This window comes from Solibacillus faecavium (genome assembly GCF_014836905.1).
Classification (GTDB): domain Bacteria; phylum Bacillota; class Bacilli; order Bacillales_A; family Planococcaceae; genus Solibacillus; species Solibacillus faecavium.
In genome coordinates, this window is record NZ_JACSPZ010000004.1 from 1 (window position 1) to 115343 (window position 115343).

133 protein-coding genes and 1 riboswitch (1 of these 134 running past the window's edge) are annotated in these 115343 nt (G+C 37.9%); of the genes, 24 read left to right on the plus strand and 109 right to left on the minus strand.

Annotated elements, in window-relative coordinates; genetic code table 11:
- The first annotated feature begins 85 nt into the window (after positions 1-85).
- Positions 86-238 carry a YrzI family small protein gene (locus tag H9635_RS09140; RefSeq protein ID WP_191699899.1) on the plus strand — a complete coding sequence of 51 codons (153 nt, stop codon included), beginning with the start codon at positions 86-88 and terminating at the stop codon, positions 236-238.
- 235 nt (positions 239-473) lie between these two features.
- Here the strand turns inward: H9635_RS09140 and H9635_RS09145 are convergent, their stop codons facing one another.
- The 8 genes from H9635_RS09145 to H9635_RS09180 form a co-directional block, all read right to left on the minus strand.
- A complete protein-coding gene (locus tag H9635_RS09145) occupies positions 474-1769 on the minus strand; it encodes an NCS2 family permease (protein ID WP_191699900.1) in 1296 nt (431 codons plus the stop codon).
- A gap of 140 nt (positions 1770-1909) precedes the next feature.
- A riboswitch (purine riboswitch) is annotated at positions 1910-2009 on the minus strand.
- A gap of 466 nt (positions 2010-2475) precedes the next feature.
- A complete protein-coding gene (locus H9635_RS09150; protein ID WP_191699901.1) occupies positions 2476-3210 on the minus strand; it encodes a GNAT family N-acetyltransferase in 735 nt (244 codons plus the stop codon).
- Positions 3211-3694: 484 nt separating this feature from the next.
- Positions 3695-4588, minus strand: a complete 894-nt coding sequence (locus tag H9635_RS09155; RefSeq protein WP_191700435.1) for an SDR family oxidoreductase — start codon at positions 4586-4588, stop codon at positions 3695-3697.
- A gap of 199 nt (positions 4589-4787) precedes the next feature.
- Positions 4788-6404: a thiamine pyrophosphate-binding protein gene (locus tag H9635_RS09160; RefSeq protein WP_191699902.1), complete on the minus strand. Its 1617-nt coding sequence runs from the start codon at positions 6402-6404 to the stop codon at positions 4788-4790.
- Positions 6405-6995: 591 nt separating this feature from the next.
- Positions 6996-7820 (minus strand): inositol monophosphatase family protein, encoded by an 825-nt coding sequence (locus H9635_RS09165; protein ID WP_191699903.1) that lies wholly within the window; start codon positions 7818-7820, stop codon positions 6996-6998.
- 46 nt (positions 7821-7866) lie between these two features.
- Positions 7867-8424: a hypothetical protein gene (locus H9635_RS09170; protein WP_191699904.1), complete on the minus strand. Its 558-nt coding sequence runs from the start codon at positions 8422-8424 to the stop codon at positions 7867-7869.
- A gap of 71 nt (positions 8425-8495) precedes the next feature.
- Positions 8496-8834, minus strand: coding sequence for a hypothetical protein (locus H9635_RS09175; RefSeq protein ID WP_191699905.1), 339 nt, complete (start codon positions 8832-8834; stop codon positions 8496-8498).
- 692 nt (positions 8835-9526) lie between these two features.
- Positions 9527-9961 carry a DMT family transporter gene (locus tag H9635_RS09180; RefSeq protein ID WP_191699906.1) on the minus strand — a complete coding sequence of 145 codons (435 nt, stop codon included), beginning with the start codon at positions 9959-9961 and terminating at the stop codon, positions 9527-9529.
- A gap of 152 nt (positions 9962-10113) precedes the next feature.
- On the opposite strand from H9635_RS09180, the gene H9635_RS09185 reads away from it, so the two are divergent.
- Positions 10114-10749 carry a phosphatase PAP2 family protein gene (locus H9635_RS09185; protein WP_191699907.1) on the plus strand — a complete coding sequence of 212 codons (636 nt, stop codon included), beginning with the start codon at positions 10114-10116 and terminating at the stop codon, positions 10747-10749.
- 84 nt (positions 10750-10833) lie between these two features.
- Here the strand turns inward: H9635_RS09185 and H9635_RS09190 are convergent, their stop codons facing one another.
- From H9635_RS09190 to H9635_RS09245, 12 genes are all read right to left on the minus strand, one after another.
- Positions 10834-11244: a hypothetical protein gene (locus H9635_RS09190; protein ID WP_191699908.1), complete on the minus strand. Its 411-nt coding sequence runs from the start codon at positions 11242-11244 to the stop codon at positions 10834-10836.
- A gap of 100 nt (positions 11245-11344) precedes the next feature.
- Positions 11345-11803, minus strand: a complete 459-nt coding sequence (locus H9635_RS09195) for a DUF2691 family protein (RefSeq protein WP_191699909.1) — start codon at positions 11801-11803, stop codon at positions 11345-11347.
- Between the two features lie 61 nt (positions 11804-11864).
- On the minus strand, positions 11865-12386 hold the full coding sequence (locus tag H9635_RS09200; RefSeq protein WP_191699910.1) for a GNAT family N-acetyltransferase: 522 nt from the start codon (positions 12384-12386) through the stop codon (positions 11865-11867).
- 101 nt (positions 12387-12487) lie between these two features.
- Complete coding sequence (locus H9635_RS09205) at positions 12488-13276, minus strand: sulfite exporter TauE/SafE family protein (RefSeq protein WP_225231230.1); 789 nt, start codon at positions 13274-13276, stop codon at positions 12488-12490.
- A gap of 60 nt (positions 13277-13336) precedes the next feature.
- Positions 13337-13564, minus strand: a complete 228-nt coding sequence (locus H9635_RS09210; RefSeq protein WP_191699911.1) for a sulfurtransferase TusA family protein — start codon at positions 13562-13564, stop codon at positions 13337-13339.
- Between the two features lie 123 nt (positions 13565-13687).
- Entirely contained in the window at positions 13688-14815 is a 1128-nt protein-coding gene (locus H9635_RS09215; protein ID WP_191699912.1) for an MBL fold metallo-hydrolase, read from the minus strand.
- A gap of 77 nt (positions 14816-14892) precedes the next feature.
- Positions 14893-15288: a DsrE/DsrF/DrsH-like family protein gene (locus H9635_RS09220; protein ID WP_191699913.1), complete on the minus strand. Its 396-nt coding sequence runs from the start codon at positions 15286-15288 to the stop codon at positions 14893-14895.
- Position 15289: 1 nt separating this feature from the next.
- Complete coding sequence (locus H9635_RS09225) at positions 15290-15850, minus strand: sulfurtransferase TusA family protein (protein ID WP_191699914.1); 561 nt, start codon at positions 15848-15850, stop codon at positions 15290-15292.
- A 49-nt stretch (positions 15851-15899) separates the two neighbouring features.
- Positions 15900-16196 carry a rhodanese-like domain-containing protein gene (locus H9635_RS09230; protein ID WP_191699915.1) on the minus strand — a complete coding sequence of 99 codons (297 nt, stop codon included), beginning with the start codon at positions 16194-16196 and terminating at the stop codon, positions 15900-15902.
- A gap of 11 nt (positions 16197-16207) precedes the next feature.
- Entirely contained in the window at positions 16208-16549 is a 342-nt protein-coding gene (locus H9635_RS09235) for a rhodanese-like domain-containing protein (RefSeq protein WP_191699916.1), read from the minus strand.
- A gap of 10 nt (positions 16550-16559) precedes the next feature.
- Complete coding sequence (locus H9635_RS09240; protein ID WP_191699917.1) at positions 16560-17036, minus strand: DsrE/DsrF/DrsH-like family protein; 477 nt, start codon at positions 17034-17036, stop codon at positions 16560-16562.
- Between the two features lie 52 nt (positions 17037-17088).
- On the minus strand, positions 17089-17349 hold the full coding sequence (locus H9635_RS09245; protein ID WP_191699918.1) for a metal-sensitive transcriptional regulator: 261 nt from the start codon (positions 17347-17349) through the stop codon (positions 17089-17091).
- Between the two features lie 190 nt (positions 17350-17539).
- Here H9635_RS09245 and H9635_RS09250 point away from each other — a divergent pair, with 190 nt between their 5' ends.
- The 8 genes from H9635_RS09250 to H9635_RS09285 all read left to right on the plus strand — a co-directional run bounded on the left by H9635_RS09250 (position 17540) and on the right by H9635_RS09285 (position 21589).
- On the plus strand, positions 17540-18010 hold the full coding sequence (locus tag H9635_RS09250) for a DinB family protein (RefSeq protein ID WP_191699919.1): 471 nt from the start codon (positions 17540-17542) through the stop codon (positions 18008-18010).
- Between the two features lie 65 nt (positions 18011-18075).
- Positions 18076-18276: a hypothetical protein gene (locus H9635_RS09255; RefSeq protein ID WP_191699920.1), complete on the plus strand. Its 201-nt coding sequence runs from the start codon at positions 18076-18078 to the stop codon at positions 18274-18276.
- Positions 18277-18336: 60 nt separating this feature from the next.
- Entirely contained in the window at positions 18337-18603 is a 267-nt protein-coding gene (locus tag H9635_RS09260; RefSeq protein ID WP_191699921.1) for a hypothetical protein, read from the plus strand.
- A 5-nt stretch (positions 18604-18608) separates the two neighbouring features.
- Positions 18609-19163: a nucleotidyltransferase family protein gene (locus H9635_RS09265; protein ID WP_225231231.1), complete on the plus strand. Its 555-nt coding sequence runs from the start codon at positions 18609-18611 to the stop codon at positions 19161-19163.
- Positions 19164-19426: 263 nt separating this feature from the next.
- A complete protein-coding gene (locus H9635_RS09270) occupies positions 19427-19651 on the plus strand; it encodes a spore coat associated protein CotJA (RefSeq protein ID WP_191699922.1) in 225 nt (74 codons plus the stop codon).
- The gene (locus tag H9635_RS09275) at positions 19648-19911 is read left to right on the plus strand and encodes a spore coat protein CotJB (protein WP_318245196.1); all 264 of its coding nucleotides are present in this window, start codon (positions 19648-19650) and stop codon (positions 19909-19911) included. The genes H9635_RS09270 and H9635_RS09275 overlap by 4 nt, the downstream gene beginning before the upstream one ends.
- 27 nt (positions 19912-19938) lie before the next feature.
- Positions 19939-20508: a manganese catalase family protein gene (locus H9635_RS09280; RefSeq protein WP_191699923.1), complete on the plus strand. Its 570-nt coding sequence runs from the start codon at positions 19939-19941 to the stop codon at positions 20506-20508.
- Positions 20509-20620: 112 nt separating this feature from the next.
- Entirely contained in the window at positions 20621-21589 is a 969-nt protein-coding gene (locus H9635_RS09285; RefSeq protein WP_191699924.1) for an HNH endonuclease, read from the plus strand.
- Between the two features lie 92 nt (positions 21590-21681).
- Here H9635_RS09285 and H9635_RS09290 read toward each other — a convergent pair whose 3' ends face one another.
- From H9635_RS09290 to H9635_RS09310, 5 genes are all read right to left on the minus strand, one after another.
- Positions 21682-22116 (minus strand): NUDIX domain-containing protein, encoded by a 435-nt coding sequence (locus tag H9635_RS09290; protein ID WP_191699925.1) that lies wholly within the window; start codon positions 22114-22116, stop codon positions 21682-21684.
- 60 nt (positions 22117-22176) lie between these two features.
- Positions 22177-22659 carry a GNAT family N-acetyltransferase gene (locus tag H9635_RS09295; RefSeq protein WP_318245197.1) on the minus strand — a complete coding sequence of 161 codons (483 nt, stop codon included), beginning with the start codon at positions 22657-22659 and terminating at the stop codon, positions 22177-22179.
- Positions 22660-22773: 114 nt separating this feature from the next.
- Positions 22774-23595, minus strand: a complete 822-nt coding sequence (locus tag H9635_RS09300) for a MetQ/NlpA family ABC transporter substrate-binding protein (protein WP_318245198.1) — start codon at positions 23593-23595, stop codon at positions 22774-22776.
- Positions 23596-23605: 10 nt separating this feature from the next.
- Positions 23606-24268: a methionine ABC transporter permease gene (locus H9635_RS09305; protein WP_191699927.1), complete on the minus strand. Its 663-nt coding sequence runs from the start codon at positions 24266-24268 to the stop codon at positions 23606-23608.
- A complete protein-coding gene (locus H9635_RS09310; RefSeq protein ID WP_191699928.1) occupies positions 24261-25007 on the minus strand; it encodes a methionine ABC transporter ATP-binding protein in 747 nt (248 codons plus the stop codon). Before H9635_RS09310 ends, H9635_RS09305 begins: the two co-directional genes overlap by 8 nt.
- A 235-nt stretch (positions 25008-25242) precedes the next feature.
- On the opposite strand from H9635_RS09310, the gene H9635_RS09315 reads away from it, so the two are divergent.
- On the plus strand, positions 25243-25539 hold the full coding sequence (locus tag H9635_RS09315) for a hypothetical protein (RefSeq protein WP_191699929.1): 297 nt from the start codon (positions 25243-25245) through the stop codon (positions 25537-25539).
- 80 nt (positions 25540-25619) lie between these two features.
- Here H9635_RS09315 and H9635_RS09320 read toward each other — a convergent pair whose 3' ends face one another.
- Genes H9635_RS09320 through H9635_RS09330 form a run of 3 tightly spaced genes read right to left on the minus strand, consistent with a single transcriptional unit; the run spans position 25620 to position 26879 of the window.
- Positions 25620-26114, minus strand: coding sequence for a hypothetical protein (locus tag H9635_RS09320; RefSeq protein ID WP_225231232.1), 495 nt, complete (start codon positions 26112-26114; stop codon positions 25620-25622).
- 12 nt (positions 26115-26126) lie between these two features.
- A complete protein-coding gene (locus H9635_RS09325) occupies positions 26127-26729 on the minus strand; it encodes a hypothetical protein (protein ID WP_191699930.1) in 603 nt (200 codons plus the stop codon).
- Positions 26730-26879, minus strand: a complete 150-nt coding sequence (locus H9635_RS09330) for a hypothetical protein (RefSeq protein WP_191699931.1) — start codon at positions 26877-26879, stop codon at positions 26730-26732.
- A gap of 264 nt (positions 26880-27143) precedes the next feature.
- On the opposite strand from H9635_RS09330, the gene H9635_RS09335 reads away from it, so the two are divergent.
- A complete protein-coding gene (locus H9635_RS09335) occupies positions 27144-27677 on the plus strand; it encodes an RNA polymerase sigma factor (RefSeq protein ID WP_191699932.1) in 534 nt (177 codons plus the stop codon).
- The gene (locus H9635_RS09340; RefSeq protein ID WP_191699933.1) at positions 27677-28474 is read left to right on the plus strand and encodes a hypothetical protein; all 798 of its coding nucleotides are present in this window, start codon (positions 27677-27679) and stop codon (positions 28472-28474) included. The genes H9635_RS09335 and H9635_RS09340 overlap by 1 nt, the downstream gene beginning before the upstream one ends.
- A 234-nt stretch (positions 28475-28708) precedes the next feature.
- On the opposite strand, the gene H9635_RS09345 is transcribed toward H9635_RS09340, so the two are convergent.
- From H9635_RS09345 to H9635_RS09380, 8 genes are all read right to left on the minus strand, one after another.
- A complete protein-coding gene (locus tag H9635_RS09345; protein WP_191699934.1) occupies positions 28709-29926 on the minus strand; it encodes a glutathionylspermidine synthase family protein in 1218 nt (405 codons plus the stop codon).
- Between the two features lie 8 nt (positions 29927-29934).
- The gene (locus H9635_RS09350; RefSeq protein ID WP_191699935.1) at positions 29935-30390 is read right to left on the minus strand and encodes an RNA helicase; all 456 of its coding nucleotides are present in this window, start codon (positions 30388-30390) and stop codon (positions 29935-29937) included.
- Between the two features lie 17 nt (positions 30391-30407).
- Entirely contained in the window at positions 30408-30806 is a 399-nt protein-coding gene (locus H9635_RS09355; RefSeq protein WP_191699936.1) for a DUF350 domain-containing protein, read from the minus strand.
- Positions 30807-30821: 15 nt separating this feature from the next.
- Positions 30822-31154, minus strand: a complete 333-nt coding sequence (locus tag H9635_RS09360; protein WP_191699937.1) for an aminotransferase yhxA — start codon at positions 31152-31154, stop codon at positions 30822-30824.
- Between the two features lie 596 nt (positions 31155-31750).
- Positions 31751-32059, minus strand: coding sequence for a hypothetical protein (locus H9635_RS09365; RefSeq protein WP_191699938.1), 309 nt, complete (start codon positions 32057-32059; stop codon positions 31751-31753).
- 260 nt (positions 32060-32319) lie between these two features.
- Positions 32320-33180, minus strand: a complete 861-nt coding sequence (locus H9635_RS09370) for a M23 family metallopeptidase (RefSeq protein ID WP_191700440.1) — start codon at positions 33178-33180, stop codon at positions 32320-32322.
- Between the two features lie 294 nt (positions 33181-33474).
- Positions 33475-34353, minus strand: coding sequence for a dehydrogenase (locus tag H9635_RS09375; protein WP_191699939.1), 879 nt, complete (start codon positions 34351-34353; stop codon positions 33475-33477).
- Entirely contained in the window at positions 34343-34837 is a 495-nt protein-coding gene (locus H9635_RS09380) for an RNA polymerase sigma factor (protein WP_191699940.1), read from the minus strand. Before H9635_RS09380 ends, H9635_RS09375 begins: the two co-directional genes overlap by 11 nt.
- A 148-nt stretch (positions 34838-34985) precedes the next feature.
- On the opposite strand from H9635_RS09380, the gene H9635_RS09385 reads away from it, so the two are divergent.
- The gene (locus H9635_RS09385; RefSeq protein ID WP_191699941.1) at positions 34986-35177 is read left to right on the plus strand and encodes a hypothetical protein; all 192 of its coding nucleotides are present in this window, start codon (positions 34986-34988) and stop codon (positions 35175-35177) included.
- Positions 35178-35274: 97 nt separating this feature from the next.
- On the opposite strand, the gene H9635_RS09390 is transcribed toward H9635_RS09385, so the two are convergent.
- Positions 35275-35775 carry a DUF1648 domain-containing protein gene (locus tag H9635_RS09390; RefSeq protein ID WP_191699942.1) on the minus strand — a complete coding sequence of 167 codons (501 nt, stop codon included), beginning with the start codon at positions 35773-35775 and terminating at the stop codon, positions 35275-35277.
- A 107-nt stretch (positions 35776-35882) separates the two neighbouring features.
- Here H9635_RS09390 and H9635_RS09395 point away from each other — a divergent pair, with 107 nt between their 5' ends.
- Entirely contained in the window at positions 35883-36536 is a 654-nt protein-coding gene (locus H9635_RS09395) for a DedA family protein (protein WP_191699943.1), read from the plus strand.
- 63 nt (positions 36537-36599) lie between these two features.
- On the opposite strand, the gene H9635_RS09400 is transcribed toward H9635_RS09395, so the two are convergent.
- Genes H9635_RS09400 through H9635_RS09420 form a run of 5 tightly spaced genes read right to left on the minus strand, consistent with a single transcriptional unit; the run spans position 36600 to position 40734 of the window.
- Positions 36600-37082, minus strand: coding sequence for a chemotaxis protein CheW (locus tag H9635_RS09400; protein ID WP_191699944.1), 483 nt, complete (start codon positions 37080-37082; stop codon positions 36600-36602).
- 13 nt (positions 37083-37095) lie between these two features.
- Positions 37096-38205 carry a M20/M25/M40 family metallo-hydrolase gene (locus H9635_RS09405; RefSeq protein ID WP_191699945.1) on the minus strand — a complete coding sequence of 370 codons (1110 nt, stop codon included), beginning with the start codon at positions 38203-38205 and terminating at the stop codon, positions 37096-37098.
- Positions 38206-38254: 49 nt separating this feature from the next.
- A complete protein-coding gene (locus H9635_RS09410; protein ID WP_191699946.1) occupies positions 38255-39235 on the minus strand; it encodes a hypothetical protein in 981 nt (326 codons plus the stop codon).
- 32 nt (positions 39236-39267) lie between these two features.
- Positions 39268-40002 carry an AAA family ATPase gene (locus H9635_RS09415; RefSeq protein WP_191699947.1) on the minus strand — a complete coding sequence of 245 codons (735 nt, stop codon included), beginning with the start codon at positions 40000-40002 and terminating at the stop codon, positions 39268-39270.
- Between the two features lie 39 nt (positions 40003-40041).
- Entirely contained in the window at positions 40042-40734 is a 693-nt protein-coding gene (locus tag H9635_RS09420) for an AIM24 family protein (RefSeq protein ID WP_191699948.1), read from the minus strand.
- A gap of 147 nt (positions 40735-40881) precedes the next feature.
- Between H9635_RS09420 and H9635_RS09425 the strand changes: the two genes are divergently transcribed.
- Positions 40882-41271: a general stress protein gene (locus H9635_RS09425; RefSeq protein WP_225231233.1), complete on the plus strand. Its 390-nt coding sequence runs from the start codon at positions 40882-40884 to the stop codon at positions 41269-41271.
- A 2-nt stretch (positions 41272-41273) separates the two neighbouring features.
- Here H9635_RS09425 and H9635_RS09430 read toward each other — a convergent pair whose 3' ends face one another.
- The 4 genes from H9635_RS09430 to mce form a co-directional block, all read right to left on the minus strand.
- Positions 41274-41624 carry a hypothetical protein gene (locus H9635_RS09430; protein WP_191699949.1) on the minus strand — a complete coding sequence of 117 codons (351 nt, stop codon included), beginning with the start codon at positions 41622-41624 and terminating at the stop codon, positions 41274-41276.
- A 20-nt stretch (positions 41625-41644) separates the two neighbouring features.
- Positions 41645-42568, minus strand: coding sequence for a GrpB family protein (locus tag H9635_RS19235; protein WP_225231234.1), 924 nt, complete (start codon positions 42566-42568; stop codon positions 41645-41647).
- Positions 42569-43262: 694 nt separating this feature from the next.
- Positions 43263-44810, minus strand: a complete 1548-nt coding sequence (locus H9635_RS09445; RefSeq protein ID WP_191700443.1) for an acyl-CoA carboxylase subunit beta — start codon at positions 44808-44810, stop codon at positions 43263-43265.
- Between the two features lie 14 nt (positions 44811-44824).
- Complete coding sequence (gene mce / locus H9635_RS09450) at positions 44825-45238, minus strand: methylmalonyl-CoA epimerase (RefSeq protein WP_191699950.1); 414 nt, start codon at positions 45236-45238, stop codon at positions 44825-44827.
- 109 nt (positions 45239-45347) lie between these two features.
- On the opposite strand from mce, the gene prli42 reads away from it, so the two are divergent.
- The gene (gene prli42, locus H9635_RS09455) at positions 45348-45443 is read left to right on the plus strand and encodes a stressosome-associated protein Prli42 (protein ID WP_008404197.1); all 96 of its coding nucleotides are present in this window, start codon (positions 45348-45350) and stop codon (positions 45441-45443) included.
- 24 nt (positions 45444-45467) lie between these two features.
- On the opposite strand, the gene H9635_RS09460 is transcribed toward prli42, so the two are convergent.
- From H9635_RS09460 to H9635_RS09505, 10 genes are all read right to left on the minus strand, one after another.
- The gene (locus tag H9635_RS09460; RefSeq protein ID WP_191699951.1) at positions 45468-46424 is read right to left on the minus strand and encodes an aromatic acid exporter family protein; all 957 of its coding nucleotides are present in this window, start codon (positions 46422-46424) and stop codon (positions 45468-45470) included.
- Positions 46425-46497: 73 nt separating this feature from the next.
- Positions 46498-46938: a BrxA/BrxB family bacilliredoxin gene (locus tag H9635_RS09465; protein ID WP_191699952.1), complete on the minus strand. Its 441-nt coding sequence runs from the start codon at positions 46936-46938 to the stop codon at positions 46498-46500.
- Positions 46939-47010: 72 nt separating this feature from the next.
- Positions 47011-48102: a methylmalonyl Co-A mutase-associated GTPase MeaB gene (gene meaB, locus H9635_RS09470; RefSeq protein ID WP_191699953.1), complete on the minus strand. Its 1092-nt coding sequence runs from the start codon at positions 48100-48102 to the stop codon at positions 47011-47013.
- Positions 48102-50252, minus strand: coding sequence for a methylmalonyl-CoA mutase (gene scpA, locus H9635_RS09475; RefSeq protein WP_191699954.1), 2151 nt, complete (start codon positions 50250-50252; stop codon positions 48102-48104). Before scpA ends, meaB begins: the two co-directional genes overlap by 1 nt.
- Positions 50249-51925 carry a methylmalonyl-CoA mutase family protein gene (locus H9635_RS09480; protein WP_318245199.1) on the minus strand — a complete coding sequence of 559 codons (1677 nt, stop codon included), beginning with the start codon at positions 51923-51925 and terminating at the stop codon, positions 50249-50251. Before H9635_RS09480 ends, scpA begins: the two co-directional genes overlap by 4 nt.
- Positions 51926-52057: 132 nt before the next feature.
- A complete protein-coding gene (locus H9635_RS09485) occupies positions 52058-53401 on the minus strand; it encodes a dihydrolipoamide acetyltransferase family protein (RefSeq protein WP_191699956.1) in 1344 nt (447 codons plus the stop codon).
- Positions 53402-53691: 290 nt separating this feature from the next.
- Positions 53692-54675, minus strand: coding sequence for an alpha-ketoacid dehydrogenase subunit beta (locus H9635_RS09490; RefSeq protein ID WP_191699957.1), 984 nt, complete (start codon positions 54673-54675; stop codon positions 53692-53694).
- A complete protein-coding gene (locus H9635_RS09495; protein WP_191699958.1) occupies positions 54675-55685 on the minus strand; it encodes a thiamine pyrophosphate-dependent dehydrogenase E1 component subunit alpha in 1011 nt (336 codons plus the stop codon). Before H9635_RS09495 ends, H9635_RS09490 begins: the two co-directional genes overlap by 1 nt.
- Positions 55686-55755: 70 nt before the next feature.
- Positions 55756-57165, minus strand: coding sequence for a dihydrolipoyl dehydrogenase (gene lpdA / locus H9635_RS09500; protein ID WP_191699959.1), 1410 nt, complete (start codon positions 57163-57165; stop codon positions 55756-55758).
- Positions 57166-57298: 133 nt separating this feature from the next.
- The gene (locus H9635_RS09505; RefSeq protein ID WP_191699961.1) at positions 57299-58393 is read right to left on the minus strand and encodes a Leu/Phe/Val dehydrogenase; all 1095 of its coding nucleotides are present in this window, start codon (positions 58391-58393) and stop codon (positions 57299-57301) included.
- A 412-nt stretch (positions 58394-58805) separates the two neighbouring features.
- On the opposite strand from H9635_RS09505, the gene H9635_RS09510 reads away from it, so the two are divergent.
- Positions 58806-59039: a DUF2627 domain-containing protein gene (locus H9635_RS09510; protein WP_191699963.1), complete on the plus strand. Its 234-nt coding sequence runs from the start codon at positions 58806-58808 to the stop codon at positions 59037-59039.
- A 33-nt stretch (positions 59040-59072) separates the two neighbouring features.
- Here the strand turns inward: H9635_RS09510 and H9635_RS09515 are convergent, their stop codons facing one another.
- The 21 genes from H9635_RS09515 to H9635_RS09615 all read right to left on the minus strand — a co-directional run bounded on the left by H9635_RS09515 (position 59073) and on the right by H9635_RS09615 (position 81679).
- Positions 59073-59801: a glycerophosphodiester phosphodiesterase gene (locus tag H9635_RS09515; RefSeq protein WP_191699964.1), complete on the minus strand. Its 729-nt coding sequence runs from the start codon at positions 59799-59801 to the stop codon at positions 59073-59075.
- A complete protein-coding gene (locus tag H9635_RS09520; RefSeq protein ID WP_191699965.1) occupies positions 59801-61372 on the minus strand; it encodes a DUF342 domain-containing protein in 1572 nt (523 codons plus the stop codon). Before H9635_RS09520 ends, H9635_RS09515 begins: the two co-directional genes overlap by 1 nt.
- 146 nt (positions 61373-61518) lie before the next feature.
- Positions 61519-61953 carry a hypothetical protein gene (locus H9635_RS09525; protein ID WP_191699967.1) on the minus strand — a complete coding sequence of 145 codons (435 nt, stop codon included), beginning with the start codon at positions 61951-61953 and terminating at the stop codon, positions 61519-61521.
- Positions 61954-62262: 309 nt separating this feature from the next.
- A complete protein-coding gene (spo0A, locus tag H9635_RS09530; RefSeq protein WP_191699969.1) occupies positions 62263-63054 on the minus strand; it encodes a sporulation transcription factor Spo0A in 792 nt (263 codons plus the stop codon).
- A gap of 336 nt (positions 63055-63390) precedes the next feature.
- On the minus strand, positions 63391-64314 hold the full coding sequence (locus H9635_RS09535) for a SpoIVB peptidase S55 domain-containing protein (protein ID WP_191699971.1): 924 nt from the start codon (positions 64312-64314) through the stop codon (positions 63391-63393).
- A 189-nt stretch (positions 64315-64503) separates the two neighbouring features.
- Complete coding sequence (gene recN / locus H9635_RS09540) at positions 64504-66195, minus strand: DNA repair protein RecN (RefSeq protein WP_191699973.1); 1692 nt, start codon at positions 66193-66195, stop codon at positions 64504-64506.
- A gap of 16 nt (positions 66196-66211) precedes the next feature.
- Positions 66212-66661, minus strand: coding sequence for a transcriptional regulator AhrC/ArgR (gene ahrC, locus H9635_RS09545; RefSeq protein ID WP_191699975.1), 450 nt, complete (start codon positions 66659-66661; stop codon positions 66212-66214).
- Between the two features lie 187 nt (positions 66662-66848).
- On the minus strand, positions 66849-68450 hold the full coding sequence (locus H9635_RS09550) for a cellulose biosynthesis cyclic di-GMP-binding regulatory protein BcsB (RefSeq protein ID WP_225231235.1): 1602 nt from the start codon (positions 68448-68450) through the stop codon (positions 66849-66851).
- 109 nt (positions 68451-68559) lie between these two features.
- Positions 68560-69378, minus strand: a complete 819-nt coding sequence (locus tag H9635_RS09555) for a TlyA family RNA methyltransferase (RefSeq protein ID WP_191699978.1) — start codon at positions 69376-69378, stop codon at positions 68560-68562.
- A 6-nt stretch (positions 69379-69384) separates the two neighbouring features.
- Positions 69385-71280, minus strand: coding sequence for a 1-deoxy-D-xylulose-5-phosphate synthase (dxs, locus tag H9635_RS09560; RefSeq protein WP_191699979.1), 1896 nt, complete (start codon positions 71278-71280; stop codon positions 69385-69387).
- An 88-nt stretch (positions 71281-71368) separates the two neighbouring features.
- A complete protein-coding gene (locus tag H9635_RS09565) occupies positions 71369-72253 on the minus strand; it encodes a polyprenyl synthetase family protein (RefSeq protein WP_191699981.1) in 885 nt (294 codons plus the stop codon).
- A 3-nt stretch (positions 72254-72256) separates the two neighbouring features.
- Positions 72257-72484 (minus strand): exodeoxyribonuclease VII small subunit, encoded by a 228-nt coding sequence (xseB, locus tag H9635_RS09570; protein ID WP_191699983.1) that lies wholly within the window; start codon positions 72482-72484, stop codon positions 72257-72259.
- The gene (gene xseA, locus H9635_RS09575) at positions 72481-73839 is read right to left on the minus strand and encodes an exodeoxyribonuclease VII large subunit (protein ID WP_191699985.1); all 1359 of its coding nucleotides are present in this window, start codon (positions 73837-73839) and stop codon (positions 72481-72483) included. Before xseA ends, xseB begins: the two co-directional genes overlap by 4 nt.
- A 189-nt stretch (positions 73840-74028) precedes the next feature.
- Positions 74029-74892, minus strand: a complete 864-nt coding sequence (gene folD / locus H9635_RS09580; RefSeq protein ID WP_191699987.1) for a bifunctional methylenetetrahydrofolate dehydrogenase/methenyltetrahydrofolate cyclohydrolase FolD — start codon at positions 74890-74892, stop codon at positions 74029-74031.
- Between the two features lie 113 nt (positions 74893-75005).
- Positions 75006-75392, minus strand: coding sequence for a transcription antitermination factor NusB (nusB, locus tag H9635_RS09585; protein ID WP_191699988.1), 387 nt, complete (start codon positions 75390-75392; stop codon positions 75006-75008).
- A 204-nt stretch (positions 75393-75596) separates the two neighbouring features.
- Complete coding sequence (locus H9635_RS09590) at positions 75597-75863, minus strand: aminopeptidase (protein ID WP_191699990.1); 267 nt, start codon at positions 75861-75863, stop codon at positions 75597-75599.
- Between the two features lie 72 nt (positions 75864-75935).
- The gene (gene glpK, locus H9635_RS09595) at positions 75936-77426 is read right to left on the minus strand and encodes a glycerol kinase GlpK (protein ID WP_191699992.1); all 1491 of its coding nucleotides are present in this window, start codon (positions 77424-77426) and stop codon (positions 75936-75938) included.
- Positions 77426-78235, minus strand: a complete 810-nt coding sequence (locus tag H9635_RS09600; protein WP_191699994.1) for an MIP/aquaporin family protein — start codon at positions 78233-78235, stop codon at positions 77426-77428. Before H9635_RS09600 ends, glpK begins: the two co-directional genes overlap by 1 nt.
- Positions 78236-78246: 11 nt before the next feature.
- Positions 78247-79893, minus strand: a complete 1647-nt coding sequence (locus tag H9635_RS09605; RefSeq protein WP_191699996.1) for a glycerol-3-phosphate dehydrogenase/oxidase — start codon at positions 79891-79893, stop codon at positions 78247-78249.
- 176 nt (positions 79894-80069) lie between these two features.
- Positions 80070-80474 carry an Asp23/Gls24 family envelope stress response protein gene (locus H9635_RS09610; protein WP_191699997.1) on the minus strand — a complete coding sequence of 135 codons (405 nt, stop codon included), beginning with the start codon at positions 80472-80474 and terminating at the stop codon, positions 80070-80072.
- A gap of 134 nt (positions 80475-80608) precedes the next feature.
- On the minus strand, positions 80609-81679 hold the full coding sequence (locus H9635_RS09615; RefSeq protein WP_191699999.1) for a mechanosensitive ion channel family protein: 1071 nt from the start codon (positions 81677-81679) through the stop codon (positions 80609-80611).
- A 188-nt stretch (positions 81680-81867) separates the two neighbouring features.
- Here H9635_RS09615 and H9635_RS09620 point away from each other — a divergent pair, with 188 nt between their 5' ends.
- The gene (locus H9635_RS09620; protein ID WP_191700000.1) at positions 81868-82215 is read left to right on the plus strand and encodes a nuclear transport factor 2 family protein; all 348 of its coding nucleotides are present in this window, start codon (positions 81868-81870) and stop codon (positions 82213-82215) included.
- Between the two features lie 33 nt (positions 82216-82248).
- On the opposite strand, the gene H9635_RS09625 is transcribed toward H9635_RS09620, so the two are convergent.
- From H9635_RS09625 to H9635_RS09640, 4 genes are all read right to left on the minus strand, one after another.
- Positions 82249-83250 (minus strand): VanW family protein, encoded by a 1002-nt coding sequence (locus tag H9635_RS09625; RefSeq protein WP_191700001.1) that lies wholly within the window; start codon positions 83248-83250, stop codon positions 82249-82251.
- Between the two features lie 121 nt (positions 83251-83371).
- On the minus strand, positions 83372-84370 hold the full coding sequence (locus H9635_RS09630) for a M23 family metallopeptidase (protein WP_191700003.1): 999 nt from the start codon (positions 84368-84370) through the stop codon (positions 83372-83374).
- A 7-nt stretch (positions 84371-84377) separates the two neighbouring features.
- On the minus strand, positions 84378-85157 hold the full coding sequence (locus H9635_RS09635) for a polysaccharide deacetylase family protein (protein ID WP_191700005.1): 780 nt from the start codon (positions 85155-85157) through the stop codon (positions 84378-84380).
- Between the two features lie 162 nt (positions 85158-85319).
- A complete protein-coding gene (locus tag H9635_RS09640; protein WP_191700007.1) occupies positions 85320-86621 on the minus strand; it encodes an NCS2 family permease in 1302 nt (433 codons plus the stop codon).
- Between the two features lie 446 nt (positions 86622-87067).
- Here H9635_RS09640 and H9635_RS09645 point away from each other — a divergent pair, with 446 nt between their 5' ends.
- On the plus strand, positions 87068-87262 hold the full coding sequence (locus H9635_RS09645; protein ID WP_191700009.1) for a hypothetical protein: 195 nt from the start codon (positions 87068-87070) through the stop codon (positions 87260-87262).
- Between the two features lie 348 nt (positions 87263-87610).
- Here the strand turns inward: H9635_RS09645 and accC are convergent, their stop codons facing one another.
- From accC to H9635_RS09705, 13 genes are all read right to left on the minus strand, one after another.
- Positions 87611-88975, minus strand: a complete 1365-nt coding sequence (accC, locus tag H9635_RS09650) for an acetyl-CoA carboxylase biotin carboxylase subunit (RefSeq protein WP_191700010.1) — start codon at positions 88973-88975, stop codon at positions 87611-87613.
- A 15-nt stretch (positions 88976-88990) separates the two neighbouring features.
- Positions 88991-89485: an acetyl-CoA carboxylase biotin carboxyl carrier protein gene (accB, locus tag H9635_RS09655; protein WP_191700012.1), complete on the minus strand. Its 495-nt coding sequence runs from the start codon at positions 89483-89485 to the stop codon at positions 88991-88993.
- 193 nt (positions 89486-89678) lie between these two features.
- Entirely contained in the window at positions 89679-90212 is a 534-nt protein-coding gene (locus tag H9635_RS09660; protein ID WP_191700014.1) for a SpoIIIAH-like family protein, read from the minus strand.
- Positions 90209-90586: a hypothetical protein gene (locus tag H9635_RS09665; protein WP_191700016.1), complete on the minus strand. Its 378-nt coding sequence runs from the start codon at positions 90584-90586 to the stop codon at positions 90209-90211. Before H9635_RS09665 ends, H9635_RS09660 begins: the two co-directional genes overlap by 4 nt.
- A gap of 66 nt (positions 90587-90652) precedes the next feature.
- Positions 90653-90787 carry a hypothetical protein gene (locus H9635_RS19375; protein WP_263617017.1) on the minus strand — a complete coding sequence of 45 codons (135 nt, stop codon included), beginning with the start codon at positions 90785-90787 and terminating at the stop codon, positions 90653-90655.
- On the minus strand, positions 90784-91695 hold the full coding sequence (locus tag H9635_RS09670) for a stage III sporulation protein AE (RefSeq protein ID WP_191700018.1): 912 nt from the start codon (positions 91693-91695) through the stop codon (positions 90784-90786). The genes H9635_RS19375 and H9635_RS09670 overlap by 4 nt, the downstream gene beginning before the upstream one ends.
- Positions 91695-92072, minus strand: coding sequence for a pyruvate formate-lyase (locus tag H9635_RS09675; protein ID WP_191700019.1), 378 nt, complete (start codon positions 92070-92072; stop codon positions 91695-91697). The genes H9635_RS09670 and H9635_RS09675 overlap by 1 nt, the downstream gene beginning before the upstream one ends.
- 4 nt (positions 92073-92076) lie before the next feature.
- On the minus strand, positions 92077-92283 hold the full coding sequence (locus H9635_RS09680) for a hypothetical protein (protein WP_008404269.1): 207 nt from the start codon (positions 92281-92283) through the stop codon (positions 92077-92079).
- Positions 92284-92387: 104 nt separating this feature from the next.
- Positions 92388-93392 (minus strand): NAD(P)H-dependent flavin oxidoreductase, encoded by a 1005-nt coding sequence (locus tag H9635_RS09685; RefSeq protein WP_263617022.1) that lies wholly within the window; start codon positions 93390-93392, stop codon positions 92388-92390.
- A gap of 170 nt (positions 93393-93562) precedes the next feature.
- On the minus strand, positions 93563-94120 hold the full coding sequence (gene efp / locus H9635_RS09690; RefSeq protein ID WP_191700023.1) for an elongation factor P: 558 nt from the start codon (positions 94118-94120) through the stop codon (positions 93563-93565).
- 17 nt (positions 94121-94137) lie between these two features.
- Positions 94138-95199 carry a M24 family metallopeptidase gene (locus H9635_RS09695; protein WP_191700444.1) on the minus strand — a complete coding sequence of 354 codons (1062 nt, stop codon included), beginning with the start codon at positions 95197-95199 and terminating at the stop codon, positions 94138-94140.
- Positions 95200-95214: 15 nt separating this feature from the next.
- Positions 95215-95643, minus strand: coding sequence for a type II 3-dehydroquinate dehydratase (aroQ, locus tag H9635_RS09700; RefSeq protein ID WP_191700024.1), 429 nt, complete (start codon positions 95641-95643; stop codon positions 95215-95217).
- Between the two features lie 69 nt (positions 95644-95712).
- Positions 95713-96120 carry a DNA helicase gene (locus H9635_RS09705; protein ID WP_191700026.1) on the minus strand — a complete coding sequence of 136 codons (408 nt, stop codon included), beginning with the start codon at positions 96118-96120 and terminating at the stop codon, positions 95713-95715.
- Between the two features lie 235 nt (positions 96121-96355).
- On the opposite strand from H9635_RS09705, the gene H9635_RS09710 reads away from it, so the two are divergent.
- From H9635_RS09710 to H9635_RS09720, 3 genes are all read left to right on the plus strand, one after another.
- On the plus strand, positions 96356-97243 hold the full coding sequence (locus H9635_RS09710) for a DUF1385 domain-containing protein (RefSeq protein WP_225231271.1): 888 nt from the start codon (positions 96356-96358) through the stop codon (positions 97241-97243).
- A gap of 244 nt (positions 97244-97487) precedes the next feature.
- On the plus strand, positions 97488-99206 hold the full coding sequence (locus tag H9635_RS09715; protein ID WP_191700028.1) for an ABC transporter ATP-binding protein: 1719 nt from the start codon (positions 97488-97490) through the stop codon (positions 99204-99206).
- Positions 99203-100999, plus strand: a complete 1797-nt coding sequence (locus H9635_RS09720; RefSeq protein ID WP_191700029.1) for an ABC transporter ATP-binding protein — start codon at positions 99203-99205, stop codon at positions 100997-100999. The genes H9635_RS09715 and H9635_RS09720 overlap by 4 nt, the downstream gene beginning before the upstream one ends.
- Before the next feature lie 89 nt (positions 101000-101088).
- Here H9635_RS09720 and H9635_RS09725 read toward each other — a convergent pair whose 3' ends face one another.
- The 14 genes from H9635_RS09725 to H9635_RS09790 form a co-directional block, all read right to left on the minus strand.
- Positions 101089-101961 carry a CPBP family intramembrane glutamic endopeptidase gene (locus tag H9635_RS09725; protein WP_191700031.1) on the minus strand — a complete coding sequence of 291 codons (873 nt, stop codon included), beginning with the start codon at positions 101959-101961 and terminating at the stop codon, positions 101089-101091.
- A gap of 178 nt (positions 101962-102139) precedes the next feature.
- Positions 102140-102985 carry a PhnE/PtxC family ABC transporter permease gene (locus tag H9635_RS09730; RefSeq protein WP_191700033.1) on the minus strand — a complete coding sequence of 282 codons (846 nt, stop codon included), beginning with the start codon at positions 102983-102985 and terminating at the stop codon, positions 102140-102142.
- Complete coding sequence (locus H9635_RS09735; protein WP_191700034.1) at positions 102985-103770, minus strand: PhnE/PtxC family ABC transporter permease; 786 nt, start codon at positions 103768-103770, stop codon at positions 102985-102987. The genes H9635_RS09730 and H9635_RS09735 overlap by 1 nt, the downstream gene beginning before the upstream one ends.
- 15 nt (positions 103771-103785) lie before the next feature.
- Entirely contained in the window at positions 103786-104631 is an 846-nt protein-coding gene (gene phnC / locus H9635_RS09740; protein ID WP_191700035.1) for a phosphonate ABC transporter ATP-binding protein, read from the minus strand.
- A 134-nt stretch (positions 104632-104765) separates the two neighbouring features.
- Complete coding sequence (locus tag H9635_RS09745) at positions 104766-105806, minus strand: PhnD/SsuA/transferrin family substrate-binding protein (protein ID WP_191700037.1); 1041 nt, start codon at positions 105804-105806, stop codon at positions 104766-104768.
- A gap of 115 nt (positions 105807-105921) precedes the next feature.
- Positions 105922-106743 carry a PHP domain-containing protein gene (locus H9635_RS09750; RefSeq protein WP_191700039.1) on the minus strand — a complete coding sequence of 274 codons (822 nt, stop codon included), beginning with the start codon at positions 106741-106743 and terminating at the stop codon, positions 105922-105924.
- The gene (gene phnL, locus H9635_RS09755; RefSeq protein ID WP_191700041.1) at positions 106740-107435 is read right to left on the minus strand and encodes a phosphonate C-P lyase system protein PhnL; all 696 of its coding nucleotides are present in this window, start codon (positions 107433-107435) and stop codon (positions 106740-106742) included. The genes H9635_RS09750 and phnL overlap by 4 nt, the downstream gene beginning before the upstream one ends.
- Positions 107436-107446: 11 nt before the next feature.
- Positions 107447-108619: a phosphonate metabolism protein PhnM gene (phnM, locus tag H9635_RS09760; protein ID WP_191700042.1), complete on the minus strand. Its 1173-nt coding sequence runs from the start codon at positions 108617-108619 to the stop codon at positions 107447-107449.
- A gap of 13 nt (positions 108620-108632) precedes the next feature.
- Complete coding sequence (locus tag H9635_RS09765) at positions 108633-109469, minus strand: ATP-binding cassette domain-containing protein (RefSeq protein ID WP_225231272.1); 837 nt, start codon at positions 109467-109469, stop codon at positions 108633-108635.
- The gene (locus tag H9635_RS09770; RefSeq protein ID WP_191700046.1) at positions 109469-110314 is read right to left on the minus strand and encodes an alpha-D-ribose 1-methylphosphonate 5-phosphate C-P-lyase PhnJ; all 846 of its coding nucleotides are present in this window, start codon (positions 110312-110314) and stop codon (positions 109469-109471) included. The genes H9635_RS09765 and H9635_RS09770 overlap by 1 nt, the downstream gene beginning before the upstream one ends.
- The gene (locus H9635_RS09775) at positions 110311-111396 is read right to left on the minus strand and encodes a carbon-phosphorus lyase complex subunit PhnI (protein ID WP_191700047.1); all 1086 of its coding nucleotides are present in this window, start codon (positions 111394-111396) and stop codon (positions 110311-110313) included. The genes H9635_RS09770 and H9635_RS09775 overlap by 4 nt, the downstream gene beginning before the upstream one ends.
- Positions 111384-111965 (minus strand): phosphonate C-P lyase system protein PhnH, encoded by a 582-nt coding sequence (phnH, locus tag H9635_RS09780; protein ID WP_191700048.1) that lies wholly within the window; start codon positions 111963-111965, stop codon positions 111384-111386. The genes H9635_RS09775 and phnH overlap by 13 nt, the downstream gene beginning before the upstream one ends.
- Positions 111966-111976: 11 nt before the next feature.
- A complete protein-coding gene (gene phnG, locus H9635_RS09785) occupies positions 111977-112399 on the minus strand; it encodes a phosphonate C-P lyase system protein PhnG (protein WP_191700050.1) in 423 nt (140 codons plus the stop codon).
- A gap of 196 nt (positions 112400-112595) precedes the next feature.
- Positions 112596-113297 (minus strand): GntR family transcriptional regulator, encoded by a 702-nt coding sequence (locus H9635_RS09790; protein ID WP_191700051.1) that lies wholly within the window; start codon positions 113295-113297, stop codon positions 112596-112598.
- A 268-nt stretch (positions 113298-113565) separates the two neighbouring features.
- On the opposite strand from H9635_RS09790, the gene H9635_RS09795 reads away from it, so the two are divergent.
- Positions 113566-114015 carry a cAMP-binding protein gene (locus H9635_RS09795; protein ID WP_191700053.1) on the plus strand — a complete coding sequence of 150 codons (450 nt, stop codon included), beginning with the start codon at positions 113566-113568 and terminating at the stop codon, positions 114013-114015.
- 192 nt (positions 114016-114207) lie between these two features.
- Here the strand turns inward: H9635_RS09795 and H9635_RS09800 are convergent, their stop codons facing one another.
- Positions 114208-115343, minus strand: partial view of a methyl-accepting chemotaxis protein gene (locus tag H9635_RS09800; RefSeq protein WP_318245200.1) — the 3' portion only. 118 nt of this gene lie beyond the right edge of the window; the window shows 1136 of its 1254 coding nt (coding positions 119-1254); its start codon lies beyond the right edge, outside the window; its stop codon occupies positions 114208-114210.

Sequence of the window (115343 nt, forward strand, 5' to 3'; positions counted from 1 at the left end):
GTACGTGTCAAAAAAATTTTTTTCGGCACTCAAAAATGGCGCGGGCCATTGATATATCAACATTTATAGAGGGAGGTGATAATCTATGATATTAAACATTTTTTCTGTAACGATAGCTATTACAAAACGTGAGCCTACGATCTCACTTGAGAAAGCACATCATGATAAACATGCGAAAAAAGTCTTTGAAGAGACTCGAAGAAAATTAGAAAATTATGCACGTCATCGTCAATATTAATTTTGTTCATTCAAAAATATGAAAGGTGGGAATTGAAATGATTTATATGATTAAAAGAAGTTATGCAGTTTTATGGGTGGAGAAAGACTCCACATAGCTAACTGATCTGGTAGTATCCGTTAAGCTAAAAAAAGGATAGATGTAAGCAGGAATTTATTCCTGTTCATCTACCCTTTCTTTTTCTTCTATATTTGTAACGAAACCTTAAATTATTTAGCGCTTTTTATTCTCTTTCCTAAACGATAAACGCAAAGTATGAAATGAATAATAAACAAAGCACGTACATTATTGGATGGACTTCTTTAGATCGCTTTTGTGCGATTAAACAAATTGGATATAGAACAAAACCTAATCCGATTCCGATAACAACACTAGAAGTTAACGGCATCATAATAATTGTTAAAAATGAAGGAATCACGATTTCTAACTTCGTCCAGTTAATTCTACGGATTTCCATAGCCATTAGTGCACCTACAATAATTAATGCAGCTGAAGTTACTTCCGCTGAAATAACACTAACAAGGGGCGAGAAGAATAAAGCCACAACAAAACAAGCAGCAATGACTACAGATGTAAAGCCGGTTTTCCCTCCAACTGCAATACCTGCAGAAGATTCAACGCTTGTTGCTGGTGTTGATGTACCTAAAATAGCGCCAATTACCCCCGCTGCAGAATCGGCAAGTAAACCTTTACCGATATTCGGAATTTTATTGTCCTTCATCATGCCTGCTTGACTCGTTAATCCAATTAATGCACCCGCTGTATCAAAGAAGGCTACAATTAAGAACGTGAAAATAACTGTAAGTATTTCTGGTGTGAAAATCTCATCTAAATGACTAAACACAACAGCAAATGTCGGTTCAAGGCTTGGGATACTACCAACAATTGAAGATGGCACTTCGATTTTACCGAACAGCATACCTACAATTGTAGTAATGACCATAGCGTAGAAAATACCGCCGTTAATGCCTTTTACTAACATAATGATCGTAAGGAAAATACCTAGAATGGCTAATAACGTCATCGGCGAAGTTAAATCACCAATCTTAACAAATGTATCTGGATCTGCTTGTATAATGCCACCATTTTTCAATCCAACAAATGTAATGAAAAATCCAATACCAGCAGCGATTGCGAACTTTAAATCACTTGGAATAATGTTAATAATTTTTTCGCGAATTTTAAATAAACTTAAAATCAAGAAGATGATGCCGGCAACAAAAACACCTGTTAATGTAACTTGCCAATCAATGCCCATCCCGATACAAACTGTAAATGTAAAGAATGAGTTTAATCCCATACTCGGTGCAATAGCGATCGGGAAGTTCGCAAGTAAGCCTATAAGTAGTGTTCCGATAATTGCAGTAAGCGCTGTTGCAGTAAATACAGCACCACTATCCATTCCGGATTGACTTAGAATAATGGGATTTACCACTAATATATAAGCTATCGATAGGAAAGTTGTTATTCCTGCGAGTGATTCCTGCTTATAGGAAGTATTCCGTTCTGCAAATTTAAAAAAGTTTCTCATGTTGTATTCTCCTATTTGCCAAAGTTAAGAATGAACGAAAATCATTCTGATGTTAGTATTCAGCTATTGCATTTTTCTATCAAAAAAAACTTTGACCACAATTGGCCAAAGTTTTTCTACAATAAAGCGGAATAAAAAATCAATAATTTCCCATTCCTTGTAGTCAGCTAATATCGGTAGCTGGTAGAAACTTTCAAGCCGTCTTCTTGAATTTATACAAGGTAAATCTATTCTTTTTTAAAAACAATAGGAGAATAATATCAAGTATAATTTAAAAGGTCAATAGTATAAATTGGAACAACTTTCACAAAAAATATATTCAAAAAAGAGTGAATAGTCTAGTAATAATCGATTAAAAAAATTAAAGTAGAATAACTATGCATAAAAGCTGGAACAGCATATTATCCTGCTACTTCTTGAATGCTTTATCTATTATAGTTATTTGTACAGTATTTACAAAATATTAAAACGAATTAACTTCTTCCGAAATATAATCCATAGTTAAGCAACTAGCTAATAATAAAATAAGCGGAGTTTTTCCTGTTATCTGCAGAGTTGTGCTTGTTTTCATTAAAATAAAAGGAGTATTTCCGGTTATCTACGTTAAAACCTAAAAGTTTTTTAGTTTTTTAATCAATAGGCGGAATATCTCCGTTTATTTTGGTGATTTTTTACTTTATTTTCAATATAAGCGGAATTTGACCGTCTATTTTGGCTGGTAATCTATGCTCTCTTTAACTATCTTATAAATCCCTTTCCGATCACGGAGTTCGCATCCATTTCCCTCAAAGATTTTAATCATATTAGAATTATGTACGTCGGTGCTGCCGACATAATAGCTTGCATGGAAATTCTTGAGTAATGCGAGAGTAATTTTATGAATAGTTCTCCCTAGGCCTTGCCCTCTAAAATTCGGGACTACACCAAAATAAAATAATCTTCCTTCGTCATCTGTTCCCATTTCAATATGAGGAATACTTATCCCTATTAAAGTTTCATTCTTCGTGAAATAATAGCAATACTTACGCCAGTCAGATCCCAACTCATTTTTAATAGATTGCATAACTTGATCAATGGGCTGCTTTATATTTTTATTGGCAGAACCCATTCGACATAGATCATACAATTCCGCAAATTCTCGTTCATCTAGCATTCCTTCAGAAAGTGAATGCCAAACAATTTGATCATCTATTTGTGGTAAATCCTCAAGTTTCCTTGTGTACTCGACAATACTGGAAATCTTGCTGAAATTTTTTTGAAGCAGCCAGCTTTCAAAATGTTCATCCATAAGTAAAGATAAATAGCCAATTCCCAGATGGTCCCATTCCTCGAGAATTTTTGTGAATTGCAATCTGTATTCTTCTTTTGAAACATCTTCTTTATTGATTTGATCAACAAGCCAATATTCCGGGTTGTTTTTAATGATATTGAATAAGTTCAAGTTGTTGCTCCCCCTAATACACCGCTCGATTTTGTTTGTCTTTTATGTACTCAGCCTTCTTTTCAAGCTTAACAATCGTATGTAAATCAATATCAGGTAATTTTCAAAGGTTCGTCTCGCTAATGAACCTGCTAGGTAAATAGCTAAAACGTTTGACCTGATGTTAAGTCTTTTATAGCATTTTCCAATAAAATATCACGATATTTTGGTAATAATGTATCTCTTTCTAGATGTCTGTTTTCAAGTTCCATACACATCAACTAGCTCCTTTTCAACTTTTGTAGATTCTTTATAAGATGGGCTAATTCCTTAACGCCTACCACACCTCTTTCATGAGAAGCCTAAGAACTTCATTAATATAATAAATTCCACAAAAAAGGCATTAATCCTTGTTGGATTAATACCCTTATGTTGAAGCAGAAAAAAGTAGCACTATTTTCTCTACTATTTATTACGATTTTCGTACTGTTTCTTACAATTAAGATTACAAGTCTATTGACTCGCCACCTGTTACTCCATAAATTTGACCAGTAATATAACTTGCTTCATCAGAAGCTAAAAGAACATATACCGGTGCAAGTTCTACCGGCTGTCCAGCACGACCAAGTGGAGAGTTTTGGCCAAACTCAGGGATACTACCTTCCAATTGTCCGTTATCCAACTGAAGCGGTGTCCAAATTGGTCCTGGTGCTACCCCATTAACACGTACTCCTTTAGAAGCAAAGTATGAGGAGAGCGTTACCGTAAAGTTACTGATTGCACCTTTTGTAGAAGCATAATCTAGTAGTTGTGTGGACGGATTGAATGATTGAACCGATGTCGTTGTAATAATGGCACTACCTGGTTCTAGATACTCTTCAGCTGCTTTAACCGTCTCAAACATACTGATAATGTTTACTTTGAAAGTGTCCTCCACTTGTTTGATTGTTATTTCACTTAAGGAAGGTTGTGCAATTTGCTGCGCCGCATTTAATACGAGCGTATCCAAGCCGCCAAAAGCTTCGACTGTTTTTGTTACAATTTCAGTCGCGGCGCCCTCTTCTCGCAGATCATACGGTAGCAGTAATGCTTTTTTGCCTTCTTTTTCAATTAATTCTTTTACTTCATTAGCATCCTTCTCTTCACCAGGGAAGAACTGGATCGCTACATTTGCCCCTTCACGTGCATAGGCAATAGCAGCGGCACGGCCAATTCCGGAATCACCACCTGTAATCAAGGCGTTGCGCCCTTCTAGGCGATTGTGCCCTTTGTAAGATTGTTCTCCGCAATCAGGTTTTGGGCTCATATCTTTTTGGAGCGCTGGAGTGTTCTGTTCTTGATCCGGGAAGTTTCCTGTATGATATTTCTTACGTGGATCTGTTAGATGTGTGTTTCCCATCAAAAATCATCTCCTAATCTAGTATTGATAGTAAGGAAAAATCTGAAAATCTATTCCTTTACTAATTTGTGTTACATTCCTTTGAATACCCTGTGTTCATTCACTTTAAACAGCTAAAAGTTATTATACGCAGTGTATTGAAATAGATAATATTTCTTATAAGTGAAGTGGTGACCGTTCATTCGATCACCACCTCTTGTTAGTTCGTTTCCGGGAAGAATACTTGGGCTGTACGAACATCTACCAACGTAGGCGCATTTGTATTAAGTGCCTCTTCCATTACCGATTCCAGCTCTGAATCTGAAGCGGGGCGTAGTCCTTTCCAACCGCAAGCTTCTGCCAACTTCACAAAATCTGGGTTGGTTAAATCAACTCCTACTTCTTCCTTCTCAGCTACTTTTAATTTGTCTCTTTCCATTTGCAGACTCTCATTATTTAACACAACGACCGTAATATTGAGTCCATATCGAGTAGCTGTCAATAAATCTGCAAGTACCATTTGGAGTCCGCCGTCCCCGACAATTGCCACTACTTGTTTATCTGGTTGGATAAGCTTGGCCGCCATCGCTGCTGGAAGTCCAAATCCTAATGTCCGCCAGTAGCCAGAGAATAAAACAGATTGCCCCTTTTGTCGGAAGTTCCGATTCGTCCACACTGTATTATCTCCTGTATCCAGTGCAAGAATGGCATCCGGTGCCACGGTTCTGTCCAAGGCATGCATAATTCGTGAAGGATGGACAGGATAACCTGTAGTACTGCCTTCCTTCTTATTTTGCTCCGCCCATTTTTCTTTAACTTTCTGACAACGAGTAACCCAATCTTCTGAGCGGGAAAATCCTTGCATGCTCTCCAATATGAATGGCACAACTTCTTCTGTTTTTCCCATGATGCCAAGCTCAGTTGGAATTTCTTTTACAAACTTATCGAATTGGCGGTCAATCTGTATAATTCTTGCATTAGTCGGCACATACCCTTCTGGCCACCAAGTTGTGCCCGCAAGAAGTACCACATCTGCCTCTTTAAATAAATCAGCAGCATAAGGATTACCGCCTTCGCCTATTCCTTGAAGAACGAGCTCTGAAGATTCATTAAATAAGCCTTTGCCACCTAAGCTTGTTAGGATTCCAGCCCCCCACAGATTTGCTAGTGTTTCCAACTCCTCTGATACGGATGTAGCACCTAAGCCTGCCAAAATCATTGGCTGCTTGGCTGTTTTCATAATTCCGATTGCATGTTCTAAGCTTTCTTTCGTAAAATTGGAAGCCCCTTCTATTACATTAGGCAATGGACGCGGCTCCCCTTTAGCCGGCATCATGAAAATGTCCTTCGGTATAGATAGATGTGTGACTACCCGCTGTCCGAGTGATGTTCTTGCCGCTTTTTGCAGAACCTCAATTGTCGCATCTGGATTAGCCAGATTAGCAGAGTAAGCAGCAAAGGGCTTCATTAGCTCCTGCTGGTCCACATATTGTGGATATTCCGTCCCAATTTTATCGCTTTGGGCCTGTCCCGTAATAGCTAACACCGGTGCTCTATCTGCATGTGCATCGCCAAGTCCATTTAAAAGGTTAGCTGCACCAGGTCCCATCGTCGCGGTGCATACCCCAAGCCCGCCTGTCAGTTTTGCTTCTGCAGACGCCATAAAAGCAGCTGTCGACTCATGCTTAACTGCAATGTATTGTATTTTATCCTGCTTAGCCAGTGCATCTATGAGTCCGAAAGTGGTATCTCCCACTACCCCGTATATCCGTTTAACGCCAAACATAGATAGTTGGTCCAGCATCAATTCACCAACTGTTCTCTCTTTATTACCCATAAAATATGAACCTCCTTGATAGATTTTCAAACTTGCAAGTTAGAAAGCCTATTTATATTTTTCGGTCATACTTTATTACTTTCCCAAAATAACGAGAGTTAACCTTTGTTTTTTAATTGCTTTGCAAAATGAGAGTTAAGTTAACCTTTGTTTTTTAATTGCTTGGCAAAATGAGAGTTAAGTTAACCTTGTCTGATTCCCAAATATCAAAAGAGATTAAAAGAAGTTTCACTATTTATTACGACAGCAAGGGGTTTTTACTCATAGAGAGGTAAAATACGCTCATTTAGAGCCTGGATGAATGGGATGAGGAAAATGGATTTTTAGTTCAGACATATGATTAAACGTTTATAGAGATATTTCAGTATATATTAAAGGACATAACTTATTTGTTAAAAAAAGTTATGTCCTTTATTGAGTTTTTATATAAAAAAGGAGTACAACATCATAAGTAAATTCATGGAAATATGTGCAAACATATGTGCAAGCATAGCTAGCTCTAGATTGTGCTTCCAATAAATCCACTCAAAGAACAAGCCGGCAAACCCAATCATAAAGATCATTCGGAACCAAATGAACTGTCCATATTTTTTAAATAATATGTAGCGATTCTGTAGAACTATTTAATCCTTTTCGAACCATATCTAAGAAGTAATCCTTATTGTCTGGATGGCAAGCAATTAAGTAAGGTTCATTGCTCATGCCTGTGAAGTCATTTCCTTCAAAGTCAATGACAATTCCCCCCGCTTCTTTTACCATAAGTATGCCGGAATACAAGTCATCCCCTTCTGAGTTATATAGGATAATTCCGTCTATATCGCCTTTTGCAAGCATACACCACTGCAGAGTAGGAGCCCAAAGTCTCATCATCCTTTTACAATTCACATCGATATATTGTCGTAATATTACAGCCTTTTCATCATTCTGCACTTTGTGACCCTGTATCCAAGCAATCGTAAACTTTTTCGGATGATCTCTCTTCATAACATTTAATGCTGTATCATTACAAAATGAACCACCGTTAACACTAGATATAAATAACCGATCTACCATCGGTTCATAGATAACACCAAGAACCGGTTCATGTTTATGTAATAGTGTTATAGAAGCAGTAAATACAGGAAGCCCAATGGCAAAATTATTCGTTCCGTCCAATGGGTCCACTTGCCATAACCACTCACTCTGTAAGCCATTATCCCCTGCTTCTTCACTATGTATTTTATGGTCAGGAAAAGCACTCGTTAATGCGTTTAATATTACAGCTTCAGCTAAATGATCTACTTCAGTTATTATATCCCCAAAATCATCTTTTTCTTCCATACTTGTAACTTTACCAAAACGGTCTTTTGCTATATTCCCCGCATCCATTACAGCCTTAGTTGCTACTAACCGCGCTTTATTTAATAATTCTTCCATAGAGGATCTCCTTTACATTATTATTTTCGATATTTTGACATAGCCTCTACTTCTTCTCCTGCTCAATAAACCGGATATTATTTGCTTTAGCTACCCTATAAATTTCACTTTTATCTTCCTGAAGATACTGTTTAGTTACAGGAATTCGAAGTGAACTTCCATCAACTGAAGTAAAGATATATTCTTCATGTGAACCGATATCGTCAACGTAATATTCGAACACTACCTCTTCAATTTCAGACCATTGAAATGTTTTATCATCAAATAATTTATTTGAAACAACCTGTTCTTTTCCTATATAGGTATAAGTTAAAATCGATAAATAAAAAACAAAGAGGCCACCTGCTATAAAAGCAGTCATGAGGCTATAAGTAAATTTATTCTGTTTAATGATAGGAATCATCAATCCAATAATTAATATTAAACAAGCAGCCATAACTATTCTATAATTTGTACTACCTGGATAGAGTACAATTGTCGATGGATCATAAATAAATGTCTGAACATAGAAAATAGGAAAGATGAGTCCGAAAACAGGTGTACTGATCAGAATTAATATGGCTATTATTGATAAAACTAGACGAGGCGAGTAATTGGTCTTCATTTAAATTTCCCCTTTAATTTAAATATTAGATCTAGCATTGTTTCATATAATCACTAAAATTTAACTTAAAATTAGCTAAATGCCCCGAAATAACTTATGAATTTCCCAGTATGTGCATCTAACACAATAGTTGAATTCATTTCAGGTGATTTTATCGACACTTCCCACTGCATTCTATTTAATAATTCATTCCAAAATCCAGATTTTTGTGAAAGATTTACACCTATATTTTCTTCCGGAATTTCTTCCAGCCCATTGAATGTTACCGTTCCCCATTCTTCTTCATTAGGATTTAATAAAAATTTTTCTGCATGAAATAGAGCTGCGTCTGAACTTAGTACAGGTGGTTTATAAAAATATATAAAACAAACAGCGACAGAAACAGCTAAAATTAATAATATTTTTTTCAAAAGAATACCACCTTACGTTAACTCTTCATTAGCACAATGTAATTTCTTGAACTATACCTGTAGCAACTACTTCTTTTGTATCAATAAGTGTGGCTAACCCGCAAAATTCAAAAGCAGAAATTGACCACATCTTTTTCATTGGATTTCTCCCTTCAATTTATCTACGGAATGAAATAACTAAAGTTTCATAATTTTTACAAAAATGATATTTTTAAGAATAATCATCATAAGTTAGGGATAAACCAATAGAAAAAACTCTGAATCGGAGTAGTTGGTGTTGGGGAAAGCGATTGAATTGCGTACTGTGATAAATAGAGGAACGAATTACCTTTATTTTTAAAATAACATAAAAAATAGTAAAAATAAGGGAATGAATTTCCGTTATTGACCTAAAAAACATGAAAATTCATTATTTTATTTACAATAAAGGTAAAATGTTTCTTTATTTACCTTAAAATGAGCTACATTAATCAAATAACGGTAAAATCTTCCCTTATTTTATGCGGGGAATGAAAAACTTTAAAATAAGCGCTTTCTATCTACTTAGCGATTTCTCCACTCGAAGTTGTTCGGACGCTTCAGCGCTTTTACTTTATCACTTTATAACGAGATCAAAATTTTTGGATTTTTAATTCCTCCCTCTATAAATGTTGATATATTTATCAATGGCCCTAAATCCTATAAATTTGTCATTATGCTTTATTAAACAAATATATTCCAACAAACATCAACGCAAGGGCAATGAATTTAGTGGTATTTAGCGGAAATACTTCCCCACCAAACAGTCCAAAATGATCAATAATTGCACCGACTACAATCTGACCAATAATAACTGCCATAAGAGTTGCGGCAACACCAATAAGGTTGACAGAAAAAATATTAACGACAATAAATAATGCTCCTAGTAATCCACCGATTAATTGCCATTTTGGTACATTAAATACATTTGAAAAATTTCCTTTTCCAAAAAAGAAAGCTAAAAAGAATAGTGCAAGCGCCCCCACCAAGAATGAAGTAGTCGCACCTTCCAATACGCCAACTTTTTTACTTAACTGTGCATTTATCTGACTTTGTATGGCAACTGCCGCACCACCGATCAGTGCTAAAAAAGCGATTATTAATTTCATCCACAACATTCCTCCATTTTCTATATCATGTTGATTTCAATTAAACATTTTAATATTCCTTTGTAATTTGGAATACCCATTCGTGTTAAATAATAGTATATTTCATTCAAACTAATCCATAATAAGATCTATTTCCAAAATGGAGGACACAAGTGCAAAGGAATAAAAAAATAAACAAAATGCCATATGTGTTAGCAGTTTGTTCTTTCGTTGTATTCTGTATTTTATGGGGTACGTATCAAACATCATTCATTCAAGCTTTTGACAGTAAAGCATCGGATTTATTATTCGGCAATAAATTTATTACAATGTTTCATTATATAGGTGAAACTAAGTTTATTTTTGCTGTTACAATCGTTTTATGGATTTTTATTTTGCTTCGTAAAAAAGACCTTAAATTAATAGTCTTTGTCATTTTTTCTGTAGGTGGCGGATATGCATTATATCATTTATTAAAACGCATAATTGAACGGCCTCGTCCGGATATTGTGGATCAATTCTCAACTTATAGCTTTCCCTCAGGTCATGCAGTGCATGGTTTGCTGTATTTAATTACTATCGCCTATGTATTGAACCGAGTTATCACTTCTAAGAGCGCGTCGCTTATCATTTGGATCATGGCCATCCTATTGGCTATATTAATTGGGCTTTCTCGTATAGCAGAGGCTCGTCATTTTGCTTCTGATGTGATTGCAGGCTGGTTGCTTGGCTATAGCTGGTTTATTCTTTCCTTATGGTGGCTTAAAAGTGAAAATCCTTATTGTGGAAATAATAAAATTAAAAATTAGTTATTACAAAGGGTCCTAAAGGATTCTTTTTTTGTTTATAACCTAGTTCAAAGTCGATTTCATTTACTCATAATAACTGCATCATCATCGCTCTATATAAATAATATCATTTGAAGGTTCAAGATACTCTTTATCACCTAACGAGAAAGTAGTTTTTAAACGTTCAATTTCTGCATATTGAACTACTTTATTTTCATTAACGAAGATCAATAGGTAAATATCATCTCTCGTACCAATATTGCTGGGATCGGTGAATTTAACGCCCAGTTGTTTTTCAAGATCTGTTTGTGTCGTATAAGGTTGAACTAAAAAGGCCTTATCCCATTTAAAATCTACAAAAGAATCGATATAGTGTGCGCTCGTGCTATTATCAGATACCATAATAATGGAAGAATTAAGTTTTTCTTCAAGTTCTGTATTTCGTTTTTCGCTGCTGTCGTTGCATCCCATTAGTAATAACAAGGAAAACAAAACTACTCCCATTTGTTTTATCAATATATTAATCTCCTTTTATGTAAATAGACGCTAATTCTTGTTTAAGAACCGCACCCTTTATTTTAGTTATGGAGCAAAATTCGCTAGACCTGTAAAAATGTTAGATTGTTAAATGTGGCGGTGGAAATGCATGATCTTCATTTATAATTTTAATACTTGTACACCCTTTATTGTATGCGTTTTCAACAAATTGCTGAATCATTAACTCATCTTTTAAATAAATTGAAACAAAACCTGTGTCCATTATGATTATGGCGAGTTGGCAAGAACTAATCTCAAAATCATGAAAATCTAGAATATCTACTATATCTTCTTTTACAAGGAAAGCTTTAAGAGCTGCAGTGATTACATAATGCCTCGTAGTAGTTATACGTTCTCTGAACTCTTCCCCGGTAAGTACCAACTCATCTACACTAAATAAAGGGGTTAAAATTCTGTTATACCCTTCCCCCTCTACTTGATAATTTTCGCCGCCATCACTCTGCCAATACCAAGTTGGATCAATTACATCTAATAATAAATCTGATAACAAGTAATCTGAATGAATGGCATCATTCACAAAAAACTTACACCTATTTGCTTCATTATAACCTTCCCCCTGGTTATCTTTCCTGTGTATACTATTTAATCGTTGTCCACTCTTCATCCAAAATCGCGTAATAATACTCATCCCACCACTCGGCTCCGTTCGGAATACACTTTTTGAAATGCCCTTCTCTTCTCATGCCGATTTTCTCCATCACACGGTACGAAGGCGTATTTTCAGGCTGACAGGTTGCGATAATTCGATGTAATTTCATTTTTTCAAAGCCATATGCTAACATTGCTTTTGCAGCTTCTGACGCATAACCCTGATTATAAAATTTCGGATTGAATACCCAGCCAATCTCATATGTATGATTACCAAAATATTTGCAAAAAAAGATATGCCCAATCAAAATGTTTTCTTCTTTTAATACGACAGCGTATTTTTCAGCTTTCTCCCCTATATTTTGCGTAATAAATTCTTTTGCAGCTTCTTTTGTAAAAACGCCTTCAGGTATATATTTCATGACAAGGTTATCGGATGTATATTCAAATACTGCCTGTTCATCTACCCGCTCAAATTCTCGTATATACAATCGTTCCGTTTCAATCCACATTTTTTTACATCCAAAATCTCCACTCTTTTAATTCATTTCGACATGTATATAATGATTACCTCTTAATAAAAAAAGTGAAGCGCAAGTATACGCTCCACCTCCTATTGTTGAAAAATATCAACCCATATTTTAATTGCAGTTGCACCAATCATCACTGCAAGTAGCCATTGTAGCATTTTCACGTTCATTTTCTGCCCAACCTTTGCACCTAATGGAGCAGCGATAATACTTGCAATAATCATTATAAAAGCCGGCCAATATTCGACTTGACCCGTCATCACTTTCCCGATACTGCCGCCAATTGACGAGATAAACGTAATCGCTAAACTAGTTGCGATTGTCACGCGTGTTGGGATTTTAAGGATCGTCAGCATAATCGGCACAAGTAAAAATCCACCTGCTGCTCCGACAATTCCTGAGCCTACTCCGACAACAATTGCAAGCGAGCTGGCTAATACCTTATTAAATGTAATCTCTTTACTATCTTCAACCGTTTTCCGTGGAATAAACATCATTACAGCTGCGATTCCGGCTAATATACCATAAACGATATTGACGGCATCTTCTGATAAAAATCCAGATCCGTAACTACCGATAAAGCTACCAATTAAAATCGCGGCACCCATGTATATGATTAAGTCCTTGTTTAACAATCCGCTTTTACGATAAGCCCAAACTCCTGCAATCGAAGCAAATAACACTTGTACAGCACTTATCCCTGAAACTTCATGAGCAGTAAATGCGACTAGACCAAACATTGGTGGGATATAAAGTAACAATGGGTATTTAATAATCGAACCGCCAACACCGAGCATGCCGGAAATAAACGAGCCGACAAACCCGAGTGCAAAAATGACCGCTATAAATGCGAACGATAAATCGATTTCCATATAAATGCCTTCTTTCGAAAAAAATATAGCGAGTAGAACTTCTCTCTACTCGCTATTTTTTTATGCTTTTTGGATATAGAAGTACAGTACGCCTGCTTCTTCTTTTTGTTCTACAATTGTATGGCCACCAGCACCAGCCCATGCAGTAAAGTCATTTAGTGCGCCTTTGTCTGTTACTAATACTTCTAAAATTTCACCTGAATTAATTGTGTCGATAGTTTTTTTCGTACGTACGATTGGCATTGGGCAAGCTAAGCCTTTTGCATCTAAAGTTTTTGCGATATTCATATTGGTTTCCTCTATTCTTAAAAATGATTTTTGTAAGCGATTTTCTTATTTACCGTACAAAACGGTTGCTTGCCTCTTGAGCACGAGGCAAGCGTTAGGTATAACATTTTATTTATGAATGAATTAACGTACTGCGCAACGATTTGGTCCAATTTCCATTTCTGTTTGCTCTTCATCACTAGGTGTCACTTTCCCCATGTTTACAATACGGATTTCTTGATAAGCATTTGGCTGTGGCGGTAAGTTATCTGTTACCATTGAACGGAATACTGCTTCGTCCTCTACATTTAAACCATGATTTTCTGCAAATAAGTCACCAAGGCGTTTTGCCACTGTTCCATCTTCATTCAGCTCTTCAATAATCATGAAGTGTGCAGGTAATACGATTAAGTCCTCTGCTAATGTGCGGTAGCGTTTATATAACGTTTCGCGTAAATCACCAACCCAGTCCTCAGCTAAACCAGCTAAGTCAGGACGACCGATTGAATCGATAAATAAAATGTCACCTGTTAATAAATATTTACCATCAATAACGAAAGATGTTGAACCGATTGTATGACCTGGCGAATACATCGCGCCTACTTCAATTTTTGATGCACCTAAATGTACTGTTAATCCATCTGTTAAAGGTGTATAGTCAAACACTACTTCTTCCGCATCTTTTGGCGGCAAGTAGTATGTTGCACCAGTTTTTTCCGCAATGTGACGCCCACCTGAAATATGATCCGCGTGTAGATGTGTATCGAATACATGTTTAATCTCTACACCTTTTTCTTTTGCAAAGTTTGTAAATACATCTGTAAAGCGTACCGCATCAATTATTGCAGCTTCTCCGCCATTAATCGCCATGTAAGAAAGACAGCCTTTACCTAAACGGACAAATTGGTATAGCTCGCCGCCATTTTTTAGGTCGCCCACTTTGATTGGCTCAAGATACATTGACCATGATTTCATACCACCTTGAAGATAAGCTACTGTAAGGCCTGCATCCGACAGCATTTCCGCGATCATAATAGAAGAACCTTCCTTCGCACATACGACTAAAACTTCTTTATCTTTAGAAATCTTCGGTAAAATCTCTTCTACTCCATCTAAAAGATCGAAGTAAGGAATATTTAAGTATTCGAATTGATGTCCTTCAATTTTCCAATCTTCAAATGCATCTGTATTACGTACGTCTAAAATAAATAATTCTTTGTTCTCGATTACTTTGCGTGCAACTTGTGCCGCTGTCCAATCTGTTACTGTCATATCAAGTACCCCCATAGGTATTATTTTATTTAAAATTTTTTAGGCTCTAGTAGCAAGTTGCTACTAAAACCTTAAGATTAAAATGTTAATGTTGGTGTTGCATCCTTCGCATATTCCAGGAATGTTACAGCTCCACCTACACTAATTCCATCTACGAAATCTTCTTTCGTTAAGCCCATTACGTCCATTGTCATTTGGCATGCGATGAATTGTACGCCTAAATCTTGTGCCATCTCCACTAATTGTGGGATTGCTGGGACATTTGCATTGGCAAACCCTTGTGCAAAGTGCTCTTTGCCAGCTGGCATTTCGAGTGCATGCATACCTTGTTTATGAATTAGATTCAAGCCTTCAAATGTAAAGAAAATTTGAACTTCTTTTTCGGACGCTGCTGCTGCAGTGGCAATATTAAATACTTTATATGCATCGAAAAGTCCACCGTTTGCTGCGATAATCGCTACTTTGTTTGACATATTATTCAACCTCTTTCTGTAGTTCGCCTTCATACCCTGTCATACCAGGTAAGACGTTATAAACTTTTGTAAAGCCTGCTTCAGATAATTGCTGAGCTGCTAAATCTGAGCGTGTTCCTGTACGGCAAATAACATAAATAGTTTGTTCCTTGTCCAGTTCATTCATACGCTCTGATAACTCACCCATTGGAATAGATGTTGCTCCTGGAATATGACCGAAAGCATATTCTGCTGCTTCACGCACATCTAAAATAATGCCATCTTCTTTTATAGCTGCTTCATTTGAAATCGTTTTTTCATACGACTTCTCCGCTGCTTTGCTTACATCTGGATTGCATTTTCGGATATAGTGATAAAATACGCCATTTTCTTCATTAGTCCCAATGTATTGATGACCAACTGTTTTTGACCAAGCTGCTAAATCCGCTACAGAACCTTTATCTGTTGCCTGAATTTCCAATACTTGACCTTCTTCTAAATTACCCATTGCTTTCTTTGTTTTGACAATAGGCATCGGGCAAGCTAGCCCCTTTGCATCGAGTTGTACGTCTGATTTAATCATATGAATCCTCCATCCATACCTAACAGGGTATATTTTCGTTTAAAATTTTTTATTTTACTTCGCCAGTCCACTCAAGCATACCGCCAGCCATATTCGTTACATTAAAACCTTGGGACTCTAAAAATGCTGTAGCTTGACCACTGCGACCGCCAGAACGGCATACCATAATATATGGTGTTTTTTTATCCAATTCATTCATGCGGAATTCAAGTAATCCTAAAGGAATATGTTTAATCCCTGGAATATGACCTGACTCTACTTCATCTACTTCGCGAACATCGATTAAATGTACCGACTCGCCTGCTTCTAACTTTTTCTTTACTTCTTCTGGTAAAATGGTTTTCATGTTAATTCCTCCTAATATGCGCTCATGCCGCCACGGACATTCGTCACATTTTCAAACCCTTGTTTTTTTAATTGTTTACAAGCCTGACTAGATCGCATACCACTTTGACAAATCACAACAATTTCCTTATCCTTTGGCAATTTTGAAAAGTCAGAGCCTAGTGGGATGTTTTTAAATTGCTTGATATTGCGTGCTTTGTACTCACCTGGTGTACGAACATCAATAAATACTTTATTACGATCATTAATCATTGTTTTAAGTTGAGCTGTCGATATAGTATTTACTCCTTTTGTCGGCTTCATACGCCAAACAAAAAATGCAACAATTACAGCAATCAGAATTACTATTTCCATAAGTCACCTCTTAAATGAATAGATTTACGTTTCCTTCTTCCGCATCTGCTAAGTATGCTGCAACACCCGCGTACTGAATGCCATCTAATAATTCCTCTTTTTGAAGACCTAATAAATCCATTGTCATCGTACATGTAACAAGCTTAATATCCTGTTCTTGTGCCATTTCAACCAATTGTGTCAACGTTAACGCATTATGCTTTTTCATAACATGCTTAATCATTTTCGGTCCCATACCTAGCATTTGCATTTTTGATAAGCCAAGCTTTTCAGCACCACGAGGCATCATTTTTGCAAACATCTTTTCTAAAAATCCTTTTTGTACGGCTACTGGCTCTTGCTTTCTTAAAGCATTGATTCCCCAGAATGTATGAAAAATCGTTACCTCATGATCGTATGCTGCTGCACCGTTCGCAATAATATAAGCTGCCATTGCCTTATCATAATCACCGCTGAATAAAACGATGGTTGTTCTTTTCTTTTCCAATTTATTGTCCCCCTACCCCTATAGGTATAATTTATGTTAAAAATAAAAAGCCTTATCGACTTTTTACTAATAAATCTACTGCCTGTTTAACGATTGCATTTTTATCTACTGTTTCTGCATCTTCCTGTGAAAGACACTCCACTAGATTATCTGTCACAATAACACCAATCGTCCGGTCAACAGCAGATCGAACAGCACTTAGCTGAGTGATGACATCTTTGCAATCCTTCTCTTCTTCCATCATCCGTAAAATGCCTCGAAGCTGACCTTCCATCTTTTTCATGCGTGCCAGCACCTTTGGATCGTATTGCATATGCTCACCTCTTTTTTAAATGTTTTTATTAGCTTGATTTCATCTTACTACCCCATGGGGTATATGTCAACTGTTTATATATTTTAATTTTGTAGCGGGTTTTTTATTACACTATACATATTGTTCCAATATATCAACCACTAAGTTATAATTCTTTTAGATTTTCTATTTTGATAAGACGAGGTGGAAGATGTTATCTTTATTCCAATATAACTGGCAAGTACGTGAAGACTGGCTGCAGTGGTGTGAGACACTACCTGTAGAAGAGTTTCAAAAAGAGCGTACAGGCGGTATGAAAAGCATTCGGGAAACATTAATACATATTGTAGATTGTGAACTATTATGGTTAAATTCAATGCTTGAATCAAAAATTGTTTTTGAAGCACGTAAAGAAATTGACGATTTAAATGCAGTTAAAGCTTACTCTACTTTTGTAAAAGCACATACGGAAAGATTCATTAAACATTTACCTTCTGACTATGAGAATGTAATTGTTAATGTAACACGGCGCGACAAAACTATTCTGCATTTTACTCAAAAAAAGATATTGGCCCATATCATCACACATGAAGTCCACCACATCGGTCAATTATCCATCTGGGCAAGAGAAATGCAGCTAAAGCCTGTTTCCTCCGATTTGATTATGAGAAATTTTGAGTAGTCTTTATTAATAAGCATAACGCGCAATAATACATTGTAGTTGAAATAAAAGATGGGGGTAGTTAAATGGGAACAATCTTTTTCTTGTTTTTGCTTTATATCGTTATATTTCTTGCAGTAAAACATGGAATCAATTATTCGTATATTGGTCAATTAGCTAAAAATAAGTTTCCCGATGATATAGAAGCTAAAAATACAGAAGTAGTAGAAGTAGTAAGTGATGAGGAAATCGAAAGTGAATTGGAAAAGCAATCGGATAAAAATTAAATTTTGTAAAATCAATTCTCACTCATTTCGAAAAAACAAAAAATATGGAGGAATAAACTTATGACTAACAGCATATCCAGCGGAGCAACTGTTCTAAATATAGGAGATATATTGGCAACACTCATTATGTTGGGGGTTATGGCACTTCCTTTTATTTTAGTGATTTTCTTCTATAAATCGTATAAGAAAAACGCGAATCGAGCAGCGAAACGATCCAGTGCTGAAAAACAAGAAATACTTAATTTACAAAAACAAATAGATGAATTGAATGAACGTATAAGTAAAATTGAAAATGGAAATACGATTGATACTAACCAAAGGAGATAACCTTTTTGCATTATGAATTAGAGCTGACTAAAATCATAAAATCGGACGATGTATTTATGTCAATTTTAAAAAACGTACAGGCCTTACAATTAAACGATTGCTGGGTTGCAGCTGGCGTTATTCGAAATAAGGTTTGGGATTATTTACATAACTTACAAACAGAAATAAACGATATTGATGTCATTTATTTTGATAAATCCGATCGTTCAACAGAGACGGAAAAGTTCTTGGAATCCAAGTTGCAACATATAATGCCCACTCAACCTTGGTCGGTAAAAAACCAAGCAAGAATGCATATTAAAAATAAAGTCTCTCCTTATTTATCTTCATTTGATGGCGTAGCCCATTTTCCCGAAACACCAACAGCAATTGCTGTCCGTCTAAATAATGAAAAGATAGAAATAATGGCTCCTTATGGATTGAGCGATTTGTTTGAAGGCATAGTTAGACCTACGCCTCCATTTAACCAAAACGCCAATCTACATACTATTTATCTAAATCGAATCCAAAACAAAAATTGGCGTTCGATTTGGTATAATTTAATTATAAAATCAGAATAGCGTTTCCACAGTAAATGCTTCCCCTGACACACGTTATATAAAATTCAGCTCATACCTGTAGACTATCCACAAAGCACAAATTGCTTTAAAGGCAAGGCAATTTGTGCGCACTTCTAACTTGCTTCATCTTATAAATTCCCATGAATAACCATAAAATTACACCATTCTCCCTGAAAATACATGATTAAACAAGCACGGGATTCATTAATTTTATTTCTTAACATACACTTAAATGATACACACTACCCTGAGAGGAGCGTTTTGTGTTTACACAATATAAATACTGGAAACCGTATATTAGCCCGAACGACCCGTGCAAACCTATTGAAATAAAAAGCTATTCTACTCCCCCACAACTTTACATCGGATTTCAACCTAGTGGATTACCCCAATTTCAAACAGCTAAAGAAGCTTTAATGCATGGTACCCTATGGCCTCAGCTATTTAGTCCATATCCTAATCCTGAAAAAAGGAATGAATCATCGTGAGCAAACAAATGCCCCCTGAATTTTATACCCTTCTGGAGGAAATTCAGGCAATTGATTTTGTCATTGTTGAGTTAAACCTTTATTTAGATACCCACCCTGATGATTTTGAAATAATTCAGCAGTTTAATGACTTTACGGAACAAAGTATGAAATTAAAAATCCAATTTGAGCAAAAATTTGGTCCTTTAATGAATTTTGGCAGAAGCTATTCCAATTATCCTTTTAACTGGGTGGATACTCCGTGGCCTTGGCAAGTTTAAAAGCTATTTTATTTAGGAGGAAAATGTGTGTGGTATTATGAAAAGAAATTGCAATACCCGGTAAAGGTTAGTACGTGTAATCCTACGCTTGCAAAGTATTTAATCGAACAGTATGGGGGAGCTGATGGGGAGTTAGCTGCCGCACTCCGGTATATGAATCAACGCTATACACTTCCAGATAAAGTAGTCGGTCTTTTGACAGATATTGCCACAGAAGAATTTTCTCACCTTGAGATGATCGCAACGATGATTTACAAGCTCACAAAAGATGCCACTCCTGAACAAATGAAAGAAGCAGGTCTAGCTGACCATTACGTCAATCATGACAAAGCCCTATTCTATCAAAATGCTGCCGGAGTACCTTTTACCGCTTCCTATATCCAGGCAAAGGGAGATCCGATTGCCGATTTGTATGAAGATATCGCTGCAGAAGAAAAAGCCCGCGCTACGTACCAGTGGATCATTGATATGTCGGATGACCGTGACTTAAATGATAGTTTAATTTTTTTAAGAGAACGCGAAATTGTCCATTCGCTGCGATTTAGAGAGGCTGTAGAAATTCTAAAAGACGACCGTGATACAAAGAAGATTTTTTAATAGTTAGCAGTAACCCATCTGAGCATTAAGCTTAAAGATGGGTTATTTTTTATATTAAAGCATCAACTTTATTGTATAATAATCCCATATCATGATTTGATGAGGTGAAGAGATGTCCTGGAAGTTGCAAGTCGCAGAAATGAAAAAAACTTATATAACAGACCAGGAAGTCTGGAATACACTTCACCATTTCTTTTATCATGGGAAAACGAAAACAACCTATAAATACGGATTTTTTAAAGCTTTATTAGAGGCGTGTATTACTGCCAATGAACATAATGAAATTTCCTATGATGCTATTTTTTACTCCTTTACGAAAATTTATTGGAACCTTGTCATTGAAGATGGTCTTTGGCAATCCAATACTCGTACCCAGCCATCTAGTGTTCAAAAAGAAATCGAGACATTTGCCCAACAAAATGCTATACCACCCCATTGGAATTTTGAAAAGCTGACAGATACACAGAAAATTGAGCTCATTCAAAAAGTGAAGCAAGTAGGGAAAAAATATGTCATTGGTGCACTCTACGGAGACTTTAATGGAGAGATCTATACGTTTGATTTAAAGCGGGAATATTTACAGCTTCACCCTAAATATTTATTATTTCTACAAACGTATAAACGCATTTTAACGAATGTGACAAATTATCAATTGGCTCTATTCCTTGAAAAATTTAACGAACTCGAAAAAGTACAAAGTTTATTGACGAAAGTTGAATTCATTACAGAACGCCAGTCATTAAAGGCTTTTGAACGTTTATTGCAACAAGCAGGTGTGACGGCTTGCTTTTATTGTAATAAAACACTGCACTCGAAAACACATGTCGATCACTTTATTCCTTGGAGCTATTTCCAAAATGATTTGCTCTGGAACTTTGTTCTCGCTTGCCCCACATGTAATACACGAAAAAGCGATAAATTGGCCGCTCCTCAATATCTTAATAGCTTAATCGAAAGAAACGAGGCATTACTTAATCAAGAAATTTTAAAAGACAACTTGAATCATTACAATGCAGCTAAGCTTGAACAGCTGTATACGTTCGCCGAGAATAATGGGATTGGAGGCGGGTGGATGCCTTAATTGAAAATGCCGAAGCGCTAATATTACCGGCTTTGGCACTTCATTATGTGCTATGTAAGTAAAAGAGAAGACGGTTTCCAAGCACTTATCCATTACAAACTATTTAAATACTGTTTCACTAAGTATAAATGATGTTCATGGAAAAGGCGCTCCTCCAGTTCGTTAAAAAATACCCAGCGCACCGGTTCAATTTCAACAGGTTCCGCAACCTTTTCCAATAGTTCACAAGCATACAATATGCCGATATTATGCTGAGAGTCCTTTGGATATTTTGTTGAAACCCAATGTCTTTCGGCCTCCCCTATATATTTTACAATTTCGACTTTATAGCCTGTTTCCTCTATACACTCTCTTAACAGTGCCTGCTCTGAAGTTTCACCAGCCTCAATACCTCCACCTGCCAGAAACAAATACCCATTCACTTCTTCCACACATAAAAATTGCCCTTTTTCATTTTGAATAACAGCATAAGCTCCCGTTCTTTTACAATAATTTAAATCATCATTTCGTTTACCAAAAGTTTTCATTGTACCCCTACTCTCTGCATCTATTTAACTATTGAAAACATATTTACATCGTAAGCTATATTATTTTGATATATATTTTTTTAAAATACCTTCTTTTTCAAAACCATTTTTCAGCAATAATTGAATCGATGCATCATTTTCGATAAAGACAACGGCGCCCATTCTTGTTAAACCTAATTCATTAAAGCCGTAATTAACTATTTCCTTTAAAGCCTCTGAAGTATAGCCAAGTCTCCAGAATTCCGGATGCATTTCATACCCAATTTCAGCTCGTTTATGAGCTGGTGACCATAAGTTGAAACCGATCGTACCTATTAAACCTTTTTTATCTTTTCTTTCAATCCCCCAGCGAATGCCTCTTTTTTGTGTGAAATTTGAAGAAAAAGTATTAATTAAATTCTCAGCTTCCTCTAATTTTGTAAAAGTATTCATTCCATAAAGTTTTGTTACGCGGTCATCAGAAAAATTAGAATAAATAGCTTCTGCATCCTCCTGGAAAATTTCCCTTAAAACTAACCGGTCTGTTGATAACGTCGGAAACATTCTTTCACCCACTTTTTTACAATTTCACTTATTATATAATATCTTTAATTCTTCTCATAGAAAAAAACCGAAACGCACATCTAAGACTGCGATTCGGCATTTCAATATATTTATCTATTCAAAAGCAGGTGTAGCCGTTTCATTGTAGTTTTCCTTTAGGAAATCGCGTACTACATCACTTGTCATTGCTTCAGCAAGTTTTTTGATCGCTTTGTCGTCCTGATTGTCCTCACGAGCTACTAATGTAATCGCGAAGTCGTTTTCCACACCTTCTGTCAGCAGTGCATCACTTTTTGGCGTTAAACCAAGTGGTGCCGCATAGGCTGGTGTCATGACAACTGCATCGGCATCATCATACATCCGCGCCAGCATTAATAGATCAACTTCTTTAAACTGAAGATTTTTCGGATTGTCCTCTATACTCGCTAACGTATAATACACATCTGTTTTTTCCTTTAATGTAATGACATTATGCTGGGCAAGCAGCATTAAAGAACGGTCAACATTTGAAATATCATTGGCAATCGCTACGGTCGCACCATCCGGTAAGTCATCGATCGAATCATGATTTTTTGCATAGACACCGTAATTCGCAAAGTAAATCGGTTGAATTGGCACTAAATTCGAGCCATTATTCCGATTGAATTCTTCCATGTATGGGACGTGCTGGAAGAAGTTTGCGTCCACTTCCTTCGCAGCGAGTGCACTGTTAGGTTGTACATTATCACCTAAAACGACAACTTCCAAGTCGATGCCGTCTTTCGCTAATTGCGGCTCAACCAACTCTAGAATTTCAGTCATTGGTGCAATTAAAGATGCGACCTTTAATGTTGTTTCTTCATTTCCTGAATCTTTATTGTCCTTTGCTTCCTCTTGCCCTGTGCAGCCAACTAATGCAAATGCTGCTGCTAAGCTTAATAACCATCTTTTTTTCACAATCATTCTCCTATCTTTTATCCAACCATCTTGCTACAGTCGTTCCAAGCAATTGAATGAGCTGTACCAAAATAATCATAATCAAAATCATGTAAAGCATTAAATCTGTTTTGAATTGCTGATAGCCGTAACGAATGGCAAAATCACCAATCCCACCACCACCAACAACCCCCATTATTGTGGAATACGAAATAAAGCTGACAATCGACGTTGTTAAACCAAGTACAAGCCCCGAGCGCGCCTCCACATAAAGAAAGCTAAAAATAATTCGTTTAACTGATGCTCCCATTGATACCGCAGCCTCGATCACACCTTTTGGTACATCCAGCAATGATTGCTCGACAAGCCTTGCATAATGGGCGATGGCAATAATCGATAGTGGGATTGTAGCTGCAACCGTACCAATTGCAGTCCCTACAATTAGCCTTGTAAAAGGTATCAAAAATACGACGAGCAATAAAAATGGAAACGAGCGGATTGTATTTACAGCTAAGTTCAGTATATTGTAGACGATGCGATTTTCTAGTAACTTCCCTTTGCCGCAAAGAAATAAATATGTACCAATTGGCAGTCCGATAAGTACAGCCGCGATAATGGATACGCCTACCATGAAGAACGTTTCGCTTACCGCCCGCCATATCTCGGCTTCATATTGGATGAGTACATTAGGCATGTCCATCTCCACCTTTCACAAGCTGATTAACAAAGCTTTGGGGGTGATGGTCCGTTTCCTTTATGCCTGTCGGTACTAAATCCACTGTTTCATAAATTTGACCGGCATCCATAACCGTTGCGCGATGGCAGATGCTTTTGACTACATCAAGCTCATGACTAACGAGCACAATCGTTACACCTAGCGTTTCATTTACCTTTTGTAGTACACGCAGGATTTCCGCTGATGTATTCGTATCGAGTGCAGAGGTCGGCTCATCGCAAAGCAATACTGCCGGTTCATTTGCAAGCGCCCTCGCTATTGCGACACGCTGCTTTTGCCCGCCGCTTAGCTGTGCAGGATATTGCTGAGCAAACTGTTCAAGCCCGACAAATTTCAGACATTCCAAAACACGCGCCTGACGTAATTGTTTTGGATAATTCGCTAATGAGAGGGCAATTTCTACATTAGCGAAGACGGTCTTATTCGCTACTAAGTGAAAATGCTGAAAAATCATCCCAATCGATTTTCTCGCTTCCCGAAGCTGTGTACTATTTAACTCGGTCAGCTGCTGGCCATTGATAATAACAGCACCACAATCAGGAACTTCCAACAAGTTCATCAAACGTAGCAACGTCGATTTCCCAGCTCCACTCGCACCAATAAGACCATGAATTTCCCCATTTTCAATTGTTAACGTCACATTTTGAACAGCCTCAAACGTACCAAATTTTTTTGAAATTTGCTGTAATTGTATCACTAGAAAAACACCCCTACTCCTTACCCAATCGATTTCTAATTATAGTAGATATTTCATCAATGACCAAGGGAAAGATATTTTAAACAATCTGTATATGTACAAAAATAGCATGATATCAGGGAAAGATGGGTCAATAATGCAAATTATACTATTCCGAAAAAATATTCTAAATTTTTAATTTTTTGATAGATTTTCACTCCTATTTACTATATATTTTGATAAAGGGGGTGATTAAATGTTCCATCCTGGCATCCTGCAAGAAACAAACCCATATTATGAAATCGACGTTTTCTTCGGTATTGAACAGAATCCATCGTTTGTTTCTATTATTTTGGATAAGGAAAAATATTCTGTGACTATTTCATTAAACGAGCCTGAAAATGAATTCTCGGAGATAAGATTGGAGGATAACGTAGAAATAATAAAAGTAGTTTTTGAAAGTTTAGGTGCTGCCAGCAATTACTACACCCATGTAAGAAACCCCATGAGTATCAATAACATTGTAAAAAATTTCAAAAGCAAGGAGCAATAACTGCATCATGAATATACATAACTAAAGCCATCCACAAATAATGAAGTGGATGGCTATTTTTCTGATCAATTTGTCTCCCATTACTGATGCCATTCAAAGAGTAAAATGCGATTTTCCTCTTTCTGATAAATTGCCGTAAATGTATCGAAATCACCATTTTCTGATCGATGGAAGTAATAATCACCCGGTTTTAAATTGGTAGTATATGCTGCAATCACATTTTTGAATGCTTCATCTTGCTGAATTTTATACATATTTTGAACTCTATTTATAAAATTATTAACAAGCCGATTAGCCGCAATTAAATTTTCATCAGTTACTTCTTCAAAATCACGTAGTTGTTCTGGATTAACAACAAGATCATATCGCAATTCATTCACCCACTCCCCATCCCCACGTGCGGGATATTTAGTAGACCAAACGCCGATTATTTCATTTGGAACTGGTAGCTCCACATCCCAGCGTTCCTTATATTGCACCACCATTTCTTCAGGTGTTACAGAAACCCGGTAGGAGGCAATATAGATGAACAAAATGACAAGCCCAATAAATAAAGAAATGATAATTTTCTTCATAGTGTCTCCTTTTTACTTCATGATCAACGCTTTTAAAAACGATTCAAGATGCATGTTATCGTCATGTTGCAGCACCTTTATTAATTCATCCGAATCCGCTATATTTTTATCCATCAGCTTCCTCAGTAAAAGGCCTAAACAATCTCTTGTTATGAGCTGACTATTTGTTTGCTCATAGGACGCATCGAAATAGTTGGCAATGGCTAAATATTCAGCATTGTCATATAAATTAAGCATTGTCTGTGGGGACTCGTCATGTTGAATCAAAATTTGTAGTGATAAATGAATGCACCGTTCATATTTGGCAATTGTATCCGCATCTATAAAAGGCTCGTGAGCTTCTGGGGTTGGTTGTTCATTGATAAACTGCTGATCGAGTGCCCAGCGGTATATGTCATTTTCATTATCATAATAACTCGGATCGCCAAATTGTATAACAAAGCCGCATTGCTGACAAATGGCTGTATTATGTACAAATGTAACTTGAATTCCTGGTTTTTCAACATCTGTAAACGTTTCAATAGGGATAAAAATATCGTGGGAGCAGATATGACAAAGGATGGGCTTTTTAAAAATATATAAACGGCTCTCTTCTGATACTAAGTGATCTACCATTTAATCACCCACCTGAACATATTCAATCGTACTTACCCCATTAAGTTCTCGTTCTTCAAATTTCATTTCATGAGCGCATGTAATACAGGAGAAAGATTGCAGTGTTAATTTCTTTCTTTGCACACCCGGCTCATGATTAGTCAATTTCACAAAGACTTCCCGGTGCCTAAATCTAGTTTCTTCGCAAAATAAACAAACTAGCGGCTTACCTATTACGTTCACCTCATATATACCTCTTCTTCTCACCATTTACTAGCACCTCTATCCGTAGTGAATTTGTAATTTACTACCATTATATAGTAACTCTAACGTATTCTAATAGAGATGAACTTTATTATTTATAGTTTTATCCCAAAATTTTATGAGTCATTACCAAATTGAGAGTCGTCTAATTAATAAAGGGAGGTGCAATGCGTGATAGATCTTGAAGCAGATTATTCAGAAGCTTCATCAGATGAAATCCTAAATCAACTGATGGAGGACTATGCAACTGATTTAAAAAGAATCGCTTTCTTATATGTAAATGATCTGTCTGAGTGTGAGGATATTATTCAGGAAGTCTTTATTTCTTGTTATCAAAAGTTACCCAGCTTCCGACATGAATGCAGTTATAAGACTTGGTTAATCCGTATTACGATTAATAAATGTAAGGATTACAAGAAACGGTGGAGTATTAAAAAGCTTATTTATAAACCCATTATTTCAACGGTTTATACTGCACCCTCTGCAGAAGAACAATTTATGTATGAACAGAAATCTAAAACTATGATAGAACAAATAGCCAAGCTACCAGCTAAATATAAAGAGGTGCTCATCCTTTATTATTATCAGCAATTGACGATGACTGAAATAAGTGAAATCCTCAACATAAATATTAATACGATTAAATCAAGATTACTTCGCGGAAAGAAAATGCTTCAAAACAAATTTGGAAAGGAGTCATACTAGTGGACAACTTCGATAAACAGGTGAAAGAAGAGATTCAGGGATACTTAGATAAACACGTACACTTTTCTCGCGAAGAAAGTCAGCAAATTCGCAGTAAGACAGTAAATAAAAGCTCAACTAAAAGCTTTCATGGAGTTTATTATACCGTTTTGGCTGCAGCCATTATTTTAATTTCTATTCTAAGTGTACCGCTATTTAAAACTATAAACTTTAATAGTAATACCCCAGCCGATTATATTGTAGTAGAAGAAAAGGAAACGAATGACAATAAGGAAATAAAAGCTTCTTTAGATCAACGTGTTAATGGAAATGCATTTAAAAGAAGTAGGCAAATGTTACCAAATGAAATTACAGACAAGTTACAATTAGCCGTAATTAATGCTCCGGAAAAGTATAGACTTACAGAAGCAAGTTATAATTACTGGTCAAATAGCGGGGAATCAATCGATATTACCTTAGCCTTAAGTTTTAATAGCCAACAAAATTCTTACTTCACACAAATTTTTAAAGGGCAAGTTAAACTTGAAGACAACCATAAGGTAATAGAAAAATCGGGTAACTGGAAACTCATTCCCGAATCTGAAACTTCTAGTGGTGATAATAAATACATCATCGCTGTTTCAGAAATCGTAGTGAATCAAGAAAAGTATACAATAATTGTTCAAACATACGACATCCATGATGATTTTTACGCAAACCCTTATTCTAAAACGGATATTGTAAATTTTTTAGAATCTTTACAACTAAAAGTTGCAGTAAAGAATTTGTTAGAGATAAATACCGAGGATTCCATGTAATTTAAATATGTATGATATCTTCTGCTATATAAAGATTTTTCACATAAAAAAGGACATGCTTTCACCTCTTCGATAAATCAGAAGCATTCTCCCTCCTCTCTTTAAAAAAGAAAAAGCTTAGCAAAATTCCGCTAAGCTTTTAACGTGTATATTGTCTAATGGCCCCATTCCTAATCGCATCTCTTGGCAAATACCGCCCCTTGAACAGTTCTATTAACTAACTCTGTTAGAAAATTACCTTTTTTTCATTCCAATTGGCAAATAATAAGATAGATTATTTGTAATCATCCCACCTACCCGTAAACCGTTCGCTGCAGGCTTTCCACTTATTAGAAAGCTGCCGACTAATAGTTCTCCTGTTTGTGTACCCTTTTCACTTTGGAACGTTGTTTTTGGCTGCTCAATATATTGCTGATAAACTTTCGGATATTGAAGATACGATTTTTGTTTATCCTCTTTTAGGAGCTGCCCACCTGCGTCATATATTTCGACCGTATCCCCTTCACGTCCAAATACCGGTTTCTTTACATAGCGCATCCCTTTTTCAATAAAAGGTTGTTCTTCCAAATAGGTCGGCAGAAAATATTCAGCAATCCACTCATGCTCATCCGCTGTAAAAAAGGCATTTCGTTCCTCATGTAATCCCCAAATGACCGCCTGCACCGCCTTATTTTGCAGTAAAAAAGCGGACGGCGGGTTAAGTATGGTCAACAGGTTTTGCTCGACAAGCTCTAATAGCCACAATCCGATTTTGTTCTGTTCATCATCTTCGTCCATTAGCAGATTTTCAATCGGGAAAGTAGGACGGTAAAGCAGATCAACCCGCTTACCGTTCTCGTCAAACAACCCAATACCTCTTTGAATTTGTAGTTGTGACAGTGACGTAAATTTCGCGTGAGGTACAAATTGCATTAAGTAAAGCGTTGTATAATAGTCTTCTATATTTTGGTCATGTGCGGTGAAAACGATATGGGCATTAGGGGAAAAGATGCTTTGGGCTACACTTTTCCGGATTGTGCTTTTTAATAATGGTTCCATTCCAGCATTCGGATTTTCCATGCCAAACGCATTGCATATATGCTCATTTACAACAAACAATTCCTTAATAAATGTTGGCGTATCAGCATTCATTTCGATGCACTTATAGCTGCCTACATGCGGAATAAAATCAAAGCGCGCAATGACACTTTCAGCATCCAGGGTTTTCAAACGGAGAAAATGCAGTGTTTCTTTTGGGTAGCCCATTTCAAGCAGTGCCTCATCCGGAATGTTTCGCAACAAGTGAGCCACCTTATAAAAGATTTTCCCAACACATTCCGTCGCCAACCGAATTTTTTTAACTTCTACCTCTTTCACTTCATATAGATCGTAAAGCGCGTATTCTTCATTATATAAATCTGCCCAAAAATGTTCTATATTCGAATAAAACTGTTGTCGCTCGCTGTTAGTCATGAAATTTTTCAGCCCACTTTCAACTCTGTTGCGTAAATTACATACACACCGCGGTCTTCATCAATTTCGGTAGAAGTAACAAGCATTTGCCCGGTTTCGGGAATATCCACAATATCCTTTAGTAAATAGCGGATCACTTCAAAGTGCGTATCACAAGGAATACGTGCGAACAAACGGTAATTTTCACGTTCGTTCGGGCTTCTGAATTCGATATGAATGCCCTGTTCGCGGAAACTTTGCTCATCTTCGCCTGATAAATTGCGCCCAATCTCTTTTAAAACGAGCACTTCCATTTCATCTTCCATTTCATTCGATATAAGTTCATACTGTGTACCGCGCATAATAAAATAAGTGCAAAGCTGGCGCGCATAAAATTCATCCGGCCCAACATTAGTTTCCGTATATTCATAAAACGGCTCGAAATGTCCATTTCCTCTATCTATATAGTAAATTAACCGCTTCAATATTTTCTCTCCTCAGACTAATAAGATATACATTTTGCTACAATCCAGCCAACCGCTATGGATAGAGATAATAACATCGTCCCAACTGCACGATTGTCTTCTTCAATCGCCTTTTGAATACTGAAGCGAATTGTTATTAGTTCTGCAACAAAGAATACAATTACTTGCGCCACTATTCCGATTGCACCCCAAATCGCCATATCCAATAACGAAATCGAATATTCGGCAGCTGCACCTAATACAATCGCAAGTCCCACTACTTTCCCGCCTAACAGCATAGCGGCTGCTACATTCTTTTGTGAAATCAACTGAAACTCTTTAATCTTTGGCGTACTTAACGCAAACAGTACCATACCGATTATAAGTAAACCCAATGATACACCGAGATATGATAAAAAATTCAAATATCCATTCATGCTTTTTTGTCTCTCCTATCCACCGAAACTTTTTGTACCACTACCAAACCCAGAGCTGGACTGAGTGGCTTTAAAACTTGAACTATTTTTATAACTTTTATAATTACTGTTGCTATGTAGTGCCGATTTATTGTTATAGTACCTGCCGCCATAATAGTACGCCCCATAATAGCCCGAGCGACTTTCATCACATCGCCAAACACCATCTTCCTCTGACCAGTCCCAATCATTACAGCTTTTATCAGTAGGCTTTGGCGGTAAACTGTTTGTCGAAGTCCCGCACCCAGCCAAGGTTAATGAAAGTGCTGTTGCGGAAATACCGACCATCAATTTCTTTGTTTTCTCCATTTTGCTGCCTCCATTTCCTTTCCACTTTTAATGTACGAAACAACCTAAAAAAAAGATTCCAAAATTTAAAAATTAATATTTTCGTAGAATTTTAGAATGAAATTCCCTTGCAGAACAAAAAATCCTGTTCTAAAAAACAGGATTTTGAATATGGAAATGTTCAAGGTACCAAATCGGTACTGGGTTGCTCAAACCATTAAATGAGGTTAAAACATTTTTTGCCTGATTCTTCATAAAGGTTATTTGATCCTCTCCGAATTGGATAGCCCAAGGGATGGACGACAACATATTACTACAAATATATAGAGCTAAAAGCGAGAAAAATTCCATAGGTGGTTTTCCGTTAAAGTAGCCATTAAGCTGTCCCGTAGGAAAGAATGGACTAATACTAGCACTCCACACAATGCGGTTAAATTCTTCCTAAGTTATCCATAGCGATTAAAACATTCGCGTCCTCTGTAGCATTGTGGCGGATACGTATTGGATGGAAACAAACCTTCATGAATTCGGCCATGCACCTTATTATAAGTATATAGACTCTAACCTTCTATTCCTATTACGCTCTGAAAGTCATATTTTAACACCTGAGTCGAAATTCATTCCGGCATATTGTATCGAGGGAAAAAATAATACATTAAAAATACACCCAATAGTAAACACAAGGTCGGACCAATAATTGTTCCATCTAGATAACCTAAGATTCCCATAATAAAAGATATGAGACCAAACCACGCAGCAAGAGAATTCACAATATAAGAATAAATTAAGCCAATAAACAATAATATCCGTTCCAAAAAATGATCCAATTTAGGCTCTTTAACAAATCGGAAAATACTTAAAACAATGCCCCACACCAATAGTACCGGGATTCCCCATATAAAAGCCCATATAAATAACTGTATCATTTTCATTATCCTCCTATTATTTTAAATCCACACTTCTTTATAGGGTATTTAATATTTACGAGATTGCTATTTGAAAGAGAAATTCACTTATACATATATAAGTCTTTTCATTATAAATGTAAATACATAGAAAAAAACACCATTTTGGTACAGTACCACAAAATTTAGAATAGAAATCTAAACAAAGGTTGGTACTACCTATGTGGTGTTTTTGATTTTGAATAAAGACTTTTTTATAACGTAAATTACAAAAAGACATTTTAACACGGCTTCAAAAACTCCCCTTGAATCGGGTCAGATTCTTCCGGGAATTTAATGCGCAACGATTTTGCTTGCATGAAATTAGCATGATTCATCACTTGAAAATGGATATGAGCTTCAGAGGAATAGCCTGAGTTCCCACATAACCCCAGTAGTTGCCCTATCTTTACATGGTCCCCTACGTTTACAAAAATCGAATCCTTTTTTAAGTGAGCAAGCATACTAAATTCATTCTTATCATGAGCAATAATACAATAGTTACCTAGAATATTCGCTTCATCCCTTACGCCAGGAATATTGTCTTTTATCGAACTCATTACTTGAATAACAGTTCCATCAGCAGGTGCTACTACTTCAGCTCCGAACGCATAATAATTTTCATTTTTTAGTGGAGAATCTTTAAATGTTTGATGATTAACCATCTTTACTAAGTCATATGCATATCTTTGTTGTTCAAAAGGGTAATGGTAGTTTACAAATTCATTCGTGCCTCCCCAATAAACAAACCATTCATCTGTAATCGGCATCCTGTATGTATTTATTGTCCTTATTTGATCACTCTTTCGATATGTTTCAAACGGTTTTAAGTATAGTCCTTGAATGACATCTTTATTATCAAAGGCTATAATTATTGCCTTTGTTTGTGCGTCATCCACCCAAATATATCGGTACAAGCCATGAATAATATTGGATGCGATACAATTATATTGACTCACACCATTATTAAACTTAATAGATAGTTTTAAAAATTCTTCAAAAGATACAAGTTTCTGAAATGTAATGGAAGTATTTTCATAGATTATTTTATAGTTCCTTTGTAAAAAAAACTCACCAAACCTTTCCTTTAGTTGATAGTCCATATACAAAACAACACCCCCAAATTTATTCCGAATTATAAGAATATTTTAACAAATAATATTGTTTTTGTCATCGTATTTTAAGGTTTAAGAGTAATAAAAAAGCTTAAAAAATAGCGGCATTCGTCACAAAACCGTTTCACTTTAGCAATTTTATAAATTTACAATTTTTGTCATATATTTGATATTAACCATTTCCCCTATAAGTAAGTAGTTTATAAAAAATTATAAAAAAAGTACCCAGCGGAAAGACTTTTGTATTGTCCCTCCGGTTGAGTACATTTTAGATATTGTCTGTTAGTACGTAACTATCCAGCTGATAAAAAGTAAAACAATTAGCAAAATTTTATACTTTTCCACCTTTAAAATATTCAAATTTGTAATATGACGCTTCATCGGCAGCCACACACTGAAGCCGTAACCAACCGTTAATAGTATTAAGAACGGCTTATACAACGGCCCAACCGCATCATGATACCAAAAAAGTAGGGACAAAATAATTAAACTAATTGTTAAAGAAACCCCTAACCCTCGAATTTTAGTTGGTTTATAAAGTTTTCTGCGATTATAATACATGGCAGTAAAGCCATGCATCAGAAGTACTGCTACAGCAATCCATATTACCGAAAGCTGTATTTTATAATGCGCATCAAATAAATCTGAATAAACCGCAGATGTATAATCTACATATCCGGGATAATAAAGTTCCTGCTGAATATCATATAAATAATTCGCTGCCAATTCATATTGGTGCTGCTCCCCATTTTTATATAAAACGACAATATCATAATGAAATTGGGCAAGCTTTTCAGGAGCCGAAATTGTTGGGAGATCAGATAAATTCTCAAACAAAGTCACAATACTGGGAGTTTTTATATTTTCTACCCCCATATAATTTGTTGATACTTTCCCCCTAAAGCCCGTTTCTCCAAAGTTATCATACGAGGTAATTTTAGCAATTTCACCTGAAGCTGCCTGATTTATTTGATTATTGGATGTATAAAATAAAAATAGGGCGATAAAACAAATAGCTGTGATGACACCCAATTCTCGTAGAGGTTTCAATGTACTAGATTTTTTTACTGGTTGATCTTTTATTTTGTTTAATATCGTTTGTTTTAATCGTTCATTTTCGGGAATTTTGTTTAACTCTTTTAATCGTTCATCAAGCTTCATCGATTTCACCCCCTAAAAGCTGCTGCAATGCCTTCATTGCGCTTCTTTGTGTATTGGCTATCTTCATGGCCGTTAAACCCATAATGTCGCATGTTTCCTGAATCGAGAGCTCTTCAATTTTGCGATAAATGATCACTTCACGCTGCACGGGCTTTAATTGTTGAAGTGCTTCGTATAATTGCTTCCGCGCTTCCTCCTGCACTAGCCATTCATGTGGCACATAAACGAATTCCTGCTGTTCCGGAGCACTTTTAAATGGCAGCCATTGAATTAATGCCTTTTTTCGGTAATAGTCATAAACAAGATTTCGGGCGACTTGCCTTATATAGGTTTGGAAATTAGCGACGTTTTCTGTATTAGATTTATAAATCCGTAAAAAAGTATCCTGTGTTAAATCCTCGGCCAGTTGCGCATTTGATACCATATACCGTATGTACTGATATGTTTTATGAAAATGAAGCTCATACAACTCATCAAAGTCCATGTCTTTCACCTCTCTTATTTATATAGACGAACGAAACGAAAAAATATGTAAGTATTTATAAAAAATTTATAAAGTACCAAAAAGGCTTATGTTAATCATTGTAGAATAAGTGAAGAATGGCCAATATGAAAGATTGGAGTTGATCTAAATGGTAAATAAAATCAAGAATCTATTTACACCGAGACTTCTCATTTGTACAAACTGCGCAAGTAAAATTGAAGAGGGTGATCGTTTTATCGCACATATTACAATGCCTGCAGAAAAGAAAATGCTTGTGTCAAGAATGGATCAAGCCATTGCTAGAACGGCAAACCGTGTAATTTGTGAAAAGTGTCAATAAAACTGCAAACTAGCAAAAAAGCGTATTCGATGACTATATCGAATGCGCTTTTAATATATTATGTTGAACCCTTCTAGGAGCATGACAATAGAAACTATCATTTTATCCTACTCGTTTTGATCATCTTCCAAATCAGTACGATGAACAGCACAATCATTATCACAAAGAACGGCCAGCCAATTATAGCGTCATCACCTAATGCAATAGCAACTGACCGGTATACTATATAGGCAAATAATATATTAATTATATTTCGCATATAATTTAATGTTTGGCGACTGTTTTGATAGAAGGCTTCACGATTAGATTCGTTCAATCTTTCAGGGTAATTATGTGATTGGGGAAATTTTTCAAATACCATTAAAAAGAAATGCAATGCAATAGCAATGCCTGGTAATATTATAAGTTCCATTTTAGAGCCCCAACGATCAACAGTCCCGCTGCCGTCAAAATGAGCCGGAACTTCATTTGGCATGTCACGCCAGTTCATCAGTAAAATGGCAATCATAACGGCCAATGCCACATAGCCAATAATATCCATTACCCATTCCGATCTCGTTTTCGGTATGTCAATTTTAGGTTGCTTTAGATTACTCAACTTCTCTCACCTCATTCATTTATTCTCCGATGCTTTTTATAACCTAAATATGGCTGTATCCGTTATACTTAAAGTTACTAATCCTATTGATAGGAGAAAAACATCACATGTTACTTGATATTATTCAATTTTTACGGGAAATCGACCAGGTCATTTTTTATTACATAAAAGAGCTCGGCTTATATATTTACGTACTATTATTTGCGGTCGTTTTCTCAAAAACTGCCTTTGTCATATTAACGTTCCTACCTGGAGACAGTACGGTTTTTACGAGCGGTACATTAGCTGCGATTGGAAAGCTTGATTTAATTACATTACTGATTATATTTATTGTCGCAACCACACTTGCAGATAGCAACAACTACTTAATCGGTAAAATCGTTCGGACAATCCCGGAAAGGCGCAACCTTTTTATGCGATTCATTTCCGAAGAAACAAACGAAAAAGCGTTAAAATTTTTAGAGGAATATGACCGTGTTGCCATTACTTTTTCCCGCTTTGTTCCATTAATGCGAACGATGACTCCTTTTATATGCGGTTATACCGGGTTATCCTACTCAACTTTTTTACGTTACAACTTTATTGGTGCCACACTTTGGACAGTCGTCTGGCTCGGTGGAGGTTTTTTACTCGGAAACATTCCTTGGGTAGAAGACAATATCGTGTTAACGTTGGCCATTATTTCGATTATTGTTTTCGGCTTTGCGGGATTCGCCTACTTAAAACAATTTAAAAAGAAAAAGACCATTCCCCTAAAGTGAAAAAAGGAGCTATCATTATATTTGATGATTTGCTCCTTTTTTCGGTAAAACATGTACTTTCATTTATACGTTCGTTTGTTCTTCTTCTAGCATCTTGTGTAAATAGTCAATAATTTCACGCATGCCCTCAAGTGAATGAACGAGAATGCTTGGGTCAACACAGGAAATCATACGGTTCTCCAAATTCGCAACAGCTGTAAAATATTTCGTTTTATTATAATTAACAAGCCCTAGCTGTTTTAAAACGCCCTCTTCAAAATCAATAATTTCCTTCGCATCTACTACTAATAGACCGTAGTTAATCATTTCCGTTTTTAATACGATGACCTTTGAGTTTTTCGTATCTGTTGGACGGTTGTATAAGACAGACTGAAAATCAATGACCGGTGTAAGCTCCCCACGAATCCGTGAAAAACCTAATAAATATTTAGGTAAGTGTGGTATAGGTGTTACTTGCTCCAATTTTTCGATAGAGACAACTTGCTCAACTGGTACGGCATATTCTTCTGTCCCGCATAAAAATACGACTGCTTTTTCAAATCCCATATATGCTCACCTCTTATTTCGCCGTTTCGATAATAATGGCTTCTAATAAATCAGCCAGCTTTTCTAGTTCTTCTATCGGCATTCTTTCGTTCGTTGTATGAATTTCCTCATAGCCTACCGATAAATTTACTGTCGGAATTCCAAAGCCTGCAATGACATTCGCATCACTACCGCCTCCTGAAATACCTAACAGTGGTGTGCGATCAACCGCCTCTACTGCAGCTTTTGCAATTTTCACCACTTGATCATCTTCTGTTACACGGAAACCAGGATACATTAATTTTACTTCCACTTCTGCACGTGCACCGTTTTCTTTCGCGACACGCTCGAATGTTTCTTTCATATGTGCTGTTTGTGCATTTAATTTTGCTTCATCGATTGAACGGGCTTCTGCTAAAATATTCACTTCATCACATACGATATTCGTCGCCTGTCCACCTTCAAAGCGACCGATATTTGCAGTTGTTTCTTCATCCAAACGACCAAGGTTCATTTGAGCAACTGCTTTGGCAGCTACCGTAATTGCTGAAATTCCTTTTTCCGGTGCAACACCCGCATGTGCCTTTTTACCAATGACTTTTGCAAAAACTTTTGCCTGGAAAGGAGCTGCTACAACGATACCGCCTACTTTTCCGTCACTGTCTACCGCAAAGCCATACTTCGCTATAATGTTCGACGGATCCAGTTCCTTTGCACCGACCAAGCCGCTTTCTTCACCAGCAGTAATAATGAATTGAATCGTGCCATGTGCGATATTCTTTTCTTTTAAACGACGTGCCATTTCAAATAATGCTGCCATACCAGCTTTATCATCCGCGCCCAAAATAGTCGTGCCGTCAGAATAAATATAGCCATCTTCACGAATTTCAGGCTTAATCCCTTTCCCTGGTACGACTGTGTCCATATGTACTGTAAAATAAATTGGTTCGATTGATTCGTCGCCTTTTAATGTAGCGATAATATTGCCTGCCCCATGACCATTACGTGTATGCGCATCATCCTGGTATACTTCAAAGCCCATTTGCTCCAATTTTTCTACTAATACAGGTGCAATGATTTCTTCGTGCTTTGTTTCCGAATCAATTTGCACTAATTGTAAAAACTCTTCTACTAAACGATTCATATTCCATAACTCCTTTTAACTAAACAAGTTTACGCTTTATTTTACGCCTCTATTTTTGAAAAAACAATGAAAGATCATCGGCATTCAGTATTGCTTCTTTCTGTTTTATGAGCGCTGCTTCTTTTCGTGATGCGATATCCAGCTTTTGCTCCAACTCACTAATTGTATTTGCGACATCATCCTGTACGCGTGAAATTTGGTTCATAGATGTCGTAATTTTTGAATGGATCGACCAATCGGTGAAAATATTATCGAAGAAGTAATCCGTAAACATGACAAAACCGTCCGTATCAATAAGGAGGGCATCCTGTCGTATTTCCTTCACATCCAGGAGTTCATTTTGGAAACGTTGTAAAGCAATTTGCGCACCATGTAAATAATTATTGGATTCTTTCAATTTATCGTGCTTCATCATCGTAGCCATAAATCCTCCGCCTAAAAACGTATCCCATGTTGAATAGGATTTAGCATCATTTAACGCATAACCGGCATCTGTCAGCTTCGTTAACGCATGCTTCCCTGCCTCGATTGCTTCTTTAATTTCTTTGATTAACTGTCTGCATAAAAGTTCCTGGTCAATAATTGCCGTAAGCTCCGCCGCGATATGAGCGGCATGTTTCTGTAGCCACTGCTGTTTTTGATCATTAATTTGATTTAACTGCTGTCCCACATAGGATTCATTGATTGCATTTAGTTTATGAATTAAGTCAACGCGATCATCCTGCAAATCTTCATATGTTAATTGAGCTTCTGTAAGCTTTAATTCTATGACTGCAACACGGTCAAGATTTTGCTCCATCAACTGATCCTTTTTCCCTGACCAACCACGGAATAAGTTGATAAAAGAAAAGTTCTCTAGCTTATTTAATTGTTGGCGTGCGTTTTGCAGATCCAGCTGATGTCGATCTATTTCCCGTTTCGCATGGGAGAGAAGTTTTTCCACATTTTCGTTTTTTTTATGCAGCTTATCCGCTTCAAGTAACTGTAATTGATATTCTTCCGAAAGTTGGTGCAATTGCTGCCATTCCATACTTACCGCCTCCTATAATATAAACGTGCCTTCTATTCCTCATCCTCTTCAAAAAGCTCTTTCAACATTTTCTCCCGGTGCTTCAAAAAGTAGGATGTAATTTGATAATGCTCCGTTTGTTCATATTCGACCTGTTCAATGCCATGTTCGTCAAATTGGTATATAACTGCATTCGGAAACCCTAGTAAAATCGGAGAATGTGTCGCAATAATAAACTGTACATTTCCCGCTTTTACTAAGTCATTTAATAATGTTAAAAAAGCCAACTGTCTGGCCGGAGACAACGCGGATTCCGGTTCATCCAGTAAATAAATGGCCTGTTCTGTAAAACGATGCTGAAAAAGAGAAAAGAACGATTCCCCGTGAGATTGATGATGGAGCGATTTCCCCCCATATGCTTTGTAACCGTTCATATCGGTTTCATCTAAGTGGGAAGCAAACTGATAAAATGTTTCGGCACGCAGGAAAAAGCCGTTTGTTACTTTTGGCCACCATGAAAGTTTCACAAATTCTCCAAGCGCAGATTCAGCTTCATGCACCTCATACGCCTTATAATTTTGTGTACTACCCCCTGCTGGATTGAAGCCGATTTGATCTGCAATCGCTTCGAGTAATGTCGATTTCCCCGCACCATTTTCGCCGACAAAAAAAGTAACCGGAACATCGACATCCAGCTCATTCATATGACGTATAAATGGAATGGAAAAAGGATACTCACTATAGTCAGGTATTTGATCTTTTTTTAATTTAATCGTTTTTAAAAACATAGGTCTACTCCTTCGAACATCGCTGTAAATTTTACTTTGTTAACTTTCTGACGACAAATACACTTCCTCAAACGGCTGAATAATTACAAAACCTTCTCCTGAAAACGCCATTTGAATTGATTCACTGCTCCCTCTGCCAATTAGCGTACGAAACGTGATATCTGTTACAAATTCCGGCTTTAAGTTACCAGACCAAGCTACTGTGGCGTTCGGATCGGTATAAACCGTCTCACCAGGCTTTACGATCAATGTTAATGGTTCAAAATGGGTAGTAATCGCTACTTTCCCTTTACCTTTTAATGTCACATTAAATAATCCGCCTGCCATCATCCCAGCCATTTTACGCATTAAATGAATATCCCATTGAATAGTAGGTTCAAAAGCTAGCAAGTCGTTGCCGTTGACACATAAACTTTCATTTTGTAAATCAAAGATTGTCACCTTTTTCCCTTGGTCCGCTAAATAGAGGCGCCCCTTACCTTTTGCCTTCATCAGCTGTGTACCCTCACCAGTCAGCGCCTTTTTAAACATTTTTGACATACCATGCTCAAGCATCCGCTCACGCTCAAACTTAATGGAGCCCACATACGCAATCATTGCGCCCATTTTTGACCATACTTCCCCGTTCAAATTCACCTCTAGCACGCGCTCTGTTTCCAGTTCAAAAAAATCATTTTCCAGCTGGTCCTGCTGTGTTTTATTCACAAAATCACGAATGGAATAGTTCCCCATCAAAAAACCTCCCTTTTTATGATCTACGGATTGAAAGTGGTATAAGTTTCGAATTTTCTGCATTTTATATTTTTAATAGTATGATTTCGTTTTGTTATTACTACCACTTCATAAAAAAATCCATTACAATGAAAAAAAGAGGTGACAATGATGGAGTATCGACGTGAAATCGGGTTAGTATATTCAGTTGACGAAGCATTGGCAAAGCTCAATATTATTCGTGCACATGGCTTTTCTGAGCATGAAATCCATCTATTTGCTAAAGATATCCGTCCCCTTCATTCTTTAAAAATGTATACCGAAATTAACATACACGCTGCCGGCAGCTGGATGGATCAGATAATTAGCTTAATTACAGGTCAAAATGTATATGAAGTGAGCTTGCGGATTTTACAGCTTACAAAAGAGGAAATCGCGCATTATGGTCACGGAATCGAGCAAGGGGCCATTTTTCTATTTGCTGAGCACGAACATCCTTACGAAAAAGAACCGTTAAAACAAAGAGTTCCAGTGAATATCCCGAACGTTGTGGACTAGCCTTACAAAAAACTGCCGTTATTTATAACAAAATTATATATTAATGAACCAGCTATCAAAATACCGACAACTATATTCAAAATAATAACTAGTCGTTTCGGGAAAGGTATTTTTAGTAACGATGCAATGGACCAGTGAATAACACTATAAACAAATTGCACAAGTAAAGTACCCAATGTATAGAAGGCAATATAAAACAGACGTCCACTATTCGATATATCTCCCGGCGGTGCATCTGCTGCAATGAATAAAAGCATGCCCATAAACAGTTCTGATAAAAGATGGCAAAAGTAGCCGATAAAGCCGATCATCGCCGTATACAATAAAAAATTGATAACCTCTTTTAATTTCAATCCATCACCCCTTGATGTGCTTAATTTAAAGATATTAAACGAAAATAATCCGCATGACCACGAATGAGCTGTTTTCCATCATCCGGTGTAACCCAGAAAAAACGGAATACCTTGCCATCTTCTGCTCCACCACCAGTTGGCTTATAGTTCCATTCATCTTGAGTCTTATCTATATTTATCCTATAAAAGTATCGGTGATGAATCACACCATCATCATTTTCCCAGAAATCGTCAATGAGATAATGAATGGCGGGGAAATTGCTTAACCCCGTTTCCTCTTCCATTTCACGCTTCACTGCATCTACAGGCATCTCCCCATGCTTTACGGTTCCTTTAGGAATTTGAATACCTGCTTCCTTTACCGGATGCTGAAATACTAGAATTTGAGTTTTCCCATTCACCTGTCTCGTTATGTATCCGTACGACTTTTTAATAATCGGCCAATGTAATGCTTTTTCCATTAACGCACTCATGAAACTTTCTTTAACTTGTTGGTAACTGGACGTATCATCTGGAAATTTAGTTGCAAGTTCTATTTTCAATTGTCCATATTTCCGTGCTTGCTCGGGATGATTCATTAAATAATATTTAAATTGTAAATGCTTATTAATATTTTCATGCCCAGCACGATAAATATGCACATGATGGCTTCGATTTTTGTCACCTTTTGTATAATAATGACGGCCATTAATACCGTTTTCTCCACGAACTTTATAGCCAAGCTTGCACATTGTCTCATCATAAAGTGAAGCCTGTTCTATATTTGATAGTCCAATCACAATATCGATAATCGGTTTTGCATAGCCTATAGTCGGAATAGCTGTACTTCCAATATGATAAATTTGGATTAACTCCTCCTGGAAAATATCCTTTAGCCGCCGCGCTTCTTCTTCATATAATTTATTCCAATCACTTGTCCATTTACGGATGATTGTTTTTCTCATAAATTAACCCCCTTCTTCAAAATGGTAATCATAGATACTTGGAAAATAGACGGCTCATCACCATAACATGGGGTTGCTTTTCTAATAAAATTCCACTTGATTGGTGGGCTGCGGCAAGACAGCGCTAAAGCAGAGTGACGTGGAGCGAAGGGTGAACCGCCCAAAATACTGGATTCCTTGGCGATTAAGCGTGCGCGGAAAATAGTTGCTCCTGTCGCTGCCGCTTTCGTCGCAAAGCTTTTTGACAAAAGCTTTGGAGCCACGCCGCTCGGAACGGAGTACAACGGACGCGAGCTTCAATAACACTTGCTCGACGCGTTTTCCCCGTAGCGCAGCAGAACGCAATTCATTAGAAAATCTAATTTTTTCAATTTTGTCATCCCAAACTTATGGTGATGAATCTAATAGACGGAGAATTTCCGCTTATTTGGAAAATTATATACTTTATCGCTCAATTAGAGGGAGGAATTCCGCTTATTGTTACGTAAAACATAAATATCGGGAAATTTTCACTAAATAAACGGAAAACTTCCCCTTATTTAAGCCAAAATCAGTGCCATCTTTAAAATAGCCGGAAAATCTCCGCTTATTTGCTGGTCGGAATCCTTGCTCGGTTATCACACCCACTCTAAACAAAAACACCAGCCCTCAATGAAACAAAGAGCTGGTGCTAGACTGTTTTAAGCAGTCATAATTATAGTGGAATGTTGCCGTGTTTTTTGTACGGACGGTCTTCTTGCTTTGTTGAAAGCATATCCAATGCCTGGATTAGCTTAATACGCGTTTCACGAGGATCGATTACATCGTCTACCATACCGCGAGATGCCGCAACATATGGGTTAGCGAATTTTTCTTTATATTCCTCGATCTTCGCTGCACGTGTAGCGTCTGGATCTGCAGATTTCGCGATTTCACCTGCGTGAATGATATTCGCTGCACCAGCCGCACCCATTACCGCGATTTCAGCATTTGGCCATGCGAACACTAAATCCGCGCCAATTGCTTTAGAGTTTAATGCTACATATGCACCGCCGTATGCTTTACGTAAAATTACTGTAATTTTCGGTACAGTTGCTTCTGAGTATGCATAAAGAATTTTCGCGCCATGTCGGATAATTCCGCCGTGCTCTTGCTTAACACCTGGGAAGAAACCAGATACGTCTTCGAATGTAATAACTGGAACATTAAATGCATCACATGTACGAACGAAACGAGCTAATTTATCAGATGAATCGATATCAAGTCCACCTGCTAAGAACTTCGGCTGGTTACAAACTAAACCTACTGATTCACCCGCAATTCGTGCAAAACCAACTACGATGTTTTTCGCAAATTCTTTTTGCACTTCCATGAATGAACCTTCATCTACAACTTGCTCTACTACTTTACGAACATCATAAGATTTCGTTTGGTCAATAGGTACGACATCAACAAGCTCTGAACGGAAGTTATCACCTTCTGGAGCTGGCTGCTTTGGTGTTTTTTCCTTATTGTTTTGCGGTAAGTAAGATAGTAATTGCTGAATTTGTGCAATGGCTGCTTCTTCATTTTCAGCGCGGAAGTGGGCGTTACCTGAAACTGCGTTATGCACTTTCGAGCCACCTAAGCCTTCAGCAGAAATTTTCTCACCTGTAACTGTTTCAATTACTTTTGGACCTGTAATAAACATTTGAGACGTTTTATCAACCATTAAGATGAAGTCCGTAATTGCTGGTGAATAAACAGCACCGCCAGCACATGGTCCCATAATTACCGAGATTTGCGGAATTACACCTGAATAAATTGAGTTACGGTAGAAAATGTGGCCATATCCATCTAAAGAAAGAACACCTTCTTGAATACGTGCACCGCCTGAATCATTAATGCCGATAAATGGTGTACCGTTTTTAGCAGCTAAATCCATAACTGCAGCGATTTTTTTCGCATGCATTTCACCTAGTGCTCCGCCAAATACAGTAAAATCTTGCGCGAATAAATAAACGTTACGACCATTAATTTTACCGAAACCTGTAACAACACCATCACCAGGTCCCTCTAATTTCCCCATACCAAAGTCAACAGTACGGTGTGTAATGAATGGGTTAATCTCTACGAAAGACCCTTCATCCAATAACATTTCGATTCGCTCGCGGGCAGTCATTTTACCTTTTTCATGCTGCTTCTCAATACGTGCATCTCCGCCGCCAAGCTGGATTGCTTCTTTGCGGTCATATAGCTCATTAATTTTATCAAACATATCCATCGTAATTGTCATCGTTATTTATCCCCTTTTCCGCTTTTATCACATAATTCATAAAGTACACCAAATGAGTCTTTAGGATGTAAAAACGCCACTTCTGCGCCACCAGCACCTGGGCCTGGCTCGTCCGACAGCAGTCTTACACCTTTTTCACGTAATTCTGCCATGCGCTCGCGGATCCCCATTACACCAAAAGCAACATGGTGAATGCCTTCTCCACGCTTTTCCAAAAAGCCGTGAATCGCACTCTTCTCACTCATCGGTTCGAGAAGCTCAATTTTCACATTTCCTGCATCAATGAACGCTACTTTCACTTGCTGAGATTCTACTTCTTCCATTTTTAAAAGCTTTAAACCTAGCGTTTCTGTGTAATATGTAATACGTTCTTCAATATTGCGTACAGCAATACCAATATGATCGACTTTTTCCACGATGTTTGACTCCCTTATAATAAAATTTCTATGAGGTAATTCATTAGTACTTGAGAATTCCTTCAGATTTGTTAAACTAAAATTAGTTCATTATGAAGGAGCGAAAACAATGAGCAACAAAAAATTCCAAAAGATCGTCGTTTATTCAATGGTTGTAATTATGTTAATTTCAACTGTGGCAATGGGCGTAGCAGCAATCATGTAATGGATGTTTCGTACATCCATTTTTTTATTTCAAACCTTTAAATGATTGCTTTATAACAAGATAAGCATCCATTTCCTCAATAAACTGATACAACGATGCCATCGCAATAAACGTCTCATGGTCATTAGGCAGCGGCATTTTTGCAAACTCTTCCTTCACTTTATCCAACTTCTCCAAAAAATGACTTGCGGTATTTCCCGAGTGAACATGTTCACTGAGGTCCTCAATAAATGCTGCAACTAGTGGCGCCTGCTCTGTCATAACTGGCAGTGTAGTAATTTTAGGCAACACACGTTCAATAATTTCGAGCTGCTTTTCACGCATATCAAAATACACATAATATCTATTCTCTTTACGTGTTAAATGGTTTTCTACATCTTTGAATGCCAGTGCTTTCCCTGCATCAATCACCTTTGCGGCTTCAATAATTTCTTTACCATCCCATAACGTATCACCATTTCGTAAATACACGGCAATTTCCGCCAGTATTTTCTTTAATAATGATTCAATCTTTTCACGATTGTAAAACAGGCCGTGCTGTATATCAGGCATGTACATATTAATAACTACCCCGACGCCAAAGCCGATTGCCATTAATCCCAATTCATTTAATAGTAAATCGGTTGTAAAATCAGCAGTTAAAAAAATATGCATCATAATGACAGAACTCGAGATAAAGCCTTCCACAACCCGCAATGATACGATCGTAGGTATGAATAGAAGTAAAACAATCCCCAAAACTATCGGTGAATAACCGAATATTTCGAAAAATATGAATGCATAAGTCATACCTACTAATGTGGAAACGCCTCTCGTATAAACTGCATGGAGAGACTTTCGTTTAGTTGGCTGAATACATAAAATCGTTAAAATTCCGGCCGCCGTAAAAAACTGTAAATCAAAATACTGGGCAATTGCTATCGCGATAGAAGCTCCAAGCGCTGTTTTCAGTGTACGATAGCCGATTGAAAATTTTTTCATATCGGTAGTACCCCCTTTTTATAGTAAGTGTGACGGGTGCACATTATGACACCCGTCCACTTAAAATAATTGCTTAGATTTCTTCGCAGTTCTCTTCGAAGTGTCCTTGTAGGTTTGTTACTACACTCATTGGATCATGACCTTCGATTTCAAAACGACCCACTTCTCCAACAACTTGACCATCTTTTAATAAGATAAATGATGGTGATGATGGAATGTGATCTTCACCGAAATAGTAACGCGCAGCTGCTGTCGCTTCTTTATCTTGACCAGCAAATACTGTTACTAAATAATCCGGACGTTTATCATAATGTACAGCATGTGTTGCTGCTGGACGTGCAATACCGCCTGCACAGCCACATACAGAATTCACCATTACAAGTGTAGTCCCTTTACGAGCAAACGCTGCTTCTACTTCTTCCGGAGTGCGCAGTTGTTCATAGCCTGCTGCTTCCATTTCTGCACGTGCAGTCGTTGTAATTTGTTGCATAAATAAATCATAATCCATGTTCATAAGCTTTTTAGCCCCTTTCAATATTCCTTTTTACTATAGCAAGGTTACGAAAGATGTGCAAAGACTGTTGATTCATTTATTATTATCTTCTTCACCAAATAATGTATTGACCCCTTGTGTAACGGTTAAACGTCCATGCAAAATTTCATCCTCAAGTGAACGTACTTGCTTTTTACGATCTGAATTTTTATAAAACGAATCGATTAAATGGTCGGTAATCATCGAATGGAACCAATCACGTGTTTGTTTATGACGGCGAAGATTCCAATAGTTGGACTCTTTCACGGTCTGCTCAAATTCCATCAACATCGCCCAAACATTATCCAGGCCTTTTTTCTCCATTGAAGAAACAGTTAAAGCTGTACTTAACCAGCCTGGTGTAGATGGCTGCAGGAAGTGAAGTATTTGTTTGTATTCCTGCATTGTCCGACGTGCCGGGCGAACATTGTCACCATCCGCTTTATGGACGATAATACCGTCTGCAAGCTCCATGATGCCCTTTTTCATACCTTGCAGCTCATCGCCTGCACCCGTTAATACGAGCAGCAGGAAGAAATCGACCATGCCGCGTACATACGTTTCACTTTGTCCGACACCGACTGTTTCGATTAAAATCACGTCATAGCCGGCCGCTTCACATAAGAGCATAGTCTCACGAGATTTTTTATGAACACCGCCTAATGTTCCGGCACTAGGTGATGGACGAACAAATGCGTTTTCTTGGCGCACTAGTTCTTCCATCCGTGTTTTATCTCCTAAAATACTGCCACCTGAAAGTGACGAGCTAGGATCTATCGCCAACACGGCTACACGCTTCCCCATTTTACAGAGCATTGTGCCAAACGCTTCAATAAATGAGCTTTTGCCTGCCCCCGGAACACCTGTTATACCTATCCGAATTGCATTGCCTGTATGTGGCAAAAGCTCTTGTAATAGCTTTTGTGCGTCTTCTTTATGGGTATTGTTCGAGCTTTCAATAAGCGTAATTGCCTTTGCAAGCGATGTACGGTCACCAGCTCGAACTTCCCCTGCTAACTGTTGAATATCAAGCGCTTCCTGCTTTTTTTTCCTGAATTTCTTTGGGTTTGAATAGCTCATACCATCATGACCACCCTTCACGCCATCCATGACAAATAAAGCACTTTTGTCTTGATGTGGCTTCATTATTCCGCCACTTCCTCATAGCCTAGCTTTTTATAAATTTCTTCTATGATACGCATTGCTGAAACCGGAATTACTGAACCTGGACCGAAAATGGCTACAGCACCCGCTTCATATAGGAAATCGTAGTCTTGAGCTGGAATAACCCCGCCGCAAATAACGATAATATCTTCGCGACCTAGTTTTTTCAGTTCCGCGATTAATTCAGGCACTAATGTTTTATGTCCTGCTGCAAGTGAAGAAACACCAACACAGTGAACATCGTTTTCGTTTGCCATTTGAGCCGTTTCTTCTGGTGTCATAAATAATGGAGAAATATCTACGTCAAAGCCTAAGTCGGCATAGCCCGTTGCAACAACTTTCGCACCGCGGTCATGTCCGTCTTGTCCCATTTTCGCCACTAAAATACGTGGGCGACGGCCTTCTGCTTCTAGGAAATCTTCTGTCATTTGTTTTACTTCAGCAATCATTTCATCATCTGAGAAGTTTGCTGAATATACCCCTGAAATTGAACGGATAATCGCTTTATGACGACCTGATACCGCTTCAATCGCATCAGAAATTTCACCTAATGATGCACGTGCGCGAGCTGCATCTACAGCAATCGCCAATAAGTTTTCAGAGCCGTCCTCAGCTGCTTTTGTAAGACGGGCTAAATGTTTTTGCACTTCCGCTTCATCACGTGTTGCCTTCATTTTTTCAAGTCGGGCAATTTGTGCTTCACGAACGATTGCATTGTCGATATCTAAAATATCAATCGGATCTTCTTCAGCAAGACGATATTTGTTAACCCCAACAATCGTTTCTGCTTTTGAGTCGATTTTTGCCTGGCGTTTTGCCGCAGCTTCTTCAACTTTCATTTTTGGCAGACCTGTTTCGATCGCTTTTGCCATACCGCCTAGCCCTTCAATTTCCTCGATTAATTCCCATGCTTTTTCTGTCAGTTCTTCTGTTAGTTTTTCAACATAATACGAACCGCCCCATGGATCGATTACTTTCGTCATACCCGTTTCTTCTTGCAGGAATAACTGTGTATTACGTGCAATACGAGCCGAGAAGTCTGTTGGTAAGGCGATTGCTTCATCGAGTGCATTCGTGTGAAGTGATTGAGTATGCCCCATCGCTGCTGCATTCGCTTCGATTAATGTACGCGTTACGTTATTGAATGGGTCTTGCTCCGTTAAACTCCAGCCTGATGTTTGCGAGTGTGTACGTAGTGCAAGAGACTTTGAATTTTTCGGGTTAAATGTAGACATCATTTGTGCCCAAATACGACGTGCTGCACGCATTTTTGCGATTTCCATGTAGTAATTCATACCGATAGCCCAGAAGAATGATAATCGTGGTGCAAATGCATCGATATCAATCCCTGCTTTTAATCCTGTACGTACATATTCCAAACCGTCAGCCAATGTATAAGCAAGCTCGATATCATTCGTCGCACCAGCTTCTTGAATATGGTAGCCTGAAATTGAAATCGAGTTGAATTTTGGCATGTATTTAGCTGTATATTCGAAAATATCGGCAATAATTTTCATCGACATAGCTGGTGGGTAAATATACGTATTACGCACCATATACTCTTTTAAAATGTCGTTTTGAATCGTTCCTGCCAATTTGTCTGGTGAAACGCCCTGCTCTTCTGCAGCCACAATATAGAAAGCCAATACAGGTAGTACAGCACCATTCATTGTCATTGATACCGACATTTGATCCAACGGAATTCCGTCAAACAAAATTTTCGCATCTTCAACAGAATCGATTGCCACTCCGGCTTTTCCGACATCCCCTGTTACACGAGGGTGATCTGAGTCATAGCCGCGGTGTGTTGCTAAGTCGAATGCTACAGATAAACCTTTTTGTCCCATCGCAAGGTTACGACGGTAAAACGCATTTGATTCCTCTGCTGTCGAGAAGCCTGCATATTGACGAACTGTCCATGGACGAGCAACATACATTGTAGGGTATGGTCCACGCGTATTAGGTGCGATACCTGCCACATCATTTAAATGTTTAGCTTGTTGATTATCTGCTTGATTGTATACCGAATTTACTTCGATGCCTTCATTTGTTAAATATGAGCCTGTAGAAGTAAGTTGCTCCGCCTTTAGCACATCTTCAATTACAACGGATTCGAAATTTGCTTTACTCATTGTTGTACCTCCTTCACACGCGTCACGACATCATTTAGTTTTTGAACAATATTTTGACCCGCAAAAATAAAGCCCTTTAAGCCATTTGCAGTCCATGCTGCTTCATCATCTTTGAATTTACCAGCAACATCCAGTACGACATTTGCTTTTTTACTTTGTAGCAGTGTCGGTAAAATGGCCTTTGTATCATCATCAGTAGCTGCAACAACCACATAATCATATTCCGCGCTTTCTAACCACTGCACAGCATCTTCAATTGTTTGGAACCCGGCAGTTTGATGTGCCACAATTCCTGCTGTTGCAAAGAAGCCTTGTACGAAATCAGCACGTGGTTTATAGTTTTTCAGCTCACCAAATGTTAAAATAGCTGGCTTTAATCCTGATTGAGCAAAATTAGCACGCAAATTTTCAAATGGAAGTGCAATACGCTTCACATCAGCAAATTGAGCGTTTTCAGCTGTAGGGATTTCATCTACAGGATTTGCATAAATATTTGTACCAATTAAAGAATGCTTACGTGTTTCCACTTGCGCAATTCTTGTGTTATAAACTTCTTCAATTTTTGCATCAATGCCGTAAGCGTGTAATCCGCCTGCTTTTTCGATTTCCAAAAACAGTGCCCATGCTTCTTTTACATAATCCGCTGTCAATGATTCGATAAAGTACGAACCACCAGCTGGGTCGATTACGTTTGTTACGTGAGACTCTTCTTTTGTAACAAGGGATACGTTGCGTGCAATACGGACAGATTGGCCAGTCAGTGCTGTTAATGCGTCATGTGGATGCACTGTAATTACATCGGCACCACCGATTGCCGCTGAGAATGCTTCGTTTCCTGCGCGTAATAAGTTTACGTATACATCATACTTTGAGAAGCTACGTACAGATGTTTCAGCTACTACCGTTACTGCACTTGCTTCATGACCAAATGCTGAAGTAAACGCTTTCCATAACACTTTGAATGCACGGATTTTTGCGACTTCTGCAAAGAATTGTGTATCGACAGCAAATTGCACGAAAAATTTATTTTCAAACGTTTTGAAATCATCCGTATCTTTAGCCAGTTCAGCAGCTTGTACTAATGCAATAGCAAGCTCTTGAACTGCATTTGCGCCATCATTGTGGAACGGAACTGTGTCGGCCGCATATGTACGGACGTTTGGATAATCAGCCAGCAAAATGGCTTCTGGTGCAACAATGAATCCTTTTACAGCTGCACGTTTTGATTTATCTATATAATCAAATACACGTAACACGTCATCTTCAGAAGATTTCACTGTAACTTTAAATGAATTTTCAGAAAAATAAGTAGCGAGTTTGCTTAAATTTTCTTCTGACCAGTCAAAAGCAACAGGGCTGTAGATAGTAATCATTTCGTTGCCACGTAATAAGCTTTCTTCTAGGTTTGCAAAAAAGCTTGCAGCATCTGCCCCATTAATTTGCTGTGCAACAGTAAAACTTGCTGACTCAGTTAGCGAGCGAATCGTTGATACTTGCTTTTCTAATTGATCCCCCAGCTTCTCCAATAATGTTTCTTGTGTATATAGTGGCTCAAGCGTAATGTTTTCAATCGTTTTTGTGAATAGGGATTCAAACGGTTTTCCTTTTAAAGCTTTTACCGCTTCTTCCTTCCACTGATTGTAGCTAGCAGACTGAAATTCAATATCTTTCATATTCATTGACATGTGGACGCTTAGTAGCTTCCCCCCTTGTTATATTTCTGTACTATATTTTACACGAGAATGTTCTGACAATAAAGTAAAAAAAAACGCGAAAGCCTTATTTTACAGGCTTTCGCGGTACTTTTAGTAGACTGACATCTTCTTTTTATCTACGTTTTCGAGAATTTCCTTCACACGAGATAGGAATTTACCACAAATCATACCATCCAAAATTCGGTGGTCTAATGATAAACATAAATTTACTATGGACCTAGGTGCAATCATATTACCCTGTACTATTACAGGCTTCTTTACAATACTTTCCACCTGTAATATTGCTGCTTGTGGATGGTTGATAATGCCCATTGACTGAACAGAACCAAATGAACCCGTATTGTTGACCGTAAATGTACCACCTTGCATATGCTCGAGTTTCAGCTTCCCAGTGCGTACAAGATGTGCATATTCGTGAATTTCTCTTGCAATGCCTTTAATCGATTTTTCATCGACATTTTTAATAACCGGCACAAACAATGCATCATCTGTAGCAACTGCAATTGATAGATTAATATCTTTCTTTTGAATAATTTTATCTTCAGCCCATACAGAGTTGATGATTGGATATTCTTTTAACGCCTGCGAAACAGCTTTTAGGAAGAATGCGAAATAAGTTAGGTTAAAGCCCTCTTTTTTCTTAAATTCCTCTTTAATGCTATCTCGGTATTCGACAAGCTCGGTTACATCCACTTCCATCATCATCCATGCATGAGGAATTTCATGTGTACTGCGCAGCATGTTTTTCGCAATCGCTTTACGTACTTGTGTTACCGGAATTTCAATATCTCCTGCAGCCGTCACTTGTTCGTTTGGACGTGGTGCAGCTGGAGACGGTGACGAAGGCTGTGGTTGAGGTGTCATTTCATGCTGTGGCTCAACAAATGCTACTGGTTGTTCATCATTTGAGATTGCTTGATTAGTAGGCTTTCCAGCTGCCACGTATGCTTCGACATCTTTTCTCGTAATACGGTTGCCCGTTCCTGTACCTTCGATTTGGGACAAATCTACATCATGTTCATTTGCCAATGCTAAAACTGCCGGAGAAAATCTGCCCGGTTTTCGTTCTGTACGAGCTGGTTTCTCCTCTTTTTTTGCAACCGGCTCTTCTTCTTTTCGCTGTACTCCTGCATTTAAAATTGCTGAGCTGACATTTGAGCTTTTTTCTACAGGTGCAGGTGGCAGTTCGGACCCTTCTATTTCAATCGTACATACAACTGCTCCTACCGGTAGAGTTTCGCCTTCAGAAGCGATGAGTTCCTTAATAACACCAGCAAAAGAAGAAGGGATTTCTGCATTTACTTTATCTGTCGTCACTTCTGCCAACGGGTCATATTTATTTACTTTATCGCCCACCTGGACTAGCCAACGCTCGATTTTACCTTCTGTTACACTTTCGCCAAGTTGTGGCATGACAATATTTTGAATGGTCATTTAACAATCCCCCTTTAACTAATAACACTTTGGTGAAATAGTACAAATTTCCACATTTAATATGATTCCTCCGCATAATGTAAGAGTTGATTTCCATTCCGGGTCGGACGCTTTCCGCGGGCACGGCTCCAACTAACTTATTTCGGAATACATTCCGAAATAAGTGGATTTTCCGCTCGTGCTCTTCCCGCAGGAGTCGCCTCCCCTTCATTTCAATCAACTCCTTCTTTTATAAGTTTGTGGCCAGCGCATACTCAACTTTCGAATAAAAATGTATTACATTATAAATTCTAAAACGCTGCGAGTTCGCGAATTGCCTTTTCCACTTTGTCAGGATTAATCATGAAAAACTTTTCCATTGTTGGTGCATATGGCATCGCGGGAACATCAGGTCCTGCCAATCGTTTGATTGGTGCATCTAAATCAAATAGACAATGCTCTGCAATAATCGCCGCTACTTCACTCATAATGCTACCTTCTTTATTATCCTCTGTTACAAGCAGGATCTTCCCTGTTTTCTTTGCGGCTTCAATAATCGCTTCTTGATCAAGAGGATACACTGTCCGCAAATCCAGAATATGTGTTTCAATACCATCTTTGGCTAAACGCTCTGCAGCTTGTAGGGCAAAATGAACAGCTAATCCGTACGTAATCACTGTGACATCATCACCTTCACGCTTCACATCCGCTTTGCCAATCGGCAATATATAATCATCTGTAGGTACTTCCCCTTTAATCAGGCGGTAAGCACGCTTATGTTCAAAAAATAACACTGGGTCCGGATCGCGAATAGCCGCTTTTAATAATCCTTTTGCATCATATGGCGTTGAAGGAATAACGATTTTTAATCCTGGTGTCCCGGCAAACATTGCTTCTACCGATTGTGAATGATATAGTGCACCGTGAATCCCACCGCCAAATGGAGCACGGACAACTAACGGACAGCTCCAGTCATTGTTAGATCGGTAGCGGATTTTTGCTGCTTCTGAAACAATCTGATTCACTGCTGGCATAATAAAGTCTGCAAACTGCATTTCAGCAATTGGACGCATCCCATACATCGCTGCTCCAATCGCAACACCTGCTATGGCACTTTCAGCTAAAGGTGTATCGAGCACACGTGCTTCACCAAACTGATCATATAAACCAGTTGTTGCTTTAAATACCCCGCCTTTTAAACCGACGTCTTCTCCTAATACGAAGACACGCTCATCACGTTCCATTTCTTCTTTCATTGCTAAGTTAATCGCATCAATATAAGAAATTACCGGCATTACGCATCCTCTCCTTCCGCATACACGAAACGCATCGCATGTTCCGGTGAGGCATATGCTGCATTTTCTGCATAGTCTGTCGCCTCGTTAACCGTTTGCATTATGCGATCATTTATTTGCTCAAATAAATTATCATCCGCAATTCCGCGGTCTTTTAAGTATGCTTCGAAAAGAAGAATCGGATCTTTTGCCTTTCCTTCTGCAATATCCTCGGCTGTACGGTATTGACGATCATCATCATCTGAAGAGTGTGCCGTTAAACGGAAAGTAACCGTTTCAATTAAAGAAGGGCCCCCACCGCTGCGTGCGCGATCCGCTGCTTCTTTAATAACTTTATACACTTCCAACGGATTTTTGCCGTCTACTGTTACCCCAGGCATGCCATAACCAATTGCACGGTCAGACACTTGTGCACAGCCCAACTGACGTTCTACCGGAACAGAGATTGCATATTGATTATTTTCAACCATGATAATGACCGGTAATTTATGAACGCCTGCAAAGTTGGCTCCTTCATGGAAATCCCCTTGGTTTGACGAACCTTCACCTAATGTCACGAATGTAATAAAGTCCTTTTGCTGCATTTTTCCTGCAAGTGCCACACCGACTGCATGCGGTAACTGTGTCGTTACAGGCGATGATCCCGTAAGTATGCGGTTTTTCTTTTGTCCGAAGTGTCCCGGCATTTGACGACCGCCTGAATTTGGATCTTCAGCTTTTGCAAAGGCAGAAAGCATTAAATCCTTTGCTGTCATGCCAAAATGAAGGACTACCCCCATATCACGATAGTATGGTGCTATATAATCCTTCGTATGGTCAAGTGCAAATGCAGCCCCTACCTGAGCCGCCTCCTGTCCTTGACATGAAATAACAAACGGGATTTTGCCTGCACGATTTAATAGCCACATACGCTCATCTATACGGCGAGCCATTAGCATCGTTTCATACATTTTAATTGCATCTGCATCCGTTAACCCTAACTCTTCGTGTGTAATATTTGTTTCAGTCATAAAATACCCCCTATCATTTATCAATTATTTCTTTGCATAATTGAATCATAGCGCTAAAAATTATAAGAAGTTAAAAGTGGATTGCTTTTCCTTCAATTGCAAGTGCTGCTTCTCCGATAATTTCACTCAACGAAGGATGCAAGTGCACCATTTGTCCAAGTTCCCAAGGAGAAGCGTTTAAAAATAGCCCTAGTGCTGCTTCAGATATTAAATCTGTCGCATGAGGACCAATTAAGTGTACACCTACTAAATCATTTGTGTTTTCATCCGCAATGACTTTTACAAATCCTTCTGTTTCCCCATAAACAATTGCTTTACCTATTGCCTTGAACGGGAAAGTTGTCGATACGACATTATAGCCGTTATCTTTTGCTTGTTGTTCTGTAAGACCAACGCTAGCTACTTCCGGATTACTGTAAACACCTCTTGCAATGTTGGCGTAATGAAGTGGATTGGAATTTCCGCTAGCAATATGTTCCACTGCCAAAATACCTTCATGTGATGCAACGTGTGCCAACTGCATTCCACCGATAACGTCTCCAATAGCATATATATGACTTTCTTTCGTCTGGAAATTATCATTTACTGAAATAAAGCCATTTTCGACTTCTATTTCCGTGTTTTCAAGTCCGATATTTTTTGTATTCGCTATTCTTCCGACTGACAATAGAAGTGCCTCTGCCGAAATTTCCTTATCATTCAGCTGTAGTGATACATTATCCTGTACATTAATTGCTGAAGGATCAAGCTTCACATTCAGATGGACGTTTACACCACGCTTTTTCAATGATTTAAGCATTTCAGCAGAAATCGCTTCATCCTCTGTCGGTAATAAACGGTCACCCAGCTCCAAAATCGTGACATCGACATCAAAATCAACAAGCATCGAAGCCCACTCAACACCGATTACACCACCACCGATAATAATGACAGACTTAGGTAGCTTTTCAATTGTTAAAAATTCATCCGATGTGAAAACTTTTTCCCCATCGACTTTTAACCCATCCAGGTGTCTAGGACGGGAGCCTGTCGCAACAATTACGTTTTTCGGGACAAGCATTTCGTTTTCCGTACCGTCATTCATTTCTACTGAAATGGTACCTGGCATCGGAGAGAATATAGAAGGACCCATAATACGACCGAAACCGTCATATACATCAATTTTCCCTTTTTTCATTAAGTGTTGGACACCTTTATAAAGTTGCTCTACGACGTTTGACTTCCGCTTTTGAACTTGTTCGAAGTTAACCTTTACATCATTAACTTCCACTCCAAAATCAAGCGCTTTTTTTGATTGTACATATACTTCTGCACTGCGGAGCAATGCCTTCGTAGGAATACAGCCCGCATGTAGGCATGTGCCCCCAAGCTTATTCTTTTCAACGATTGCCGTTTTCAAGCCAAGCTGTGATGCACGGATTGCAGCAACATAACCGCCTGTGCCACCGCCTAAAATCACAACATCATAATCTTTCGCCATTTCCAACACCCCTTTTTGCATTTAAAATCCAATACACCTCTGCAGTCATCCGGATGTGGCATTTTGTTGCAAAACCACACCCGTCACATTTAACAAAGGCTTTATCTTTTAGCAAGAAGCTAGAAGAAATCTATTAACGTCCATTTAATATGTTTTTTTCATTTTGCAGGAACTGACTGCGGGATTTTGCTACACGGGCAATACGCTCTTCAGCCAAACGATTCGCTGCTAAGTATGTTGGAATATCTTCCTTTTTCGAGATCGCAAAAATTTTCTCTAAACTTGTGTAAATCGTCTCAACCCGCTTCATCGCACGTTCACGGTTATAGCCGTATAATTCGTCAGCAACGTTAATTACACCACCAGCATTAATTACATAGTCCGGTGCATAGACAATACCCATTTCATGCAATACTTTACCGTGTCTAGATTCTGCCAGCTGGTTATTCGCCGATCCTGCAATCACTTTTGCTTTTAATTGTGGAATCGTTACATCATTCACAATAGCGCCAAGTGCACATGGTGAGAAAATATCGACTTCCTGCTCGTAAATTGCATCCGGTGCAACTGCGACAGCATCAAAATTTGATACGACACGGTCGATCGCCTGCTGATTAATGTCGGTTACAATCAATTTCGCGCCTTCTTTATGTAAATATTCACATAAAGTATATGCAACATTTCCAAGCCCTTGTACTGATACTGTACGACCCGACAGTGAATCATCGCCAAACGCTTCCTTCGCTGCTGCTTTCATCCCCAAAAATACACCATATGCTGTAATTGGCGACGGATTGCCAGAGCTGCCGAATGCTGGCGATATACCTGTTACATAATTTGTCTCTTCGTGAATTAAATCCATATCGGCCACTGTCGTACCTACATCTTCTGCTGTAATGTAACGACCGTTTAAGCCTTGGATAAAGCGCCCTAAAGCGCGGAACATTTCTTCATTTTTATCTGTGAATGGGTCCCCGATAATTACGGTTTTACCACCACCTAAATTTAAACCTGCCGCCGCATTTTTATATGTCATTCCACGGGCTAGACGAAGTGCATCTTCAATTGCCGCTTCCTCTGAGGCATAAGTCCACATCCGTGAACCTCCTAGAGCTGGACCTAATGTTGTATCATGAATTGCAATTACCGCTTTTAACCCCGATGCTTCATCTTGGCAAAAGACAACTTGCTCAAAATCATACTTCTGCATGTACTTGAAAATCTCCATAATACTCTACTCCTCCAATTAAGAAAGCGCTTACTTTCTCGTATATTATTATATTTTGTTAATTAAGATAATAAATACTTAAATTTGTATAATTTTATTATCGTTATTTTTACAATACTTATAATTTAAAAATGATGCAACTAGAAATCTCCAAATTTAATTAAATTAGAAAATTCGGACTATTTTGAGCATTTATTATCATTAAAAAATGCAATATTTTCTATGAGGCTTTTATTATGCCAACATAACATGTTGATGTAAATTCGACATATCTTTTAATAGAATTCGTTAAATTGGATTGATGTTATTGACATTCTTTTGTGTCATTGTAAAATTAAGTGAAACTTCAATATTAATGACATTAGCCTGTTTATACGGTAGGCTGTGCAATCAGTCGGTAGGAGGTCTTTTAATGGCACGTATGGCTGCATTTATCGTTCTAGTCATTCCAGCAATATTAATGGCTGCTGGTATTAAATTTATGCGCGATACTCTTTTTGGTATATTAATTTCACCATTTCCATGGATTTGGTTACAATTCATTGTAGGCGCCATCTTTTTTGCAGTAGCGTTTTTGTTTTTTGCAGGCTTTTTACTACATCGGGATCGCAAGCGTGGTAAAGTATCGGAGCGCTGGCAAAAATAATTGAGTATACGAAAAAGGTGCCTAGAAAATATTCTAGACACCTTTTTTACGTTGTTGAGCTTCTAGTACTTTATGTGGAAAATCGGTTATCCACCCAATCACCGCTTGATGGGGATTTTTTAAAAATGGTTCGTTCCCCCTAATGCTGTAAAATCGTATACCCATATTTGCTGCTGTACACAATTCCAAGTACTGCATTTTATAGTATTTCCTATGTGCATGAATCGCATCAATATAATTGCACTTCCCTAATGAATTCCAATCGAACTTTTTCGTTATAATGATGGCCGTTTCAGCTTTCGGTAGGACTTCTTTTACTGATTTTAATAATGATTCATGAAATGACGAAAAATGACTGTTTGCCGGCAATTGTATATTATGTAGGAATGATTTTAGGACATTCTCTTTGGAGATAAGTGATTCTTTTAATTCTATGTTTAGTGCAATATTTTCTTTATTTGCCCACTTCAGCACATCCTCAAAGGACATCATCCTCTCTTGAAGAAAGAACCGTTTAAAGCGGGGACCTAAATTGTATTTTACGAGCTCTTTGTAATCACACTGTGAAACAAGTCTATTCTTTCCTGCCAGCCTTTTCAAATCGAGATCATGGAACACAACTAAAATGCCATCTTTTGAAATTTGGAGATCAAGTTCAATTCCATCTGCACCCAGTTCTTTTGCCTTTTTAAATGCAGAGAAAGTATTTTCCAAATAAAAACTCGATGCACCACGATGAGCAAAAACAGGTATGTCATTCATTATACATTCAGCTCTCCGTTTTCAATTAAAAATCTTCCATTAGTCATCGTCGATAAAAACGAAGACTTTTTACCAATTTGAATATACGTTCCTGGGTAAGCTTCTTTTTTCACTTCGATTTCTTCCTTTCCGACTTTACGTAAATCATTCATTAACTGCTTAATTTCCCGATCTAGTTCCATTGCCGTCGATTTATTATTGTCGAGCTTCTGCTTTGTTTGCTCAAACACTGCAAGTTGTGGCTTCGTCATATTTTGGACGACCGGCATTAGACGATTTATTTGGCTTTCCAACTGCAATATATCCTCCTGAATCGTCTTCAGCAATGCGGCCTTCGATTGAATGAGCTCAAGCCCCTCTGCTTTATTTACGCCATTTATAATTAGTTCTGTTCTTCGTTCCAGTCGGTTTCCCGTAATGGCTGTAACGATTTTATTTTTTGCAATAGCTGTACCGCCTATAATTTTACCTTTTCGTTCATCCACAAAAATCGACTGTGCTGTAATGATAGATCCTAAAGCATAAAACCCAATATTAACATCTTTTCCTGCTACGAGATGGGCTTCATTTACGTGTTTGACGAATATACTGCCTCCTGCCTCAACACGGGTTTGACCTAATCCAAAAATGCCACCTCGTATAAAAACATCTCCATCTGTCGATTTAATGAGTTTTGCACCAGATACACCTTCTGGACCTTCAATCGAAATATCCCCTTTTGCAATGACGGAATATCCTGGCTGAACCGTACCTCGTATAGAAATTGATCCATTAAAGTCAATGTTTCCAGTCTCAACGCTAACATCACCATTAATCGGTAAATGATGATTGACACTTATCATGCCTTTATGGTTTTCAAATACCCCGCTAATTTTTGAAAGAAGGACTGTTTTTCCGTTTTCTTCCTTTTCATAGGCTGACTTGCTGTCATATTTCAGTGGTAAATCACGTCCCTGCTGCGCTGGAATCGACTCTCCATAAACGTTTACTCCTGGGGTTCCAGGTTTGGCATGAATCTTTTCACCTAGCCATGCCCCTTGTTCAATTTCAAATATAAAATTCATATCGTAATAATCCGCTGTACCGTCTTCTCGAATAACGGGTTTTCGATTAGGTAGCTGTAAATAGGTAATTTTTGCATCATCCCCTTTAACTGGAGGTGAGCCTTGGGCGATCATTATAGCCTTGCCACTTACTATAGAGTCGATTTGTAAATCGATAATACCATAACTTATATTATTTTGAGATAATATATTTTTTACATTATCTAGAAATAATTGTGGATTTACTTTAATGGACTCTACAGTTTCATAGACGAAGAGAGAAGCAGACATTTTATCTCGTGACACTTCAACCGTAATAGCCGGCAGCCACGTCCCGATTTCTACGGGGGTAGATGTAATCTCCATTAATACCTTTTTCAATACTGCAAAATTGGTTAATTTGATGCGAGGATTTAGACGCACAATCATATCAAAATCTTTTAATAAAAAACCTGGTTGTATTGTTTTTATATATACTATTTCATTATCCACTGTAATTTCAAAAAAACTATTTTCAAAAATAACCACGAATATCAACCTCCCGGATACATTCAGTATATACAAAGATTTGATATTTGTTTAGTTAAAAATTTTTACAAAAAATGGCTATTTTGCTTAGTTAAAAAGTTAATTATAAAGCATTATTCCCAAAAGGTATTATTACCTATCTACTATTAATATAAAGTATGATGGTATTGTAATAAACTATGATATATTTCTGATACCCCATCTAAATAACGTTCATCATTAGTCTCTATTGCCTTGATAGTATTGTTAATAAGCATAATGTCTAGTTCAATAGACTCGTTAAGGATTTTATTTTTAACCCCCTTCGAAATTATGACATTTTTCAAACTATTTAGTTCATTTAAGTACTCCTGCATGTTTTCGTTAGCCAATTTTAGTTCTGAATTGTTTAATGTCCCTAACAATAATATATCACTATAACATTCTTCCCGTTGAGTCTGTAATCCTTCTATATAATTTCTTTTAACATCCGTTGTAAAATCCGCTGGTGCAGAAGCTGTCTTAAAATTGAAAGGAAATGTTAAAAGAAGAATGAATATGATTATAACAAGTACAAATATGGGCATTTTCAATCGCTTCATCTATCATCTCTCCTATAATCATTTCCTATCATTTTACCTAAGATTAATATGAGTAATGTAAAATTAATGTTAAATTCACATAACAGAATGAAACACGATGAAATAAAAAAAGTGTCCAGTACAATTCCTGGACACAAAAAGTGAGTAATACCGAGCATGGCATTATTCTTTGAAAGGAGGTAAGGGAGACTTCTAGGCCTTACTTGTTTTAAATATTCCCCGACTTTTCCAGTCTTAAACTTAATTGATAAAAAAAACACCTCCATATTAGCATTTAAGCTGAAAATGAACGTGTTAAAATCTATTATATTACGAAGCTACCATTTCAATACGAATCTTGTCCGCAATCATTGCAATGAACTCCGAATTTGTCGGCTTTGACTTCATATGGTGCACTGTATAGCCAAATAGCTCTGAAATGTTCTCATAGCTGCCTCTGTTCCATGCTACTTCTATTGCATGACGGATAGCCCGTTCTACTCGAGAAGGCGTTGTGCTGAATTTCTTGGCGATTTCCGGATACAGAATTTTCGTTACGGAACTTAATAATTCGATATCATTGTACACCATTTGAATTGCTTCACGTAAATAAGCATATCCTTTTATATGGGCAGGTACACCGATTTCTTTAATTATACCTGTAATTGTTGTATCCAATAAACGCGTATCAATTTTTGTAGGTGTGTTTGTTGCTAAAATTGGTGTACGTTTTTCCTGTTCAAACTTTTTACCAGCACAATGTAGAATTTTGTGCACAAGTTGTTCAAATTCGAATGGTTTCAGCATAAAGTAAGATGCGCCAAAATTCACAGCCTGCTTCATAACATCCTCTTGTCCAAAAGCAGTAAGCATAATAACCTGAGTATTTAGATGACGTTCATCATTGTACATTTCTTCCAATACAGCCAGTCCATCTAAATGTGGCATAATGATATCCAGAAGTAGTACGTCGATTTTATGCTCTTCCAACATTTTAATGCATAATTTTCCATTTGAAGCAGTTGCCACAATTTCAATTTGCGGATGGTTCGCGAAATAAATCTCCATCATTTTTATTAATTCGCGATTATCATCAGCAATCGCAATTTTTACCTTTGTCAATCAAAATCCCCCTTTTATTTTGTCCAATTTCTCCCCTACAAAAACAAACTTTGCCGAGTTTATTAACAAATGCCCCAAATTATTTGTCATAAGAATATAACAAAAATGATCGACAGTTGATACCAATCCCTTTTGCATTGTCCTGTAGGGAAGTTTCGACAGAATTACTATAAATCCTTCTCCACACACAAAAATGAGTAACAAGTATTATGATTTCTACCTTTATCGACAAGGAAATATATGGTTCTTCTTTTGTCGAATTATCTCTAAGTACTATTGTAATGAAAAAAGGAAAAAATGACTACACTTTATTAAAAGTGTAGTCATTTTTTTTTATTATGGACTCTTTTTTAACATTTCTATGACAAGAATTCCGGCGCCCTTTGTAGGTTCTTCAATAAACATGTGCGTTACAGCTCCTACAAATTGATTGTCTTGAATAATCGGGCTGCCGCTCATCCCTTGAACAATACCGCCTGTTTTATCGATTAGACGCTCATCGACAACATGGAACGTAAAAGTATTATCCGTTTGTTTGTCAATTTTTATATCAAATAAATTGACCTCTTCACCGTCGATTGCCGTTAAGATTTGTGCTTTACCTTTTTTTAATTGATTTGCATGTATAATTTCAAGCGGTGGATGCAAACTGTCATGTAATGATTGTTCCCAATTTCCAAAAATACCGTATACATCATTACTGTTAACAGTTCCGAGTGGTGTTTGAGATTTATCTACAATTGAAATTTTGTAGCCTGGTTGACCCGGAGTACTCTTTTTCACCTGTGAAATGGATGCTTCATAAATAGCACCTTCACTGAATTTTGGAGGCAGTTTCATCGTGGAGTCTACTATTTGATGGCCAAGTGCTCCGTATTCCATCGTTTCGGGATCGATATACGTGAGTGTTCCTACACCATCTGTTTCGCTTCTTAAAAATGGCTTTAAATGTACCAGCTCATGGGCAGATACACTAATTTCTCGCTGTTGCTTTCCATTTTCCAATGTTAGAGTAAACGATTCATCTTGACCGGATAAATCTTCTAGCTGGCTAATTGTTTCACCATTTAATTTTAAAACCCGCTCTCCTTTTTTCAGCCATTCACTACTTTCTAATAAAACGTCCTGAGCAACTATAACATATGGCATTTGCAATTGTACTCCGATTGAATGTCCCATCGGAATTAAAGATTTCCCAAAAACCTGCATTGGCGACAATATTAAAAGCATTGCAACGAGTAACGACCATTTTTTTATCATCATTCACCTCCTCTATGCGCTTACTATGTGAAGAAACGAAGGAGTTATGAACGGAAAAATTTTGTTGATATGAGGAAAAATTAGAATGTATTCAATTACATTTAGCTTAACGAAGCGATTCCTCTAATAAACAAAACAGCAAAAGCCGTCTAAAAAATTTTTTTATTTTTTAGACGGCTCTATAATTTATTATTTCATGGATTCTTTACGTTCATTTGCCATTTGAATTAGTTCTGAAGCATGTTGTAATGTAAGCTCTGTAATTTCAGAGCCACTCATCATGCGGCTGATTTCTTCAACGCGTTCTTTTTCTTCCATTTCAGAAAGTGTTGTAAAAGTACGATCATATTCAACCTGTTTCTTTATATAATAATGATGATCAGCCATTGCTGCTACTTGTGGTAAATGCGAAATACACAATACTTGAGAATTCACTGAAATCGCAGCAATCTTCTCGGCTATGGCTTGAGCGACTCGACCGCTTACACCAGTATCCACCTCATCAAAAATGATGGATGTAATGCCATTGGAAGTTGAAAAAATTGTCTTTAAAGCAAGCATCATTCGTGAAAGCTCTCCACCTGATGCCACTTTAGGCAACGATTTTGGAGGTTCTCCGACATTTGTCGAAATATAGAATGCAACGAAATCTCTACCATTCGCATCGAATTGTGCCAATTGATTAAACTGAACGATAAACTGCGCTTTTTCCATATGCAGCATGCGTAATTCATTCATTATTGCTTCACTTAGCTTTACGGCATTTTCTTTTCGAATTGCAGTTAATTCTTTTGCCATTTGATTTAAGTTTTCTTCCATACTCGCTAATAATTGCTCGTTTCGCTGCAATGTTTCGTCGCGGTTCATAAGCTGGCTAAGCTCTTCTTCAATTTTTTCGTAGTAGTTTAAAATTTCTTCTACAGTCGTACCATATTTACGTTTCATATTTTGATATAATGCAAGACGCTGTTCGACTTCATTTAAACGCTCGGCATCATATTCCAAATCATCGAGCACATTTTTAATTTGGTACGCGGCATCCTGAAGTGCATAAAAGCTTGTTGTAACAGCTTCGGAAGGCTCTTTAAAGTTCGAATCAAGATCTACAATATCTTCAAGTGCATTCATAGCATTACCGATAAAATCAAGACCATTCGCATCACCGGAAATTGCTTCATATGCCATGTTTGCCCGTTCAAAGATTTTATGGAAATTCATTAAACGAAGTCGTTCTTCGTTCAACTCATCCTCTTCATCCTCTTTTAATGCAGCCTGCTCCAGCTCCTGAATTTGAAATTGATATAAGTCGATACGCTGTGCCATCCGCTGCTCGTCCATACTTAGCTCCGCAACTTCTTTTTTTAACTGACGGTACGCTTCATACGCTTCACTGTATTGTGCTTTTACAGAATGAAGTTCATGATGTGCGAAATGGTCCAATAAATGTATATGGAATTTCTCATCCATCAGCTCTTGATTTTCATGCTGACCATGAATATCGATTAAACTACCACCAATATCACGTAAAACAGATAATGGAACAAGTTTGCCATTAACTCTGCAAATACTTTTTCCCGAATCATGTAAATCACGACGAAGTATGATGGTCCCTTCTTCTGCCTCTACCCCATGTTCCTCGAGTTTCATAAATATCGGATGTTGACTATTATTCACTTGGAATAGTCCACCCAACTCTGCCTTTTTTTCACCATGGCGAATAAATTCGGTTGATCCTCGACCACCGGCTAATATATTAACTGCATCAATAATAATTGATTTCCCGGCACCAGTTTCACCTGTTAATACAGTTAAACCTCCAGAAAAACTTACCGTTAAATCATCTATAATAGCAAAATTTCGAATACTTAATTCTCTTAACAAACCACTCCACCTCGGTTTACAGCATGTCTAATAATCGATTTTTTATTTCTTCACGATCATTTTCTGTGCGGCACATAATTAAGATTGTATCATCACCACAGATTGTTCCTAAAATTTCCGTCCAATCTAAGTGATCCAATAAAGATCCGATTGCATTGGCATTTCCCGGCAATGTCTTCATTACTAAAAAATGTGAAGCTCCATCAATCGATACGAATGCATCTGACAATGATCGATGCAATTTTTGAATCGGATTGAATCTCTGATCGGCTGGTAAACTATATTTATAACGCCCGTCCTGCAGGGGAACTTTAACTAGATGCAGTTCTTTAATATCACGGGATACGGTAGCTTGTGTAACATTGTAGCCCGCGTTTTTTAAATGATCGACTAAATCATCCTGTGTTTCAATTTCATTATTTGTAATAATATCGCGTATACGAATATGGCGCTGTCCTTTGTTCACAAAAGTCACCTCATTAAAATAGATAAGAATATATGTATATTTACACTAACATTTGCATAAAAGAAATACAAGAAAAAATAGTACATATGTTCAATTATCCTTTTTTACAGGCATTTTCTTCTTCCTATAATTGCAAAACAAACAACGCTTTTCGTATAAATACAAAAAGTGTTTGGGTTATTATTAATTATTTTTTCTTTTTCCGTTTCCGCCATACATAAACATTTAACGCAATGACTGCAAACAGGAACAGGAAAAACAGATAGAAACTTTTACTGTCAAGCATGTTGGTTGTAAGCTTTTGCATCAAGTTTTTTTCAGTTACTTGCGCTTCATTAGTATGAAGTTTGCCACCGCTGCCATTCACTACAATATTGGCATTGTCCCCAAGAATTTTTAAACTTGCAGCAAATTCCTTTGGCACATATTGTTCTGTGCTATTAACTGCATCAAAAACTACTAGGGCATAATCTTCATCCCAAGGATTGTTTTGAATAAATGCAAATTCCGATACATTGAAAAAACCATGCTCTGTTAAATCAGGAACATTATCATTGTAATGAACAGCCAATACTTCATCCTTTAGCAGTTTGTGCTGTTTTTTACCACCGATAAAAATAACATGACTATTTTCTAATAAGTTAGTTTTAACATCCTCAGTATTAACAAGTGTAATCTTAGGTAAAGTATTATTAATAGTAAGTAACTCGTAAACAGTTATTAAATCGGACCAGCGAAATTGATCAGGCACAACTATCGTGACAGATTCATCAATTTTAGGAAATGGGAAGAAGCGGAATGTGAATTGTGATACCGTTTGCTTATCAACATGGAAATTTAATGTACTTGAATCGTCAATATACACCCACTTTTCAGGATTACTAAGTAATCCATTTGCTGTAAGCTGAATCTGTATGAAAGCTGACTTTGTAAAAACCGCTTTACTTAGTGGTACATCAACAAAAATATCGCCATTCCTCTCAGTCTTTACTTTACGTAAATTTATACTATGAGGCACATCGTTGACGAGAAGCACCAATTCTTCCAAAGGGTTACCTTTCTCTTTTTGACTCGATTGAATCATCTCAGAAATCTTCAAATGTAGGTGGATACTAGTCTTCATATCGATAAATGGATAGTAAGGTATATAATAAGAATATATATCTGAACTCATTTTTTCACCACTTAACGTTATACTCGGAATCCCCATATTTTTAAATGTAATTAAATTTAAATCCGTCCTTTTTTTTATTATTGGCATATTTGAAATGGTTAATTGGCTGCCGTATAACTGCTGAATAAATGCTTCCTCTGTTAATACAGCTATTTTTTCAAACTCAGCATCATCTCCGCCTGTAACGACAAGTACATTTTTAGTAGATTGACGTAACGTAATTGGCTGGATTTCAAGCGATAGACCATCATTTACTTTACTTTTACGGATTAACTTATTAAATGATGCATTTTTAAATTGATTTTCTTGCCCAATAATAATAGTTGCATCGAAAATGGCTTTTACCTGTGATTCTTTTAATAGTTTCACTTTATTGTAAGCTGATATATTAGATAAGTAATTTGTCAGCTCAAGTGCGGCATTAAGCATTATTAATGTTGGTTCATCGGGAATTATAATTTGTGTATTTCGCGTTTCTGTTCCGATAAAATATTCAGGATATTGATTTAAGTCACTTAGTTTTCCATTTGTCTCTGCTTCACCACTATATTGCAAATTCACGTTAACAGCCTGTGCGGTCGTTTGAAATGTAAAAAGTACAATGAAACTTAGCAAACCTATGAAATAATGCTTCATATTTATCTCCTTTCCTTCAGTTTAGATTGCTTTATTTTGAAAATAAAAAGCACAAAATAAGTCATTTCGACCCATTTTGTACTTTTCATTATTTTAAACTAGTATGTGCATCGTTTACGACTTGATCAAAACTTGTAAATGCGTCTACTTCTTCACCATCATGAGGGTTATACAAATGGAATAAAAATTCGATATTTCCTTCCCCACCAGTTATCGGTGAGAATGATGCATCCTTAACAACAAAACCATTTTCAGTCGCCATTTTAGCGGTTTCCTCTAAAACAGCTAAGTGGACTTTCGGATCCCGGACAATTCCTTTTTTCCCTACGTTTTCTCTACCAGCTTCAAATTGGGGCTTTACAAGGGCCATTACATCGCCCCCTTGCATTAATACCGTTTTCAAAACAGGTAAAATAAGCGATAAGGAAATAAAGGAAACATCGATTGTTGCAAAATCCGGTAAGCCTTCTACTAAATCTTCCGGTTTTGTATAACGGAAATTCGTTTTTTCCATAACCGTCACACGTTCATCCGACCGAATTTTCCATGCTAGCTGATTCGAACCTACATCAAGTGCATAACAATGACGGGCACCGTTTTGTAAGGCGCAATCTGTAAAGCCGCCTGTTGACGAACCAATATCAAGCATAAGCTTTCCATCTACGGATAAATCAAAAATTTCAAGTGCCTTTTCAAGTTTTAATCCACCGCGTGATACATATTTTAATTGCGATCCTTTTACTTGCAGCGGGGCGTCAACCTCAATTTTCTCCCCTGCTTTGTCGATACGTACTTCATTGGAAAACACAAGACCAGCCATAATTGAGCGCTTTGCCTTTTCCCGAGTTTCGCACAACCCGCGCTCTACAAGCATTACATCTACCCGTTCTTTTTTTTGCTTTGTCATTCTATATTAAACCCTATCCGACTGTTTATTCGGTACGAGCTGTGTAATGCGTTTTACCGCTTCTTCAGCCGTCACGTTAATTTCTTCTAATAATAGATCTACTTCACCATGTTCGATAAATTCGTCCGGAATACCGATACGCTCAATCTCCACATTTCGATATTGCTTATCAAAGGCAAATTCCAATACTGCGCTACCAAATCCACCTTGCAACATCGTTTCTTCAATTGTTAAAATTGGTAGATTTGCCTGCATAATTTCATGCAGCATCACTTCGTCCATAGGCTTGATAAAACGTGCATTGACAACACGAACAGAAATACCCTGCTCAGCCAATAATTCAGCCGCATGTAACGCCATTGGAATTGTTGTACCGAATGTTAAAATAACGGCATCTGATCCTTCACGCAATACTTCCCATGATCCAATCGGCAACGCTTTCATTTCTGCATCCATTTCTACTCCATAGCCATTACCGCGAGGATAACGAAGAGCTATAGGCCCGTCATTATACTCTAGTGCTGTTTTCACCATATGTTGCCCTTCATTTTCATCCTTTGGCATCATTAATACGATGTTCGGGATATGACGTAAAAATGAAACATCAAATACGCCCTGGTGTGTTTCACCATCTGCTCCAACTAAGCCTGCACGATCAATTCCGATAAATACGTTCAGGTTTGGACGGGCTATATCATGTAGGACCTGGTCATACGCACGCTGAAGGAACGTAGAATAAATCGATAAAAACGGTTTCATATGCTGTGTGGCAAGACCCGCAGCCATTGTCGTTGCATGCTGTTCTGCAATTCCGACATCAAAGAAGCGATTCGGGAAGTCACGTTGAATCCCTTCAAGCTTCGATCCAACCGGCATTGCTGGTGTAATTGTCACAATGCGGTTATCCTCTTTCATGCATTTACGAACCGATTCCGCTACTAAACTACTCCATGCAGGACCTTTAGAGGCAGATTTTACGAATGCACCTGTTTCCATTTTATATGGGCCAGTTCCGTGCCAAGTACCGACTGTATCATCTTCTGCAGGTTTGTAGCCTTTACCTTTTTTCGTAATGACATGCACGAGAACAGGACCTTGAACTTTCTTTGCATATTCTAATGTTTTTTCCAATGCTTCAAAATCATGACCATCGATCGGACCTAAATATTTGAATCCTAATTCTTCAAAGAAAACACCTGAAACAACCAAATATTTTAAGCTATCTTTTACACGTTCTGCAGTCGCTGCCAATTTACCTCCGACCATAGGAATTTTATTGATTAATGATTCCAAGTCCTCTTTAGCACGAGAATATTCCTTTGCAGTACGAAGTCTGCCCAATACGTCATGAAGTGCTCCGACGTTTGGTGCAATCGACATTTCATTGTCGTTTAAAATGACAATCATATTTGTTTTTTCATGCCCAATATGGTTCAGTGCTTCTAGCGCCATACCACCTGTTAAAGCACCATCACCAATAATCGGAACAACAAAGTTTTTGTCCCCTTTAATATCCCTAGCTGCTGCCATACCCATCGCTGCAGATAAAGATGTAGAACTATGCCCTGTTTCCCACATATCGTGTTCACTTTCAACAAGCTTTGGAAAACCGCATAGCCCTTTAAATTGACGTAAAGTGTCAAATTGGCTCGCCCGACCTGTTAAAATTTTGTGGACATATGCCTGGTGTCCAACATCCCATAAAAATTTATCCTTTGGACTATTAAAAGCTTTATGCAATGCAATCGTCAGCTCAACTACGCCTAAATTAGGGCCAATATGACCACCAGTTATTGAACATTTTTCGATTAGAAAAGCGCGAATTTCGCCTGCCAGCGCTTCTAGTTGCTTTTTATTCAAGTCTTTTAAAAAGGATGGACTAGAAATTTTAGTTAAATCCATCTCTACACGCACCTTTTCATCAGTTTATTCACCTTTGTGATTTTTCTATTATATCAATGTACAACCCAAGAAAAAAGTTTAACACATTTTAGTTATTACGTCTTACAATATATTGCGCAAATTGTTGAAGTAAGGAAGTATTAATGTCGATTTTTCTTAATGCTTCAATTGCCAGGTCGTAATGCTCATTAAGTTTGTTTTTTGCCCCTTCTAACGTTAGTAATGCAGGGTATGTACTTTTCTCACTTACAATATCTTTACCTGCTGTTTTACCTAGCTGTTCTGAAGTTCCCTCAATATCTAAAATGTCATCCTGGATTTGGAACGCTAAACCGATATGGTGTGCATATTCGACTAAAGCTTGTCGATCTGACTCACTAGCACCTGCTAAAACTGCACCTGATTCGATACTGAAGCGTAATAATGCACCTGTTTTATTTACATGAACTGTTTCGAGCTCCTGTAAATTTAGTAGACGTTTTTCGCCATCCATATCCAAAATCTGTCCGCCGACCATTCCTTCTGCACCTGCAGCAACACTTAATAAATTTATTAGTTCAATTCGTTTTTCAGCAGGAATATCGTTCAGCCGAGCAATGACACCAAACGCAATTGTATTTAATGCATCTCCTGCCAAAGTTGCTAATGCTTCTCCATACACAACATGGTTCGTAGGTTTACCACGACGTAAATCATCATCATCCATACAAGGCAAGTCATCATGGATTAAAGAATACGTATGAATCATTTCAACTGCTGAGCCAACTGTATAGCTTGCTTCCAGTGGTTGATTATACATTTCACAAACCGCTGCTACAAATAATGGACGAATTCGTTTTCCGCCTGCTTTTAAAGAGTAAAGCATTGATTCTTTTAAATGGGCAGGTGCCTGAATTTTTTCAACAAGCTCATACATCGTCGCTTCAATTTGTGGAATATTTTTCAAGGTAAATTGTTTTAACGCGTTTTCCATTAGTTAGTCTTCTCCATTTCCCTGTTGGAAAGCTTTCTTTTCACCATCTTCTCCAACGATTGAAATTAATTGCTGTTCTGCACTTTGAAGTGTGTCATGGCACAGCTTGGAAAGTTCCATACCTTTTTTATATAGATCGATTGCTTCTTCTAAAGGCACGTCACCTTGCTCAAGCTTGCGTACTACTTCTTCCAGTTCTGTCATTGCTGTCGCAAATGTTGGTTTTGTCACTTTACTTCCCCATCCTTATTCACATGCTTTTTTTCGACCTTTGCTTCTGCAAATCCGTCTTGAAACGTTACATGAAGAGTGTCGCCTTTTTCTAAGTCATGAATTGATTTTACTACGTTTTCCTCTTTATATGCTACGCTAAAGCCCTTACTCATAAGAGCGAGTGGATTTAATGCCTCCAGCATACGCAATTGGTTAGTAAAAGCGACTTTGCTTTGTGCGAGTTGCTGCTGCATTCGCTGCGTCAATAGCTCTGTTTGATGGCTCAATTGCTGTTTCGCTGCCGATAACTGATAACTCGGCGAATGTAGCTTCATTTTACTGTCGATCGTTTGTAGCTTTGATTTTTCATTCAGCAAATATAGCTTTGTTGCATTTTGCAGTGCAGCATCCGTTTGGGCCAGTCTTTCAATAAAAGGACGATATAATCGCTCAGGTGTTGCAAGTGGATAAGAATTTTGTAATTTTGTTAATCGATTACGCTCAAAATTGAGACGCGATGTCATCATTTGATGGAGAATTGATTGATGATGCAAAATTTGCTGATAAAGCTGTTGCTGATTAGGTACAGCCAGTTCTGCTGCCGCCGTTGGAGTAGGAGCACGTAAATCCGCGACAAAATCCGCAATCGTCGTATCTGTTTCATGTCCTACAGCACTAATGATTGGAATGCGGCTTTCAAAGATGGCCCGCGCCACGATTTCTTCATTAAATGCCCATAAGTCCTCAATTGATCCACCACCACGTCCGACAATAAGAACATCACAAAGAGCATGCCGATTCGCCAAATAGATATTTTCTGTAATTTTTGGCGCTGCCCCAGCCCCTTGAACAAGCGTTGGGTAAATTAATATTTCCGCCTGTGGATAGCGTCGTTTAATCGTCGTACAAATGTCCCGAATTGCTGCACCGGTAGTAGCTGTTAAAACCCCGATCGTTTTTGGATATTGTGGAATCGGCTGTTTAAAATTTTGATTGAACAATCCTTCTTTTTGAAGTCGTTCCTTCAATTGATTAAAGGCAACGAAAAGACCACCAATTCCATCTGGCTCCATCGTTTGGGCATATAATTGATATACACCGCTTGCCTCATATACGTTGACATCTCCACGTATGAATACTTTCATCCCCTCTTCAGGTTTAAACGAAAGTTTGGAAGCTTGTGTACGGAACATTGTGGATGTTATACGTGCACTATCGTCTTTTAACGTAAAATAAATATGACCTGAACTATGTACTTTTACATTCGAAAGCTCCCCCGTTACATACACATCACGTAAATGGGGATCGGCATCAAATTTTCGTTTAATATATTTCGTTAATGCTTTTACGGATAAATAAGAAGTCGAAGTCATATACGTACTGCTCCTTTACGATAGGATATTTCAATAATTTTGTTTTTTTATGCCTTTTATGGACAAAGTTTTTTCACAGTGATGAGTCTACAAAGTAACATTCAACTCATTATTATATTTAATTATTGCCTATTTAAGCGAAAAAACACGATTTTGATCTACGTCAAAATCGTGATTTTTGAAGTTAGATTATTCCGCTTGACGTTCTAACTCTTTTTCAGCTGCCTGCACTGTATTTTCCAATAGCATTGTAATAGTCATTGGACCTACACCGCCTGGCACTGGTGTAATATGAGAAGCGATTCCCTGAACATCATCAAAGTTCACGTCTCCGCATAAATGATTTTCTTCATCACGGTTAATCCCAACATCAATAATAACCGCACCTTCTTTAATGTGCTCACTTGTAATAAAGTTCGCACGGCCAACTGCTGCGATTAAAATATCCGCTTGTTTCGTGAAAGATGGCAAATCAGGTGTTTTTGAATGAGTATATGTAACGGTTGCATCTTTTTGTAGTAGTAGTTGCCCCATTGGCTTCCCAACGATATGGCTACGACCTACGATGACCGCATGCTTTCCGGCAACATCAATTCCGGAGTGTTCAAGTAATTTCATCACCCCGTAAGGTGTACATGGCAAGTATGTATCCTGTCCTAACATCATTTTCCCTACGCTAATCGGCGAGAAACCGTCCACGTCTTTTTCCGGGGAAATTGTTTGGATAACTTTATCTTCATCGATATGCTTCGGTAAAGGGAGTTGAACAAGAATACCGTGAATATCTTTACGATTGTTTAATTCACGAATTTGTTGAAGTAAAGCTTGTTCGGAAATATCTTCCGGGAGTTTGATTAAGTCTGAAAACATACCAATTTGCTCACAAGACTTTTGCTTGTTGGCAACATATGTTTTTGAAGCCGGGTTATCCCCCACTAAAATAACTGCTAATCCAGGTGTTACCCCTTTTGCTTTAAGCACCTGGACACGTGCCGCAACTCCTGTTCGAATTTCCTGACCGATTTCTTTACCATTGATAATTATACTTGACATGTTGTTACTCCTTCCAGTGATCACGACAATTTGGAAGGTCACCAAAATTATTGACAACCAACCAATTTAAATCTCATATATTAATCTTTATAGATTTGTATACATTTATTGATTTATTGCTCAGTAAATTTCGAAAGTACACCATTGACGAACTTGCTTGATTTTTCGTCACTGAATGTTTTGCAAAGCTCAATTGCTTCATTCATTACAACTTTGTTTGGTGTTTCTGCCTCATACAATAATTCGTATACGGCTAATCGCAGTACAGTTCTCTCAATTTTTGGTAGACGGCTAATCGTCCATTTTTCCAAGTTTTTTTCTAGCGCTTGGTCAATTGCTTCCAAGTTTTCAGTTGTCCCACGAACTAATTGTTCCAAAAAGGCATTCGATTTTTGTTCTTCTTCAAGAACATGACCAATCGCCTCTTCTATTGAAAGTTCTGTGCTGTCTAACTGAAACAAAGCTTGCAACGCTTTTTGGCGCGCCTCTGTTCGTTTCATAAATTAAAGCTCTCCTTCATAAGTAGCATTACTTGTTATCATAGCATATTTTGCAAGGCATAGCACAGTTTGACCGAAATTTTTTGGCGGTAAAAAGAGATTTGTGTAAACTATCTTAAAATGGTGAAATTTGCGCTAAAAAAACGACATGTTTAAGTAAAACAACATGTCGTTCCTATACTTTATATACAAGATTTCAAATTACTAATTGTTCTGAAGCGGAATCATCAGTGTACCGGTTTCACGCTTGTCGTTTTCCGAACCTGGGAATTCAAATAGGTAAGTAATTTGCTCTATCGATTCCTTTAGTACAAAGAACTGAAAATGCTCCATATTTTCCAGGAAATATCGGATGTCCTGCATCGCCATTAACTCCCCTACCTCTTCATAATGCGCTAATGCTTGTTTAAAGTAGGCGGTTATTAAGGTTAAATCCTCTTCATTTGCCATACGAATATAATCTTTACTCATGTTTATTAACTCCTCAACTAGACTATGACATATTATAGCATAATTCGGAAAAGGTATGAGACTGACAGCCCCTTATTTAAATGCCTGGGCAGCTTTTATTGCTTTATGCCAGCCGGTAAATAACTTTTCACGTTTTTCTTCATCCATTTTCGGTTCGAATTGACGATCAAGCTGTCTATGTTGTTGGACTTCGTCAGTATTTTCCCAGAATCCGACAGCTAAACCGGCCAAGTAGGCTGCGCCAAGTGCGGTAGTCTCATTTATTGAAGGACGCTCAACCGGCACGTTGAGTATATCGGATTGAAACTGCATTAAAAAGTCATTCATTACAGCACCACCATCTACTCGCAGCATTTTTAGTTTAATCATTGAATCGGATTCCATCGCCGACAGTACATCACGTGTTTGGTAAGCGAGCGATTCCAATGTTGCACGAATAAAGTGTTCCTTCGATGTTCCACGAGTCAAACCAAATACAGCTCCGCGCACTTCGCTATCCCAATAAGGGGTTCCCAACCCTACAAAAGCGGGTACGACATAGACACCTTCCGTATCTTCCACTCGCTTGGCATATGCTTCACTTTCAGAAGATTTCCTGAACATACGCAGACCATCGCGTAACCACTGGATAGCTGAACCTGCCACAAAAATACTTCCTTCTAGTGCATATGTTACTTTCCCGTCGTAGCCCCAAGCAATCGTTGTTAACAGTCCATGTTCTGATTTCACCGCTTCTTCTCCGGTATTCATAAGCATAAAGCATCCAGTTCCGTATGTGTTTTTCACCATACCCTTCTCATAACAGGCCTGACCGAATAAAGCAGCCTGCTGATCACCCGCTATACCCGCAATCGGCACTTGATGACCGAAGAAGTGATTACCGGAAATTACTCCGTATACTTCAGAGGACGGTTTGACTTCAGGTAGCATCGATTGTGGTACACCTAATATTTCAAGAAGCTGTTCATCCCACTTCAGTTCATAAATATTGTACATTAACGTACGGGAAGCATTTGAATAGTCCGTTACATGAACCGCACCTTCTGTCAGCTGCCATATAATCCATGTATCTATCGTTCCGAATAATAGGTCGCCCGCTTCGGCTTTTTCCCTTGCACCTTCTACATTATCCAAAATCCATTTCACTTTTGTTCCGGAAAAATAAGCATCCAAAAGAAGTCCGGTCTTATCGCGGAAAAGAGTATCGTGTCCGGCTTCTCTTAATTCATCGCAAATTCCTACAGTTTGGCGTGATTGCCACACAATCGCATTATAGACCGGTTCCCCTGTATGTTTATCCCATACAACAGTCGTCTCACGTTGGTTTGTAATACCGACCCCTTCAATTTGGGTAGACTTTATATTATTTTCGGAAAGCACTTTCGCAATTACAGCTAAGATTGAACTCCAGATTTCCTTTGCATTATGTTCAACCCATCCTGATTTCGGAAAGTACTGTCTGAATTCCTGTTGTGCTACATGAACAATCTCTCCTTTTTTGTTGAACAAAATAGCACGCGAGCTTGTCGTACCCTGATCCAATGACATAATATATTTTTCCATCATGTAATCTCCTTTGTAGTGGATTTCGGTTGTGTAATGAAAGCTGCAATACAAATGACAATAAACAATGCAGCAAATACCCAAAATGTCACTGTACTTTCATTCAAAAAGAATTGTTTGTAAAATAATGCGCCTGTTACCCCTCCTATAATCGGACCGAAAATTGGTACAAAAGCATATGACCAATCTGAGTCTCTCTTATTTGGAATGGGCAGTAAAAAATGGGCAATACGTGGACCTAAATCACGTGCCGGATTTATTGCATATCCAGTAGGTCCACCTAAACTCATACCAATAGCCATAACAATTATCCCTACAAGCAGTGGATTAATTCCATCTGCCAGTGAATTGCCACCGAGCGCCAAAATCCCTAACAATAATATGAACGTGCCAATCATTTCCGTAACAATATTTGATAAGGGGTGACGAATAGCGGGTATTGTTGCGAATACGGATAGCTTGGCATCTGCATCTTCTGTTTTTGACCAATGCGGCAAATACGCAAAGTAAACAATCACTGCCCCAATGATAGCGCCTATTAATTGAGCAAGTATATACATCGGAACATCAGTCCATGGTAATTCGCCAATTGTCGCGAACGCAATAGTTAATGCCGGATTTATATGAGCACCGCTAATCCCTCCAACAGTGTATGCTGCAATTGCCACAGCAAAACCCCAGGCAATCGTAATGAGGACCCAACCGCCATTTTCGGCTTTAGAAAATTTTAACAAAGAGCCGGCAACAACTCCACCACCTAATACAATTAATATCATCGTACCTACGAGTTCAGCTAAAAATGTCGACATTCACTCCACCTCTATTTGTTGGATATTGTTACGTTTTTTAGTTCGTTTTCGAGTTGTTGTATTTGGTACTGCTTTTGATTTTCTGTCCAGTTCAAATATTCGGCCATTTCATTTATTACGGTTTCTTTATAGCGTCTTACCAAATCTATATTAAATAGTAGCGCACCCGTTCTGCGAATAAAGAAGTCTGTAGGGGTACATGCAAATTCCTCATTCATCGCATAATAAAGCTGACCATATACAATGGGCGGTAAATCTCCTTTAGCCTGTGAGATATAATGAAATACCTTATCGACATTCGTTCCGTAAAACTTCGCTAAATAGCGGCTTTGATCTTCTGTTAACCCATATTGCTGTCCCATTATAGTACGCTTACTGACAAATCGTTCAAAATATTTAGAGCCACTCATATCTCCGCCTGAAATAGGGAGATTCTTTGTAATGGACTTCCCGTATGACTGCTGATATTCCTCATTTAGCTGTGAAACAACTAAGTCCACAATTTTTTCAGCCATTTTCCGGTAACCTGTCAGTTTCCCACCGGCAATTGTAATAAGCCCGCTTTCAGACTGCCATATTTCATCTTTCCTTGAAATTTCGGAAGGAGCTTTCCCTTCTTCATGAATAAGTGGTCGGACACCTGCCCAAGCGGACTCTATTTTTTCTTCAGTTATTTGCAATTGAGGGAACATATAATGAATCGCATCCAAAATATATTGACGGTCTTCTTTTGTAATATCCATATCCTTTGGATCACCATCATAAAAAGTATCCGTTGTCCCTACATAAGTTTTTCCATCGCGGGGAATCGCAAAAATCATTCTTCCGTCATTTTCCGTATCAAAATAAATAGCCTGCTGTAACGGGAAATCTTCCTCGTCAAAAACAAGATGGACACCTTTCGATAAAATAAGGTGTTTATTATTGAACTCTCCATCTAATTTTCGTACGTCATCCACCCAAGGACCTGCCGCATTTACTACCTTCTTTGCTTTAATGGCATATTGGTCACCCGTTAATTGATCTTCTACCTTTACTGTGGAAAAGGCTAAGTTAGTTGATTCAAATCCAACCACTTTCAAATAATTCATTGCCATTGCTCCATTAGCGGCTGCCGCCTTCATCACTTCAATTGTAAGCCGGGAATCGTCTGTTCGATATTCCACATAGACTCCCCCTCCAAGTAAACCATCCTTTTTAATAAGTGGTTCGCGGGCAATAGTCTCATCTGCAGAAAGCATAAATCTTCTTTCATCCTTTTTAACGCTCGCTAAAATATCGTATACTTTCAAACCAAGCGCCGTTGAGAATGTACCGAACGTCCCACCTTTGTGAAACGGCAGCAGCATCCATACAGGTGTCGTCACATGAGGCCCATTTTCATATACAATTGCTCTTTCACGTCCTAGTTGTGCTACTTCCTTAATTTCAAATTGCTTCAAATAGCGCAATCCTCCATGCACAAGCTTCGTTGAACGGCTACTCGTTCCTTCTGCAAAATCTTGCATTTCTGCCAATCCTACCTTCAATCCTCGTGTTGCAGCATCAAGCGCAATACCTGCCCCTGTAATGCCGCCTCCTATCACAAAAAGATCAAACGTTTCTTCTTGGAATACTTTTTTCATTTGTTCTCTAGCTGTTGCTGAAAAGTTTCCCATTAACGTTTCCTCCTAACTATACAAAACTGTTATTCTATACCCTATTTTTACCCTGTCCCTACACATAAATTCATAAAAGCAGGAAAAAATGAGTTCAACAATGCATATTTGGACGTGCACAACAAAAAACCGAGCTTTATTGGAAAATAAGCTCGGTCACTTGGTTCATAATATTATTATTCTGCGTCTTTTGTATTTTCGAACTGAACACCCGTAATATGGATATTCACTTCACTCGTTTCAATAGCTGTCATATTTAGAATAGCTTGACGAATCGTTGTTTGTACATCTTTTGCTACTTTTGGAATTGCAAAGCCATATTTCACCGTGCAGAAGACATCGATGACAATATTACCCTCTTCTGACATAGCCGATTTAATCCCTTTAGAATGTACTTTTTTACCGAAACGCTCGGCAACACCTGATGCGAAATTTCCGCGTGTTGCTGCGATTCCTTCTACTTCCGTTGCAGCTATACCTGCAATTACTTCAATTACTTCTGGCGCTACTTCAATCTTTCCTAGCTCTTCTTTGCCAACTGGTGTAGGTTGAACAAATGCTACATGTTGTTTCTCAGCCATTTGCGATACATCCTCTCTTATGTAAACTAATGGATTTCTAACGCTTTTACTTTAAATCCTTATGTTCAGTATACTACAATTATACACTTCATGTAGAATGGATACGCCACTTTTTCTAACAGGAATGTTTATTCTCAGTCATTCCAAACAAATTGCCCCTGGTTTGGGTCTACTAGTTTAACGTCGTACTCCTCACAATAATGCTTTGCAGCAAATAATATATCCTGTCTTACTTTCAGCATAATCTCCGAGTCATTCGTATCGACAAAATAACGGATGAGAATACGACAACTATTCGGCCTAAGCTCATCCATTGCTACATGGATGACATTTTTTGATGTCTTCGGATGCAGTGAAATCTGCTTACGTAATCTTTCAATGAACTTAACAATTGTCTCCTCGCTATTGTCATTTGAAAGAAATAAGTAATGCTCTACTTTCCGCTGTGTGCGTTTTGATAAATTGTATATAGGGCGATTCACCAAATAGGAGTTCGGTACATAGACCAGACCTTTATCGGACGTTTGAATAAGTGTACTTCGTAAATTAATATCTTCAATTGTCCCATCAATTTTTTCGTCACTGGACATTACCCAATCGCCAACTTGAAATGGTTTATCTAGCGCAACACTCATCCCGCCAAAAATATGAGCCAGCGTATCACGAATACCAAAAGCCAGCGCTACCCCGGTTAATCCAAGTGCTGTTAAAAACCCATTTAAATTAAAATTCCACAATGAAGCAATTGTAAACATTGCAATAGTCATAACAGCAACTTTACTAATCCGCAAGAAAAATGGTGTTAAAATATCCTGGTCTTTCCCCGTTTCAAAACGATGTGGATTTTTCAAATAAAAACTTAACACATCATAAAGTGCATAAAATGCAAAAAACACATAAACCGAATCAATATAAATACTTAGCTTTTCATTGTCAAATAGCCATACTTCCACTAAAAGCGATACTGCTATTACAATTAAACTGAAAATAAGCGCATTACGTAATGATGGATATACGCTCTTTGCAATATCACTCATTACCGGATGACCTTTTTTATTTAACAAATCCGCTATTTTAAATAGAAGCGGGCGAATAATTAATCGGATGATAAGTATACCAACGATTAAAATCGCAGCAGCAGCTAATGCATCTGGTAATGTAGGTACAGTAACAGACGGTATTAACCATTTAATCGATTCCCACATATCTTCACCTTCTTTATAACATTAAATCAAAATCATACCATGTAGTGAAATGGTTTGACTAATACAATAAGATTTCCGGAATTTTTAGTCTTTTCCCGTTTTATATCTTGATTATCAGTTCATAAATTCGTATTATTTCCTTACAAACAATATGCTCAACTATTCAGCATTAAAACGGAGGTATCGTAATGAAATCATTAAAGGAACAGTTTTTACAGTTAGAACAACAGCTCATGCTTTACCGTAAGCGTGATTTTACAGCTTATTTAAGCGAAGATTTCAAAGAATTTGGTTCCTCTGGTGGCATTATGGATAAAAAATTTCTACTTGAAAATGTAACCGAACAAGGTATTAACAAAATCTATTATGACGTCACTGACTTTGAAGCGCTACTACTTACGGACGATATAGTTCAAACAAGGTTCATCACAATAAATCTAACAAATGGTAAACAACAAAATCGAAGCTCACTTTGGCGCAATGAAAATGGAACATGGCGTATGTTTTTTCATCAAGGTACACCGGTGACAAAATAAAAAGCTACTCCCGAGTTGAGAGCAGCCCATATATTAAGACTTTTTTAATACTTCCTTATATTGATGTGTAGTCCGTATTTCAATGGTAAGCGTGTTTTTCGAATAAAACGTTCTAATTAAAAACGGCGCCCCGCTATTATTTTGGAATTTAAAATCCAAGGTACCATATGAAACCGTTGCGTCTCTACCGGTGGGAACATAGCCGATGTTTAGAGAATGATGGTGCCTTTCTTTCATTTTAACTCCAAGTTGATCCACCGCATTGAATAATGTGGATGACGTTTGGCAAATCCCTCCGCCAATACCCATTACAAGCTGCTTATTGATAATTTCCGGGGCCGGTTGGTAGCCCTTTGACACCGATCGTTCACCAACCATTGTATTGAATGAGAAGGTGTCCCCATCCCCTACTATTATGTTGTCGAGCGCATTTGCGGAAAGCTCGATATTTCTGCTTCTCCCTGTTTCAGACGAGGAGAAATATGTTGTAAATGAAGCAACAGTAACATCATTCATTAAGGGAATGTCCTCAGCGTTATAATTACTCTCTAGCAAATATAAGGGCAAAAAAATATCTTCGCCTTTATATGAAGAAGCAATTATTTTTTCCACTAATTCACTTTCCTTTAAAAGGATTCCCGGATTCCCTTTGACAATATCACCGTTAACGTCCACTCTATCCAATTCCATTTGTTGATCATATCCAGGGATATCCTTCGTACCTCTAGCCAACTTCCTTGCTATTTCTTCAACTTTGTTTTGGTACAATTTATCATCCACCCCGAAACCAAGCAATTGAGGAGAAAAAGATTTAACAATTTGTAAAGTTCTCGGATCAATTAAAGTAATCACAACAGGATAGATGAACTGTTGTTCCCCCGCAGCGATTTCAGAAGTAGATAACTGGAAATCGGTTACTACGTCCAAAACTGGTTTATTTTTTTCATTATCTCCCTTATCCTTTGCCTGCAAATTCGGTTGGCAACCCGATAAAATGCTTACACTTATAAAGAAGTAAATAATCCATTTTTTCATTTTATTTCCCCTATCTATAAAAGCAAAGATTGTCTAGTCTATTCAGAAATTTTCTTTTAGTACCGTTACTTTTATAGGTAAGGAAGGGTGTAAATAATAAGTATAATGAACTTCCACCGCTTTATTTTTTGGCGTTTTTCGCTTCTTTTTCCCATTTAGTAAGGGCAGGATAAGGATCAAACGCCCATTCTGTCCGCCCATTGAATTTATAAATTCCATAATGGAGATGCGGAGGAAATTTCCCTGCTGTACCTTCTTTTCCGTACCCAGTACTTCCAACATATCCTATAACTTGTCCAGTTTTTACAATATCACCTTCCTGTAAGCCTTTTTCAAAAGAGCCTAGGTGTGCATAGTAGTGATATGAATTATGATTATCTCGAATTCCAATACGCCAACCTCCAAATTGATTCCATCCCATCACTTCCACTACACCGTAGGAAGCAGAAAGTACAGGGGTATTGTAAGGAGCAAATATATCCGTTCCTTCATGGTTTCGCCTTCCACCCCATCCTCGATTGGCTCCCCATGTACCTCTATAACTATAGTCTGCTCCAAGCATGATTGGAAACGTATGCTGGTCCAGTTCAATTGTTCTAAACTTCTCATACAATTTCGCCAATACAACTATTTGATTGACCGATATTTCATTTTTATAATAATCCCATAAAGCCAATTTAAAATTATCCTCACCGTAGCCATACTGTCTTAAATAGTTGGCCATGGATAGCAATACATCCTCATCATTCTGTTTATCCGCAATTCCGTCCCCATCACCATCAATTCCCAACCCTTTAAAATAGGCAATGGAAAGTGGTGATGTATCATTTTCGGCTGGATTCAAAGCCCCGGACCAAAATTCATCTGAAAATTGAATAGCAATGACCGATTCGCGTATCGGTATATCCGTTCGAACCTCCTGGATATTGCGCTCAAATTGATCAACGGCCGCTAAATAATACCATGGCATCAATACATTTTCGTGCTTCATATAATAACTCATTCTTTTTTGCACCAATTCCTCTTTCGTCGGTGGATTACCGGCTTCCGAAGATGCTTGTGCTATTGGTGTAAAAGTCCATAAGAATGCGGTCGAAACAATTATTGCAAGTCGGTACATATTTCCCTCACTCCTCTACAATTTGGTGCTTTTCTTCATTTTGTAAATGAAGCATTTGGGAAATCGTAATAAATTTATATCCGTCTTCTTTAAGTTCAGGCAGGATTTTCTCTAATGATTTTACCGTTTGCTCCCGATTTCCTCCACCATCATGAAACAATATGACATCGCCATTCTTTAGTCCTTTTAACACTGTGTTGACAATTTTATTAACACCTGGTTCTTTCCAGTCTTCCGTATCCTGATGCCAAGACCACATCACAATCTTATAGCCGTTTTTTACGACTTCATTTACAATATCCTCCGTATAGTATCCTTCAACTGGTCGAAATAAATTTGGCTTTTCTCCCGTAATACTAAAAATAACATCCGATGTTTGATTAATTTCCTCTACAATGCGGGAGACTGATTTTGAATTCGGATGGGTAAATGTGTGATTTGCAATTTCATGTCCTTCTTCAGACATGCGAAGCACAACTTCGGGAGTTTTTTCAGCGTGCTGTCCCACGATGAAAAAAGTTCCCTTCGCTTCATATTGTTCGAGCAAATCCAAGATCTGCTCAGTATACTTTGGGTGTGGCCCATCATCAAATGTAAGTGCAACAACTTTTTCATCTGTTTTTATATCCCAAATAATATGTCCTGTCTCCTCATAATACTGGCGTCCCTTTTCTAAAGATTTTGCATTCGTTGCCCCGAGAGTATGGAAAACATAGAATGCCGCAAATAAAAATAAAAGGACTAAAAATGAAATAAACGCAATTCTTTTAATTCTCTTTCTTGACACATTATCACTTCCTTCATTAATTTACTCTTTGTTAGTATTTAGAGAAACGTAAAAAAAATGTACTCAATTTTAAGTGAATTAAATCCAATTAAATAATGGTAAGAAATTGTATTTCAAAAACAAAAAAGTGTTGTTTCAAAAGAAACAACACTTTTCTTAAATTTAGTGTGGTAAATAAGCTAACTGTAATACAAATAAAATCGCAAATATATAAACAAGTGGATGTACTGCACGTCCACGACCTTTAATTAGCATAATAAGTGGATAACTGATAAATCCTAAAGCAATCCCTGTTGAAATGCTTGAAGTTAACGGCATCGATAAAATAACTAAAAACGCAGGAAATGCATCTTCTATTTCATCCCAATTTATGTGCTTTACAACACTAATCATTAGACTTCCTACAATAATCAGCGCCGGTGACGTAATTGCCGCAACACCAGATAAGGAGCTGACAAGTGGACCGAAAAATGAAGCGAAGATAAATAGTACAGCAACTGTTAACGCCGTTAAACCTGTACGGCCACCAACAGCTACACCAGAGCCTGATTCCAAATACGCTGTTGAAGGGCTAGTACCGAACATCGCACCAACTGTTGTAGCCAGTGAATCAGAAATAAGCGCTTTGCGGGCACGAGGTAACTTCCCATCCTTCAATAATCCCGCTTGCTTCGAAACACCGATTAAAGTTCCTGTTGTATCAAATAATGTAACTAAAATGAATGAAAATACTACGCCGTATAATCCATATTCAAATACTTCTTTTATGGCAGTTACCGGATCAAATACAATGATCCCTTCAGGTAAATGAGGAAGTGCCACAACTTTATCGATCGTTAGCTGACCTGTGAACCACGCAATAATTGCTGTCACAATCATCCCGATAAAAATTGCGCCATTTACTTTCCGAGCCATTAAAGCAACTGTTACGAATAACCCGACAAAAGTCAGTAAAGTTGCAGGATTAGTTACATCACCAAATCCAACTAAGTTGGAATCGTTAGCTATAACAATCCCTGACATTCTAAAACCAATAAATGCTATGAAAAGTCCAATACCCGCTGTAATGGCCAATTTTAAATTTTCCGGGATAGCAATGATAAGCTTTTCACGAAACGGTGTTAAGCTAATAATAATAAATATTAAACCTGCAACAAATACAGCAGCAAATGCTGTCATATAGCTAATTTCTCCATTTGACGTTAGGACAACTGTGTAGGTGAAATATGCATTTAACCCCATCCCTGGTGCAACAGCTATTGGATAGTTTGCACAAAGCGCCATCCACCCTGTACCTATAACAGCGGCGATAATAGTCGCCATAAATACTTGGTCAATTGGAACACCGGCAGCTGATAAAATAATCGGATTGACAATAATGACATAAGCCATCGTTAAAAAAGTCGTCAATCCCGCAAATAATTCACGCTTTACGGTAGTCCCATTCTCTTTTAATTGAAACATTTGCATCCCTCTTTCAAAACACGAACATTTTTAAACAACTTATATATAATATTCGTTTATAAAGTGAATTGCAATCTTTTTACATAAATATGGATAAAGTCTTAATTTTCTTTATTGTCAGAATTAAATTTCATTATTTATAGATCAATTTAAATTAACTGTATTAAACATTATTTCCTCTTATCTATTCATTCATTCCTATTTTTTAAACGAATTCTGAATTATAACCATATAAAATAGTCTTCCAATATCCAACAGTTTTTCCTGTCAAACCTGCGTCGTTACTACAATTTTAATAACGCATTGAGTTTCTACTATTATTTTTACGTTAAATTAAGGTGATTCGAGACGGATAAATACCTTTCTAGTCAAATTTCACTGTGCATGAATAAGTGTAAATGTATCCGCGGTATGATAATGTTAACCCAACTAAATGAGGTGTTAACTTGGATGAAATTGAAAGAAGGAAATGTTTAGACGATATACGACTCCATAAAGTACGCACCAAAAAATTACGGATTTTAATCGCTAATACCGATGATGCTGATGTTAAGAAGCACTTAACTAAAGGATTGATTTGGCATATCAAGCGCAAACGAAAGTTAAAGCAAATGCTAATCGACGATATTGAGAAGAATTAATCGGCTAGTTTAGAAAAATTGTAGCGAAATTTTATAGGTATACATCAGTTTTAAGTAATGGTGCGTCCTGGTTAATAATTGCCGGTCCATGATCTTCTACTTTACCTTTTCTCCTGTCGGCTTTCTCGGTGAATTTTCTATATCAAAAATTTCTAACTTGATGATTACATTTTTTAGATAAGAAAAACCCCCTAACAATTTCTCGTTAGAGGGTAAAAATTTACGGCATTCCGCTTTTATTCTATTCCGCATCCTATTCCACTATACATAAATATGATATATAGTCTCGTAAGACAAACGAACAGCCTTCCCGCTCAATGAACGGTTAGTATAGTGTCATAGCCACGATTAAGCCTTCACATTCACGCCTAAAATATCATTCTCTTCAAGGAACTTCGTGTTGAATTTCGCTGATTTGAATACGTCGTTGTTCATTAAAGCTTGGTGGAATGGAATTGTAGTGTTAATTCCAGGTCCAGCTACTTCGAACTCTGATAAAGCACGATCCATTTTGGCGATTGCTTCCTCACGCGTGTCAGCATGTACAATCAGTTTTGCTACCATTGAATCGTAATATGGTGGAATTGTATAGCCTGCATATACAGCAGAATCAATACGAACCCCATATCCGCCTGGTACAACATACGTTTCTACCGTACCTGCTGAAGGCATGAAGTTTTTGTATGCGTTTTCAGCGTTAATACGGCACTCAATTGCCCAACCGTTGATTTTAATATCTTCTTGCTTGAATGGCAGTTTTTCACCAGAAGCAATTTTTAATTGTTGCTGAACTAAGTCAACACCTGTGATCATTTCTGTTACAGGATGCTCTACTTGGATACGAGTGTTCATTTCCATGAAGTAGAATTTATCTTCCTGATAATCATAGATGAACTCAATTGTACCTGCACCTTCATAGTTACAAGCAAGCGCTGCTTTCACAGCTGCTTCACCCATTTGTGCACGACGCTCTTCAGAAAGTGCCGGTGATGGCGCTTCTTCAACTAGCTTTTGCATACGGCGTTGTACCGTACAGTCACGCTCACCAAGATGAACAACATTGCCAAAACTATCTGCAAGCACTTGAATTTCACAGTGACGGAAATACTCAATGAATTTTTCCAAGTAAACACCAGGGTTGCCGAATGCAGCCGCAGCTTCTTTTTGAGTGATCTCAATACCTTTTACAAGATCCTCTTCAGTGCGTGCTACACGGATTCCTTTACCGCCACCACCAGCAGTTGCTTTAATGATGACTGGGTAACCGATTTTAGCCGCCCATTGTTTACCTGTTTCGATATCCGGTACAATACCAGTACCAGGAACTAAAGGAACGTTTGCCGCTTCCATTGTGTCACGTGCAACGTCTTTAATTCCCATAATTTTAATCGCATCCGAAGAAGGACCGATAAATTTAATACCCGCGTTTTCACAAGCCTCTGCAAATGCTGCGTTTTCCGCCAGGAAGCCATATCCGGGATGGATTCCGTCAGCACCTGTTTTTTGTGCTACCCCTAAAACAGCCGGGAAACTTAAATACGAATCTTTCGATAATTTAGGACCGATGCAATATGCTTCATCCGCTAACTTTACGTGTAACGCATCTGCGTCAGCTTCTGAATATACTGCAACAGTTTGAATACCAAGCTCTTTACATGCACGGATAATACGTACCGCAATTTCGCCACGGTTTGCGATTAATACTTTTTTCATTGATAGTTACGCTCCTTATTCAGCTTTTACTAGGAATAAAGGTTGACCATATTCTACTAATTGGCCGTCTTGTACTAAAATTTCTACAATTTCACCTTTAATTTCAGCTTCGATTTCGTTGAATAACTTCATTGCTTCTACGATACAAACGATTGATTCATCGCCTACTTTGTCGCCTACTTTTACGTAAGGTGCTGCTTCAGGGTTTGGAGATTGATAGAAAGTTCCGACCATTGGAGAAGTGATTTTATGTAAATCAGCTGCGTTTTCCACTGGTGCTGGAGTTTCTACTTTAGGAGCCGGTGCTGGGATTGATGCTACCGCTGTTGGAGTTGGTGCTGCAACTTGCGCTACTGGTGCCTCCTCTACTTTTTTAGGAGCTACTACTTCTGTTACACCATTCTTTTTCTTTAATTTAACCTTTGCGCCGTCCGCTTCATAAACAAACTCGTCGATAGATGATGCATCTACTAATTTAATAATTTCTCGGATTTCTTGAACTTTGAACATTCTTAACTCTCCCTTTAAAAAAGTAATAACAATACAAACCCTATTTTATAATTTTTCCGACTATTTTGAAATACTTTATTTTAAATTACATAAAAATAGGCATAAAACAGAACAAATGTATATTAAAACAAAGAAATAAATAACCAACTGCTATATAACACAGCTTTGTAATTTACATTTATAAGACGATCAATTAATTAAAAGGTTCAAACTTTACCTGTACGTTTACATAGTCATTAAATTCAGAACGAACGATGTACATAATTTCACTTGCCTGCTGTTTTGAAATCTCATCAGACATTACTGTCACCATTACTTTTTCTTCATCAATCCGAACAAGTGCATCGGAATATCCGATTGATTTAATAAGCATTTCCAACATTGCCTCTGAAGACTCCAACTTAATAAGTTCATCCATTTCATTGAATGCTGTATTCTTTTCTTCCGCGCTGTATTCATCGGATGCAATTTTTTGTGTTAATTGCGCTTTCAATTGGCTTCGTTTGTTTGCTTGCTCAAGGCGCACTTCCTGGAATAAATCACTTTCTGAGTTTACTGGTTGAGTTAGCTCTTTGTTAACACCTAAAATATCCGTTTCATTAATAGCTTCATCAGAAAAAATAGTTAAGATATTCGGTGTATTGTCTTCAAAAATGTAGAATACAGAAATTACCGCAACTAGGCTTACTAATGTTAAAAACCATACTGTTCGCTTTTTCACTTTCACTTATTTTCCTCCTTAATTTGCATTGGTACCACTTGAATACGATGCGCCGGAATTTGAAGAACATGCCCCACTGTTTCCTTTAGCATGATTTTCACGTCGGCCCTGTTTGCTCCTTGTGCCACAATAATGACACCTGATAGTTTCTCTTGTTGTGTTACAGCTAAAAACTGTTGTTCCCTTTGTTGATCATAGTGGAAATATACCTGTACTTGTCCGACTGAATCAATTTCGCTTAATAAATTTGCGAGCTGTTCTTCATTTGAGCGATTTTTTTCCCCTTTCTCTGATTGTGGTAGAAGAAAGAATAAACAAAGAATAAATACAACGGCAATGAAGATTAAAATGATAGGACGATTCGCTTGTTTCTTTTCCACATTATTAAGCGTATGCGCCCCCTTCTCTACTAGATTTCAACATAATGTATGAACGAATGAACTCGGTTATGCAAAGAATGAAAGAATTGTGCTTGTCACAAATAAATATAGGGCAAGCTTCACATAGACTTGCCACTGCTTTTCATCTGCAAACACAAGCAAACTGCTCCCCAGCAAAATAAATAGAAATAATTGAATCACGTTTTTCCTCCCATGGACATCTGCATAAAGAAAATAAATAATAGCACGATAAACATAATGGCAAAGCCGAGCAAAAATGCGACTGCACATAAAACAAACAGCGTCTTTCCAACATCATCAAACAAACTGCTTAAGCGCATATTTGTAAAAGGCTCGGCAACTGCGCCCATCACCTTAAAGAGCAGGGCATGTAAGAGCAATACGGTTGCAGGATAAAAGGCCGCCCCCCAAACGATTGTTAAAAAGGAGAGTCCAATAAAAGTCGAAACAGTTGATTGGGTTTTTTGGAAAAAGGACAATCCTTCTACAATAAGACTTCCGATTAAAGGGATATTTTGTTCTATTAATTTTTTTATAGGAGATTTTAATGCATCGTTTAATTGGATAAATGCAATGCCGGATAATGTAAGAATAGATGTGAGTGCCACGACAGAAGCAATCATGACGCTCAATATGGAAGAGCGAATAAGGTCTGCAGCTTTAGTAAAGGAAATTGCCGGATATATTTTCGTACATACATCGAAAACTAGGGCGAGGACAAGAGCTGGTATTAAAATGTTCGTACTGACAAATAAAATAATTTGAACAAATATAATAATAATAGGATTCCAGGCGATTGCTGTAAAAACTGTTTGAATCGTCAACAGCATGAACGTCATAATCGGTAATATAGCCATGAAAAAATTTTGAAGCAACGCGATTAATTCATATAGCACGACAAAAGCATCGACTACATTTTGCGCAAATACCACAATGAAAAGCAGGATAAATAACTGCTCTATTAACACGGCTTCACTCGGTACTAGGGCAATTAACAGCAAATACAATAAAATGTAGATTGCAACAAGCAATAATGAAAATAACAAAGATTGAAACGGCTCGGTAAAGATTGAAAAGAACGTTTCCATTACTGTAGCCTTTCTAATAGTTGGATTAACACTTGAAACTTAGGTTGCAAAAGATTGATCCAATATAAAACTGCTGTCATACGGACGGACAATGTAACCAGCGTTGCAAATGCATCATACTCATATTGCTCTAATAGCTGGCAGATCAACTCATTCATCAGGAATAGCAATGCCGTAAACAATAGTCCCTTACTATAGGGAACACTATTAAAAATAACGGCCAGTCGCTGCCAAAGTGGAATTAATTGTTCGCGAAGAATAAATTGGAAAAAAATAAAAAATGCGATGACGACGATAATCGAGTGCAACTTGTCCATTGTCTGTTTTAAAAATAAAAACAGAACTAAGTAAATGACACTAGCAAATAAGGCAATCATTTAGCTAGACTGCTGTCAACCATTGAAAAAATACGACAATCTCTTGAAAGAACAAGCGCAAAAATCGGATTAATTCAATCGTCATATATAAATACGCAATAAAGAATAAGAAAAATGAAAACTCTTTTTTTCCTAAATGCTCGAAGAATAAATGAAGAAGTGCGATAATCAACCCAATCCCTGCAACACGAAGCACATCTTGTAATTCCAATAAAGCCCTCCTTCCTTAACGAAACTATATGCAATTCATAATGAATTAAGCACAAAAAACGCCAATGTGAAAGATTTTATCCTTCGTCATCAGCGATTTTCCTATTAAAGATATAAATGCCCGATAATCTCTTTTATCGTTCCTTCTTTAGCCAAATAGCTATTTTCCCCCATCCATAGGGACATGTATTCAGGGTTATTTTGATTGGCACTCTCTTTCCGAATATGTAATGTTAAATAATGTTGGATAGGATAAGGTGCCACTGTAGCATCCTTTAACTGCTCAGTAAATTTATTTTTCAGGCCACGTGCATATTTTCCTGTAAATGCCTTAGTCAATGTTGTGGACTCCTGTGAAGAATTCAAAATGGCATTTTTGTGAGTTTTTGCAGCACCACACTCATGAGCCGTTAATAATACTGTACCAACTTGTACAAATGAAGCACCTAAGTCAAACATGCTAGTTACATGCTCTTTTGTCATTATGCCTCCAGCAGCAATAATCGGAATCGATACTTTTCCCTGTACAGTCTTCACTAAATCGGCCGTAGCAATGAGTTCGATAGGTTCAGTAAAAGTGCCGCGGTGACCGCCTGCTTCCCGCCCTTGTAAAACAACTGCATCTAGCCCTGCCTTTTCAACCTCAACGGCTTCTTCGATTGTTGTCGCTGTGCCAATCAAATACACATCATGCGATTTCAATTTCTTAATAGTATCTTCGTCCGGAATGCCAAATGTAAACGATACGATATTCACACCTTCATCAATAATCGCCTGAACTTGCCCTTCGAAAACTTCTGTTGAAATAACACGTTGTATTTTTGGTATGCCGAGTTCATCATAAATTGGCTGTAGTGCCTCACGTGCATCTTGAAGGACACTCACATCAATTCCAGGCTCCTCCTGGATGAACAAATTCACACTAAATGGCTTATTCGTTAATGATTTTACCTTTTGAATAAATCCCTTCGTCTCATCGCCATTTAAATAGCCAGCTCCAATCGAACCTAATATTCCCGCTTCACAACAGGCTGCAACAAATTCAGGAGTTGTAATACCTGCCATCGGTGCTTGTATGATTGGTTTTTCAATCGAAAACCTTGATTTCATCATTGTCCCACCCCTTTTTTTAATTATACTAATCCCCCCCTTAATTATCTATAATTTCTAATGGATGGAAAGGGTTATTTATATTCCCTTTACTATAGATTGTCACAAAAAAATAGAGATACCGCATAAAATGCAGTATCCCTATACAAAAATTCACGTACACGTGCAGATTATGCGCGTGAAACGTAAGAACCTTCAGTTGTGTTGATGATTAGTTTGTCGCCTTGGTTAACGAAGAATGGCACGTTTACCATTAAGCCCGTTTCCATTTTAGCTGGTTTAGTACCGCCTGAAGCTGTATCACCTTTAATACCTGGCTCTGTTTCAGCAACTTCTAAAGTAACTGTATTCGGTAATTCAATACCGATTAATTCACCTTGGTAAGATTGGATGTGAAGCTCCATGTTTTCTAATAAGTAGAATAACTCATCTTTTATTTGCGCTTCAGATAGAGTAGTTTGATCGTAAGACTCCATGTCCATGAACACGTGCTCGTCACCTTGTGCATATAAATATTGCATTTTACGGTTGTCGATCATCGCTTTTTCTACTTTTTCACCAGCACGGAATGTTTTTTCTGTCACGTTACCATTACGTAGGTTACGTAATTTAGAACGTACGAATGCAGCACCTTTACCTGGTTTTACGTGTTGGAATTCAAGTACGCGGAATAAGTTACCATCAACGATAATTGTTAAGCCTGTACGGAAATCGTTTACTGAGATCATGAATTATTTCCTCCAAATTATAAAATAATTAATTCTTTTGTCGAATGTGTTAGTACTTCATTACCCGATTTTGTGATTAAAATATCGTCCTCAATTCGAACGCCACCAATTCCAGGAATGTAGACACCCGGTTCAATTGTTACAACCATATTTGGCTCTAGCACAGTATTAGATCGGAATGATAACCCAGGTCCTTCATGTACTTCCAAGCCGATACCATGACCTGTTGAGTGACCAAATGCATCGCCTAAGCCTTTTGATTTTAAGTAATCACGTGCCACTGCATCTGCTTCGATCCCTGTCATGCCTGGACCAACTTTTTCAAGTGCTAGAAGCTGAGACTCGAGTACAGTATTGTACATTTCAACCAACTTCTCTGAAGGTTGTCCTACAGCGATTGTACGTGTTATGTCCGAAATGTATCCATTATAGTAAGCACCAAAATCAAGGGTTACAAAATCGCCCGTTTCAATAATTTTATTTGTCGCGACACCATGTGGCAATGCTGAACGCAAACCACTTGCAACAATAATATCAAAAGAAGAGCTTGTAGCACCTTGTTTACGCATGTAAAATTCTAATTCATTCGAAACCTCAAGCTCTGTTATTCCAGGCTTGATGAACTTTAAAATATGTGTAAATGCATCATCTGCAATTTCACAAGCAACCTTAATAATATTAATCTCTTCCGCAGTCTTAATCAAGCGAATTTTTTCGATTAAGCCTGAAACTGGGATAAAATCAGTTTTTACTGTAGATTTATATACTTCATATGTACCAAAATGCATCGCATCCTTTTCAAATGCCAATGATTTCACACCCATTAACTCTGCTTGTTTCGCTACTTCTTCAAAAATCGGTCCTGTATGCTGGGCAATGCGGAAATCTTTAATTTGTTCTGAGGCCTGCTCAGTATATCGGAAATCAGTAATAAATACAGCGTCGTTTTGTGAAACGATTGCCACTCCTGCAGTTCCAGTAAAGCCTGTCATATAACGACGGTTATATTCATTTGTAATTAATATTGCATCTACATTATGTTCGATTAATGCCTGTCTCAATTTTGTTAGTTTCACGATTTTTCATTCCCCTTTTTATTGTTGTAAAAACTTGCGCATGGCCAGCTCATAGCCAAATGTACCAAGTCCGCAAATTTGCCCTATACATTGTGCAGCCAATTTTGATTCGTGACGAAATGCTTCCCGTGCATGTATATTGGAAATATGCACTTCGATTACCGGTACATTTACAGAAGCAATTGCATCCCGTAGCGCGATACTTGTATGTGTATATGCACCAGGATTAAAAACAATACCATCAACTTCTGTATCAGCCGCCTCATGAATCCAGTCAATGAGGACTCCTTCATGATTAGACTGCCGGAAATCGATTGAAGCATCAAACGAACTTGCCAATGCTTCGCATTTAACCTTTACATCGTCTAATGTTTCAGCTCCGTAAATTTCCGGTTCACGCATTCCTAAACGATTTAAATTTGGACCATTTAAAATAAGTAGCTTCATCAATATGCGCTCCCTTTTTTCATACTGCCCCTATTTTATCACAGACTTTTCAGACATCAATACTTTCGCCTAGCGAAATATATATAACTTCTTATACTGGGCAGTTTCAACAATAAAGCGCATGATTGTTAAAACAACAATAATAAAAGGAATGGATAGCTTTTTCAGCGATGAAAATTCAATCGGAAGGTCTAATATCAGCCATTCCAAAATTAAAGCAACAACCAGCCCTAAAATAAGCGAAAATAAAAAAGGTGGCGCCTTGAAAAAAAACTGTGCCAGAAGCGTTATCACATATACACATACTACCAGGATTAAAAACAGAACAGCCCATCGTTCAAAGGCAGTCCATTCAAACCATTCATATTTTTTTAAAAAAGATACAGGGTGCCATGAAATGAGATTGAAAAAGTGCAACCCTTTTAAACTAATTGTCCCTAAAAGTGCTGCGACTATCGCTGTTACTAATAAATGCATTCTAATCAAAACTCCTCTTTTTTGTTTCAGTATTGCCGTTTGCAAAAAAAACTATTCGAATCGATAGTGCTTTTCCCCAAAATTTAGTACAATATGAAAGTGAAACTTTACATAGAAAAGGCTAGATTCATTTCTATATTAAAGTGTAAAATTAGAAATTTAATTAGAGAGTGGTGTGCAGCAAGTGAGTAATAATGCGCCAGTATATGGTGGGCAAGCCCTTTTAGAGGGTGTCATGTTTACCGGGAAAGATCATATGGTAACTGCGATTCGTCGTAATGACGATTCAATTGACTATTTCCATGTTAAAAAAGAGAAAAAGCCTATATATCAAAAACTGAAAAAAATTCCGTTCGTTCGTGGTGTTGTGGCATTAATCGAATCGGCAGGCTTTGGATCTCGGCATTTACAATTTGCTTCAGATCGCTATGACGTTACTCCAGGTGAAGAAGAAGAAAACGCTGGTGAGGAACCATCTAAGTTAATGATGATCTTAGGGGTAGCCGTTATTGGTGTATTATCATTCCTATTCGGGAAATTTGTTTTTACATTGGTACCTATGTTTCTGGCGGAATTTCTAAAACCTTGGTTCCCCGGCAAAACAATACAGATTTTTATCGAAACAGGCTTTAAATTAGTTTTATTATTGGCCTACCTTCAAATTATCGCGATGACACCTTTAATTAAACGTGTATTTCAATATCACGGAGCAGAGCATAAAGTAATTAACTGCTATGAAGCCGGTCTTGAATTGACGGTCGAGAATGTACAAAAGCAATCCCGCCTGCACTATCGATGTGGATCAAGCTTCATTTTATTCACAGTAATTGTCGGAATGTTTACATACTTCTTCGTGCCAGTAGATCCTCTTTGGGTCCGCCTCGTAAGTCGTATATTATTAATTCCTGTTGTAATAGGTATCTCATTCGAAGTATTACAGGCTACAAACGCGGTACGTGATATTCCTGTTTTACGTTACTTAGGGTATCCAGGTTTATGGCTGCAACTATTAACGACAAAAGAGCCAAAAGACGAAATGGTTGAAGTGGCTATTGCTTCATTCAATAAGCTACATGAAGTTGAAAAAAATCCAGCCATTGCCCAAACTTTGGTGCATGATTAAGAAAACAGAGGGTTGATTTGAATGTAAGTTCATTCAAATCAACCCCTTTTTTTATTATTATTTAGACTCTCGAAATAATTTTATTGAGTTCATTTACATGAAATGGCATAATAGATATCAAATATGCAAGATTCAAAAAATTTAAAATCTATATCATCTGCTATAGAACTTAACTTCTTACGAAAGGAGATTGCTCATTTAATAGAAGTTAAAATCCAGTAAATTCAACATGAGAGGTTATTACATGAAAACTATTTTTCAATTTATGAGGCGCTATAAATGGCCTGCCGCAATTGCCTTTTTCCTAATGCTTTTAGAGCTTACAAGTGACTTAATCCAGCCACTTTTCATGGCGAAGATGATTAATGAAGGTTTACTAGAAGAAAATTTATCCAATGTCGCATTCTGGGGTGGCTGTTTATTTGTATTGGCACTGTTTTCCTTTATAAGTGGTGTGTTAAACTCCTTTTTCTCCGCACATGTCGCACATAGCTTCGGCTTCGACTTACGTAAGGCACTCTATAGTAAAATTCAATCGCTGACAATGGCTACATATTTAACGTTCCCGACATCAGGTCTTATTACCCGCCTTACGAGTGATGTGACGCAAACGATGAATATTGTATTTATGATGTTGCGCATTGCAATGAAAGCCCCATTAATGACAATTGGTTCACTAATCATGGCATTCATCATCAATGCAAAACTTGCCTTGATTTTATGTGTAAGTTTTCCGTTTTTACTCATCTTCCTCGTATGGATGGTATCGATAGGCATCAAATTGTTTGCACGTGTTCAGCATAGACTTGATTTTGTGAATCGACAGCTTCAGGAAGGACTTCAGGCTGTAAGATTGATTAAAGCATATATGCGCGGACAGTATGAAGAAAGTCGCTTTTTAACGGTCGCAGAAAATTTGAAGTTTGATACGATCAAAGCGACGCGTGTCATGGAAATTGCACTGCCTGTTCTCCAATTTGTAATGAATATTAGCTTACTTATTGTAATTTGGGTTGGCGCAGATGCGATCCGGGAAAATGATATTCTTGCCGGGGACTTGGCCGCAATAATTAACTATGCATTCCGTATGACCGCATCGTTTTCTATTTTTTCATTTATTATTATTGCGTATGCCCGCGCAAAAGCCTCTGCTGAACGTATTGAGGAAATTTTAAATATCAATGAAGGTACAGAAGAAGTAGAGAAAAATGAAGCCCCAATACTTGAAGCTTTCTCAATTTCCTTTGATAATGTTTCTTTCCATTATCCAACAACGGAACAGTATACGCTTCAGAATCTATCATTTACAATTAACAGCGGTGAAAAAATAGCGATTATGGGCGCAACAGGCTCAGGAAAATCGACCATTTTGCAGTTGATCGAACACTTTTACGAGCCGAATAATGGTGCGATTTATATAAATGGACGCAATATAAAAGACATTCCACTTCAACAATTGCGTAGCTCTATTTCCTATGTCCCGCAGCAATCACTTCTGTTTTCAGGGACAATTGTAGACAATTTACGCTGGGGGCAAAATGATGCGTCGCTTGAGCAAATTATTGACGCGACGAAAAAAGCACAAATCCATCAATCCATTGAAAGCTTTGATGAACAGTATGAGACAGTGATTGGACAACGCGGCATTAATTTATCGGGTGGTCAAAAACAACGCCTTGCCATTGCACGTGCCCTTCTAAAGCCAGCTTCATTACTCATTTTGGATGATAGTACATCAGCGCTCGATGTCGCGACTGAGCAAAAACTGTGGGAAGCGCTCGATGGTGAAGCTTTAACGATGCTCGTTGTCACACAGAAAATCCAGACAGCACAAACGGCTGACCGCATACTACTTATTAATGAAGGTGAGCTCCATGGTTTTGGCACACATGAAGAGTTAATGGAAACAAACGATTTGTATGCAAAAATCGTTGCTTCACAGCAGGAGGTGCTTGCCGAATGAAGTTTTTCAACTATGAACCAATTATCACGAAAGAACAAATAAAAAATGCAAGCGGAAAGAAGAAAAAAGGTGAGCGTGCCCAAAACTGGACGTACACATTAAAGCGTATTCTTGATTTTGTTGCTGAGCAAAAAATACTGCTATTTGCAGTGCTATTTCTCGTCGTATTAAGCTCTGCGCTCGCCTTAATCGGACCGTTTATTATCGGGAGACTAATTGATCAATTTATCGATGGCAGTTCGTTAAGCCAGCTGCAATATTGGCTCTATGGGTTAGCGGTTATTTATTTACTTTACAGTTTAGCAAGCTACTTCCAGAATTACTGGATGGTCAGTATTGCCCAACAAACAGTATTTCGTATACGTACGCAGTTATACGGGCATTTCTTCAAGCTTCCCCTTCGCTTTTTTGATAAAAGAAAGCACGGAGAATTGATGAGCCGCGCGACTAATGATATCGAAACAATCAGCGCAACATTAAATAGTGCCTTTATCCAGGTCGTGTCCAGTATATTAACATTAACAGGTACTGTGGCAGTCATGCTTTGGCTAAGCCCTGCCCTAACACTCATTACAATGTTGATCGTACCACTCATGTTTTATAGTATGCGCTGGATTACAAAACGAACGAGCCTGTTATTTAAACAACAGCAAGCAGCCATTGGGGAAATGAATGGTTTAATTGAAGAATCGATTACAGGTCAGCATGTCGTAAAAGCTTTTTCGCAGGAAAACGAAATGCTGCGCCAATTTGATGAAAAGAATACCCGCATTCGCACTGTTGGTTTTTGGGCATTAACCTATTCCGGCTTCATCCCAAAAGTCATGAACACATTAAATAGCTTAAGTTTTGCAATTGTCGCATTTGCAGGAGGCTTATTTGCTTACTATGGTCATATTTCTATCGGAACGATTATTATTTTCACAGAATATGCCCGCCAATTCACCCGTCCACTGAATGATTTGGCAAACCAGTTTAACACCGTCCTATCTGCTCTAGCTGGTGCTGAACGCGTCTTTTTAATCATGGATGAGAAAGAAGATAAAACCGTTGGAGAAGATGTTGAAATACTTGGTAATGTCCGTTTTCAAAATGTTTCATTCCAATATGATGCACAGGCATCCTCCCCTACATTATCGAATGTGTCTTTTGAGGTGAAAGCAGGACAATCAGTTGCATTAATTGGGCAAACTGGTGCTGGTAAAACGACAATTATGCAGCTGTTAACAGGACTGTATGAAAAGACAGATGGGAAAATCGTTTTTGATGATATGGATATTGAAGAGATTTCAAAGGCAAGTCTGCGCAGCCAAATGGCATTCGTCTTGCAAGATCCGTTTCTTTTTGAAATGTCGATAAAGGAAAACATCCGCTACGGGAAACTTGATGCAACAGATGAGGAAATATACGAGGCAGCCAAAAAAGCTAATGCCCATTCATTTATTGATAAGCTTCCGGATAAATACGACACAATATTAAGTGCGGATGGCAGCCAGATTTCACAAGGACAAAAACAGCTGCTATCGATTGCACGTGCCTTTGTTGCAGATCCAAAAATTTTATTATTAGATGAAGCGACAAGCAGTATCGATACTGTGACTGAGCTCCATATTCAAGAAGCCCTTGAAAAGCTGATGGAAAACCGTACTAGCTTTATTATCGCGCATCGTTTAAATACGATTCGCAAAGTCGATTATGTCATCGTACTGAATCAAGGGAAAATTATCGAACAGGGAAAGCGCCAACAGCTTATTGAAAAACAAGGCGTGTTCGGACAAATGCTGAACGTGTAGGAACAAAAGAATTTTTTGCATAAGAACTACAAAACCGCCCATGTTGCTAGAAAAGCAAACAGGGGCGGTTTTTTGTGTCTAGTTATAGCTTAAATAGGATCAATTTCTTCTTGCTCCACAACTTTCGGTACCGGATTTTTTAATTGCCGGAAACGCTTATAATATTTAACAAGCAAAATTATAATAACGACTGCCAATACTATAAACAAAATACCGTTTATTAACAGTTCACGCTGTGCTGCTTCTGTCGAAGGTAAATCAAGTTCGGCCGTTTGATTTGTATATACATATTGAAGGAATGCAAGAAAATTACTGAAACTATGTAATAACATCGGAACAAATATATTTTTTGTTTTTAAATACGCATAGCCGAGCACACAGCCTAATGCAAAAGCAAACACTACATTAATCGGATTAAGATGAATAATCCCAAAAATTATTGATGAAATTATAATGCTTTTTTGCGGACTCCATCTCAATGTAAAACGTCGAAGTAAAATCCCTCTGAATAAAAGCTCCTCATAAAGTGGCGCGAGAATACAAATATTGATGAAAAACAAAATATAAACGAGTAATGATGGCTGCACTTCTTCCAAATCAATCATCGGATCAAATAAAAATAAGTTGCGTAAAAGTTCTTCAAACATGAGATACAGAAGTGTTACTACAATCGCTGTAAATACAACGGTAATCAACTGAAAGCAAGTGGTTATCGATAAGTATCTTGCCCAACGTCCTTTTGACATGATTGTATTCATTGGCTGATCATTATACGTAAAATTCCATTTCTTTGTTTGATAGACAATATACAACAACAAACAAATGGACATAATAAATGTAATCCATTGCTCGCTATCCGGGAAATCGACTGCAAACACCAATACAATACTCGCTATAAATAAGAAAACCGCAAACAGAATAAAATAACGCATTTTAAATTTTTTCAACTCGGTATAGTCCATAAATTTGCACCTCCTGTTTTAAGAATATCATAATATGACAATATTATCCTTTTTGTAGGCACGTTATTATTTTCGTACTCTTTCACATTATGATAGCACGTTTCTTTTTAGCAGTTATTTAGACAAAACAGCGCAGTCCACTTACCAAGTGCTAGTATGGGACTGCGCTGTTTAGTTTCTAGCTTTTTGTCATTAAACGTCGCTTGATTCGTACTGAAAAAAATTCTAAAATGAGCGCGATAATGAGTGCACAATATGTAATCATACCTACTTCGTGCAAGTCAAAGTAAAAGTTCGATGCCATAAACAGCTCGAAACCGATACCACCAGCCGCAGCTGCTGCTCCCATTGCGATCGCAATATCAAAATTCGTCTCAAATCGTAAAAATGTCCATGAGACAAGAAATGACGAAGACTGCGGAATTACGGCATGCCGAATAATATGCCACCAGTTTGCTCCAGCAGAACGTAATGCTTCAATTGATTCATCGCCTATTTCTTCAATCGATTCGGAATAAGCTTTTGTCAAATAAGCTATTGTATGTAGCATCATTCCAAGCACACAAGCTACTGCACCGAGACCAGCCACAATGGCAAAAATGAGTACCCATAAAACAGTCGGTACTGCCCGGATAAACGAGTTCACCGCAATAATAATATGTGAAACTTTTGCATTGCCTAAATTTTTTGCACTGGCAATTGCAAGGAAAAATGAAATGACTGCACCTAATACTGTAGTCAGAAATGTAAGAGCGAGCGTAATCAGAATTTGGCTCATCGCTGTTGCAAAAGTAATTTGATTGAATGCCGGCTGTAAAAACATCATTTTCAAATTACCTAATGTCATTGAAATGGCAGTCGACCATTCAATTGCCCCATAATTCAAGAGGAACGGACAAATGCATGTAAAGACAAGGAGCGAAATCCAAACGGTGCGCATTACGATCGAAGCTTTTGAAACTTGCTGAATTTGGATCCGACCCTTTTTCACTTTAACATTTTTAATAGATGGTACTGCTTGCATTATGAAATCGCCCTCCTTATTTTGTTCGATGCAAATTCAATTGCAAATACTACAAGTACAATCGTAATAGTAATAAGGCCGACCATTTCGTAATTTAAGCTTTTATAGTACATATCAAATAAATAACCAATCCCCGTACCTGTCAGAATCCCCACTAATGTAGCACTTCGAATATTCGTTTCAATCATATAAAATACCCAGCTTAGCATTTGTGGCATCGTATCCGGTAAAACACCTTTAAACACAACCTGCAAGTACGTAGAACCGGTTGCTTTTAAAGCTTCCACACCATCCGAACTCGCCTCATCAATCGTTTCAATAAACATTCGTACTAAAAAACCAAACGTTGAAAAAAAGAGCGCGAAATACCCAGTAATCACATTATGTCCAAATGAAATAACTAACATTAATGCCCATGCCACCACCGGAATATTTCGGAATATGGAAGCAACAAAACGCGCTGCGATTCCTACAAAATGCTGGACTTGTGTCGTTTTGGAACCCATCATTGCAAAAAACAAGGCACAAATCGTGGCAGTCATTGTTGCAAATATTGATAGCACAATCGTTTCCCATAGTCGCTCAAGCACTTTCGGTAAGTTTTCCAGTGCTTCACTACTTGGGATTAAATTAACCGCCATCCAAATTACTGTCCCCGGAATGGCTATAATTCCTTCGATTAAGCTAAACTCTGTTATCACAGCAGAACTATACGTTAAGACAATTAATAATATAAAAATAATTGTTGTTCGCCATTTCTTCTTACGTAAAATATCAGTATCCACGATTATTGCCTCCGTCTATTCCGTAATCAATTCATCCACATTCGTCCCATAAATTTCTTGAATCGCAAATTTATTGAGTTTCCCTGGCTCATCATCAAATACTTTACAGCCCTTACTCAGACCTATAATCCGATCGGAATATCGAGTGGCCACCTCAACTTGATGTAAATTGACCAATACAGTAATGCCCATTGTTTCAGAAATTTCCTTCAGATGATCCATAATGACTTTAGAGGCATTCGGATCAAGCGATGCGATCGGCTCATCACACAATAAAAGTTTGGGCTCTTGTACTAATGCACGTGCGATTCCGACACGTTGCTTCTGACCACCGCTTAACTGATCACAGCGTTTATAAATATGATCTTCCATTCCTAACTTCTGCAATATATTTAAAGCAAGCATCTTCTCTTCTTCGGTATATACATTAAACAAACCTTGCCATGTACTTTTATAGCCGAATCGACCGTGCAGGACATTTTCAAATACTGTTAGACGGGACACAAGATTATAGTGCTGAAAAATCATGCCTATTTTCGCACGTGTACGTCGAAGTCTTTTTTTATTCAGTAGCACAATATTCTGGTCATCGAAAATAACTTCCCCACTTGATGGTTCAATCATGCGATTAATACAACGCAATAAGGTAGATTTCCCTGCACCAGATGGACCGATAATGGAGATTAACTGCCCTTCCCCTAATGAAAGACTAATATCATTTAGCACGCTATTTTTCTGATCATAACTTTTATGGATATTATTTAGTTGTAAAATTGTCTTCGCTGATTTTACGACTTCCGTTTCATGATAGGCAAGTGGTCTAGGTATTTCTTTTACAGTTCGTTCCAGTACAGTTTGCATCGCTCATTCTCCTTTATTGCTTTTTTAGAAAGGGGCTGTCAGGGGGATCATTTCGATAAATTACGAGATAATTCATAAGAAGGAAGGCTGTATTCAAAGAAAAATTTACCTTGACCACTGCCTCCACTAAATACTTATTTCGATAATTCACGAATCGGGTTGAACCATTGATCATCTACTTCCAAAAATCGCTCATTTCCTGACGTATAGAATAATGATGGTTGTTCCTTTTCCTTAGGCATGAAAATCTCTTCGTTTTTTGCCGTCGCATCCGAAGTTAATGCTTCTTTTAATTTTGAAACTTCCTCTTCCGACAATACTTCTGTATTTACTGCAAACGGTGCATTTAATACAGGTGTTACTTGGATTAAAGTGAATTCCTCGCCTGGTAATGTATTGAATGGTGGCGCTGCATTGTCGCGCACGCGGTAAACCGTTCCTGGTTTGTTTGCTTCTCCTTCAACTATCTCAATGTATGGATCGACACATGTATCACAGAAGGAAGCAATATCTGTTCGTCCCATTAACATATTAACTGCTGCACCTTGATGTGAACCGCCAAACACTACACTTGGATACACAGCATTGCCTTCCATCAAATCTTCTTCCTTCAAGCCTTTGTCACTGAAATGTGAAATAATTGAGCTTGCCGGCATTTTAAAGCCTGATGTAGATGATGGAGATACAAACGAGATGCTTTTCCCTTCTGTCGTATCCAAATCATATTCTTCATTCACTTTGTAAGCATTAGCTTTTTCTTTAGGTACAGCTAACCAGCTATAATAAAGGGCATCATCAAGAGTTCCTGATTCGCCTGAAGTTACTACCAATGGTGCAACTGCCTCATTTTTCTTATTTGCTTCGATATAGCCCTGAGCGCCCATGAACGCCACTTGAGCATTTCCATTGGCAATTGTTTCGATTGCGATTGCGTAGTCGGTTGTTAATTTATGTTCTACTTCTCTTCCTGTCGCTTCTTCAAATAGCTTTCCGAAAGCATCACGTGACGGACCCATTTCTGAACCAGATTCATTTGGATACCACACGACTACTAACGGTTCTTTTGAATTTGCACTTGCCGAATCAGTTGATGATTCATTTTCAGATGAATTGCACCCAACTAAAAGTAGTGCACTTAACATTCCAACAACAGGTAGTTTCCATAGTTTTTTCATTATAATTCTCCTTGTTTTCGTAATAGTGGAAATTTTTAGAGCGCCCTATTTCCATTCACATTTAATCATGTTTCTTTAGTGTTGAATAGCGTTCTTCAACGATCTTTATAATGTTTTACAAATGCTTTACAGTTAAGGATCTTTGTAAATGGTCCATTATATAGCTACCAAGCTCAACGGCAGCACCATATTTTCCGTGATAGTCGGAGCCGCCAGTTAATAACAAATTATACTTGGCAGCCAATTGCTTCACGCGGTTCTTGTCCGTCTCGGTATGATCTGGATGCACTAACTCAATTCCATCTAAACCTTGTGCAATCAATTCCTCCGCAACTTCATAGCTATCGAGCTGTCCTGGATGTGCTAACACTGCAAATCCACCATCGGCATGAATTGCTTTAAGTGCCTGAAAGACATCGATATAGGCTATATCTCCAGCCGCCACTCCAGACCCTTTAAATAACGATTGATACAGCGTTTGATAATTTTTATTTTCATACGACTCATCCAATAGGGCATTCATAATATGCTGCTTATACAACGTACCGCTCGTATAAGCATAGGCAAGTGCATCATCAATATTTATCTGAAAGCCAGCATCTTTTATACACCTCGTTTGCCAGATGGAATGTGCATGACGCCGGGCTAATAATGGCTGACAAAGTGCTTCTATTGCTGGGCAAAGTCCTTTAAATCCATATCCAAGCAAATGAACTTTCCTTCTGCGTTTAAAGTCATAGGCAGAAATTTCAACGCCAGGTATAAACGTCATATCATATTGCCTCGCAAGTAAATGACCTTCGTTATGATGCGCCACTGTATCGTGATCAACAACACCTAAGTGGGTAATACCCGCCTGCTTTGCTTTCCAAAAAAGCATTTCTAATGTATCACTGCCGTCGGAATAGCGACTATGTGTATGCCAGTCAATTATCATGCAATCTCACCCTTAACGTATTTTTCCATTGTAAATATTTCATCGCATAGGCCATCCATAAACTCCAAATCGTGAAAAATTCCGACTAGTGTAGTACCTTGCGCTTTCAGCTTTTCAATAGATTCTCTTACCTTTATTTTCGAGGTTTCATCCAAACTGGCTGTCGGCTCATCCAACAGTAATAAGCGTGGTTGCTTTACGATGGCACAGGCAATATTAAGACGGAGCTTTTCACCACCGGAAAAATTATTCGGATAACTATTCCATAATGTTTCTTCCAAATCAAAATGAGTTAGTGCTTCTTTTGCACGTGTAACTGCATCATGTCGTTTAATCCCAATATCAAGTAAAGATTGCGTTACTAATTCGAGTGCCGTTGTACGTGGCATTACATTTAAAAACTGTGATACATAGCCAATCTCATATTTGCGTAAATAAACAATTTGTCTAGGGCTTGCCTTTAACAGATCTATCATTCCAAATGCTTCTGAATGAAAAAGGATTTCTCCACTTTGAGGCTCGTACGTACGATAAATGCTTTTTAATACAGTGGACTTCCCACTGCCACTTTTACCGACAATCCCTAAAAATCCCCCTTCTTTTACGTGTAAAGAAATATTATTTAACGCTGTGAACGTATTTTGTAGATGATGAATCGTAAACGTCTTTTGTAGCTCGTTAATTGTCAGCATTGTGCCACCCCTTATCGGTAATTTGTTTGCATAATCACTTTGCCATCTACCATCGTATTGGTTACAACGGGATAGCCGTCATCCATTTTACCGATGATGATGATGTCCGCTTTCTTTCCGGCTTTAATTGAGCCGATTTCTTGATCCAAATTTACAGCACGAGCAGGATTAATCGTGACTAGCTGGAACAATCGATGCAAATCTTCTTCATATTTATCCGCTAATTCAAAAATGCCCTGCAGCATTGCTGGCGGATAATAATCACTGCAAACAATATCAATAACACGGGCCTGAATTGCTTCACTCGCACTTAAATTTCCGGAATGCGACCCACCCATCAAAATATTTGGAGCACCGGCAATTGTATATAGACCCATACGCTTCGCCTCTTTAGCAACGTCCAATGTAATCGGAAACTCGCTAATTGTTGTTCCGTGTGATTGAGTAAGCTGCAGCTTGGCAACATCATCGTCATCATGGGATGCAACGGCAATATTTCTTTCAATCGCAAGACAGCTCAACCGTTCAATCTCTTCATACGTCATTTTTGTTTTATCAATTTGTTCTTTTATAAGCACATCTGCTTCTGGTTCTGAAATAGACCGGTAGCCGCGCATCGTCTCTTTATATATTTCTAGATTGCGATATTGTCCTTGTCCTGGCGTATGGTCCATAAATGAAAGTAAATGTATTTTTCCATCCAAAATATTTTGCTCAAGTGCCGGTATCTGATCGATTGAATCAATTTCAAATCGCGCATGCATACGATGACGAATTAAGTGTTGTTCTGTATGTGTATTATGGATGGCGTCAATGCATCGTTGCACATTTTGCGGTTCGCGAATTGCTTTATGTGAATATTTATCATCGCCATAAAAGGATAACGAATGGAAGATTGTCGTAATACCGTGCGTCATTAAAATACGTTCGCTCTCACGTAAACCCACTTTCAAACTCATAATGGATGTAGGCCTTGGACTGATTATTGTCTCGATATAATCTGAGTGAATATCGACAAAGCCAGGTGATACATATCCCCCATCTGCGTCAATCACCTGAACTGTAGCTAAATCCAGATCCTCTGCAGGTACAATTCCTGCGATTAACGCGCCGTCAATGAGTACGGCATGATCACTTAAAAACTGCTCTTCTGTTACGATGATTCCGTTAATAATTGCTTGCATATATATGCCTCCCCTACAATAATGAATAGACTAATTGCTGTGTATAAGAATGCTGTGGATCCTCCAGTACTTGATCCGTTAGGCCATGCTCAATAATTTCGCCATTTAGCATAACAATCGTGCGGTCTGCCAACATTCGAATAACAGCTAAATCATGTGAAACGACAATCATTGAAATATTAAATTCGCGCTGAATGGACTTAATTAAATCCAATACATCCGCCTGTACCGATAAATCGAGTCCTGTTGTTACTTCATCGAGCAATAGTAATGGCGGATTATTCGATAGTGCCTTTGCTATTTGAATACGCTGCTGCATCCCACCGGAAAAGTTTTTAGGCGCTTCCTTACTGCGATGAAGCGGAATATTAACATGCTGTAATAAGTCATAGCTTCTTGCTTCCATATTCCCAACATGACGATTCCCTGCGGCGATTTGTTTTTCTGCAATATTGCTTAATGATGAAAAGTCCATTTTTAATCCAAGAATCGGATTTTGGTACACCATCCCTAGCAACATATTGCGGATCTGACGCTTCATCTGGGAAGATTCCGTAAAAATATTGACCTTGCCATCTTTATAATCTTGCAAATAGCCTTCACCTGTTGTGACGTTTTCATCAAAATACAGGCTTTTCATGAAGGTAGATTTACCACTACCGCTTTCCCCGACAATCCCTAAAATTTCACCACGATATAAATCAAACGAAATGTCACGGCATGCATATACTGTTTTGCAAACTGGACAATAATTCTTTTCTAGCTTTGGGTTCGATTGCTGGCAATGCAAGCAACCTTCCCCATATTGTTTCGACAGATTCCGAACAGATAAAATTGGCTGTTCTACCATCATTTTGCCCCCACCTTTTGCTGTAAAATTTCTTGCATATAGCTCGTGTCATTGCACATATAATACGTTTCACCTGTTTGTTCATCTGTTAGTTCATCTAAAAAGACGTTGGATAGACCCGTTTCTTTACATGCCTTACCGTCAAATTGCTCGACAACAAACGGATAGTCTTCAAATGCCAATGATGCCACTTTTGTATAAGGTGGAACGGCATAAATTTTCTTTTCTCGGCCCGCTCCAAATAAAATTAATGCTTCGCTATTATGAATTTTCGGATTATCATAACGCGGAATCGGGCTTGGATTCATTACATACCGATCATTGACAAGCACTGGGTAATCAGCACCTTGGGAAGTTTGGTTATAGCGCATAATTTGTTCAAATAACATTAAATACGCACCACTATATTCCTTTTCCGCATGATGACGCTTCGTTTTAAACTCACTGCGCTCTATTTTCCTAAGCGGCTCCGGCTCTGGCACTTGAAGTACCAGTACTTGATCTTTACGTAATGGCACTTCCGGAATTCTGTGCCTTGACTGGATGAGGCTCGCTTCCTGTGTCCGTATCGTCGTTTCAACTCCAGTCGTTTTTTCCACTAAATTTTTTATATTCACTGCGTTAACGGAATCATCCGCACCTTGATCGATGACTTTTAACACATCCTCTTTCCCGATAAGTGCAAGCGTTAACTGAAGGCCCCCTGTACCCCACCCACGGCCAATAGGTAACTCACGGGAAGCAAACGGTACTTGATAACCGGGTATGGAAATACCTTTTAAAATAGCGCGTCGAATTTCACGCTTCGATTGTTCATCCAATAATGCAAACGGTAAACGACTCATCGTTTCCCCTCCTTTTTAATCGTGCGCATTTGTTCTAGATTTGACTGGAATGTAACGTAATGTGGCATTTTCAAGTGAGAGATAAAGCCTGTCGATTCGATAATATCAACATGCAACAATACAAATTCCTCATCATGAATCGGTGTATTGCCCCCTGTTTCCAGTGCATGGTCAACAATCGACATCGCAATGGCCTTCGTTTCGTTCTGTCCAAAACATGCCCCATACCCAATATCGAATTCCAATACTTGCTGCTGTTCATCATCGACATTTACTGGAATAAACGACTCTACTTCTGTCAGCTTAATAGAACCAATATAGTACTGTTCGTCTTCACCATCGATTTCCACATGGATTGGCTGCATACCGACGCGTACTTCCCCAACATTTGGATGTGATGCACCATATCCGCGTAACCCTGCATAACCAAGTGACGTAACAGTTCCCGTTTGTCCTCTTGTTAATGTTTGCAGTCGCTGCGATCGATTCGTAGGAAATGATAAAGCTTTCTTTGTCACATCACTTGGTTCCTCATCATTCAGTGCAAACGTTCGAATTAACTGTTCGTCCCGTAAATAATCCATTACTTTTGGTAATTTCTCGAGCTGAAGATCGCTCTTATCAGGTTTTTCGATGGCATTAAACTGGTCTATTTTCAGTTGCACATCTTCTTTTGTTTCTGTCATTAGACTGAAATCTAATAGACGATGCAAATAGTCATGTGATGCCCCTAATAGCTGACCACCGGGAATATCTTTAAAACTTGAAGAGATTCTTCGCAACACAAACATATCTCTAGGATCGGTTATAGTTGAATAGTAAAGTCTCGGCAATGTGGAGCGATGGGCACGTAATAAAAATACCGCTTCCTCCTGGTTACCTTCACTTTGCTTCATAGCGAGGGCGGCCAATTGTTCACTATACAGACTGCTTTCCGACATGATTTGGTCAAGGAAACCTCGCATCGTTCCTAGTAGTTTTTGAACGGTAACATGCTCCCCATGCTTAATACGCTCATATTGTAAATGCTCCAACGAAGCTTCGATTGCCTCGGACCCGCCTCTAACTGCTACGTATGCCATGATTGCTTCACCTCTTGAATTTTAGTAGTTCGTGGCAATGCTATAATGTCTGAATTGGAATTGATTAGAAGAACATCTATCCCCAATGGAAACTCATTATTTTTCATTTCTCTTAGTTGTAGCCATTGTTCAGGAACGTTAAGTTGCACCGCCTTTGTATGTTGAATGCCAGGCCCTTGTAAATGAACGACATTGCCTATGTGATCTGTTATTTCATACAAAATGGTTGCCGATAGCTGTGGGTCAATAAGATTGCCTACTTTTGAATGCTGTAATGCATGCTGTGCCTGCTGTTCCGAGCAATCTGCAGAAATAATTATGAAGTCAGCCAAATCCACAGATACTAATTTGGCACCTGTCCAAGCCCGAATTTCACTTTGGATTACTGGACATTCATTCGCGACATAAAAGCTCACTTCACCATCAAGCAATGTTAGACAAGCTGAAACGGTTGCTGAATATAGCCCCGTAATTTCCTGTGACGGTTCTAGCCGTTGCTGATTTCCTGGACGTGAGAAGCATTCCATTAATGAACGAAAAGTTTGCTGAGTAAAATGTACTGTTTCCATCATGTGCCTCCTTAAAGCGACATCGTATTAAATTGAACTTTTGTTCGTTCAATCGAGCGTTTAATATTTTGCTGTTCTAGTTCCAACTCCATTTTTAATTGCTCCATAACAGGAATCCATTGTTTCGTTTCTGGGAAATCGCCTTTAAAGGCAGCATCAATTATCGCCAATGCCCTGCTTAATTCAGGTTCCATTTCACGGACTATTCCTGTTCCAAATACATTTCGGATTTTTACTTTCGTCTCTGTAACAAGTACCTCCCCTATATAGAATAAAGACTGTTGGGCAGATTCCCTTAATTTCACCATCACGAGGCCTTCTCGTGGTGGCTGTACTTCAACGATTTCATATGTGTTTGCAATTTGATCAGCCATTTCCAAAGCTTGTTTTCTTCCAACTTCGATTAATAATTTTGTACGTTCTGCTCTATTCAATTTGATCGCCCCTCTCTAACTACACCTTAACTTGTTGCCAAGTTGCGCAGTGTCAAGGTTTCGTAAAAAACGTGTAAAGGCGCTTTACACAACTGGCGCCATGTAGGCATGTACTGCTAAAACAAGCGCGAAAACTATTAAGAAAACAGAAAGACCCCAGCATAAAATGCCGGGGCGTAAATTTAAAAGGTTAAAATTATATTTGAAAATAAAAGAGGTCCGTTCGGTAAATGATTTCAGTATATTCCAGCAGCACATTACGTTCTGCATCCCAGTTGTCGGATTCTACTTTTACTATGGGCACGAGCACTTCACAATTCAGCATCTCCCGTTCAATTTCATTTACATATTGCACGGAAAGCTGAGAAAACGTACTCCGAAACTCATTTACACCAAAACGTTGATAGAACTGATACATCGATACTAACCGGCTATCAATTTTCTTTATTTCCGGCATATTGCTAATGACAACATACGAGCGATGAATGGCTGCTGGTTCATCATCGATATAACGCAATCGTTCAACTAAATAAAGTGGCTCCTGTCCTATATCAGCTTTTGTATAGATGGCATGATCCTGTGCCACACGCTCAAATTTTGTCAGCTTCGATTTATAATTGGCTGTTTGACTTTTCATTTTTTCACTGAAGCTAATATTACCAGTCATCACAACATCCAGTGGTTTTTGCTGATGTTTAATAAATCTGCCAACACCTTTTCTTGAGTATACAAGACCCATTTTCTCCAATAATGTATACACATTTCGCACTTTAATTCGAGGGATATCAAATTGTTCTACTAATTGATATTCACTCGGTAACTTGTACTCAATATGAAATTTTGTAGCTGAAATTGTTTGCAGCAAATAATCTTTTAACATTAGTTCCTGCTTGTCCATAAAAACCACCTCTTTATAAAGAGGTTACAGAGTAACTATTAATGTTTTATTAGTATTGTGTGAATAATTGTAAAGTTATGTAATCTTATAACAAGAATGCAATAGACTTATATTTTAGTTTTTAGTAAAATGTAGACAGAGGCATGTCGGATCTATAGAATCGTGATTTTAAAAGTAATTGCAAAGCTATGCAACTACAGGAAACTGTTTTGCATAGCTTTTAATTTTAACCTGTATTACTGTAGCCGCAATGGAGGGGAATAACACATTGAAAAATGTAAATCGTTTATTTGTAATTATCGGTATTATTATTGTAATTATTATCGGTCGCTTTTTCTTGGCGCAAAATGAAGTAATTGAAATTCCTACTGTAACAGTAGTGACAAATGATCAGATAATTGATTCGGTGCGTGGAAGCTACTGCTGGCATTCTGCTGGGGATGCTACATGTGTTGATAGTGCCGCGCCACACGAAATGGTACAAGGATCGGATATGTCTTATATAAAAGTCCAACCGAATGAAGAGATTGAATTCAAGTACGATCAGCGTATGACAAGTATTTCAATTCAGCAGTGGCTAGAAGGCCATAATTATGAGGAAATTGCAACGACCGCCCGTTTTAATGCACCAAGCGAAAAAGGTTTATATATTATCGCAGGCTTGGCTCGGTTCAATAATGGGGATGTTAGTGATACGATTGTAATAGAAGTTGAATAATTGTACTTTGCCCGAATGAAAAAGTCCGCCTTAAATAGTAGAAAAATTAAAGAAGCTGGGACATAAGTAGAAATTTCTTTGTAAAAAGGAAATACTCTTATTAAGAAATCAATTCTGGTAGAAGCAGAAAACTATCTATTTTTTCTTTAAAAAAATAGATAGTTTTCGTTTTGTCCCAGCCTCTCTATTTGCTTATCGTTGTTTTGTAATTTCAATTAAATCCTGTTGTAATTGCTGTAGTTCTTGACTAGCTTTTGAAATGGCTTTCATCATTTCATGTTCTTCATGAATAGAAGTAGCGATTTCCTGCGTCATTGCTGCATTTTCTTCCGATATGGCAGATAAACTTTCTATTTGACTCATGGCTTCTGCGACCATACCGTTTGTATTTGTAATAGTCTGCATATCCTCAGTTAATTTCTTTTGAATTTCATCAAAAGATTGCTTCATCCCATTAAACGATACTGAAATGTGATTTAAAGTTTCCACACTTGAATGCACTGCATCCTTCCCCTCATATGCTTTTAACCGAGCAGTCGTCGCGCGCTGAAGAAGTTGCTTTGTTACCTCTGTAATGTTCATGGCGATTTCCGCACTTTCACCGGCCAACTTTTTCACTTCATCTGCTACAACCGCAAACCCCTTCCCATGTTCACCTGCTCTTGCAGCTTCTATAGAGGCATTCAAAGATAATAAGTTTGTTTGGTCTGCAATTGCTTTAATACCGTTTAGTAGTTCATTTACTTTTGACAGACTTTCCTGCATATCGTCAATCGTTATTGTCGTCAAGTCAATGGATTCACTTAGCGTATCCATACCATTCGCTACTTCATGCACTTGCTTCCAACTATGTTCTATAGCGACTTGTACTTTAGTTGATTCCTCTACAGTCAATTCAGATGATTGTTTTGTATTTTGCATATTTTGATGGGACAAAACCATTTGTTCATTGATTTTCTGAATCATTTCTGCCTCGCTATGAATAGCGGCTGCCATCTGATCCGAAGACTGTAACATCGTTTCACTTGCTACATTCAATGTATGTACATTTTCATTCACATGTATAATATTTTGTGCTAATTGCACGGAACCATCATCAATTTTATGCATGATCGATGTTAAATTTTCTAATAGTGCATTTGCTTCTTTTTCTTTTGCCTGTGCATCCTTCACTAATTTATTGCCCCACTTAGTTAATCGGTAAAGCATATAATTGATACCATTAACAATAGAGAAAACTGTTATAAAAATTGGAATGCTTGCATTGTCTCCTAATAACTTCACGGGCGCAATGATGTACAACAACAAATATAGACTAGTTGTAATAC

What these genes read in the sequence shown, in the direction of transcription:
- H9635_RS09200 (WP_191699910.1), bottom strand. Translation starts at nt 12,386, where the DNA reads ATGTGGATTGAAACGGAACGATTGTATATACGAGAATTTGAGCGGGTA.
- H9635_RS09315 (WP_191699929.1), top strand. Translation starts at nt 25,243, where the DNA reads ATGTTCCATCCTGGCATCCTGCAAGAAACAAACCCATATTATGAAATC.
- H9635_RS09515 (WP_191699964.1), bottom strand. Translation starts at nt 59,801, where the DNA reads ATGAATGACATACCTGTTTTTGCTCATCGTGGTGCATCGAGTTTTTAT.
- H9635_RS09410 (WP_191699946.1), bottom strand. Translation starts at nt 39,235, where the DNA reads ATGGAATGGCAGCAATTGCACCAACTTTCGGAAGAATATCAATTACAG.
- H9635_RS09590 (WP_191699990.1), bottom strand. Translation starts at nt 75,863, where the DNA reads ATGAGTAAAGATTATATTCGTATGGCAAATGAAGAGGATTTAACCTTA.
- glpK (WP_191699992.1), bottom strand. Translation starts at nt 77,426, where the DNA reads ATGGAAAAATATATTATGTCATTGGATCAGGGTACGACAAGCTCGCGT.
- H9635_RS09380 (WP_191699940.1), bottom strand. Translation starts at nt 34,837, where the DNA reads ATGGACTTTGATGAGTTGTATGAGCTTCATTTTCATAAAACATATCAG.
- lpdA (WP_191699959.1), bottom strand. Translation starts at nt 57,165, where the DNA reads ATGGCGAAAGATTATGATGTTGTGATTTTAGGCGGTGGCACAGGCGGT.
- H9635_RS09445 (WP_191700443.1), bottom strand. Translation starts at nt 44,810, where the DNA reads ATGGATATGTTTGATAAAATTAATGAGCTATATGACCGCAAAGAAGCA.
- accB (WP_191700012.1), bottom strand. Translation starts at nt 89,485, where the DNA reads ATGTTCAAAGTTCAAGAAATCCGAGAAATTATTAAATTAGTAGATGCA.
- H9635_RS09505 (WP_191699961.1), bottom strand. Translation starts at nt 58,393, where the DNA reads ATGGAGATTTTCAAGTACATGCAGAAGTATGATTTTGAGCAAGTTGTC.
- H9635_RS09750 (WP_191700039.1), bottom strand. Translation starts at nt 106,743, where the DNA reads ATGATAATTGACTGGCATACACATAGTCGCTATTCCGACGGCAGTGAT.
- H9635_RS09160 (WP_191699902.1), bottom strand. Translation starts at nt 6,404, where the DNA reads ATGGGTAATAAAGAGAGAACAGTTGGTGAATTGATGCTGGACCAACTA.
- H9635_RS09295 (WP_318245197.1), bottom strand. Translation starts at nt 22,659, where the DNA reads ATGTTTCCGACGTTATCAACAGACCGGTTAGTTTTAAGGGAAATTTTC.
- H9635_RS09245 (WP_191699918.1), bottom strand. Translation starts at nt 17,349, where the DNA reads ATGCAATACGATCCAAAGGTGCTGGCACGCATGAAAAAGATGGAAGGT.
- H9635_RS09285 (WP_191699924.1), top strand. Translation starts at nt 20,621, where the DNA reads ATGTCCTGGAAGTTGCAAGTCGCAGAAATGAAAAAAACTTATATAACA.
- H9635_RS09260 (WP_191699921.1), top strand. Translation starts at nt 18,337, where the DNA reads ATGACTAACAGCATATCCAGCGGAGCAACTGTTCTAAATATAGGAGAT.
- H9635_RS09555 (WP_191699978.1), bottom strand. Translation starts at nt 69,378, where the DNA reads ATGACAAAGCAAAAAAAAGAACGGGTAGATGTAATGCTTGTAGAGCGC.
- H9635_RS09720 (WP_191700029.1), top strand. Translation starts at nt 99,203, where the DNA reads ATGAAGTTTTTCAACTATGAACCAATTATCACGAAAGAACAAATAAAA.
- H9635_RS09400 (WP_191699944.1), bottom strand. Translation starts at nt 37,082, where the DNA reads ATGGGATTTGAAAAAGCAGTCGTATTTTTATGCGGGACAGAAGAATAT.
- H9635_RS09225 (WP_191699914.1), bottom strand. Translation starts at nt 15,850, where the DNA reads ATGATTAAATCAGACGTACAACTCGATGCAAAGGGGCTAGCTTGCCCG.
- H9635_RS09305 (WP_191699927.1), bottom strand. Translation starts at nt 24,268, where the DNA reads ATGCCTAATGTACTCATCCAATATGAAGCCGAGATATGGCGGGCGGTA.
- H9635_RS19235 (WP_225231234.1), bottom strand. Translation starts at nt 42,568, where the DNA reads ATGAGAAAAACAATCATCCGTAAATGGACAAGTGATTGGAATAAATTA.
- H9635_RS09215 (WP_191699912.1), bottom strand. Translation starts at nt 14,815, where the DNA reads ATGACAGTAACAGATTGGACAGCGGCACAAGTTGCACGCAAAGTAATC.
- H9635_RS09145 (WP_191699900.1), bottom strand. Translation starts at nt 1,769, where the DNA reads ATGAGAAACTTTTTTAAATTTGCAGAACGGAATACTTCCTATAAGCAG.
- phnC (WP_191700035.1), bottom strand. Translation starts at nt 104,631, where the DNA reads ATGCAAACTGTACTGGAACGAACTGTAAAAGAAATACCTAGACCACTT.
- H9635_RS09485 (WP_191699956.1), bottom strand. Translation starts at nt 53,401, where the DNA reads ATGACCATTCAAAATATTGTCATGCCACAACTTGGCGAAAGTGTAACA.
- nusB (WP_191699988.1), bottom strand. Translation starts at nt 75,392, where the DNA reads ATGAAACGAACAGAGGCGCGCCAAAAAGCGTTGCAAGCTTTGTTTCAG.
- scpA (WP_191699954.1), bottom strand. Translation starts at nt 50,252, where the DNA reads ATGAGTAAAGCAAATTTCGAATCCGTTGTAATTGAAGATGTGCTAAAG.
- H9635_RS09210 (WP_191699911.1), bottom strand. Translation starts at nt 13,564, where the DNA reads ATGAATATCGCAAAAACTTTAGATGCAAAAGGCTTAGCTTGCCCAATG.
- H9635_RS09370 (WP_191700440.1), bottom strand. Translation starts at nt 33,180, where the DNA reads ATGGACTATCAACTAAAGGAAAGGTTTGGTGAGTTTTTTTTACAAAGG.
- H9635_RS09525 (WP_191699967.1), bottom strand. Translation starts at nt 61,953, where the DNA reads ATGAAGCGATTGAAAATGCCCATATTTGTACTTGTTATAATCATATTC.
- H9635_RS09375 (WP_191699939.1), bottom strand. Translation starts at nt 34,353, where the DNA reads ATGAAGCTTGATGAACGATTAAAAGAGTTAAACAAAATTCCCGAAAAT.
- H9635_RS09405 (WP_191699945.1), bottom strand. Translation starts at nt 38,205, where the DNA reads ATGAATCGTTTAGTAGAAGAGTTTTTACAATTAGTGCAAATTGATTCG.
- H9635_RS09355 (WP_191699936.1), bottom strand. Translation starts at nt 30,806, where the DNA reads ATGAATGGATATTTGAATTTTTTATCATATCTCGGTGTATCATTGGGT.
- H9635_RS09490 (WP_191699957.1), bottom strand. Translation starts at nt 54,675, where the DNA reads ATGCCGGTAATTTCTTATATTGATGCGATTAACTTAGCAATGAAAGAA.
- H9635_RS09605 (WP_191699996.1), bottom strand. Translation starts at nt 79,893, where the DNA reads ATGGGAAACTTTTCAGCAACAGCTAGAGAACAAATGAAAAAAGTATTC.
- H9635_RS09415 (WP_191699947.1), bottom strand. Translation starts at nt 40,002, where the DNA reads ATGTTTTTAAAAACGATTAAATTAAAAAAAGATCAAATACCTGACTAT.
- H9635_RS09250 (WP_191699919.1), top strand. Translation starts at nt 17,540, where the DNA reads ATGTTATCTTTATTCCAATATAACTGGCAAGTACGTGAAGACTGGCTG.
- H9635_RS09220 (WP_191699913.1), bottom strand. Translation starts at nt 15,288, where the DNA reads ATGTCAAACAAAGTAGCGATTATCGCAGCAAACGGTGGACTTTTCGAT.
- H9635_RS09230 (WP_191699915.1), bottom strand. Translation starts at nt 16,196, where the DNA reads ATGAAAACCATTTTACCAGAAGAAGTAAAGAAAAAGTTAGAAGCAGGC.
- aroQ (WP_191700024.1), bottom strand. Translation starts at nt 95,643, where the DNA reads ATGAAGCTACTTATTTTAAATGGTCCAAATTTAAATCGTTTAGGAATG.
- phnL (WP_191700041.1), bottom strand. Translation starts at nt 107,435, where the DNA reads ATGCTGACAATTAACGAGCTACAAAAGACGTTTACGATTCATCATCTA.
- H9635_RS09770 (WP_191700046.1), bottom strand. Translation starts at nt 110,314, where the DNA reads ATGAGTCGTTTACCGTTTGCATTATTGGATGAACAATCGAAGCGTGAA.
- H9635_RS09385 (WP_191699941.1), top strand. Translation starts at nt 34,986, where the DNA reads ATGGTAAATAAAATCAAGAATCTATTTACACCGAGACTTCTCATTTGT.
- H9635_RS09165 (WP_191699903.1), bottom strand. Translation starts at nt 7,820, where the DNA reads ATGGAAGAATTATTAAATAAAGCGCGGTTAGTAGCAACTAAGGCTGTA.
- H9635_RS09745 (WP_191700037.1), bottom strand. Translation starts at nt 105,806, where the DNA reads ATGAAAAAACTATGGAAACTACCTGTTGTTGGAATGTTAAGTGCACTA.
- H9635_RS09725 (WP_191700031.1), bottom strand. Translation starts at nt 101,961, where the DNA reads ATGGACTATACCGAGTTGAAAAAATTTAAAATGCGTTATTTTATTCTG.
- H9635_RS09480 (WP_318245199.1), bottom strand. Translation starts at nt 51,925, where the DNA reads ATGAAAGATATTGAATTTCAGTCTGCTAGCTACAATCAGTGGAAGGAA.
- meaB (WP_191699953.1), bottom strand. Translation starts at nt 48,102, where the DNA reads ATGAAGCCACATCAAGACAAAAGTGCTTTATTTGTCATGGATGGCGTG.
- accC (WP_191700010.1), bottom strand. Translation starts at nt 88,975, where the DNA reads ATGAAAAAAGTATTAATCGCAAACCGTGGCGAAATTGCGGTACGTATT.
- H9635_RS09610 (WP_191699997.1), bottom strand. Translation starts at nt 80,474, where the DNA reads ATGGCTGAGAAACAACATGTAGCATTTGTTCAACCTACACCAGTTGGC.
- H9635_RS09625 (WP_191700001.1), bottom strand. Translation starts at nt 83,250, where the DNA reads ATGAAAAAATGGATTATTTACTTCTTTATAAGTGTAAGCATTTTATCG.
- H9635_RS09205 (WP_225231230.1), bottom strand. Translation starts at nt 13,276, where the DNA reads ATGGAAATCGATTTATCGTTCGCATTTATAGCGGTCATTTTTGCACTC.
- H9635_RS09360 (WP_191699937.1), bottom strand. Translation starts at nt 31,154, where the DNA reads ATGGAGAAAACAAAGAAATTGATGGTCGGTATTTCCGCAACAGCACTT.
- H9635_RS09615 (WP_191699999.1), bottom strand. Translation starts at nt 81,679, where the DNA reads ATGTGGGAATCGATTAAATGGTTAATACCGTCTGTTACTGTACCTACA.
- H9635_RS09640 (WP_191700007.1), bottom strand. Translation starts at nt 86,621, where the DNA reads ATGTTTCAATTAAAAGAGAATGGGACTACCGTAAAGCGTGAATTATTT.
- H9635_RS09715 (WP_191700028.1), top strand. Translation starts at nt 97,488, where the DNA reads ATGAAAACTATTTTTCAATTTATGAGGCGCTATAAATGGCCTGCCGCA.
- H9635_RS09325 (WP_191699930.1), bottom strand. Translation starts at nt 26,729, where the DNA reads ATGGTAGATCACTTAGTATCAGAAGAGAGCCGTTTATATATTTTTAAA.
- H9635_RS09255 (WP_191699920.1), top strand. Translation starts at nt 18,076, where the DNA reads ATGGGAACAATCTTTTTCTTGTTTTTGCTTTATATCGTTATATTTCTT.
- H9635_RS09730 (WP_191700033.1), bottom strand. Translation starts at nt 102,985, where the DNA reads ATGCAAGCAGTACCATCTATTAAAAATGTTAAAGTGAAAAAGGGTCGG.
- H9635_RS09565 (WP_191699981.1), bottom strand. Translation starts at nt 72,253, where the DNA reads ATGGAAAACGCGTTAAAACAATTTACCTTGAAAAATATTCCACAAATT.
- H9635_RS09675 (WP_191700019.1), bottom strand. Translation starts at nt 92,072, where the DNA reads ATGATTGCCTTATTTGCTAGTGTCATTTACTTAGTTCTGTTTTTATTT.
- H9635_RS09420 (WP_191699948.1), bottom strand. Translation starts at nt 40,734, where the DNA reads ATGGGGAACTATTCCATTCGTGATTTTGTGAATAAAACACAGCAGGAC.
- H9635_RS09670 (WP_191700018.1), bottom strand. Translation starts at nt 91,695, where the DNA reads ATGGAAACGTTCTTTTCAATCTTTACCGAGCCGTTTCAATCTTTGTTA.
- H9635_RS09460 (WP_191699951.1), bottom strand. Translation starts at nt 46,424, where the DNA reads ATGAAAAAATTTTCAATCGGCTATCGTACACTGAAAACAGCGCTTGGA.
- xseA (WP_191699985.1), bottom strand. Translation starts at nt 73,839, where the DNA reads ATGACTTCGACTTCTTATTTATCCGTAAAAGCATTAACGAAATATATT.
- H9635_RS09790 (WP_191700051.1), bottom strand. Translation starts at nt 113,297, where the DNA reads ATGGACAAGCAGGAACTAATGTTAAAAGATTATTTGCTGCAAACAATT.
- H9635_RS09395 (WP_191699943.1), top strand. Translation starts at nt 35,883, where the DNA reads ATGTTACTTGATATTATTCAATTTTTACGGGAAATCGACCAGGTCATT.
- H9635_RS09510 (WP_191699963.1), top strand. Translation starts at nt 58,806, where the DNA reads ATGGCACGTATGGCTGCATTTATCGTTCTAGTCATTCCAGCAATATTA.
- dxs (WP_191699979.1), bottom strand. Translation starts at nt 71,280, where the DNA reads ATGGATTTAACTAAAATTTCTAGTCCATCCTTTTTAAAAGACTTGAAT.
- H9635_RS09535 (WP_191699971.1), bottom strand. Translation starts at nt 64,314, where the DNA reads ATGATAAAAAAATGGTCGTTACTCGTTGCAATGCTTTTAATATTGTCG.
- H9635_RS09705 (WP_191700026.1), bottom strand. Translation starts at nt 96,120, where the DNA reads ATGCATTTATTAGTAACAGCGATAGTCGCAGCACTTTTAGGGACAATT.
- H9635_RS09235 (WP_191699916.1), bottom strand. Translation starts at nt 16,549, where the DNA reads ATGGAAATAGTAATTCTGATTGCTGTAATTGTTGCATTTTTTGTTTGG.
- H9635_RS09600 (WP_191699994.1), bottom strand. Translation starts at nt 78,235, where the DNA reads ATGTCGACATTTTTAGCTGAACTCGTAGGTACGATGATATTAATTGTA.
- H9635_RS09710 (WP_225231271.1), top strand. Translation starts at nt 96,356, where the DNA reads ATGTTTACCGGGAAAGATCATATGGTAACTGCGATTCGTCGTAATGAC.
- H9635_RS09320 (WP_225231232.1), bottom strand. Translation starts at nt 26,114, where the DNA reads ATGAAGAAAATTATCATTTCTTTATTTATTGGGCTTGTCATTTTGTTC.
- H9635_RS09465 (WP_191699952.1), bottom strand. Translation starts at nt 46,938, where the DNA reads ATGAACATGGATTATGATTTATTTATGCAACAAATTACAACGACTGCA.
- H9635_RS09140 (WP_191699899.1), top strand. Translation starts at nt 86, where the DNA reads ATGATATTAAACATTTTTTCTGTAACGATAGCTATTACAAAACGTGAG.
- H9635_RS09155 (WP_191700435.1), bottom strand. Translation starts at nt 4,588, where the DNA reads ATGGGAAACACACATCTAACAGATCCACGTAAGAAATATCATACAGGA.
- H9635_RS09425 (WP_225231233.1), top strand. Translation starts at nt 40,882, where the DNA reads ATGATGGAGTATCGACGTGAAATCGGGTTAGTATATTCAGTTGACGAA.
- H9635_RS09365 (WP_191699938.1), bottom strand. Translation starts at nt 32,059, where the DNA reads ATGATACAGTTATTTATATGGGCTTTTATATGGGGAATCCCGGTACTA.
- H9635_RS09495 (WP_191699958.1), bottom strand. Translation starts at nt 55,685, where the DNA reads ATGACTGAAACAAATATTACACACGAAGAGTTAGGGTTAACGGATGCA.
- efp (WP_191700023.1), bottom strand. Translation starts at nt 94,120, where the DNA reads ATGATCTCAGTAAACGATTTCCGTACAGGCTTAACAATTATCGTTGAT.
- phnH (WP_191700048.1), bottom strand. Translation starts at nt 111,965, where the DNA reads ATGGAAACAGTACATTTTACTCAGCAAACTTTTCGTTCATTAATGGAA.
- H9635_RS09345 (WP_191699934.1), bottom strand. Translation starts at nt 29,926, where the DNA reads ATGACTAACAGCGAGCGACAACAGTTTTATTCGAATATAGAACATTTT.
- H9635_RS09775 (WP_191700047.1), bottom strand. Translation starts at nt 111,396, where the DNA reads ATGGCATACGTAGCAGTTAGAGGCGGGTCCGAGGCAATCGAAGCTTCG.
- H9635_RS09630 (WP_191700003.1), bottom strand. Translation starts at nt 84,370, where the DNA reads ATGTACCGACTTGCAATAATTGTTTCGACCGCATTCTTATGGACTTTT.
- H9635_RS09180 (WP_191699906.1), bottom strand. Translation starts at nt 9,961, where the DNA reads ATGAAATTAATAATCGCTTTTTTAGCACTGATCGGTGGTGCGGCAGTT.
- folD (WP_191699987.1), bottom strand. Translation starts at nt 74,892, where the DNA reads ATGTCAAGTATAATTATCAATGGTAAAGAAATCGGTCAGGAAATTCGA.
- prli42 (WP_008404197.1), top strand. Translation starts at nt 45,348, where the DNA reads ATGAGCAACAAAAAATTCCAAAAGATCGTCGTTTATTCAATGGTTGTA.
- H9635_RS09685 (WP_263617022.1), bottom strand. Translation starts at nt 93,392, where the DNA reads ATGAAATCAAGGTTTTCGATTGAAAAACCAATCATACAAGCACCGATG.
- H9635_RS09620 (WP_191700000.1), top strand. Translation starts at nt 81,868, where the DNA reads ATGAAATCATTAAAGGAACAGTTTTTACAGTTAGAACAACAGCTCATG.
- H9635_RS09170 (WP_191699904.1), bottom strand. Translation starts at nt 8,424, where the DNA reads ATGAAGACCAATTACTCGCCTCGTCTAGTTTTATCAATAATAGCCATA.
- H9635_RS09290 (WP_191699925.1), bottom strand. Translation starts at nt 22,116, where the DNA reads ATGAAAACTTTTGGTAAACGAAATGATGATTTAAATTATTGTAAAAGA.
- H9635_RS09765 (WP_225231272.1), bottom strand. Translation starts at nt 109,469, where the DNA reads ATGGTAGAACAGCCAATTTTATCTGTTCGGAATCTGTCGAAACAATAT.
- phnM (WP_191700042.1), bottom strand. Translation starts at nt 108,619, where the DNA reads ATGCAAGCAATTATTAACGGAATCATCGTAACAGAAGAGCAGTTTTTA.